102 protein-coding genes (2 of these 102 cut by a window edge) are annotated in these 115,343 nt (G+C 33.7%); 45 read left to right on the top strand and 57 right to left on the bottom strand.

Annotated elements, in window-relative coordinates; genetic code table 11:
* Positions 1-2,789, bottom strand: partial view of a SusC/RagA family TonB-linked outer membrane protein gene (locus ACXHHC_RS09785; protein ID WP_458226190.1) — the 5' portion only. Its footprint begins 118 nt before the window's first position; the window shows 2,789 of its 2,907 coding nt (coding positions 1-2,789); the start codon lies at positions 2,787-2,789; its stop codon lies beyond the left edge, outside the window.
* A gap of 213 nt (positions 2,790-3,002) precedes the next feature.
* On the opposite strand from ACXHHC_RS09785, the gene ACXHHC_RS09790 reads away from it, so the two are divergent.
* The 5 genes from ACXHHC_RS09790 (at position 3,003) to ACXHHC_RS09810 (ending at position 10,677) form a co-directional block, all read left to right on the top strand.
* A complete protein-coding gene (locus tag ACXHHC_RS09790; RefSeq protein WP_458226191.1) occupies positions 3,003-4,046 on the top strand; it encodes a LacI family DNA-binding transcriptional regulator in 1,044 nt (347 codons plus the stop codon).
* 135 nt (positions 4,047-4,181) lie between these two features.
* The gene (locus ACXHHC_RS09795) at positions 4,182-5,516 is read left to right on the top strand and encodes an MFS transporter (RefSeq protein WP_458226192.1); all 1,335 of its coding nucleotides are present in this window, start codon (positions 4,182-4,184) and stop codon (positions 5,514-5,516) included.
* A 76-nt stretch (positions 5,517-5,592) separates the two neighbouring features.
* A complete protein-coding gene (gene pgmB / locus ACXHHC_RS09800) occupies positions 5,593-6,246 on the top strand; it encodes a beta-phosphoglucomutase (protein WP_458226193.1) in 654 nt (217 codons plus the stop codon).
* Between the two features lie 8 nt (positions 6,247-6,254).
* Complete coding sequence (locus ACXHHC_RS09805; RefSeq protein WP_458226194.1) at positions 6,255-8,549, top strand: family 65 glycosyl hydrolase domain-containing protein; 2,295 nt, start codon at positions 6,255-6,257, stop codon at positions 8,547-8,549.
* Positions 8,550-8,562: 13 nt separating this feature from the next.
* Positions 8,563-10,677, top strand: a complete 2,115-nt coding sequence (locus tag ACXHHC_RS09810) for a glycoside hydrolase family 97 protein (RefSeq protein WP_458226195.1) — start codon at positions 8,563-8,565, stop codon at positions 10,675-10,677.
* A gap of 67 nt (positions 10,678-10,744) precedes the next feature.
* Here the strand turns inward: ACXHHC_RS09810 and ACXHHC_RS09815 are convergent, their stop codons facing one another.
* From ACXHHC_RS09815 to trkA, 4 genes are all read right to left on the bottom strand, one after another.
* Positions 10,745-11,458 carry a pirin family protein gene (locus ACXHHC_RS09815; protein ID WP_458226196.1) on the bottom strand — a complete coding sequence of 238 codons (714 nt, stop codon included), beginning with the start codon at positions 11,456-11,458 and terminating at the stop codon, positions 10,745-10,747.
* Between the two features lie 61 nt (positions 11,459-11,519).
* Positions 11,520-11,696 (bottom strand): CPXCG motif-containing cysteine-rich protein, encoded by a 177-nt coding sequence (locus ACXHHC_RS09820; RefSeq protein WP_458226197.1) that lies wholly within the window; start codon positions 11,694-11,696, stop codon positions 11,520-11,522.
* A gap of 75 nt (positions 11,697-11,771) precedes the next feature.
* The gene (locus tag ACXHHC_RS09825; RefSeq protein WP_458226198.1) at positions 11,772-13,271 is read right to left on the bottom strand and encodes a TrkH family potassium uptake protein; all 1,500 of its coding nucleotides are present in this window, start codon (positions 13,269-13,271) and stop codon (positions 11,772-11,774) included.
* 3 nt (positions 13,272-13,274) lie between these two features.
* Positions 13,275-14,624: a Trk system potassium transporter TrkA gene (gene trkA / locus ACXHHC_RS09830; protein WP_458226199.1), complete on the bottom strand. Its 1,350-nt coding sequence runs from the start codon at positions 14,622-14,624 to the stop codon at positions 13,275-13,277.
* 61 nt (positions 14,625-14,685) lie between these two features.
* Between trkA and radC the strand changes: the two genes are divergently transcribed.
* Together radC and ACXHHC_RS09840 are read left to right on the top strand one after the other, a co-directional pair.
* A complete protein-coding gene (radC, locus tag ACXHHC_RS09835; protein WP_458226200.1) occupies positions 14,686-15,384 on the top strand; it encodes a RadC family protein in 699 nt (232 codons plus the stop codon).
* Positions 15,385-15,387: 3 nt separating this feature from the next.
* Positions 15,388-16,704, top strand: coding sequence for a polysaccharide deacetylase family protein (locus ACXHHC_RS09840; RefSeq protein ID WP_458226201.1), 1,317 nt, complete (start codon positions 15,388-15,390; stop codon positions 16,702-16,704).
* Between the two features lie 3 nt (positions 16,705-16,707).
* Here ACXHHC_RS09840 and ACXHHC_RS09845 read toward each other — a convergent pair whose 3' ends face one another.
* The gene (locus tag ACXHHC_RS09845; RefSeq protein WP_458226202.1) at positions 16,708-17,100 is read right to left on the bottom strand and encodes a sugar 3,4-ketoisomerase; all 393 of its coding nucleotides are present in this window, start codon (positions 17,098-17,100) and stop codon (positions 16,708-16,710) included.
* A gap of 111 nt (positions 17,101-17,211) precedes the next feature.
* Between ACXHHC_RS09845 and ACXHHC_RS09850 the strand changes: the two genes are divergently transcribed.
* On the top strand, positions 17,212-18,129 hold the full coding sequence (locus ACXHHC_RS09850) for a glycosyltransferase family 2 protein (protein ID WP_458226203.1): 918 nt from the start codon (positions 17,212-17,214) through the stop codon (positions 18,127-18,129).
* Here ACXHHC_RS09850 and ACXHHC_RS09855 read toward each other — a convergent pair.
* Genes ACXHHC_RS09855 through ACXHHC_RS09875 form a run of 5 tightly spaced genes read right to left on the bottom strand, consistent with a single transcriptional unit; the run spans position 18,089 to position 23,272 of the window.
* Complete coding sequence (locus tag ACXHHC_RS09855; RefSeq protein ID WP_458226204.1) at positions 18,089-19,360, bottom strand: O-antigen translocase; 1,272 nt, start codon at positions 19,358-19,360, stop codon at positions 18,089-18,091. The genes ACXHHC_RS09850 and ACXHHC_RS09855 overlap by 41 nt on opposite strands.
* A complete protein-coding gene (locus ACXHHC_RS09860) occupies positions 19,344-19,925 on the bottom strand; it encodes an acyltransferase (protein WP_458226205.1) in 582 nt (193 codons plus the stop codon). The genes ACXHHC_RS09855 and ACXHHC_RS09860 overlap by 17 nt, the downstream gene beginning before the upstream one ends.
* Entirely contained in the window at positions 19,925-21,025 is a 1,101-nt protein-coding gene (locus tag ACXHHC_RS09865; protein ID WP_458226206.1) for a DegT/DnrJ/EryC1/StrS family aminotransferase, read from the bottom strand. The genes ACXHHC_RS09860 and ACXHHC_RS09865 overlap by 1 nt, the downstream gene beginning before the upstream one ends.
* On the bottom strand, positions 21,022-22,008 hold the full coding sequence (locus ACXHHC_RS09870; protein WP_458226207.1) for a GNAT family N-acetyltransferase: 987 nt from the start codon (positions 22,006-22,008) through the stop codon (positions 21,022-21,024). The genes ACXHHC_RS09865 and ACXHHC_RS09870 overlap by 4 nt, the downstream gene beginning before the upstream one ends.
* Positions 22,001-23,272, bottom strand: coding sequence for a replication-associated recombination protein A (locus ACXHHC_RS09875; protein ID WP_458226208.1), 1,272 nt, complete (start codon positions 23,270-23,272; stop codon positions 22,001-22,003). Before ACXHHC_RS09875 ends, ACXHHC_RS09870 begins: the two co-directional genes overlap by 8 nt.
* Before the next feature lie 169 nt (positions 23,273-23,441).
* Here ACXHHC_RS09875 and ACXHHC_RS09880 point away from each other — a divergent pair, with 169 nt between their 5' ends.
* Positions 23,442-23,864, top strand: coding sequence for an OsmC family protein (locus ACXHHC_RS09880; protein ID WP_458226209.1), 423 nt, complete (start codon positions 23,442-23,444; stop codon positions 23,862-23,864).
* Positions 23,865-23,962: 98 nt separating this feature from the next.
* Here ACXHHC_RS09880 and ACXHHC_RS09885 read toward each other — a convergent pair whose 3' ends face one another.
* The 5 genes from ACXHHC_RS09885 to ACXHHC_RS09905 all read right to left on the bottom strand — a co-directional run bounded on the left by ACXHHC_RS09885 (position 23,963) and on the right by ACXHHC_RS09905 (position 27,059).
* Positions 23,963-24,229, bottom strand: coding sequence for a DUF2492 family protein (locus ACXHHC_RS09885; RefSeq protein ID WP_458226210.1), 267 nt, complete (start codon positions 24,227-24,229; stop codon positions 23,963-23,965).
* Positions 24,230-24,361: 132 nt separating this feature from the next.
* Positions 24,362-24,931, bottom strand: coding sequence for a phosphatase PAP2 family protein (locus ACXHHC_RS09890; protein WP_458226211.1), 570 nt, complete (start codon positions 24,929-24,931; stop codon positions 24,362-24,364).
* The gene (locus ACXHHC_RS09895; protein WP_458226212.1) at positions 24,931-25,203 is read right to left on the bottom strand and encodes a twin-arginine translocase TatA/TatE family subunit; all 273 of its coding nucleotides are present in this window, start codon (positions 25,201-25,203) and stop codon (positions 24,931-24,933) included. Before ACXHHC_RS09895 ends, ACXHHC_RS09890 begins: the two co-directional genes overlap by 1 nt.
* A 26-nt stretch (positions 25,204-25,229) precedes the next feature.
* Positions 25,230-25,811, bottom strand: coding sequence for an O-methyltransferase (locus ACXHHC_RS09900; protein ID WP_458226213.1), 582 nt, complete (start codon positions 25,809-25,811; stop codon positions 25,230-25,232).
* An 84-nt stretch (positions 25,812-25,895) separates the two neighbouring features.
* Positions 25,896-27,059, bottom strand: a complete 1,164-nt coding sequence (locus tag ACXHHC_RS09905) for a 2-isopropylmalate synthase (RefSeq protein WP_458226214.1) — start codon at positions 27,057-27,059, stop codon at positions 25,896-25,898.
* A 214-nt stretch (positions 27,060-27,273) separates the two neighbouring features.
* Between ACXHHC_RS09905 and ACXHHC_RS09910 the strand changes: the two genes are divergently transcribed.
* Together ACXHHC_RS09910 and ACXHHC_RS09915 are read left to right on the top strand one after the other, a co-directional pair.
* Positions 27,274-28,815 (top strand): hypothetical protein, encoded by a 1,542-nt coding sequence (locus tag ACXHHC_RS09910; protein ID WP_458226215.1) that lies wholly within the window; start codon positions 27,274-27,276, stop codon positions 28,813-28,815.
* Positions 28,812-29,600, top strand: coding sequence for a tRNA pseudouridine synthase A (locus ACXHHC_RS09915; protein ID WP_458226216.1), 789 nt, complete (start codon positions 28,812-28,814; stop codon positions 29,598-29,600). The genes ACXHHC_RS09910 and ACXHHC_RS09915 overlap by 4 nt, the downstream gene beginning before the upstream one ends.
* On the opposite strand, the gene ACXHHC_RS09920 is transcribed toward ACXHHC_RS09915, so the two are convergent.
* From ACXHHC_RS09920 to ACXHHC_RS09955, 8 genes are all read right to left on the bottom strand, one after another.
* Positions 29,592-30,011, bottom strand: coding sequence for a hypothetical protein (locus tag ACXHHC_RS09920; RefSeq protein WP_458226217.1), 420 nt, complete (start codon positions 30,009-30,011; stop codon positions 29,592-29,594). The genes ACXHHC_RS09915 and ACXHHC_RS09920 overlap by 9 nt on opposite strands.
* Positions 30,012-30,124: 113 nt before the next feature.
* On the bottom strand, positions 30,125-34,063 hold the full coding sequence (locus ACXHHC_RS09925) for a hypothetical protein (RefSeq protein WP_458226218.1): 3,939 nt from the start codon (positions 34,061-34,063) through the stop codon (positions 30,125-30,127).
* Between the two features lie 6 nt (positions 34,064-34,069).
* Positions 34,070-34,504 (bottom strand): hypothetical protein, encoded by a 435-nt coding sequence (locus ACXHHC_RS09930; protein WP_458226219.1) that lies wholly within the window; start codon positions 34,502-34,504, stop codon positions 34,070-34,072.
* A 169-nt stretch (positions 34,505-34,673) separates the two neighbouring features.
* On the bottom strand, positions 34,674-35,186 hold the full coding sequence (locus ACXHHC_RS09935; protein WP_458226220.1) for a phage holin family protein: 513 nt from the start codon (positions 35,184-35,186) through the stop codon (positions 34,674-34,676).
* Positions 35,187-35,193: 7 nt separating this feature from the next.
* Complete coding sequence (locus ACXHHC_RS09940) at positions 35,194-35,652, bottom strand: hypothetical protein (protein WP_458226221.1); 459 nt, start codon at positions 35,650-35,652, stop codon at positions 35,194-35,196.
* Positions 35,649-36,200: an N-acetylmuramoyl-L-alanine amidase gene (locus ACXHHC_RS09945; protein ID WP_458226222.1), complete on the bottom strand. Its 552-nt coding sequence runs from the start codon at positions 36,198-36,200 to the stop codon at positions 35,649-35,651. Before ACXHHC_RS09945 ends, ACXHHC_RS09940 begins: the two co-directional genes overlap by 4 nt.
* A gap of 225 nt (positions 36,201-36,425) precedes the next feature.
* Positions 36,426-36,617, bottom strand: a complete 192-nt coding sequence (locus ACXHHC_RS09950; protein WP_458226223.1) for a hypothetical protein — start codon at positions 36,615-36,617, stop codon at positions 36,426-36,428.
* Between the two features lie 39 nt (positions 36,618-36,656).
* On the bottom strand, positions 36,657-36,920 hold the full coding sequence (locus ACXHHC_RS09955; RefSeq protein WP_458226224.1) for a hypothetical protein: 264 nt from the start codon (positions 36,918-36,920) through the stop codon (positions 36,657-36,659).
* A 172-nt stretch (positions 36,921-37,092) separates the two neighbouring features.
* On the opposite strand from ACXHHC_RS09955, the gene ACXHHC_RS09960 reads away from it, so the two are divergent.
* The 3 genes from ACXHHC_RS09960 (at position 37,093) to ACXHHC_RS09970 (ending at position 40,566) form a co-directional block, all read left to right on the top strand.
* Complete coding sequence (locus tag ACXHHC_RS09960; RefSeq protein WP_458226225.1) at positions 37,093-37,746, top strand: XRE family transcriptional regulator; 654 nt, start codon at positions 37,093-37,095, stop codon at positions 37,744-37,746.
* Positions 37,747-37,848: 102 nt separating this feature from the next.
* A complete protein-coding gene (gene rpsO, locus ACXHHC_RS09965) occupies positions 37,849-38,118 on the top strand; it encodes a 30S ribosomal protein S15 (protein ID WP_458226226.1) in 270 nt (89 codons plus the stop codon).
* Between the two features lie 210 nt (positions 38,119-38,328).
* Positions 38,329-40,566, top strand: coding sequence for a polyribonucleotide nucleotidyltransferase (locus ACXHHC_RS09970; RefSeq protein WP_458226227.1), 2,238 nt, complete (start codon positions 38,329-38,331; stop codon positions 40,564-40,566).
* A 72-nt stretch (positions 40,567-40,638) separates the two neighbouring features.
* Here the strand turns inward: ACXHHC_RS09970 and ACXHHC_RS09975 are convergent, their stop codons facing one another.
* Positions 40,639-41,466 carry a 3-keto-disaccharide hydrolase gene (locus ACXHHC_RS09975; RefSeq protein WP_458226228.1) on the bottom strand — a complete coding sequence of 276 codons (828 nt, stop codon included), beginning with the start codon at positions 41,464-41,466 and terminating at the stop codon, positions 40,639-40,641.
* 154 nt (positions 41,467-41,620) lie between these two features.
* Between ACXHHC_RS09975 and ACXHHC_RS09980 the strand changes: the two genes are divergently transcribed.
* The gene (locus ACXHHC_RS09980) at positions 41,621-42,130 is read left to right on the top strand and encodes a transposase (RefSeq protein WP_458226229.1); all 510 of its coding nucleotides are present in this window, start codon (positions 41,621-41,623) and stop codon (positions 42,128-42,130) included.
* A 2-nt stretch (positions 42,131-42,132) separates the two neighbouring features.
* The gene (locus tag ACXHHC_RS09985) at positions 42,133-42,963 is read left to right on the top strand and encodes an IS3 family transposase (RefSeq protein WP_458229246.1); all 831 of its coding nucleotides are present in this window, start codon (positions 42,133-42,135) and stop codon (positions 42,961-42,963) included.
* A gap of 76 nt (positions 42,964-43,039) precedes the next feature.
* Here ACXHHC_RS09985 and ACXHHC_RS09990 read toward each other — a convergent pair whose 3' ends face one another.
* Both ACXHHC_RS09990 and ACXHHC_RS09995 read right to left on the bottom strand, forming a co-directional pair.
* Positions 43,040-44,584, bottom strand: coding sequence for a glycine--tRNA ligase (locus ACXHHC_RS09990; RefSeq protein ID WP_458226230.1), 1,545 nt, complete (start codon positions 44,582-44,584; stop codon positions 43,040-43,042).
* A 63-nt stretch (positions 44,585-44,647) separates the two neighbouring features.
* Positions 44,648-45,559: a hypothetical protein gene (locus ACXHHC_RS09995; protein WP_458226231.1), complete on the bottom strand. Its 912-nt coding sequence runs from the start codon at positions 45,557-45,559 to the stop codon at positions 44,648-44,650.
* Between the two features lie 63 nt (positions 45,560-45,622).
* On the opposite strand from ACXHHC_RS09995, the gene ACXHHC_RS10000 reads away from it, so the two are divergent.
* From ACXHHC_RS10000 to ACXHHC_RS10015, 4 genes are all read left to right on the top strand, one after another.
* Positions 45,623-46,309 carry a ComF family protein gene (locus ACXHHC_RS10000; RefSeq protein WP_458226232.1) on the top strand — a complete coding sequence of 229 codons (687 nt, stop codon included), beginning with the start codon at positions 45,623-45,625 and terminating at the stop codon, positions 46,307-46,309.
* A gap of 38 nt (positions 46,310-46,347) precedes the next feature.
* Positions 46,348-47,925, top strand: a complete 1,578-nt coding sequence (locus ACXHHC_RS10005) for an Ig-like domain-containing protein (protein WP_458226233.1) — start codon at positions 46,348-46,350, stop codon at positions 47,923-47,925.
* Positions 47,926-48,078: 153 nt separating this feature from the next.
* Positions 48,079-50,862 (top strand): carboxypeptidase-like regulatory domain-containing protein, encoded by a 2,784-nt coding sequence (locus ACXHHC_RS10010; protein ID WP_458226234.1) that lies wholly within the window; start codon positions 48,079-48,081, stop codon positions 50,860-50,862.
* 4 nt (positions 50,863-50,866) lie between these two features.
* Entirely contained in the window at positions 50,867-55,519 is a 4,653-nt protein-coding gene (locus tag ACXHHC_RS10015; RefSeq protein WP_458226235.1) for a TonB-dependent receptor plug domain-containing protein, read from the top strand.
* A gap of 48 nt (positions 55,520-55,567) precedes the next feature.
* Here ACXHHC_RS10015 and ACXHHC_RS10020 read toward each other — a convergent pair whose 3' ends face one another.
* Positions 55,568-56,032, bottom strand: a complete 465-nt coding sequence (locus ACXHHC_RS10020) for a DinB family protein (RefSeq protein ID WP_458226236.1) — start codon at positions 56,030-56,032, stop codon at positions 55,568-55,570.
* Positions 56,033-56,084: 52 nt separating this feature from the next.
* Here ACXHHC_RS10020 and ACXHHC_RS10025 point away from each other — a divergent pair, with 52 nt between their 5' ends.
* Entirely contained in the window at positions 56,085-56,432 is a 348-nt protein-coding gene (locus tag ACXHHC_RS10025) for an arsenate reductase family protein (RefSeq protein ID WP_458226237.1), read from the top strand.
* A gap of 35 nt (positions 56,433-56,467) precedes the next feature.
* Here the strand turns inward: ACXHHC_RS10025 and ACXHHC_RS10030 are convergent, their stop codons facing one another.
* Together ACXHHC_RS10030 and ACXHHC_RS10035 are read right to left on the bottom strand one after the other, a co-directional pair.
* Positions 56,468-57,070 carry a DUF4254 domain-containing protein gene (locus tag ACXHHC_RS10030; protein WP_458229247.1) on the bottom strand — a complete coding sequence of 201 codons (603 nt, stop codon included), beginning with the start codon at positions 57,068-57,070 and terminating at the stop codon, positions 56,468-56,470.
* A gap of 2 nt (positions 57,071-57,072) precedes the next feature.
* Positions 57,073-57,909, bottom strand: a complete 837-nt coding sequence (locus ACXHHC_RS10035) for a hypothetical protein (protein ID WP_458226238.1) — start codon at positions 57,907-57,909, stop codon at positions 57,073-57,075.
* A gap of 113 nt (positions 57,910-58,022) precedes the next feature.
* Between ACXHHC_RS10035 and ACXHHC_RS10040 the strand changes: the two genes are divergently transcribed.
* Complete coding sequence (locus tag ACXHHC_RS10040; RefSeq protein WP_458226239.1) at positions 58,023-58,616, top strand: thymidine kinase; 594 nt, start codon at positions 58,023-58,025, stop codon at positions 58,614-58,616.
* Entirely contained in the window at positions 58,606-59,709 is a 1,104-nt protein-coding gene (alr, locus tag ACXHHC_RS10045; RefSeq protein WP_458226240.1) for an alanine racemase, read from the top strand. The genes ACXHHC_RS10040 and alr overlap by 11 nt, the downstream gene beginning before the upstream one ends.
* 57 nt (positions 59,710-59,766) lie before the next feature.
* Here the strand turns inward: alr and ACXHHC_RS10050 are convergent, their stop codons facing one another.
* Complete coding sequence (locus ACXHHC_RS10050; RefSeq protein WP_458226241.1) at positions 59,767-60,843, bottom strand: hypothetical protein; 1,077 nt, start codon at positions 60,841-60,843, stop codon at positions 59,767-59,769.
* 152 nt (positions 60,844-60,995) lie between these two features.
* Here ACXHHC_RS10050 and aspS point away from each other — a divergent pair, with 152 nt between their 5' ends.
* The 4 genes from aspS (at position 60,996) to ACXHHC_RS10070 (ending at position 66,032) form a co-directional block, all read left to right on the top strand.
* Entirely contained in the window at positions 60,996-62,753 is a 1,758-nt protein-coding gene (gene aspS, locus ACXHHC_RS10055) for an aspartate--tRNA ligase (protein WP_458226242.1), read from the top strand.
* Positions 62,754-62,809: 56 nt separating this feature from the next.
* Entirely contained in the window at positions 62,810-63,334 is a 525-nt protein-coding gene (locus ACXHHC_RS10060; RefSeq protein ID WP_458226243.1) for a ferritin, read from the top strand.
* Positions 63,335-63,609: 275 nt separating this feature from the next.
* The gene (locus ACXHHC_RS10065) at positions 63,610-65,409 is read left to right on the top strand and encodes a chloride channel protein (RefSeq protein WP_458226244.1); all 1,800 of its coding nucleotides are present in this window, start codon (positions 63,610-63,612) and stop codon (positions 65,407-65,409) included.
* Between the two features lie 74 nt (positions 65,410-65,483).
* The gene (locus tag ACXHHC_RS10070; protein WP_458226245.1) at positions 65,484-66,032 is read left to right on the top strand and encodes a hypothetical protein; all 549 of its coding nucleotides are present in this window, start codon (positions 65,484-65,486) and stop codon (positions 66,030-66,032) included.
* A 161-nt stretch (positions 66,033-66,193) separates the two neighbouring features.
* Here the strand turns inward: ACXHHC_RS10070 and glpQ are convergent, their stop codons facing one another.
* Positions 66,194-67,210 (bottom strand): glycerophosphodiester phosphodiesterase, encoded by a 1,017-nt coding sequence (glpQ, locus tag ACXHHC_RS10075; protein WP_458226246.1) that lies wholly within the window; start codon positions 67,208-67,210, stop codon positions 66,194-66,196.
* A 58-nt stretch (positions 67,211-67,268) separates the two neighbouring features.
* On the opposite strand from glpQ, the gene ACXHHC_RS10080 reads away from it, so the two are divergent.
* Entirely contained in the window at positions 67,269-67,499 is a 231-nt protein-coding gene (locus tag ACXHHC_RS10080; RefSeq protein ID WP_458226247.1) for a hypothetical protein, read from the top strand.
* On the opposite strand, the gene ACXHHC_RS10085 is transcribed toward ACXHHC_RS10080, so the two are convergent.
* Entirely contained in the window at positions 67,496-67,945 is a 450-nt protein-coding gene (locus ACXHHC_RS10085; protein ID WP_458226248.1) for a nucleoside deaminase, read from the bottom strand. The two genes, ACXHHC_RS10080 and ACXHHC_RS10085, sit on opposite strands and share 4 nt — an antisense overlap.
* An 88-nt stretch (positions 67,946-68,033) precedes the next feature.
* On the opposite strand from ACXHHC_RS10085, the gene ACXHHC_RS10090 reads away from it, so the two are divergent.
* Together ACXHHC_RS10090 and ACXHHC_RS10095 are read left to right on the top strand one after the other, a co-directional pair.
* Positions 68,034-69,812, top strand: a complete 1,779-nt coding sequence (locus tag ACXHHC_RS10090; protein WP_458226249.1) for a 1-deoxy-D-xylulose-5-phosphate synthase — start codon at positions 68,034-68,036, stop codon at positions 69,810-69,812.
* Positions 69,813-69,814: 2 nt separating this feature from the next.
* On the top strand, positions 69,815-70,921 hold the full coding sequence (locus ACXHHC_RS10095) for a DUF3078 domain-containing protein (protein WP_458226250.1): 1,107 nt from the start codon (positions 69,815-69,817) through the stop codon (positions 70,919-70,921).
* Here the strand turns inward: ACXHHC_RS10095 and ACXHHC_RS10100 are convergent, their stop codons facing one another.
* Genes ACXHHC_RS10100 through ACXHHC_RS10115 form a run of 4 tightly spaced genes read right to left on the bottom strand, consistent with a single transcriptional unit; the run spans position 70,922 to position 79,773 of the window.
* A complete protein-coding gene (locus ACXHHC_RS10100; RefSeq protein ID WP_458226251.1) occupies positions 70,922-73,684 on the bottom strand; it encodes a T9SS type A sorting domain-containing protein in 2,763 nt (920 codons plus the stop codon).
* Between the two features lie 26 nt (positions 73,685-73,710).
* Positions 73,711-75,051, bottom strand: a complete 1,341-nt coding sequence (dgt, locus tag ACXHHC_RS10105) for a dGTP triphosphohydrolase (RefSeq protein ID WP_458226252.1) — start codon at positions 75,049-75,051, stop codon at positions 73,711-73,713.
* A 2-nt stretch (positions 75,052-75,053) separates the two neighbouring features.
* On the bottom strand, positions 75,054-76,751 hold the full coding sequence (locus tag ACXHHC_RS10110; protein ID WP_458226253.1) for a hypothetical protein: 1,698 nt from the start codon (positions 76,749-76,751) through the stop codon (positions 75,054-75,056).
* Entirely contained in the window at positions 76,741-79,773 is a 3,033-nt protein-coding gene (locus ACXHHC_RS10115) for a tetratricopeptide repeat protein (protein ID WP_458226254.1), read from the bottom strand. Before ACXHHC_RS10115 ends, ACXHHC_RS10110 begins: the two co-directional genes overlap by 11 nt.
* A gap of 157 nt (positions 79,774-79,930) precedes the next feature.
* Between ACXHHC_RS10115 and ACXHHC_RS10120 the strand changes: the two genes are divergently transcribed.
* Positions 79,931-80,611 (top strand): cell division ATP-binding protein FtsE, encoded by a 681-nt coding sequence (locus ACXHHC_RS10120; RefSeq protein WP_458226255.1) that lies wholly within the window; start codon positions 79,931-79,933, stop codon positions 80,609-80,611.
* Position 80,612: 1 nt separating this feature from the next.
* Here ACXHHC_RS10120 and ACXHHC_RS10125 read toward each other — a convergent pair whose 3' ends face one another.
* Positions 80,613-81,752 carry a hypothetical protein gene (locus ACXHHC_RS10125; RefSeq protein WP_458226256.1) on the bottom strand — a complete coding sequence of 380 codons (1,140 nt, stop codon included), beginning with the start codon at positions 81,750-81,752 and terminating at the stop codon, positions 80,613-80,615.
* 120 nt (positions 81,753-81,872) lie between these two features.
* Here ACXHHC_RS10125 and ACXHHC_RS10130 point away from each other — a divergent pair, with 120 nt between their 5' ends.
* Positions 81,873-82,976 (top strand): glycosyltransferase, encoded by a 1,104-nt coding sequence (locus ACXHHC_RS10130; protein WP_458226257.1) that lies wholly within the window; start codon positions 81,873-81,875, stop codon positions 82,974-82,976.
* Here ACXHHC_RS10130 and ACXHHC_RS10135 read toward each other — a convergent pair.
* From ACXHHC_RS10135 to clpP, 5 genes are all read right to left on the bottom strand, one after another.
* The gene (locus ACXHHC_RS10135) at positions 82,960-83,856 is read right to left on the bottom strand and encodes a glycosyltransferase family 2 protein (RefSeq protein WP_458226258.1); all 897 of its coding nucleotides are present in this window, start codon (positions 83,854-83,856) and stop codon (positions 82,960-82,962) included. The two genes, ACXHHC_RS10130 and ACXHHC_RS10135, sit on opposite strands and share 17 nt — an antisense overlap.
* Positions 83,857-83,874: 18 nt before the next feature.
* Positions 83,875-84,396 carry a mechanosensitive ion channel domain-containing protein gene (locus ACXHHC_RS10140; RefSeq protein WP_458226259.1) on the bottom strand — a complete coding sequence of 174 codons (522 nt, stop codon included), beginning with the start codon at positions 84,394-84,396 and terminating at the stop codon, positions 83,875-83,877.
* A 15-nt stretch (positions 84,397-84,411) separates the two neighbouring features.
* A complete protein-coding gene (gene dnaG, locus ACXHHC_RS10145) occupies positions 84,412-86,484 on the bottom strand; it encodes a DNA primase (RefSeq protein ID WP_458226260.1) in 2,073 nt (690 codons plus the stop codon).
* A gap of 89 nt (positions 86,485-86,573) precedes the next feature.
* Entirely contained in the window at positions 86,574-87,815 is a 1,242-nt protein-coding gene (gene clpX, locus ACXHHC_RS10150; RefSeq protein WP_458226261.1) for an ATP-dependent Clp protease ATP-binding subunit ClpX, read from the bottom strand.
* A gap of 39 nt (positions 87,816-87,854) precedes the next feature.
* Positions 87,855-88,514: an ATP-dependent Clp endopeptidase proteolytic subunit ClpP gene (clpP, locus tag ACXHHC_RS10155; protein ID WP_458226262.1), complete on the bottom strand. Its 660-nt coding sequence runs from the start codon at positions 88,512-88,514 to the stop codon at positions 87,855-87,857.
* A 142-nt stretch (positions 88,515-88,656) separates the two neighbouring features.
* Here clpP and ACXHHC_RS10160 point away from each other — a divergent pair, with 142 nt between their 5' ends.
* Together ACXHHC_RS10160 and ACXHHC_RS10165 are read left to right on the top strand one after the other, a co-directional pair.
* Positions 88,657-89,253, top strand: a complete 597-nt coding sequence (locus ACXHHC_RS10160; RefSeq protein ID WP_458226263.1) for a hypothetical protein — start codon at positions 88,657-88,659, stop codon at positions 89,251-89,253.
* Between the two features lie 55 nt (positions 89,254-89,308).
* Positions 89,309-90,646 (top strand): DEAD/DEAH box helicase, encoded by a 1,338-nt coding sequence (locus tag ACXHHC_RS10165; RefSeq protein ID WP_458226264.1) that lies wholly within the window; start codon positions 89,309-89,311, stop codon positions 90,644-90,646.
* 6 nt (positions 90,647-90,652) lie between these two features.
* Here ACXHHC_RS10165 and ACXHHC_RS10170 read toward each other — a convergent pair whose 3' ends face one another.
* From ACXHHC_RS10170 to map, 5 genes are all read right to left on the bottom strand, one after another.
* Entirely contained in the window at positions 90,653-91,096 is a 444-nt protein-coding gene (locus tag ACXHHC_RS10170; protein ID WP_458226265.1) for a GreA/GreB family elongation factor, read from the bottom strand.
* 70 nt (positions 91,097-91,166) lie between these two features.
* Positions 91,167-92,798, bottom strand: coding sequence for a DUF1501 domain-containing protein (locus ACXHHC_RS10175; RefSeq protein ID WP_458226266.1), 1,632 nt, complete (start codon positions 92,796-92,798; stop codon positions 91,167-91,169).
* An 11-nt stretch (positions 92,799-92,809) separates the two neighbouring features.
* Positions 92,810-94,468, bottom strand: a complete 1,659-nt coding sequence (locus ACXHHC_RS10180) for a DUF1800 family protein (RefSeq protein ID WP_458226267.1) — start codon at positions 94,466-94,468, stop codon at positions 92,810-92,812.
* A 109-nt stretch (positions 94,469-94,577) separates the two neighbouring features.
* On the bottom strand, positions 94,578-95,669 hold the full coding sequence (gene dinB, locus ACXHHC_RS10185) for a DNA polymerase IV (RefSeq protein ID WP_458226268.1): 1,092 nt from the start codon (positions 95,667-95,669) through the stop codon (positions 94,578-94,580).
* Positions 95,670-95,681: 12 nt separating this feature from the next.
* Positions 95,682-96,446, bottom strand: coding sequence for a type I methionyl aminopeptidase (gene map / locus ACXHHC_RS10190; protein WP_458226269.1), 765 nt, complete (start codon positions 96,444-96,446; stop codon positions 95,682-95,684).
* Between the two features lie 113 nt (positions 96,447-96,559).
* Between map and ACXHHC_RS10195 the strand changes: the two genes are divergently transcribed.
* Positions 96,560-97,024 carry a hypothetical protein gene (locus ACXHHC_RS10195; RefSeq protein ID WP_458226270.1) on the top strand — a complete coding sequence of 155 codons (465 nt, stop codon included), beginning with the start codon at positions 96,560-96,562 and terminating at the stop codon, positions 97,022-97,024.
* On the opposite strand, the gene ACXHHC_RS10200 is transcribed toward ACXHHC_RS10195, so the two are convergent.
* Positions 97,025-98,890: an ABC-F family ATP-binding cassette domain-containing protein gene (locus ACXHHC_RS10200; protein ID WP_458226271.1), complete on the bottom strand. Its 1,866-nt coding sequence runs from the start codon at positions 98,888-98,890 to the stop codon at positions 97,025-97,027.
* A gap of 129 nt (positions 98,891-99,019) precedes the next feature.
* Here ACXHHC_RS10200 and ACXHHC_RS10205 point away from each other — a divergent pair, with 129 nt between their 5' ends.
* On the top strand, positions 99,020-99,517 hold the full coding sequence (locus tag ACXHHC_RS10205) for a hypothetical protein (protein ID WP_458226272.1): 498 nt from the start codon (positions 99,020-99,022) through the stop codon (positions 99,515-99,517).
* 98 nt (positions 99,518-99,615) lie between these two features.
* Here the strand turns inward: ACXHHC_RS10205 and ACXHHC_RS10210 are convergent, their stop codons facing one another.
* Positions 99,616-100,515 carry a hypothetical protein gene (locus tag ACXHHC_RS10210; protein ID WP_458226273.1) on the bottom strand — a complete coding sequence of 300 codons (900 nt, stop codon included), beginning with the start codon at positions 100,513-100,515 and terminating at the stop codon, positions 99,616-99,618.
* Between the two features lie 88 nt (positions 100,516-100,603).
* On the opposite strand from ACXHHC_RS10210, the gene ACXHHC_RS10215 reads away from it, so the two are divergent.
* From ACXHHC_RS10215 to ACXHHC_RS10230, 4 genes are all read left to right on the top strand, one after another.
* Positions 100,604-102,286 carry an ABC transporter ATP-binding protein gene (locus ACXHHC_RS10215; RefSeq protein WP_458226274.1) on the top strand — a complete coding sequence of 561 codons (1,683 nt, stop codon included), beginning with the start codon at positions 100,604-100,606 and terminating at the stop codon, positions 102,284-102,286.
* 29 nt (positions 102,287-102,315) lie between these two features.
* Entirely contained in the window at positions 102,316-103,113 is a 798-nt protein-coding gene (locus ACXHHC_RS10220) for a DUF4292 domain-containing protein (protein ID WP_458226275.1), read from the top strand.
* A gap of 5 nt (positions 103,114-103,118) precedes the next feature.
* A complete protein-coding gene (locus ACXHHC_RS10225; protein ID WP_458226276.1) occupies positions 103,119-104,354 on the top strand; it encodes a murein hydrolase activator EnvC family protein in 1,236 nt (411 codons plus the stop codon).
* Positions 104,355-104,424: 70 nt separating this feature from the next.
* Positions 104,425-104,751: a cupin gene (locus ACXHHC_RS10230; RefSeq protein ID WP_458226277.1), complete on the top strand. Its 327-nt coding sequence runs from the start codon at positions 104,425-104,427 to the stop codon at positions 104,749-104,751.
* A 10-nt stretch (positions 104,752-104,761) separates the two neighbouring features.
* Here the strand turns inward: ACXHHC_RS10230 and ACXHHC_RS10235 are convergent, their stop codons facing one another.
* A complete protein-coding gene (locus tag ACXHHC_RS10235; protein ID WP_458226278.1) occupies positions 104,762-105,271 on the bottom strand; it encodes an acyl-CoA thioesterase in 510 nt (169 codons plus the stop codon).
* 36 nt (positions 105,272-105,307) lie between these two features.
* Positions 105,308-106,207, bottom strand: coding sequence for an HU domain-containing protein (locus ACXHHC_RS10240; protein ID WP_458226279.1), 900 nt, complete (start codon positions 106,205-106,207; stop codon positions 105,308-105,310).
* A gap of 91 nt (positions 106,208-106,298) precedes the next feature.
* On the opposite strand from ACXHHC_RS10240, the gene dprA reads away from it, so the two are divergent.
* The gene (dprA, locus tag ACXHHC_RS10245; protein ID WP_458226280.1) at positions 106,299-107,402 is read left to right on the top strand and encodes a DNA-processing protein DprA; all 1,104 of its coding nucleotides are present in this window, start codon (positions 106,299-106,301) and stop codon (positions 107,400-107,402) included.
* Here the strand turns inward: dprA and ACXHHC_RS10250 are convergent.
* The 3 genes from ACXHHC_RS10250 to ACXHHC_RS10260 are packed head-to-tail and all read right to left on the bottom strand — an operon-like array spanning position 107,399 to position 110,178.
* On the bottom strand, positions 107,399-108,262 hold the full coding sequence (locus tag ACXHHC_RS10250) for a DMT family transporter (protein ID WP_458226281.1): 864 nt from the start codon (positions 108,260-108,262) through the stop codon (positions 107,399-107,401). The two genes, dprA and ACXHHC_RS10250, sit on opposite strands and share 4 nt — an antisense overlap.
* Before the next feature lie 5 nt (positions 108,263-108,267).
* Complete coding sequence (gene dut / locus ACXHHC_RS10255; RefSeq protein WP_458226282.1) at positions 108,268-108,702, bottom strand: dUTP diphosphatase; 435 nt, start codon at positions 108,700-108,702, stop codon at positions 108,268-108,270.
* 36 nt (positions 108,703-108,738) lie between these two features.
* Positions 108,739-110,178 carry an oligosaccharide flippase family protein gene (locus ACXHHC_RS10260; protein ID WP_458226283.1) on the bottom strand — a complete coding sequence of 480 codons (1,440 nt, stop codon included), beginning with the start codon at positions 110,176-110,178 and terminating at the stop codon, positions 108,739-108,741.
* Between the two features lie 163 nt (positions 110,179-110,341).
* Between ACXHHC_RS10260 and ACXHHC_RS10265 the strand changes: the two genes are divergently transcribed.
* From ACXHHC_RS10265 to ACXHHC_RS10280, 4 genes are all read left to right on the top strand, one after another.
* Positions 110,342-110,947, top strand: a complete 606-nt coding sequence (locus ACXHHC_RS10265) for a DUF6973 domain-containing protein (RefSeq protein ID WP_458226284.1) — start codon at positions 110,342-110,344, stop codon at positions 110,945-110,947.
* A complete protein-coding gene (locus tag ACXHHC_RS10270; RefSeq protein WP_458226285.1) occupies positions 110,944-111,366 on the top strand; it encodes a hypothetical protein in 423 nt (140 codons plus the stop codon). Before ACXHHC_RS10265 ends, ACXHHC_RS10270 begins: the two co-directional genes overlap by 4 nt.
* Before the next feature lie 12 nt (positions 111,367-111,378).
* Positions 111,379-112,137 carry a 1-acyl-sn-glycerol-3-phosphate acyltransferase gene (locus ACXHHC_RS10275; protein WP_458226286.1) on the top strand — a complete coding sequence of 253 codons (759 nt, stop codon included), beginning with the start codon at positions 111,379-111,381 and terminating at the stop codon, positions 112,135-112,137.
* Between the two features lie 152 nt (positions 112,138-112,289).
* A complete protein-coding gene (locus ACXHHC_RS10280; protein WP_458226287.1) occupies positions 112,290-113,483 on the top strand; it encodes an SPFH domain-containing protein in 1,194 nt (397 codons plus the stop codon).
* A 1-nt stretch (position 113,484) separates the two neighbouring features.
* Here the strand turns inward: ACXHHC_RS10280 and ACXHHC_RS10285 are convergent, their stop codons facing one another.
* Entirely contained in the window at positions 113,485-114,255 is a 771-nt protein-coding gene (locus ACXHHC_RS10285; RefSeq protein WP_458226288.1) for an amidohydrolase, read from the bottom strand.
* A protein-coding gene (locus ACXHHC_RS10290; protein WP_458226289.1) for a methionine aminotransferase crosses the window boundary here: on the bottom strand, positions 114,240-115,343 show its 3' portion. It continues 42 nt past the right edge of the window; 1,104 of the gene's 1,146 nt are visible here — the last part of the coding sequence; its start codon lies beyond the right edge, outside the window; it ends in the stop codon at positions 114,240-114,242. Before ACXHHC_RS10290 ends, ACXHHC_RS10285 begins: the two co-directional genes overlap by 16 nt.

Below are 115,343 nucleotides of genomic sequence, written 5' to 3' on the forward strand. Positions count from 1 at the left end.
TGTACAGAACCGTACACTCTTACTTTAGTGTCTTTGTAGAATTTAGGAAGACTATACCCTAATGTAACATTATCTATCTTAAAGAAAGAAGCCTCTTCTACATAGTGATCGCTAAATAAGTTTACTTTTTGGAAACCTGTTTGATTGTAACTTGTATGAATGTTATTTAGAATTTCTAAATCCGTTAACTTATCAGAATAACCTTTGCTTGATGCAACATTGTTATACACATAGTTTCCTATACTAGCTCTTGTTACCATGTTAAAGTCAAAGTCCTTATACTTAACTGTGGTATTGAACCCCATTGTTACATCTGCATATGGATCTTTGTACATGTACATATCCTTATCGTTTAACACTCCGTTTCCGTCTCTATCTACATAAGCTCCTTCAATTGGCTTACCAGCAGTATCATAAATTTGCTCAAATACTAAATAGTTAAATGGTGCATATCCTTGTACATGTGTTTGGATTTTGTTCCCTGTACCTCCAGCAATATCTCCTGTAAATTGTTGATCTGGTAATCTTGTAATCTCATTCTTATTGTAAGAAATGTTGTATCCTAAAGAAACACTTAAATCATCGTTAGAAATTGCTTTCCAGTTTACATTAAATTCAACCCCTTTGTTAACCATGTCTCCTAAGTTAGCAGCAATTCTGTTTCCAAAGTTTGTAAATGGATCTACCACCGTATTTGCAATTACATCTCTCGTTTCTTTTCTATACAAGTTAAAAGAACCTTGAATTCTGTGATCTAAGAAAGCATAGTCAATACCTGCGTTGTAAGTTCTACCTATTTCCCACTTTAAATCTTTGTTTACAGGGTCTGGACGGTATGTTTGGTAATACTGATTTCCAAACTGATAGTTGGCAGCAGAAGTACTTCCTGTGTAACGAGTTAAAAACATATAGTCTTTCAATCCGTTTACATTACCTACTTCTCCGTATCCTAATCTTAATTTTAATTCGTTTACAAAATCAACATCTTCCATAAAGTTTTCCTTATGAATATTCCAAGCTGCCGCAAAAGATGAGAAAATTCCCCAACGATCCTCTGGGCTTAATTTGGAAGAAGCATCTGCTCTTAATGTAGCCGTTAATAAGTACTTCCCATCATAGTTATAGTTTGCTCTACCAAAATAAGACAACAATGTACTTCTGTATTTATCAACAAACTCGAAGCTGTTTCCTTCCTCCTCTGCCTCACTATTGTAATCGTACTTTTCAGTTTCGAACTGTTGGAAAGAATATCCTCCAACAACATTCAACCCATGTTTGTTAAAGTCTTTCTTATAGGTTAAATAGAAATCAAACAATTTGTTTTGCGCATTATTTCTAAAAGAAGTTCTAGACCCGTTAAAAGTCTCATCTGAAGTTGGCATACTCGCAGCCGTTACTTTTCTACCATGTACATTTGTAATATCTACACCTGTATTAACGGTTGCAGTAACTTCTGGCAAGAAATGTAACTTGTAATCAATCTTAGCATTCCCAATAAAGTTTCTAACTTCAGAAGTATCATCTACTAAGTTTAACAAAGCAACAGGGTTTGTTGGCACTAAGTTTAACTGGTAACCATTTATTCCTGTCCAAGCATAATATCCATCAAATATTGAGTTTTCATCGCGTACTGGTTGAGTTGGATCAAAATCGTTTGCAGCTCCAATTGCATCTCTGTTTGCAAATGTGTTTTGTGTAAAACTTCCTCTACCATTTAATTCCACTTTTAAGTGATCGTCTAAGAAAGAAGGCATTACATTTACCGATGCTGTAGTTCTTTTAAAGTTATCTGATTTTAAAACACCATCTTGATCGCTATACCCTAAAGAAACTCTTAATGGTGTATTTAATACACTACCTCTAGCACTAAAGTTATGTTGATGACCTATAGCAGTTTGGTAAATTTCATCTTGCCAATTTGTATTTGCATCTCCTAATTTAGCAATGTCGTCTGCACTACCAATAGTGTTTACCAACTCTCTAAATTCATTTGCTCCATAAACCTCTGAATCTTGTGTTGGTGTGTAGATAGAAGTTGCAGCATTGTAAGAAAACTTAAATCCACCTTTTTTACCTTTTTTAGTTGTAATTAAAATAACCCCATTTGCCCCTCTAGATCCGTAGATAGAAGTTGCCGATGCATCTTTTAACACCACCATACTATCAATATCATCTGGGTTAATGGTATTTAAGATATCTCTTGCTCCTCCTAAAGTTTCATCGCTTAATGGCAATCCATCCAATACAATTAAAGGAGAACTAGACAATACCAAAGAACCTGTACCTCTAATTACAATGTTTTGCTTATCTCCTGGTGCACCACTAGACGAAGTAACGGTTACACCTGCTACCTTACCAGTAATTAACTGTTGTGGAGATTGTTGAGGACCTGGGTTAAAAGATTTAGAAGTAACCAAATCTGCAGAACCTGTTAAATCCTCTTTCTTAGAAAAACCATAACCTACACTTAGTGTTACAACTTCTAGACTAGTAACATCTTCTTCTAATTGTATATCTAATTTTCCATTTTCTGGAATAGCAACTGTTTGTGTTTTGTATCCTATATAAGAAATTACAATTGCCTTTGTATTTCCATCAACCAATTTTAAAGTATAGTTTCCTTCAAAATCTGTAACTGTTCCATTGGCTGTTCCATCAACCACAATTGAAACACCTGCTAAAGGCAAATCCATTGCCTTATCTTTTACTATTCCAGAGACACTTTCTTGTGCCATCATTCCCATCGGAATTAGGATAGTAACAAATAATATAATTAACGTTTTTTTCATACTTTTAAGTGTTAGTTTTTGACTTATTTTTTTACATCTCGACGTAAACCTAGAGAAATTTAAAGGCCATGTCAAACGACGAACACTACTATCACGTTTTCGTGTTGATAAGTTTTACTAGAAATTACGAAAAAGCAGTTTTTTTGCCTAATTTTTAAATAAAAAGTTGCTTTTTTAGCATTATGTTTATTTTTACACCCTTACACTAAAAATATGTCAAAAAGAATCACTCTAAAACAGATCGCAAAAGAGCTAAATTTATCTATTTCTACGGTCTCAAAATCCTTAAGAAATAGCCACGAAATTAGTGAGGAAACTAAGAACCTCGTTCAGGCATTTGCAAAGTTTTATAATTACAAGCCCAACAGCATAGCGTTGAATCTTAGGAACAATAAATCCAAGACCATAGGGATTATCATACCAGAAATTACACATTACTTCTTTTCTAATGTAATTGCAGGAATAGACAGCGAGGCTAATAAAAAGGGATACAGAGTAGTGGTTAGCCTTTCTAACGAAACCTTTGATACAGAAGTAATTAACATGGAAACACTTGCCAATGGTAGTGTAGACGGATTTATTATTTCTGTTGCTAAAGAAACCTTATTAAATAAAGACTTTCATCACTTTAACGAGACCATTAACCAAGGAATGCCTATTGTAATGTTCGATAGAGTTACCAATGAAGTTGGATGCGACAAAGTAATTATTGATGACAAGGCAGGTGCAAAAAAAGCAGTAAATAAACTAGTTAGCACCGGGTGTAAGAAAATTGCCATCGTTACAACCGAAGATTATATAACTGTAGGAAAACTAAGAACCGATGGATATAAAGAAGCATTAGAGGAACATGGAATTCCTTTCGATCCAAACCTAGTAATCCGAATTCAAGACCAAGATGGAGACAAAGACGAAGTGGTAAGATTACTAGAACAAGACATTGTAAAACTACTTTACCAGTACAAAGACATAGATGCATTTTTTGCAGTGAACGAACTTTCTGCTATTACCGTAATGAAAACGGCTATGAATATGGAATATAAAGTTCCAGACGATATTTCTATTATAGCGTTTACAGACGGAGTTTTGTCTAAATACTCAATACCAGCAATGACTACGGTAAGTCAGCATGCTTTTGAAATGGGTGTAGCATCGGCTAAACTACTGATTGACAAGATAGAAGAAAATACCAATTCTGAGTTCTTTGTAACCCAAACGATGGATGCAACTTTGATTGAAAGACAGACAACTAAGTAAACTTTTTTTGAAATATTAAAAAATTATTCTACTTTTGTAGAAATATCGAGACTTATTTTTTTACATCTCTCACTAAATTAATAATAAGTCTTGATGAGTCTTCGCACTTATCAGCAATAAAACAATATTGCGATAATGGAAAAACGCACACTTAGTTTAATTGAAATCTGGAACATGAGTTTTGGATTCTTAGGTATTCAAATGGGTTTTGCTTTGCAGAACGCAAATGCCAGTAGAATTCTACAAACTTTTGGAGCAGACATTCATCAATTATCTTGGTTCTGGATTATAGCTCCACTAATGGGTTTACTAGTACAACCTATTGTAGGACACTATAGCGATAGAACTTGGACTAAGCTGGGCCGCAGAAGACCTTACTTCTTAATTGGTGCATTGTTAGCCTCTATAGGGTTAGTCTTAATGCCACAAGCTAATTTATTTATTACCATTTTACCTCCTTTATGGATAGGTGCTGGAATGCTTATGATAATGGATGCATCGTTTAATGTTGCCATGGAACCATTTAGAGCATTGGTAGGAGATAATTTAGGAGATCATCAAAAAACTTTAGGATTTAGTATTCAAACTGTATTGATAGGATTTGGTGCAGTAATAGGTTCCTGGCTACCTTATGCGTTAGCCAATTGGTTTGGACTTACTGCTGTAACCAGTAGCGGTATTCCCCAAAACCTTATTGCATCTTTTATTATAGGAGCTATTGTTTTAATAGCCTCTGTATTAGTAACTGTATTCACTACTAAGGAGTATACTCCAGAAGAGTTAACCTCTTTTACTAGTGATAATGACGTAGAAGAAAAAACAAACGAAGTTTTTGGACTGCAATCTATTCTTACAGATTTTAAGAACATGCCCAAAACAATGAAACAACTATCTGGAGTTCAGTTTTTTTCATGGTTTGGTCTCTTTGGTATGTGGGTATTTACCACACCTGCCATTGCACAACACATATTTAATATAAACGACACACAATCTACACTATATAACGAAGCTGGAGACTGGGTAGGAATCATCTTTGGTGTTTACAACCTAACTTCTGCTATAATAGCCTTTTTCTTAACCTATATTTCTAAAAAAATTGGTCGTAAAGAAACACACGCTATCTCGTTATTTATAGGTGGATTAGGATTAATTTCTATCTTTTTTGCTACTGATAAGTATTTTTTAATTGGTAGTATGATTGCCGTTGGATTTGCTTGGGCTAGTATTCTAAGCATGCCCTACGCAATGCTTGCTGGGGCTATCAACCCAAAAAAGATGGGAGTATACATGGGAATTTTCAACTTTTTTATTGTAATCCCTCAAATCATCAATGCTATTATTGGTGGTCCTATCGTAAAATACCTCTATGGAAATCAGGCTATTTATGCCTTGGTCACTGCAGGTGTGTCCTTTATTATTGCTGCTGTTTTAGCCTTACGTGTTAAAGACGTTTCGTATACAAAACAGTAAGAACTCCACATACATAATCAACAAAACGCTGAATTAACACAGGAAAACTGTGCTTAATTTTAAAAAAGTAAAGAACATGGTCAAAGGATTTATATTCGATTTGGATGGAGTTATTGTGGACACTGCTAAGTACCATTACTTAGCCTGGAAAGAACTTGCCAACTCTATAGATATCGATTTTACAGAAACTCAAAACGAGCAACTAAAGGGAGTTAGCAGAGCAGAATCACTCCAAAGAATTTTAAATTGGGGAAACGTACAACTATCAGAAACGGAATTTAACCGTATGATGAGTGAAAAAAATAAAGTCTATTTAGATTATATAGAGAGAATGGACGAATCTGATATTTTACCCGATGTACCCAGAGTACTCAACTTTCTTAAGAACCACAAACAAGTAATTGCTTTAGGATCTGCAAGTAAAAACGCAAAGTACATCCTCAAAAAATTAGATCTCTTTGATGAATTCCATGTAATAGTAGATGGTACTTCTGTAACAAATCCAAAACCTGACCCAGAAGTTTTTCTAACGGCTGCAGAAAAGTTACACGTATCACCAACAAACTGTTTTGTATTTGAAGATGCAGAAGCAGGAATAGAAGCAGCAAATGCCGCAAACATGGCTCCTATAGGTATAGGAAAGTCGGACACATTAAAAGAAGCTCCGGAGATTTTTAGTGACTTCACTAAAATTTCCAATGCTTACCTAAAGAGCCTAATCTCTAAATAGTACAAAAAATGAATCAAATAAATCACATAGCAAATGAATGGTCCATTATAGAAAATGGTTTTCATCCAGAAACTCAAGAAGCTTTTGAAAGTATTTGCAGTTTAGGGAATGGAGTCATGGGACAAAGGGCCAATTTCGAAGAAGATTATACCGGACAAACTTTTCAAGGTAGTTATATAGCCGGAGTTTATTACCCAGACAAAACTAGAGTTGGTTGGTGGAAAAATGGTTATCCAGAATATTTTGCCAAAGTATTAAATGCTCCCAACTGGATTGGAATTAGAGTATTTGTTGATGGCTTGGCCTTAGACTTAAACACTTGTAAAGAAATTCTTTCGTTTAGAAGAGAATTGAACATGAAAGAAGGGTGGTTTTCTAGAGAGTTCACCGTAACCCTAGAAAACGATTGTGAAATTCAGGTAGAAACAAAGCGTTTTTTAAGTCTAAGTCACAACGAAGCTGGAGTAATATCGTATACCGTTACTCCATTAAATAAGGACATGACCATTAGCTACGAGCCTTATTTAGATGCAGGAATCACCAATCAAGACACTAATTGGGACGATCAGTTTTGGGGAATAACCAATATTACTCAAGAAGAAGATCAATCTTTTATTACCAGCCATACCTTAAAGACAGAATTCCACGTATGTACATATATGGAGTCTAAATTTTTTGTGGATGAAAAAGAAGTTCAAATAGATGCGGAACACGCAAAAACTACAACCTCAGCATCTTCTTCTTATACACAGACTATAAAAAAAGGTTCTGATTATACCATTCATAAATTTGCTGGGTATACAGTAGACAGGTATCACGATAAAAAAGAGTTGATTTCTGCTGCCAAAAACACCTTAAAAAAAGTAGCATTAATTGGTTTTAATGCTTTGCTAGACATCCAAAAAGAAGCATGGCTAGAAATTTGGAAATCGGCTGACATTACTATTGATGGAGATGTAAAAGCGCAACAAGGAATTCGCTTTAATATTTTCCAACTAAATCAAACCTATTCAGGTGCAGATTCTAAATTAAACATAGGACCTAAAGGATTTACAGGTGAAAAATACGGAGGTAGTACTTACTGGGATACGGAAGCCTACTGTTTGCCATTTTATATGGCTACTAAAAATGAAACAGTCGCAAGAAATTTACTAACTTATAGACACAATCATTTAGAGAAAGCTATAGAAAATGCTACAAAATTAGGATTTTCTAATGGAGCTGCTTTGTACCCTATGGTAACCATGAACGGTGAAGAATGCCACAACGAATGGGAAATTACCTTTGAGGAAATCCATAGAAATGGAGCTATTGCTTTTGCCATTAAAAACTATGTTCGTTACACTGGTGATTACTCTTATGTTCCAGAAAAAGGATTAGAAGTATTAATTGGAATTGCTCGTTACTGGCACCAAAGAGTTAGCTTTTCTAAAGACAAAAACCAATACGTTATGTTAGGGGTAACTGGTCCTAATGAATACGAAAACAACATTAACAACAACTGGTACACAAATTACTTAGCTAAATGGTGTATCAACTATGCGTTGGAAAACATCCAAACCGTAAAAGAACAATACGCAGAAGATTATAGTAGAATTCTAGAGATTACTAAAATCTCGTCAAAAGAACTAAGCGATTGGAAAAAAGTAGCAGACAATATCTATTTTCCTTACAGTGAACAATACGGGGTTTACCTACAACAAGACGGATTCTTAGACAAAGAATTTATCTATGCCGATGATTTAGACCCTGCTATTAGGCCTATCAATCAACACTGGTCTTGGGATAAAATTTTAAGATCTCCGTTTATAAAACAAGCAGATGTATTACAAGGATTTTATGTTTTTGAAGATCAATTCACCCAAGAAGAAATTAAAAAACATTTCGATTTTTACGAACCCTTTACAGTTCACGAAAGCTCGTTATCACCTTGTATCCACAGTATTCTAGCTGCAAAATTGGATCAAATGGAGCAGGCTTACCAATTCTACTTAAGAACCTCTCGTTTGGATTTAGACGATTACAACAAAGAAGTTCACGAAGGACTACACATTACCTCTATGGCAGGAACCTGGATGAGTATTGTAGAAGGTTTTGGAGGTATGAGAATAAAAAACAACATGCTTTCTTTTGAGCCAAGAATTCCAAAAGAATGGGAAGGATATACATTTAAAATAAATTTTAGAAACCAAATAGTACACGTACACATAACTCAAGAAAACAATCATTTTACCGTAGATGGAGATACAGATCTAACCATTCTAGTAAACGGTAAAGAAATCATTGCAAAAGCATCACATTAAAAAACATCACATCATGAAAAAACTCATTTTAATAATTAGCGTTTGGCTTTCTATCACTAGCGTGATACAAGCCCAGAAAATATCTTCTCCCAACGGAGCATTTAACATGAATTTTAGTTTACTATCAGACGGTACACCTACCTACGATTTAAACTACAAAGGGCAAGCAGTTGTAAAGCAAAGTAAACTTGGACTGGAATTAAAGAACGACCAACAATCGTTATTAAACAACTTTAAAGTAACCAACACCTCTACTGCAACTTTTGATGAAAATTGGAAGCCTGTTTGGGGAGAAACTGCAGAAATTAGAAATCATTACAACGAATTAGCAGTTACCTTAACCCAAAATAATTCTAACAGATTAATGGTTATCCGTTTTCGATTATTCGATGATGGTTTAGGATTCCGTTACGAGTTCCCTGAGCAAAAGAACCTAACTTACTTTACGCTTAAAGAAGAAAGAACTGAATTTGCCATGACTGGTGACCACACAGCATTTTGGATTCCTGGAGATTACGACACACAAGAATACGATTATACGACTTCTAAATTATCAGAAATTAGAGGTTTGTTTGACAAAGCTTTTACCGCAAACACATCGCAAACCGCTTTTTCTAAAACAGGTGTACAAACTTCTTTAATGATGAAATCTAATGATGGATTGTACATTAATTTACACGAAGCTGCATTGATTAACTATGCTTGTATGCACTTGAATTTAGATGACAAAAACATGGTTTTTCAATCTTGGTTAACACCTGGTGCAAATGGAGACAAAGGTCACCTACAAGCTCCTTGTAACACTCCATGGAGAACAATTATTGCTAGCGACGATGCAAGAGAGGTATTGGCTTCTAAAATGACATTGAACTTAAACGATCCATGTAAAATTGAAGATACATCATGGATTAAGCCCGTAAAATACATTGGGGTATGGTGGGAAATGATTACAGGAAAAAGCTCTTGGTCTTACACCAACGATGTACCAGCGGTTCAATTAGGAAAAACTGATTTTTCTAAAGTAAAACCTAACGGAACACACGCTGCAAACAATGCACATGTTAAAGAATACATAGATTACGCTGCCAAACATGGTTTTGATGCTGTTTTGGTAGAAGGTTGGAACGAAGGATGGGAAGATTGGTTTGGAAAATCTAAAGATTATGTTTTTGATTTTGTAACTCCTTACCCAGATTTTAACGTACAAGAAATTCATGCATACGCTAAGTCTAAAGGAGTAGAAATGATTATGCACCACGAAACTTCTGGTTCTACTCGTAACTACGAACGTCATATGGACAAAGCATATCAGTTTATGAAAGACAACGGATACAACGCTGTAAAAAGTGGATATGTAGGTAGTATTTTACCAAGAGGAGATTTTCATTACAGTCAGTGGACCATTAACCACTACCAATACGCTTTAGAAAAAGCAGCAGATTACAAAATTATGGTAAACGCTCACGAAGCAGTAAGACCTACAGGAATTTGTAGAACGTATCCAAACTTAATTGGAAACGAATCTGCAAGGGGAACAGAATACCAATCTTTTGGAGGAAACAATGCCAATCACGTTACTATTTTACCATTTACACGTTTAATTGGTGGACCTATGGATTATACTCCAGGAATTCTTGAAACGGATATTTCTAAACTAAACCCTAACAATAACAGCCGAGTTAACGCTACTATTGCCAACCAATTGGCGTTATATGTTACCATGTACAGCCCGTTACAAATGGCAGCAGATTTACCAGAAAACTACGATCGTTTCTTAGATGCTTTTCAGTTTATTAAAGACGTAGCAGTTGACTGGAGTAATAGTAAATATTTAGAAGCAGAACCGGGTAGTTACATTACAGTTGCTCGTAAAGACAAAAGCAACAACAACTGGTTTGTTGGTAATGTAAACGGAATGGAAAAAAGAACCTCTAAAATTAAACTGGATTTTCTAGACAAGGGAAAAAAATATATTGCAACTATTTATGCCGATGGTAAGGATGCACATTACAAAACCAATTCTCAATCTTATAAAATCACGAAAAAAACCGTTACTAGTAAAAGTAGCTTAAAGCTAACTTCTGCTATTGGTGGTGGATATGCTATTAGTATTATTGAGAAGAAGTAATCTTTTATTTATTTTAGTTTAAAAAAGGCTATTCCCGATAAGGAATAGCCTTTTGCTTTATAGTTAGTTATAGTACCATAGGAACCTCCATTAAGAGTACATGAGAACTGGTTTTAAGTTCAAAACTCACCTCATCTACCTCTTCTATTCCCAACCCATCTCTACTAATTAAATCTTGATCGCCGGCTAATAAGTCTCCGTAGAGCACAAAAACATAGAGTCCGTTTTCTTTGTTTTTTAGCTGATACGTTGCCTTGGTATTACCCTCGAATTTCCCCATAGAGAAATACGCATCCTGGTGAATCCAAACACCCTCATCATCTGCATTAGGCGATAAGATTTGGTAAAACTCGTTTTGTTTTTCTAGCTCTTTAATAGACAATTGATCATATCTTGGTGTTACATCTTTTTTATTTGGCAACAACCATATTTGTAAAAACTCAACAGGAATATCTGCGTTCTTATTAAACTCACTATGATATACCCCTGTTCCGGCACTCATTACCTGAATATCTCCTTCTTTGATAATTCCATGAGTTCCCATAGAATCTTTATGCTCTAAATCTCCAGATAATGGAATGGAGATAATCTCCATATTGTCATGTGGATGAGTCCCAAAACCTCTACCTCCTACTACTTTGTCATCGTTTAAAACACGTAATATTCCAAAATTCATTCTATCCATATTACGGTACGTTGCAAAGCTAAACGTATGGTGACTGTCTAGCCAGCCATGGTTTGCATGACCTCTAGAACCTGCTCTGTGCAATGTCTTTTTCATTGGAATTTGTATTTAAATTAATAATAGTACTATAGTCGTATTTTTTAGGATTTCTTGCAATTTACTGCCCTATAGGATTTGCCTCAAAAGAAACCAGAGTATCTTCATCCCACTGTGTCTTTACCTCTATAGGATTGCAACACACCTCGCAGTCTTGAATGTAAGTTTCACTAACAGAAAATTCTAAAAGCATACTAATAGCCTCCCAACAACAAGGACAGGTAAATTCTTGTTCCATAAATCTAAATTTACGAAACTATGCTGACTCTAGAAGAACAACGCTTAAAAGTGTTCTATTGAAATTGGGTATAAATTAATTACTCTTCCAGAAATAAGGACTTAACACAATTAACACCGTAAACAACTCCAAACGACCTAATAACATTAAGAACGAACAGAATAGAGTAGCAGCATCACTTAAATGTGCAAAATTATCTACCGGACTTAAAGAACCCAAAGCAGGACCAATATTCCCCAAACAAGAAGCAGCTGCTCCAAATGCCGATAGGAAGTCTAGACCTAAAAAGGTTAAAATAATTGTACTCAAAATAAAAATCAACATGTAGATAATAAAGAAAGAAAGAATGTTGAAGATAATAACTCTTGAAACCCTACTTCCATTGTATCTAACAGAGATAATTGCTTTTGGATGCAATTGTTGTTTTAATTCTAATAAAGAGTTTTTAATCATTACTACATGACGAACAATTTTAACTCCACCACTGGTAGATCCCGCAGAACCTCCAATAAAAAACAAAGAGAACATTAAAGCGGTTGCTAAATAGTTCCACATGGTAAAATCCGCAGAAACAAAACCTGTGGTGGTAATAACACTCACCACCTGAAAAGCAGCATGCCTAAATGCACTCTCTAAGTCTCCAAAAGGCTTAGGATGATCAATCGTTGTTTGTAAAGACGGATCTTGGAACCAAGTAATCAAAATAGTAATGGTTACAGTTACCAGTGCAATAATGGTAAAATACCATCTAAATTCTTCGTCTTTATAAATCTTAGAAGGTTTCCCTTTTAAAGCAAAGTAACTCAATACAAAGTTTGCCCCTGCAATAAACATAAAACCAATAATAATATATTGAATCAATGGATTTCCGTTCCAATGTGCTAAACTTGCATTTTTAGTAGAAAATCCACCAGTACTCAACGTTGCCATGGCATGATTGATCGCATCAAACCAAGACATTCCAGCTATTTTCAACAATAAAAATTCTGTAAACGTCAATCCAAAATAAATCAACCAAAGGCTTTTAGCTGTTTGCGTAATCCTTGGATGTAATTTATCTGTAGAAGGTCCAGGAGCCTCAGCAACAAATAGCTGCATTCCTCCAATTCCTAAAAGTGGTAAAATGGCAACTGTTAATACAATAATCCCCATACCACCAATCCAGTGCGTGGAACTTCTCCAAAACAATACTCCTTTTGGAACGGCTTCAATATCTGTTAAAATAGAAGCTCCGGTTGTAGAATAGCCAGAAATTGTTTCGAAAATGGCATCTGGAAAAGACGTAATTGTCCCAGTAAACAAATACGGCAAACTCCCTGTTAGCGTAAGCATTAGCCAACCTAAAGTAACAATTAAATACCCATCTCTTTTTTGCAGGTTTTTCTCGGCCTTTCTATTAAAAAACCACAATACAAAACCTACAGAGATTGTTAACAATCCTGCGTAAAATATACCTGAACAAACCTCCTCTGAATAAAACCAAGCAACGGGTTCGGTCAATAACATAAAAAAACCATTCATCATGGAAGTAAGCCCCATGAAACTGGCAATGATTTTAAAATTAATCCCTTTCATTGCTTAGTTATTAAATAGTTTTTCTACTTGTGTAATTGCATCTGGTAAACAGAAAACAATTGCTCTATCACCAGGTTCAATGGTAAAATCACCAAAAGTCATATGCGCAACTCCTTGTCTAACAACTCCACCTAAAACAACACTTTCTGGTAAGTCTAAGTCTTTTATTTTCCCTTCGGTAATCTTAGTATTCCTACGCACAAAGAATTCCAACACCTCAGCTTCTACATTGTGTAAGTTTGCCAATGCCAAAACTCTACCCTTACGAACATGCCTAAAGATGGCACTTGCCGCTAATACTTTTTTATTGATTAAGGTATCTACACCAATACTTTGAGATATGTCCATATAGTTCATATTCTCTACCAAAGCAATCGTCTTTTTAACTCCTCTAGATTTGGCTACCAAACTGGTCATGATATTGGTTTCTGAACTTCCAGATACCGCTACAAAAGCATCCATGGTATCTAAAGACTCCTCCTCTAGTAATTCAATATCTCTACCATCTCCATTAATTACTAAGGTCTTTTTCAATTCATCAGACAAATCAAAACATTTTGCTCTGTCTTCTTCAATCATTTTAACTCTTAGGTTATTGCTACAAAAACGCTTTGCAATTTTCTGACCAATACGACCACCTCCTAGCACCATTACATCTTTAACTCCACCAACAACTTCTGGATCAATTAAAGTGTGAATCTTGTAAAGACTTTCTCTAGGAATAGAAAAATACACCTGATCGTTTGGTTCAAAAATAGTATTCCCTCTAGGAATTACAACTTCGTTAGATTCTTCCCTTTTTATGGCAATTACAATAAAATCAAAAGAATATTTCACTTTAATTTCTTGTACCGTTTTACCTACAATTGGTGAATTATCAGACAACTTAGCCCCTAAAACACTTAGTTCTCCTTTTTCAAATTCAAACTTATCGTTAAAAGCAGTTTCCTTTATTAAGATTTCAATCTCATTTGCAGCCAATTCCTCTGGAGAAATCATGTAATCTATACCTACCTCTGCAAAATTAATTTCTTTGGTTTTTAAATATTCTGTATTGGAAATTCTTGCAATGGTTTTTTTAACCCCCAATGATTTTCCAATAGCAGCAATGGTTAAATTAGTATTCTGAGACTCAGTTACAGCCACTAATAAATCAGCTTCACTAATTCCAACCTCCTTTAAAACCTCTATGGATGCTGCATCACCTTTCTTAGTAAACACATCCAAATGACTGTTTAGGTGATTTAATTTTTGCGATTTTGCATCAATTACAAAGATATCGTGTGCCTCCATAGACAACAGCTTTGCTAAGTGATAACCAATTTCTCCTGCTCCTGCAATGATGATTTTCATGACAAAGTATTTGGTACAAATATATTATATTTAGAAGTACAGTCCTCAAAATAAAAAAGCTATGACAAATGAGACAAAATCGTTAACCATTAAACAATGGAACGAAGAAGACAGGCCTAGAGAAAAATTAACATTAAAAGGAACTCAATCCTTGTCCGATGCTGAATTGGTTGCTATTTTAATTGGTTCTGGTAACAGAAATGAATCTGCGGTAGAACTTTCTAAAAAAATACTAACCCACTTTAGCAACAACTTAAATCAACTCGCAAAAGCTACTTTAAACGATCTACAAAAATTTAATGGAATTGGAGAAGCCAAAGCTATTAGCATTGTAACTGCCTTAGAGTTAGGAAAAAGAAGGCGATTAGAAAAAGCTTTGGAAATTCCTAAAATAGGCTGTAGTAAAGATGCCTACGAAATTTTTCAACCCCTTATTGGTGACTTAGCGCATGAAGAGTTTTGGGTTTTACACCTAAACAATAGCAACAAAGTAATAGAAAAACAATTGATTAGCAAAGGTGGATTAACAGGTACTGTGGTAGATATTAGAATTATTTTAAAAAAAGCGTTGGAATTACTTTCTACTGCAATGATTCTAGGGCACAATCATCCTTCTGGAAAGCTAATAGCTAGCAATGCAGACAAACAAATCACTCAGAAAATTAAAAACGCTTGCCAAACCTTAGATATAAAAGTTTTAGACCACCTAATAATCACTCAAAAATCTTATTTTAGCTTTGCAGACGAAGGAACTTTATAACGAATGTCAGACGAACTATTAATATATACTCCTAAAATTACACCGAGAATAAGCTACATTTTTAAGCATATTTTTGTTCGTATTTTAAACATTCCTATCAAATTTACAGCTACTATAGAAGAGTTTGTAGCTTTTGAAGGTTTAAAAATGAGTTATGCAAAAGCTCCACTAGCCAATGAATATTTTATTCAAAGCCACGGTTTATTAATAGAACAAGGAATTCATAATCCAGACATTGTTATTTCTCAATGGGAAAGCACTCCTTGTTTTTTTAGCACAGGCGTAAAATCTAAAATTCCTTTTGATATTTTTTCTGCAAGCTTTTACCTTTTAAGCAGATACGAAGAATACTTACCTTCTGTTTTAGACGAAAACCATTGTTTTCCTGCAGAGGAAAGTATTGCTTTTAAAAACAACTTTTTAGACAAACCTTTGATTGACATTTGGGCTTATAAAATGTTAAAAAGTTTAAAAGAAATACACCCAGAATACCATCACGAACCTAAAAAATACGAGTTCATATCTACCTTTAGTATCAACCAAACCTATCTGTACAAAGGAAAAGGATTGATTCGTAGTCTGTTTGGAGCCTTTAATGATTTTTTTACCTTACAATTATTTCGTTTTTGGACTCGAATGGCAACCTTGTTAACCATTAAAGAAGACCCATACGATACCTACGACCAGATTATTGCCTACCAGAAGAAATACAATGTAAAAACAATTTTCTTCTTTTTACTTTCTAACTACACCACGTACGACAATAATATATCTTACACCAGACGTAGGTACACCCTATTAATTAAATCCATAGCCGACTATGCTAAAGTAGGATTGCTAAACTCTTACTTTACCATGAACGATGAGGAATTGATGAAAAAGGAATGCAAACGACTGGAAAACGTAATTAATACGCCTGTAAAGTACTCTCGTCAGCACTATGGAAGAAATCAGTTGCCCGACACGTATAATAAATTAGTAGATCTTAACATAGAAGAAGATTACACCATGGGCTACCCAAAACACCTTGGATTTAAAGCCAGCACATGTACACCGTTTTACTTTTACGATTTAAATTTTGAAATTCAAGTACCTTTAAAAGTATTCCCAAATGCTTTTAACGACATTGCTTTGCGTTTTGATTTACAACTAAGCCCCAAACAGGCTTTAATGAGGGTAAACCACCTTGCAAACATGGTAAAACAAGTAAACGGAACTTTAATAGGAGTATTTCACAACGACTCTCTATCGGATTTTGGAGAATGGAAATACTGGGGAGATTTTTACGAAAAGGTATTGCAGTCTGTTAAAGAGAACTAAATCTTAGTTACTTTTTATAAATTCTGAATATTCTCTAATATAATCGCTCTCATCAAAGAGTCCCGAATTTATTACCAAACAAATTGAACCACTTGAAAAATTAGACAACTCTCTCCAAACCATCGATTTTATTAATAAACCTCTGGTTGGTTTGTTCATAAAAACTGTTTGTTTCTCTACACCATTGTCTAGCAAAACATCAAAACTTCCGGCAATAGGAATCAACAATTCATACTGTTGTTTGTGAGCATGACCTCCACGGTACGAATCAGAAGGAACATCAAATAAATAATACACCCTTTTTATCTCTAAAGGAAAAACGCCTCCTTCTATAACCGCTAAATTCCCCCTTGGATCTGATATTTTTGGAATGTCTACAATTTCTATATTCTTCATAATACAAAAGTAAATCAATAATTTTTAGGGCTCCTACAATTATTCACCACAATATAATGACTATTTTTTTTACAAAATGATTTACTTTAGACAATGCAAACTTATTTTAAGATGAATAAAAAACCTTTGGTTACTGTAATCTGTTCTTGCTACAATCACCAAGAGTATGTTTGTCAGACTCTAGACTCTGTTACAAAGCAAACCTATCACAATATAGAACTTATTATTGTAGACGACGGTAGCACAGATGAGTCTGTTAAAACAATAGAAAATTGGTTAAAAAACCAACCAACCAAAATTCAGTTCATAAAAAACCAAAAAAACTTAGGCCTTACCAAGTCTTTTAACAATGCTATAAAATATGCATCGGGTGCCTATTTTATAGACCTAGCAGCAGACGATATTTTAACAACTAACTGCATTGAATATTTAGTAAAACCTTTTCTAGAAAATCCTAGTTTGGCTCTAGTATATAGCAATGCAGAAAACATAAACGAACAAAATAAAATTACGTCCACTTTCTTTAATCATGTTCAAGTTTCAAAAATTAAAAAAGCTACCGAGAATAATTTCTATCTAAAATTACTAACAAAATCTGACGTTATTTGTAGCGTTAGTGCTTTACACAAAAGAAGCGTTTTTAATGACTTAAACGGGTACGATGAGGATCTATATTTTGAAGATCTAGATTACTGGCTAAGAGTTACAAAAAAATACCCTATTGCCTTTTTAGATAAAATTCTAGTACAAAAAAGACATCTTGAAAACTCAATGGGAAATGGTTTTTTTAAGAAAAGTAATCATACTAAAAAACTGCACACCAGCTTTTATATTATTCTAAAAAAAGCTTTTAAAATGAATTCTAGCAAAGCAGAATACAAAGCCCTAATGAACAGAATTTACAAACAAAGTAGATGGGCTATTAAAACGGTGAATGTAAAATACTTCTTACTGTATATCCTTTTGTTCTTAAGAACTTTAACAGCACTTATACTTTCTTTGAAAAAAAGTTTTTCCCATAAAAAATAACCACTAAAAACACCGCTCCTACATAACTTAAAAAATACGACAGAACAACATACTTAACATCTTGATATACTTTTAGAAAATAATAACTTAAAGCAATATAAAGGGCATAAAAAAATAATTCCAAAGCAATATATTTTTTTAAATCTCTATCCGCAATCATTTTATATCCAAAAAAAAGGATGAATATTTTAACATAGTCTCCTAAAAGCTGAAACAAAATCAAATCTGCTACCGGATAAAAGTCCCTGCTTAAAATCAAATCAATTATAAAATACCTTAAACTGTACACCCCTACTATTATCATTAAAAATGATAAACCAAAAAATTTAAGATACCCTTTAAACTCTTTTTGCAAGTCAATATCATTTGTTATACTGGCAATTTTTGGTAGATAATACATTCCAATTGTAGAGGTAATTACAAACATATAATACCCCGACAACCTATTTAAAGTCTCCCAATAACCTACCTCATCTACCCCCAACTCACCTCTAATTAGGTTTCTTATATAGATTGTACTAAAAGGCACTACAATAGCAGATATTAAAGTCATTGCAGAAAAACTTAAGAGCTTTTTTAATATATCGGCTTCTAAAAACCTATACGACAACTTAAAGTTAAATTTCTTAAGAAAGAAAAAAGTAATACCTACCACTAAAGACTCTACAACTGCAAAGGATATTAAAACCCCTTTAAGATGATACCAATACAATAAAGACACAGAGATTACAAAACCAACCAACGTAGCTATAATATTTACGATAATTAATCTTTTAAACGCTCCCAAACCATTAAGAACCGCAAGCAATAAGCTATTTATAGAATAAAATGGAACAAAAATGGCGAGCAAAATAACGACACTTTCAAAAATTTCATTTGAACTTATAATAAAACTACTAATTGTGGTAGAAAACAATATAAGCACTAATGAAATTAAGCCACTAAAAAACAATCTACTAAAAAAAGAAGTAGAAATAATCTTGCTTAATGCTTCTAAATCACCTTTGTTCTTACTAACTAACGAAACAACTCCGCTATCAAAACCTAGAGTAGAAATTGTTTTTGTAGAGGTTGTAAAATTTTTAAAATCTCCTATTAAAGCAAAACCTTCCACACCAATAAACAAAGCCTGTAATTTAACCCAAAAAAACATAGCTCCCATTTTCGCAAAAACAGCTAAGCTATTTAGACCAAACACTTTAAATAGTTTATGATTAAAAACTTTCTTCATCTAGCTTTTTTATCACTTTTGCAGGTACACCAGCCACAATAGAATTCTTAAAAACATCTTTTGTAACAATAGCTCCATTTCCAACAACTGAATTTGCACCTATAGTTACTCCTTTTAAAATAGTTACATTATTACCTATAAATACATTTTCTCCTATAGTAACAGAACCTGTTTTCTGTTTACCACTATTCCTCTCTAACGGATTTAATGCATGAAAATCGGAATCTACTATAGTACAATTACAACCAATTAAAGTATTCTTTTTGATATGAATTGTTTCAAAATCAGCAATGATAGAAGTATTATTATTTATAAAAACCCCCTCTTCTATTACAACTTTTGAGTTGCAATTTCTAGCTTCTATATAAATATAGCTATTGTAATAGAACGGTGATGTCTTAACCCCCAAAGAAACTTTCTCTCCTAGTACTATTTCTCCCTGCCCACTAAATAGACATGGTGAATTTAAAACACCTTTCCCTTTTACCCTCTTATTGGTAGAAAGAAGCTGATACTTTATAATTCTAGGCAACTGAAATAAAACATGTAACAATCTTTCTTTCATTAAAACTGGTTTATAATTTTAATAATCTTAGCTACTTCTTCTGCTGTTAAAACAGGACTTATGGGCAAGCTTAACGCCTGCTGGTGTATTTTTTCGGTAATTGGAAAACATTGCTCGTTCCATTCTATATAAGCCTTTTGTTGATGAATAGGCAAGGGATAGTGAATTAATGTTTCTATGCCATTTTCTTTTAAATAAACCTGCAATGCTTCTCTTGTTTCAGTTAAAATTACAAACACATGAAACACATGGTTTTCAGTAGTATTATAAATAGGCAGCTGTATCTTATCATTCTTAATTTCTGATAGATATCTTTTCGCAATTTGCCTTCTACTCTCATTATCCGCATCTAATTGCTGCAACTTAATACTTAAAACCCCTGCTTGGAATTCGTCCAACCTACTGTTAATACCTTTGTGCGAATTGTAATATTTTTTATTAGACCCATAATTAGCTAAAACACGGATTAAATCTGCTAATTCTTTATTATTAGTAGTCACTGCTCCCGCATCTCCCAAAGCTCCTAAATTCTTACCAGGATAAAAACTAAATGCCGTTGCATTGGATAAGTTACCAGCTTTTAATCCATTGGTGTTTTTAGCTCCATGTGCCTGTGCAGCATCTTCAAAAACCAACAAATTATACTGTGTTGCAACACATTGGATTGCTTCCATATTAGCTAACTGGCCGTACAAATGCACTGCAAAAACAGCTTTGGTCTTAGATGTAATTTTTTCTTCTATTTTAGCTACATTTATATTAAAAGTAGTTAAATCTGGCTCCACCAACACCGGGGTTAAACCCACTTCGCTTATTGCCAAAACAGTAGCTATATATGTATTTGCAGGCACAATTACCTCATCTCCTAAATTGATATTTCCTAATGCTATAGATGCTTTTAAAATTAGTTTAATTGCATCAAAACCATTGGCTACACCTACACAATATTTTGTTCCACAATACGCAGCAAATTCTTTTTCGAATTTAGTAACTTGAGTTCCGTTGACATACCATCCGGAATCTAAAAAGGACTTATAATTCTCTTGAAACTCCTTTTTAAACCGCTGATTTATCTTCTGTAAGTCTAAAAATTTTATCATAGCAGCACCTCGTTTAGCAATTGGTAATTCTTGGTAGCCACACGGTAAAAATCTTGTGTAACCGTTCTGGCTCCAAAACTCTCTTTCCAATATTGCAATCCTGTATTTACTTTTTTTCCTTGTTCTTCGTTACTAATCCCAAAATCGAAATAGTCTTTTTCTTTAAAAATTTCTCTAATGATATAATCATGAAGAAAATCTAAACTCCCCAACTCATTCTTTTCTGTATTTCCAGAAATGTACTGCGAATGTGCCACTCTTTCCATTTCGAAAATAGTCGTTCCCGCTACAATTCTCCCTTCTTTATACACATTAAATTGTCTAATATTTTTTGGAAAAAGACGCTTTAACAACGTAATTTCTTCTAAAGAATGTACAGGCCTAGCTGCGTGTTTTTGCTGTAAATTCGGAATTAAAATTTCGTTCCAAAAAGCATCAAAAGTAGCTTCTTCTCTAACCTCTAATTCGTTTTTAATCCCTCTTTTAACCCCTGCTTTTCTATCTCTAGAAAAAAACAATGCTTTGGCTAATGCTACAACAGACAACCCGTCTCTTCGTATCAAACTAGCCTTACACAAAAACAACAAGTGTAACATTTCATCGCTAGGATATTGTGCGTATATACTAGGTATTTCCTTTAGTTCTACACTTGTAATACCAATATTGTAAAAATGCTTTAACAAAGCTTTAAACACCAACAAACTGGTTTGGTATTTCTCATTTTTATTTAGAATTAAACCTCCATAGGTTAACCCCTGATGAGAATAAACTGTATTCTCTTTTACGTTGGCCGGAAACAAAGAAACCAATTTATCGTTTAAATAAATCAACACAGAAGCATCGGTAAATCGGTCTGAATGGTACTCCATAAAGTCTCTATGAAACAAAAACGTTCCATTTTTAGAAGTCGCTACAAAAGCGTTCCATTCTTCTTTTTTATCCGATGTATACTTTACTACTTGTATGTGCTCCAAACTATTCATACTTGTCTCCCCAACGATCTTTCATTATTCTTCTAAATTCATTTTCTCTTGCATTTACTCCAGGTTTGTAAAAAGAGGTTCCTACCAACTCATCGGGTAAAAACTCCTGATCTACAAAATTCCCCTCATAGGCATGTGCATATTTGTAATCCTTACCATAATCTAAATCTTTCATTAGCTTTGTAGGAGCATTTCTTAAATGCAAAGGAACCGATAAATCTCCCGTTTGCTTTACCATTCGTATTGCTTGATTAATGGCTTCGTAACTGGCATTACTTTTGGCAGAATTTGCCAAATAAATAGCACACTGACTCAATAAAATTCGTGCTTCGGGATAACCAATAGTTGTTACTGCCTGAAAAGTATTGGTAGCCATAATTAAAGCGGTAGGGTTTGCATTCCCAATATCTTCGGATGCAGAAATTAACATCCTACGTGCTATAAATTTCACATCCTCTCCACCCTCTATCATTCTAGCCAACCAATACACCGCTCCATTAGGATCGGAACCACGAATTGATTTTATAAAAGCCGATATAATATCGTAGTGCTGTTCTCCTGTTTTATCGTAACGCACCACGTTTCTTTGGACTTTTTTCAAGACCAAATCATTGGTAATCTCTACACCTTCTTCTTCAGAGTTCACAATCAACTCAAAAACATTTAAGAGTTTTCTAGCATCTCCACTAGAAACTCGCAACAATGCATCTATCTCTTTTAGTTTTACTTTTTTAACCGCAATATCTTCATCCTCTTTCATGGCTCTATGCAGCAAAGCTTCCATATCCGCCTTATCAAAAGGATTTAAAATATACACCTGACATCTAGACAACAAAGCGGGAATTACTTCAAAACTTGGATTTTCTGTGGTAGCACCAATCAACGTAACCCAACCTTTTTCTACCGCACCTAATAAGGAATCTTGTTGCGATTTGCTAAAACGATGAATCTCGTCTATAAACAATATAGGATTCTTTGTGGTAAACAATCCTCCACTTTGCTTGGCTTTGTCTATTACCTCACGCACATCTTTTACTCCAGCATTAATAGCACTTAGGGTAAAAAAAGGTCTTTTGGAAGTCTCTGCAATAATATTTGCCAAAGTTGTTTTTCCAATACCGGGGGGGCCCCATAAAATTAAAGAAGGAATTAATCCTTTTTGAATATGCTGAGTAAGCACACCCGTTTCTCCAACCAAGTGTTGTTGACTGATATAATCTTCTAAAGTTTTGGGACGTATTCGTTCTGCCAAAGGTGGTTTCATACAGTAAAGATACTAATTGATTATTGACTATTTGATATTGTTTATTTTCAAATACGTTGAGTTGTGTAAACACCTAAACCAATAAACGACTCAACAAATAAGCATCCTAAATATGGTTATGAGCTTAAAATCTATTAATTTTGACTTTTCAATTTTGAATATCAAACATATGGCAACTCAAAAAATAAAATTAAACTGGAAAGAGGGTGTGCATTTTGAATCTGAAGGACCAGGTGGAAATGTATTAATTGACGGATCTGAAGAAGTAGGTGGACAGGGAAAAGGGCTACGTCCTAAAGCATTGATGTTGTCTGCTCTAGCAGGTTGTTCTGGTATAGACATTGCTTCTCTATTTAAAAAAATGAGAGTAGCTGTAGATACTTTTAACATTGATGTTGAAGCTGAATTAACAGAAGAGCATCCTAAATTTTACCACAAAGTTTGGGTTACGTTTAATTTTTACGGAACAGATTTAGACAAAAAGAAGATAGAAAAAGCAGTAAACTTATCGGTAGATAAATACTGTGGTGTGATGGAAATGTTTAGACAATTTGCAAAAGTTGAAACTTCTATTCAATACCACGAAAACTAACATCTCGACTGGACTCGATGCCCTTTTTACAGGTATTCGAACTAATTACGACATTTCGGGAGAGAAACCTAAAAAGGAAGCTACTTAGCTTCCTTTTTTTATGCTTGAAACGTTTTATGTCCTTCACAAATTTTCATAGATGGATGTAATGAAACCAACCCCTCATCAGAAAGAACTACTTTATCTCGATACAACAAAAACTCTAAGGCTTGTTCTTTAGGAAAAGGAATTCCAGAACAAGAACTAAACTGAATATCGGTTCCCCATTCGGCCACAAGCCCTGTTACCAACTCGTTTGGAGTCCATATATTGTTATTCTTCTCTATTAAAAAAATCACTTCGTGAATGTGTTTTACATTTGCCATTGCTACAGAATTAAAATTACAACGTAAAAGTAAAATGGTATCTAAGGTTATAAAATGATATATTTCATGTTACAATTATTAAATCATGCATCTCGACTTCGCTTGACAACCAGACTCATAAAATACTTTAACCTAGTCGATAATTGATTTTTTAAAAAGAAGCTTTGCTAATTTCAAATACAAAATGGCTTCAATTACTCCTAGAGTATATCCACAGACAATGTCTACAGGGTAATGTTTTCCCATATAAATTCTACTGTAAGCAAATAATAAAGGATAGATATAGAACACCACTGTCCACTTATATTTTTTACGAAACAGTAAATAGATAAAAGTGGTAGCAAAAGTAGAAGTAGTAGCATGTCCCGAAACAAAGCTAAAACTCTTAGAACACTTTAAAATTCTAATTTGCTCTAACACTCCTTCTTGCCAACACGGCCTTGGTCTAGCAGTGGTATATTTAATTAAGTTCACCAACTGATCTGATAAACCAGCGGTAACACAAATAAAAACAAACAGCAATAACCCTGTTTTCCATTTGTAATTTTTAATTAGCATGACTAACCAAAAAACAAACAAAGGCCACCAGTTTCCGGGCTTAGTAATGGTTAGCCAAAATTTATCGTAAGGTTCGCTACCAAAGTTATTTAAGTAAATTAACAACTGCTGGTCAGCCTCTATAATTGTATCTAAAAAGCTCATTACTTCATTCGTTTGATTGGTCCGGTCATATCATCAATATTGTCCTTAACCTCATCAATCGTTTCTTTAATATCTTTTGTTACATCTAAGTCAACTCCCGCATTACTTGCAGTGTTGGTAATTTCTTTTTTAATATCGTCAGTAGCATTTTTAACCTGAGCCATTCCTTTAGCCAAACCACGAGCTATTTCAGGAATCTTATCTGCTCCAAAAACCATTACTACAATTAGTAGAATGATAATAACCTCAGGACCTCCTATGAATAAATACATGCTTTCCGTTTTTTAACAAAGATAATCTAATATTTCCTAGTTGCAATAATAACTCCACTAGACCAATTCATTTTAGAAATGGTAAAATCCACTCTATTTTCTAGATAATCAATCAGCCTATCTACATTGTCTTCATGACCTTCTGGCCAGTTGGATTGGGGAGTCATATCGTCTATTACATAAAACCCTCCAATCTTCACCATTCTCAAGATTTCATCAATCTCGCTGTATTTCCCTGGCCAAGCATCTGCAAAAACCAAATCGAATTGTTGAGTTCTATTCTCTTGAATCCACACAGAACCATCTGCACAAACAATCTCCACTTGTCTATTAGCTCCAAAAAACTCATTGGCAATGGCTATCAACTTTGGATCGTTATCCACCGTAATTAATTTCGATTCTGTATCCATTCCATCAACCATCCAAGAAAGAGAAAGACCAATCCCCGTACCTAACTCTAAAAAAGTTCCGTTAGACTTAGAAGCAATTAGTGCTTTTAACAACGTTCCTATTAACAAATCTGAAGGCATGGTAAAACCTATCTCCTTACACTTATCTTCTAGTTTTGCATATACAGAGGGGACATCTTTTATTTCTGTATTTTTCATATTTCTGATTTTTACAAATAAAAAACTCGATCAACTTTATTTAAGCTGATCGAGTTTTTAATGATTTTTATATTTAGTAAGCTACTAGCTTAATTTAATATTATTTTGTTCCATTAAAATGTGAATATCTTGATCAACCACTTCTTTCTTAGTATCTGCATAATCTAAGAACTTAGGATATATTGCATCTAACTCTAACTTAGTTAACTCATATCCTACATTTTTTGCTCTGTATGCCAATGCAGCTCTACCACTACGCGCAGTTAATACAATAGCAGACTCTGTAACTCCTACATCAGCAGGATCCATAATTTCGTAAGTCTCTCTGTTCTTAATAACACCATCTTGGTGAATTCCTGATGAGTGTGCAAATGCATTAGATCCAACCACAGCTTTGTTTGCTTGCACAAACATTCCCATGTGTTCTTGTACCATTTGCGAAGTACTGTATAACAACTTTGTATTAATTCCAGTATCCAAATTTAAACCTGGATGCTGTTTCATAATCATTACTACTTCTTCTAAAGAAGTATTCCCAGCTCTTTCCCCAATACCGTTAATAGTACACTCTATTTGACGAGCTCCGTTAATAGCACCTGCAATTGAGTTCGCAGTTGCCAAACCTAAATCGTTATGACAGTGACAAGACAATGTTGCCTTCTCTATTCCTGTAACATTTTCTTTTAAGTATTTAATCTTAGCTCCATACTCTTCTGGCAAACAATACCCCGTAGTATCTGGAATGTTTAATACCGTAGCTCCTGCTTTAATTACAGCCTCACAAACTCTAGCCAAATATTCGTTATCTGTACGACCAGCATCTTCTGCATAAAACTCAACATCTTCTACAAAAGACTTTGCATACTTAACAGCCGCAACAGCTCTTTCTATAATTGCATCTCTGTTAGAGTTAAATTTAAACTGTATGTGTGAGTCTGAAGTACCAATTCCTGTATGAATTCTTGGTCTTTTAGCATGTTTTAATGCTTCGGCAGCAACTTTAATATCGTTTTCTACAGAACGAGTTAAACCACAAACTGTAGCATTCTTTACCAATCTTGCAATCGCGTCTACCGATTTAAAATCTCCCGGGCTTGACACTGGAAAACCAGCTTCAATAACATCTACTCCTAATAAATCCAAACGCTCTGCAATAATTAACTTTTGCTCTGTGTTTAGTTTACATCCTGGAACTTGCTCCCCATCTCTAAGTGTAGTATCAAAAATCTGTACGTGATCCTTAGCCATTTTAGTAGTGTTTTTGCTTAATTGATGAACAAAAATAAAGTGATGATTATATTATCTAAAAGGTCATTAAATACCCTTTCCTTTAGTCAAAAAACCATTTTCTTTTAAAAACCCAATAAACACAAGGGAATACAAGTTTTAAGTTTACGACACCCAACGCAAAAAAACTAAATAATTTTGTATTTTTGATTTGTTTTCCTTCATACAGATACTCATGAGAAAAGAAAAAAAAGACCCTTTATTTTCGCTGATCAAATCGCTTAGCAAATCGGAAAAAAGACAGTTTAAACTCTATGCTGGTAGATTGGGTGGAAATACCGAATCTAACTTTATGTCTTTGTTCGTTTTAATGGACAAAATAAAGGTGTATGATGAAAAAGTAATCCTTGAAAAAACAGGTATTAAAAAACAGCAAATATCTAATACCAAAGCTCATTTATATCGTCAGATATTAATTAGTTTGCGTTTGAGTCCTATTCACCAGAACAGCATTACTCAAATTCGAGAACAAATAGATTTTGCTACCATACTATACACCAAAGGTTTATACAAACAAAGTTTACGTTTGTTAGACAAAACAAAATCGGTGGCTGTTACCAAAGAACAATACAACTTGGCCTACGAAATTATTGAACTAGAAAAGGTAATCGAGTCTCAATACATTACACGTAGTATGAACGACCGTGCAGACACACTTGCTATAGAAGCTAAAAATATCAATCAGAAAAACGTTGTAACCAGTAAACTTTCTAACCTTTCGCTACAGCTATATAGTTGGTTTTTAAAACATGGATATGCCAGAAATGATAACGATACAGATTTAGTAGAAAAATACTACAAAGACCGTATACCCAAATATAACTTTACAGATCTTGGATTTACAGGAAAAATGTATTTGTACCAAGCAAACCTATGGCAAGGATTTATTACCCAAGATTTTTTATCGTGTTATCGAAATTCTCAGAAATTGGTTCAACTGTTTCACGACATGCCCGACATGAAAAAACTACATCCCGTTTTTTACTTAAAGGCAGCCAATTACCTACTAGAATCTCTCTTCTACCTTCAGAGAAATGAAAAGTTCCAGGAAACCTTAGATGATTTAACGAAAGAGATTCGAGAAGAGAAAAAATTCTCTTCGGAGAACACACAAAACTTATGTTTTCTATACCTATATCAGCACAAAATAAACTCCTTTTATTTAACAGGAGAATTCTCTAGAGGAACAGATTTTGTAGAAGAAGTAATAGAAGAACTAGATAAAACAGACAAAAAGATTGATGCCCACCATGTAATGCTTTTTTACTACAAAATTGCTTGTATGTACTTTGGTGCAGGTGATTATGAAAACTGTATTATTTACCTAAATAAAATCATTAAAAACCGTGATTTAAAAATGCGTGAGGATCTACTATGTTACACACGTGTATTAAACTTAGTAGCTCACTACGAATCTGGAGAAGATGAAAACATTGAAGAACTAATTAAGTCTACCTATAAGTTCTTACTAAAGATGAACAACCTATACGAGGTTCAGAAAAAAATGATTAAGTTCTTAAGAAACTTAAGTAATTTATACCCTAACCAATTAAGAAAATCTTTTAAAGAACTATACGAAGAGCTAAAAGTATACGAAGATCATCCTTACGAAAAGCGTTCGTTCTTATACCTAGATATTTTGTCTTGGCTAGAATCTAATATTAAAGGAGTTCCAGTAGAAGAAATTGTAAAACAAAAAATCAACAGACTGAATTGAAATACGAGAACGACTCTTACTACCTAATAAAACTTCAATATTTAGGATTTCGCTTTCATGGTTGGCAAAAACAACCCGATGTAAAAACCATACAAGGAACTTTAGAGCGTACTTTACGCTTTATTTTTCAGCACGAAGACTACAAAACTTTAGCTGCCGGAAGAACAGATGCCATGGTATCTGCCAACGAAGCCTATTGCCATTTAACCACAAAACAATTTTACGAGGTTTACGGGTTATTGAATGATTTGAATAAAAACTTACCTCAAGACATTAGAGTTTTAGAAGTTTTAGAGGTAGATGCTTCTTTTGACATCCTTCAAAAAAACAAACAAAAAGAATATCACTACTTGTTTTCGCACGGAGAAAGAAACCATCCTTTTTGCGCAAGTATGATCACAGGCAAACACCAAACACTAAATATAGCCTTAATGCAAAGGGGAGCAAAATTATTCGAAGGATTTCATAATTTTAAAAGATATACAGTTCGCGCGAATGAAAACACTCAGTTTGAACGTACTGTTTTTACTTCTGAGATTGTCGAAAACACGCTTTATCAAGCGAACTTTTTTCCAAAACAAAGCTTTCTCTACCGTGTAATTGGCCCTGGTTTTATGCGTTATCAAATTAGAATGATGATGGGACAATTGTTTTTATTAGGAGTTGGTGAAATCTCTCTGGAAAGCATTCAAAACTCGCTAACAAACCCAGACAAAACAAAACCACTAACAGAAATTGCTCCTGCTAGTGGCTTGATTTTGCATAAAAGTGAGTTTTCATCTTAATTTATAGAAATACACTAAATTTCCTTTTTTACTCAACAGATACTCACCAACTTTAACTACACCTGCTCTATCTTCTTCTTGTTTTAAAACAGAACTATTGTTACACTCAAAGTTTTGTTCAAAAGGAAGATCGTAAAACTCTAATAGCTTTATATCTTTTAACAACTCCGATTGACTATAAACCAGAACTCCTTCTGATTTATACACATACAATTTATTTATACGTCCCTCCTCTGTATAATCACCTCTAGCTCTAAGAAAATATTTTTTATTACCAAGTTCAAATCTCGACTCATCGGAATAAACATAGCCCTCCTCGACCTCTACACCGACTAATAACTCAGTAACAACTATCTTTTTATCAGTACAACTTACAAACAACAGTAGGATCAGATATCTATAGATTTTCATTAGCGCATCTTTTTGAACTAAAATAAACTTCTTAACCAATTCTATCAAAAAACCACTAACAGAAATTGCCCCTGTTAGTGGTTTTATTTTACATAAAGGTGAGTTTAGTTAAACTACACAGTCCACAACGCACTCATTAAATCATCTACAAGAACTGTATACTCTTGTGTTTCCTCTAAGGTTAATGCATCTCCAATTGTTAATAATGACAAAGTTGTTTTTGTTGGAGGTGAAGAGAATCTACTAATTAAGTACGAATCATACTTAGGAGTAGTAGTCATCCCTCCATTATCTGTTAAATTACCATGTAAAATAGCATCTCCACAACCAACTCCTGTAATATTAGGAGCATCATAACTTATCAACCTAAAACCTCTCACATCTTCCTTATTAACATCTGCATCTGTCCAGATAGAATCCCCTGTCGAAGTATGTCCAAACCTAGTTCTTCCTCCAGCAATAGCCACTGTATATTCTTGAAGAGCACCCATTACAAAAGTACTTGATTCATCTTCTGGTTTATAATAATATGCTCCCAAGTGTATATTATCCAATGCTACAACATCATCAACATCAAATGAAATCCCTAGATAATCTGCCCATCCAGAGTTATTCTGCCAATCTGGGTTTTTTAATCCATTATCTACAATTCTTAAAGGGTAAAATCCATTAGACTCAGAAGCATAAGATGGACCAAAAATGGTATTCAAAATAGTTCCGCTAACCAGATCATAAAACCACACTCCAGATACATTATCATGAATTGTTGTTTCTGGAGCTAAAATTGGCAACACTAACCTTTTTACTTTCGACTTCCATGTTGCTGCATTGAATCCTGATAAGAAATCTTGTATTGCTAACTTTTGATCTAAACTCCAAGTTGTTTTACCATACACATTTAAAACAGCATTTGTTTCTGGAGTAATTGGGTTGTTCTCTACAATTGCATACTCTGGAATATGTAACTCCCTTACTCCTGCTTCTGGATAACTTTCTGCATGATATTCCAATTTAGAATCACTTTCGGCTATATCAAATGGTTCAAACTTAAAGTAGTTAAAGTCAATATGCTCTACATCCCAAGCTGCATTTCTTCCTGCCCAAGAACCAATTCCACTTTCGTACATATTCACTCCATGGTCAGTGTAGAATTCCTCGATTTTAGCAGATTTATAACTTGGGAACCAACCACCAGCTGTATATTTCATTATATTAAAAGGAACAAATGCTTTGTTTGTAGCAACCGTAACTCCATCTATTTTTAATTCAGTTCTATCTGGATACCAAGCAATTCCCCATTTATGGAACTCACCATCTGCATAGTTTTGAGCCAACTGAGTTAGTTTTGCATGGTATTGCTCATAGGCATAACTCTCTTGATCATAAGCCCAACCATTTCCTCCAGAACGTTCTCCTTGCCAATTGTTAAACTTACAGATATCCATAGTTGGCTCTTCTCTTTCCTGAATTTCTACCGAAACTCTTTCCCAAGAAGCTCTTAAATTCGGATTTGCAATATCAATCAACTTAAATGTTCCAACATTGTTAGGATCGTTATCATTTTCTACTGCTGTATGAAACTTATCATCCAAAGCCAAAGGATCAAAATACGCATTTTGTAGCTCATTCCACGTGGCAAAAACTCCCATTGCCAATTGAGATGGTAACTCCATGTCAATTTCATTATTCACTACCAAATATGGATCCCCCCCTGAATATTCAGTTGCTTTTGGATCATGTTCTTTTGTCCAATAATCCCATCTTGGGTCTGAAGGGTATAATTCAATATAATGGAAGAACCATAATGCTGGTGAAACTCCTATTAAATCTTTAGGCACACGCATACCAATGGTAAACTCGCCGTAAGGGAAATATTTTTTAGACAATAAAATAGAACCTGTTCTCTTCGTTTTTACTTGTCCAACTAAAGGATCATTTGTTCCATAGTGATAAGAAGTGGTACCATACCCTTTAAAAGAACTGTCTTTAGGTCCTTTTTGAACTCCTTTAACAGCTCCATCCTGTGGATATTTATCACCATGTTGCTCCATGGTAATACATCTATCGTTGTTATTTACGTAGATCAACTCTCCAGAACAACCACCGTTTTCACCTCCCCATTGCGTATGGTTCGTATCAAAATGTTGAGCAACCTTTGCCAATTCTGCATTAAAGTCTTCTGCATTTTCTAAGTCTATCTCAAAACCGACCTTATCTACATCATCTTCAGCTTCTACCACCTCTATTGGCAAAGCTCCTAGCTCCTCTGCTATTTCTGATTTTATAGTAACCACGTATTTACCACTTGGTATTGTTGGATCAACTACCATGTTAATCCCGTCACCTCTGAGGTATCCTGACCATTTTGGGTGGGTTTTAAATTCATTCAACGTGATATTTCCAGTACTTAAAACAGGTACTTGAATATGATAACCGTTAATTGTTGATAGAGCCAATAACTCGCCATCTACATTGTCTGAAATTTGCGCTACTCCAGCTACCGTAAACAAAGTTGATAAATTGATTTGCCCTCCATCAATATGAACGGTATTTAATTGAAAATCTAAACCATTTTTGGCAGTACCATTTACCAACTCTAAAAATGCATCTAAACGAAAACCAAAAGCATAATCATTTGGAATTACCAATTGTAAATTATTACCTGCACCTACTTGCATAACACCAGAGACTTCTGTTTCACCTGCTTGTTCAGAGGAATCAACGTATTGATATAAGTATGCTTTTAATTTAAATATATATTCACTCACCAAGTCTACAGCATTACCATTTCCTAGAACGTTTAAATCATAATTGATATCAACTGTTATGGGACTTCTATCAGTTGCTCCTCTAAAATCTGTTACATCTTTATCTCCAATTTTAATAGCTGTCTTAGGGAAAAACACGGTATCAGACGGATTATCAGAAGTAGCATTTTTATAAACTAAAACTTGTTCATACTCATAAAATTTAAACAACCTCCTAAGATTCTCAACTTCATCTTTTTGTGCTTGAGTCACAGCACCTGCATCTCCATTGGTATTAGCAGTGTAAATAGCATCATTTAAACTTTCTGTAAAGTAGATTCTGTTGATATTTAAACCTTCTGCTTTTACCAGAGCATCCTTTTCTACTGGCAACCCAAAGAAAACACCATCATAAGAAGTAGAAGTAATAAATGATAAATCCACGTCAGCAGTTAACGAATCCACTAGTTCTCCTTTATCATATACATAAGCTTTTACATCTGTCCCAAAACTTAAACGAAGCGAATACCATTTCTCTTCTTCAAAAGTAGCAGCAAAAGCATATGAATTTACATCATCCGATAGACTAATAATCCCATTTTCATAGCCCACTTTAAAGAACTTCGTAACATCTACTTTTCCTTGTATATACACTACTGCTACATTATCATGATTTGCATCAATATAAAAGTTCACACACAATGTTCCATTTTGACTAGCTACCAAATTATGAGCATAGATTTGTGCTTCCGGATTCTCATGAGACCAATTTAACCCTAAATATTTATCTCCTGAGCATTGAAAACACTTACTCACAATATGATCTTCTAGTAGAGCAGTATTTGCTTTAAAACCCCATAATTTTCCATTTGGAGATTCTAAAGGGCCGAATCCTCCAAAATATTCTGCAAACTTATCGGTTGCTTTATAATAAAAACCAGCTGGTTTAGAAGGCTCACTCCTTTCTGGTAAACCATTAATATACCAGGTAAAATGCTGTCCTTTGTATAATTTCTTTAAATACAATGGACTTTCTCCAACTTGCATATCTGTAGAAGTCACAAATCTATCCACAAGTTCATCTCCTGAGACTGTATTTACTGCTTTAAACTCGTACAAAGTATTTTCTTCTAAACTAGACACCTCTATATCACCTTCTACATTTCCAAATACATCTACAACTGCACCCTCTTTTACAACTACCCACTCTGAATCCGCTTCTTTTTTATAAAAGAAATCAAAAGACGAATAACTAGTAGCATTTTCTACAAAGTCTAACTTTTTAATTTTATATTTAATTTCCATTTTTTCTTATTTAAATGATTGAATTGAAATTTTTGACACAGCAGGTGCTGGCACATCTGCCAATGTTTTGTTTAAATTGTGCTGATAATGGATAGAAACTGCATCATTATCATTTAGTGTTTTTGTGATCTCTATAACGTTCACTCCAGAGAAAGAAAAATCTACACCCTCTGTAAGCTTTACACCATTTACAAATACCATCTTTAGGTAACTTACCTTTTGAGGCAATAGAATCACTTTTGAATCTCCAGACTTCCACTGAATATTCTTCTGATGTTCACGAATACTTGTATCTAAAACACAAGCACCATCAATTTCTTTTATTTGTAAGTTTTCACTTAACAAAACAGAATCAAAACCTGTTTTGTCTGCATTTACCTTTACCAAGTCATTAGGGCTCAGGTTGGAAAAATCGATTTCCGTAACAATTTGATTGCTCATTTTTACTTTTTTTAATTAATTCTCTTTCTTTCAATATCTGGCCAGACATTTATTTTTGTTGATTTTAGACAGTACTCACCTAGGGCTATGAATAGCCTAAACTCAACCTTTGTTTTTAATTCTTTTAAGGGATATTTTTACACAGCAGCTCTCAACTATCAAGTATGATTTAGTTGTTATCTATATCAAACTGTTTGTAAAATCTTTTATTTAATATTCTTAATAGCAATTTTGCCCACTTAAAACCTAAGCTTTCTAAATTCTCTAATAAAGAAACCGTTAACTGCCATATTACTACCAGTAAAACTGTCCAATAGAGCCACAAAAAAGGATCTAACTCGTAACCGTTAACACTTGGAAATTGCGAATGCTTGCTAAAAGTGTTTAAAATTGCAATAGGCACACAGTATACCGCTAATTTTAAAATCATCCTTCCCAACTTCCTACTTTCGTGCTTTTCACCTCTTTTTAAAGAAGCCATTACCCCGGTAAACCACTCAAAAATAATAAGGGCAACATAAGCAAACACAAAGGCATGGTTTACACCAAAAAACGACTTAATTACTGCTACCAGCATAGACAGACTCACTATTTTATGTGACATAAATCCAAATGTGGATAATTTAAAATTTTCTATTCCTGCAAAGCCAAAAGCTTGCACTATAAAATCTAATGTTTTCATAACTTTTTTACTTCATCAATTTTACAACGGTTACCGCTATAACTCCCAAGCCAATCCAAAAGAAAGGCTTTACCCAACTTGGGATTTTAGTTTGCTCAACAACCGTTTTTTCATGTTCTTTTTCATACAATTCTCGGTAGTGATTAATCGTTTCTTTTTGAATTTCAATCACCTCCCTTAATTCATCTGCAATACATTCAATTTTTAATTGCCCATCCACCTTCTGAATTTTTAAAGTCGCATGTTTCGACTTTTTTACAATAGGCTTGCTTGTTACTTTGTGGACGGGCAATTCCACCCTAGTTGTGTCTGAATTTCTTATAACTTTTAAAGTATCTATCACTTTAAAGGTTGAATAAACGGTATCTTTTATTTTAACAACTCTTTCTTGAAAAGGCATTATTTTTAAAGGCTTACATGCTGCTACAATCAATAACAACAAACACCCAATTTGGAATCTTTTCATGAGACTTGTTGACTTAAATGGTAATTGATTAAAATCTCCAAACAAAAAGCATAAGCTCTCTCCTGACCTAAAAACTGTAAAGCTTCTTTATTAGTTCCAAAAAAAGGCTCTAATAAAACCGCTGGAGCTTTTAATTTCTGGAGCAACAAACCTCCGTTTTGATACTTATTCTTTATGGATATCAACGATCTTGCTTTCGTCTCGAACTTTGTTGAAATAAATCCAACATAATCTTCACAGAATTCTTTTGTAAACTCATTCCCTTCACAGTACAAAGCGGTTACCCCATTTGCTTTTGAATCAGAAAATGCATTAAAATGTAAAGACAGCACCAAATCATATTCATGCTTATTCACATCATTCACTAACTCTACAATCCTAGCTCCCTCGGAAACCATATCTGTATTTGGTCGTTCGTATACATCTGCTATATGAGACAAATAAGAAGCTACCGTCTTATTCCAAGTGTACTCGTTTTCTAATAAATAAGGAGAATAAGCTCCTTGAGCTTCACTCCTATGACCAATAATAATTGCTATTTTTTTCATTTTCTTTTTTTTAGATAATCGATGATTACTACTCACATCCGAGTACAAAATTGAGACTAAAAAAGATATTTATAAAACTGATTATCAACCCTTGCAATCTTTCCACCATTCATTGTCAACATCTATACAATACTTGTATTTTCTTTACATCTGCCTCTAATTAAAACCAAAAAAAACACCTCAATTTCTTGAGGTGTTTTTTTTAAGCTCTTACTTTATGATGTATTATGCAGAAACTCTATACATAGATTCTTCATTTACGATTGCCTTTATTGTTCTTGGAGCTAAAAAAAACTCTTCGGATACTGCTTCTAACAATGCATCGTATTTCCATCTGTAATTTTGTCTTTCCAGTTGTGAAAAACGTTTTTTTATTGCCTTGTTTCTTTTCTCTACTAATTCTGATTTTCTTGCCATAATTATTTTATTTTGATGTTATTCTCTTTCATTTTTAACCTACAAAACATATAATTCTACAGGTCTTTGCCATTTGTTTTTTTCTATTATTACATTAATTTCTTTCACTTTTTCTTGAATCTCATCAGAGACAATATAACTAGGTCTCTCCTCTAATTCACTTAAAACACTGTACCAAGCCGCCACTTCTTGATTGCATAGAATCCCTTCTCCAAGACTCATAATACGATGCTCACATCTACTATAGGCTATCGCATCTCTTAACGCTGCAATTCTCTTTCTAATAATTTCATTTCTTTCCATTTAAATAAGGTTTCTTTTATTTGAGATTTCAAATTTAGAACTAAGACATGCACTCTATTTGCATATTTTTTCTATATTTGAACACAAGTTTTTCACCTACATGTAACAAATATACATTTTTAGTGAAAAATATTTCAACTTACAGAATTATTTTTTCAATAAAAAAAAGACTATGCTGAAAATAAAAGAGTTAAGAGAAAGAAAAAACCTTACTCAAAATGAAATATCTGAACAAACGGGTATTAACAAACGTACATTTATTAACTACGAACAAGGAAATACCGATATCCCTTTTAACAAGTTGCAAAAAATTGCAACTGTATTGAAAGTAAATATTCTAGAACTGATTGGTGAAGAAGTGCCAGACACTAACAACAATAAAATTCCCTTTTACGAAAACGTAGAAACCATAGGCGGAACTCAAGAATCTACCTACAACGACCATTCGCAAGCAATTACATCTGCATTAACTGTAGATGCAGGAGATTGGTTTAAAGATGCCACAGCTGCTATACGACACTATGGAGATAGTATGTCTGAATACATTAGTGGATGTGTTTTGGTTATTAAAAAAATCAATAACATTAACGAAATCATTTGGGGACGTAATTATGTAGTGGAAACTAGAGAACGTAGAATTACCAAAAGAGTTGCCGAGTTCGATCCAGAACACATTATTTGCTATAGTACTAACGAAGAACGCTACCCTGACGATAGATTGGTACATCAACCTATTGTAATTAACAAAAAAGACATTATTAGCATACATATTGTTTTAGGATCTGTAAACAAAGAGGAAAGTACCGGGAGAGTAAGCGTACTTTAAATATTTGTTTCAAAACATTTTAGATTCAAATATTTAGCTTATATTTGCCGTCCGATTCTCAAGGTGGGAATCTGCATAATAATCATTTACATAAATATTAGCATGTCAATTACAAAAGAAGAAAAAGCTGCAATTTTCGCTAAGCACGGAAAATCAGCAACAGACACAGGTTCTACAGAAGCTCAAATTGCATTATTCACTAAAAGAATTGCAGACTTAACAGAGCACTTAAAAGAAAACAGAAAAGACTTTAACACACAACGTTCATTAGTAAAATTAGTTGGTAAGCGTAGATCTTTATTAGACTACTTAACTAAAGTAGACATTTTACGTTACCGTGCAATTGTTAAAGAATTAGGATTAAGAAAATAATTCAAAATATTCTATCATAAAGAGAGGCTTAATCGCCTCTTTTTTTTATTTTAGACACTTTGCAAAAAGCTGATTTATAGTTAGCTAAACATAGAAACCAGATTATGTTCTGAGTCCATTGTTAACAAAAGCCCTACAACAACACAACATTTTTGTTAAACAATAACCGTTGGTATTTCTTATTTAGACCAACACAAAAAAAAATTATTTATGATACCTAAGGTATTTAAAGAAGTTATCGAATTAGGAGACGGGAGAACCGTATCTATCGAAACTGGAAAATTAGCAAAACAAGCTCATGGTAGCGTTGTTGTGCAAATGGGAAAAGCTATGTTATTATGTACTGTAGTTTCTAACTACAAACAATCTGACGTAGACTTTTTACCATTAACGGTAGATTACCGTGAAAAATTTGCTGCTGCTGGTAAGTATCCTGGAGGTTTCTTTAAAAGAGAAGCTAGACCAAGTGACGACGAAATTTTAACAATGCGTTTAATTGACCGTGTTTTACGTCCTTTATTCCCTAAAGATTACCACGCAGAAACTCAGGTAATGATTCAATTAATGTCTCATGACCCAGAAGTTATGCCAGATGCATTAGCTGGATTAGGAGCATCTGCTGCTATTCAATTATCTGACATTCCTTTTGAAACTCCAATTTCTGAAGCTCGTGTAGCTAGAATTGATGGAGAATTTGTTATCAACCCTACTAGAGCACAATTGGCTGAATCTGACATCGATATGATGATTGGAGCTTCTGCAGATTCTGTTATGATGGTAGAAGGTGAAATGGATGAAATTTCTGAAGAGGAAATGGCAGATGCAATTAAGTTTGCTCACGAAGCTATTAAAGTACAATGTGCTGCTCAGGTAAAATTAGCAGAAGCATTTGGAAAGAAAGAAACTCGTGAATATGCTGAAGCTGAAGAAAACGAAGAATTAGCTGCTAAAATTCATTCATTAACATACGACAAATGTTACGCTATTGCATCTAAAGGTACTTCTAAAGTAGAAAGAACAGAAGCTTTTGCACAAGTAAAAGAAGAAGTAATTGCTGCTTTTACAGAAGAAGAATTAGAGGAATACGGAGACTTAGTTGGTAAATACTACAACAAAGCTCAAAAAGAAGCGGTTCGTGAATTAACGTTGGCAGAAGGTTTACGTTTAGACGGTCGTAAGACTACAGAAATTAGACCTATCTGGGGAGAAGTAGATTACTTACCATCTACTCATGGATCTTCTATCTTTACTCGTGGTGAAACGCAAGCATTAGCAACAGTAACTTTAGGTACTTCTAGAGATGCTAATATTATTGATTCTCCAACACATGAAGGTGAAGAGCGTTTTTACTTACACTATAACTTCCCTCCATTCTGTACTGGAGAAGCTAGACCTTTAAGAGGTACTTCTCGTAGAGAGGTTGGACACGGAAACTTAGCACAAAGAGCTTTAAAAGGAATGGTTCCTGCGGACTGTCCTTATACTGTACGTGTTGTTTCTGAAGTATTAGAATCTAACGGTTCTTCTTCTATGGCAACTGTTTGTGCAGGTACTATGGCAATGATGGATGCTGGGGTTCAAATTACAAAGCCAGTTTCTGGTATTGCAATGGGATTAATTTCTGATGGTGATCGTTACGCTGTATTGTCTGATATTTTAGGTGATGAAGATCACTTAGGAGATATGGACTTTAAAGTAACTGGTACTGCAGATGGTATTACTGCCTGTCAGATGGATATTAAAGTAAAAGGATTGTCTTACGAGATTTTAGTGAATGCATTAAAACAAGCTCGTGAAGGACGTTTACATATCTTAGGAAAAATTACAGAGGTAATTGAAACTCCTAATGCAGACGTTAAATCTCACTCTCCTAAAATGGTTACTAGAGTTATTCCTAACGACTATATTGGTGCATTAATTGGACCTGGAGGTAAAAACATTCAAGAATTGCAAAAGCAAACAGGATGTACTATTGTTATTAACGAAGACCCTGTTACAGAAGAAGGAATTGTTGAGATCTTAGGTACTGGTTCTGAAGGAATAGAAGCTGTATTAGCAAATATAGACGCTATGTTGTTTAAACCAGAAAAAGGTGAAACATACAAAGTAAAAGTAATTAAGTTGTTAGACTTTGGTGCTGTAGTAGAATACTTAGAAGCTCCAGGAAACGAAGTATTATTACACGTTAGTGAAATAGCTTGGGAACGTACAGAAAATGTTACTGATGTAATTAACATGGGTGATGAATTTGAAGTAAAATACTTTGGTACAGACCCTAAAACTCGTAAAGAGAAAGTTTCTAGAAAAGCTTTATTACCTAAGCCAGAAGGATACAAACCTAGACCACCAAGAGAAAACAACGATCGTGGTGGACGTGATAATAACAGAGGTAGAGACAATCGTAGAAACGATAATAGAAAACCTAGAGAAGAAAAGAAATCTGAATAGTATTTCTTTTACCAAAAAATTAAAGCCGATTAGAAATTCTAATCGGCTTTTTTATGCTGTATTTTTAAAGTTTTAAAACTTCGCTTTCTTTCTAATTTTTTTAGGAAATTTCTTAATTGTTTTGATTTTTACATCTTTTACAAAACACTCAGCTCCTTCTGATTGAATCTGAATTTTACCAGAATCTAAAATTGTACCATCTTTCTTTTTTGCATCCGTTAACGCTAAAACCACTGTACCATTTACTACATGTATAGCTTTATCCCCCAAAACATACAAATCAATTTTATTCCACGCTCCATGTTCCTTTTCCGCATCTATTGATCTTTTAGTGGTACCTACTTTTTCTTTTCCTTCTGGATCCCAATGATTGGTTTCATCATAGCGAACTTTAGCCTTTGCACCTGCTAAAGCATATAAATCTCCCATATCACCTTCTTGTATTTGTAACTCTAAACAACTCATCCACACCTTCCAAAAAGAACCATGATTACCAAAACAATGATACAATAATCCATTATCCCTTTTCTTATCTAATCTAGGTGCCCATTTTTTCTCTCCCCATTTTACCCATAAAGTCAAATGGTAATCTTTATAAGATTTTAAAGTTGTTAATCCTGCATAAATTTCACCTGAAATGTGAATTACCGGATTTCCTTTTTTATCCTTTTCTACTTTATAGATTCCCATCGGATCACCTAAACCTATAGGCTTTCCTTCTTTCATTACATTATTTACTCCTTTAACTCCATCTGGTAAATTTTTTACACTTTTATGAGGAACTCCTGTCCAAACTTCCCATTTACTTAAGTTTTCATCTAATAAATTTTCCCATTTCTGAGCGTTAGCACTCATACTAATTAAGCAGATCAAAAGGATTTTCCCAATAGTAACTTTCATTATCTTCGTTTTTATGACTTACTAAAATTAGGAGTTTCTAATTAATACCTGTTTAATTTTCATCAATGAAAAAAAGAAAACAACCTGGAACAAAAAAAGGGAATGCAAAATTAGAGTGCCCCCAAAATGTTAGACACAATTTGGGGGTATTTTTATGTCTAGAAAAGTAAAGTACACATTTGAATTTAAACGTAAATGTGTTTTGTTGTTTTTTAAAGAACATCAATCGGTTATTAGTATTTGTAAAGAATTAAAGCTTCATCATTCTATTGTTTACCGTTGGTGTCAGCAATATGAGAAAGATGGTCTACAAGGATTATTACCAAAACAAACAAAGCATTACTCTCCATCTTTTAAACTAAATGTATTACAGACTATAGATAGAGACAATCTCTCTATGGCTGAAGCTAGTTTAATTTTTAATATCGGAGGAGATTCTGTAATACATAATTGGAGGGTACGCTATAATTCTTTAGGTTTGGAGGGTCTACAAGATAAGCCTAAAGGTAGACCTATTGGTATGAAGACTAAACATACAAGAAGTAAATCTAAACCATTAACTAAAGAAGAAGAACTTTTAAAAGAGAATCAATCTTTAAAAGCAGAACTTGATTTGCTAAAAAAGTTACATGCCTTAGCTCAAACCAGAGAGAAAAAGCAATAGCCATAGATGGGTTAAGGCATAAACATGATTTATCACTATTGTTAAAGCATGCGAATATGGCTAGAAGTAGCTTTTATTATCATTTGCAAAAAAGTAGAGAGCCTGACAAATATGAACTTATTAAAAAGTTAATTACTAAGATTTATCATCAAAACAAAGGAAGATATGGTTATAGAAGGATCACCTTAGAGTTAAATAATCAAGGAATAATGATCAATCATAAGACAGTATTTAGACTAATGAAATCGATGAAGTTAAAGTCTCTAGTCAGAATAAAAAAATATCGTTCTTATAGAGGGAGTCAGGGAAAAATAGCTCCTAATATTCTCCAACGAAATTTTAAGGCATTAAAACCTAATCAAAAGTGGGCTACAGATATTACAGAATTTAAAGTTCTGGGTGAAAAACTATATTTATCACCAATTATAGACTTATATAACAGAGAAATTATAAGTTATCATATCTCTAGAAGCCCTAACTTCAAACAAATAACAACCATGCTTGACAAAGCTTTTAAAAAGCATAAGCTTAATAAAACCTTACTGCATTCTGACCAAGGGTGGCAATATCAAATGAAGAGATATCAGACTTTATTGAAAAAAAACAATATCATTCAAAGTATGTCTAGAAAAGGAAATTGTTTAGATAATGCTATTATTGAGAACTTCTTTGGAACTTTGAAATCAGAACTATTTTACCTTAAAAAATGGAACTCAATTAATCAACTGGAAAAGGAAATTAAAGAATATATTAGCTATTATAATGAGAAGAGAATCTCATCGATTTTAAATGGAATGAGCCCGATAAAGTATCGAGCTCAATTCTATAAGTAATTTTTAACCGTCCAACTTTTGGGGGCTAGTCCAAAATTGCATTCCCTTTTTTATATTAAAGCCTTTTAATTAAAGACTACTTTGCTTTATTCAACCAAACTCCCATGTTAACTTCTGCATCAATAATAGATTTTAATTCAGAAATCTTTACACGTTTTTGCTCCATGGTATCTCTATGACGAATGGTTACCATATTATCGTCTTTTGTTTCGTAGTCTACAGCAATACAGAAAGGTGTTCCGTTAGCATCCTGACGACGGTAACGTTTACCAATAGCATCTTTCTCATCGTACGCTACATTAAAGTCGAACTTTAAGTTGTCAAAAATCTCTTTTGCAATTTCTGGCAATCCATCTTTTTTAACCAACGGTAATATTGCCGCTTTGTTTGGAGCAACTACTGCCGGTAAACCTAAAACAGTTCTTGTACTTCCATCTTCTAAAGTTTCTTCTTTTAACGAATTAGAGAAAACAGCTAAGAATAACCTATCTAATCCTACAGAAGTTTCCACTACATACGGTGTATAACTTTCGTTAATTTCGTTATCAAAATACTGAATTTTCTTTCCAGAATGTTCTTGATGTGCCTTTAAATCGAAATCTGTACGAGAGTGAATACCTTCTAATTCTTTAAATCCAAAAGGGAATTTAAACTCGATATCTGCTGCTGCATCTGCATAGTGTGCTAATTTATCATGATCGTGAAAACGGTAGTTTTCCATTCCTAATCCTAACGATAAATGCCATTTTAAACGAGACTCTTTCCAAGTGTCATACCACTCTTTCTGAGTACCAGGACGTACAAAGAATTGCATTTCCATTTGTTCAAATTCACGCTGACGGAAAATAAACTGACGAGCAACAATTTCGTTACGGAAAGCTTTACCTGTTTGAGCAATTCCAAAAGGAATTTTCATTCTTCCTGTTTTTTGCACATTTAAGAAATTCACAAAAATACCTTGTGCTGTTTCTGGTCTTAAGTATAAATCTGTAGCATGTTCTGCAGAAGCCCCTAACTTTGTTCCAAACATTAAGTTAAACTGCTTTACATCTGTCCAGTTTTTAGAACCAGACAAAGGACAAGCAATACCCAACTCTTCTATCTGAGCTTTTACATCTACTAAATCTTCTGCCTCTAAAGACTTACCCATTCTTTCTAAAATGGCTTCTTTCTTAGCTCTGTATTCTAAAACTCTTGGGTTGGTGCTTAAAAATTGTTCTTTATCAAAAGAGTCACCAAAACGCTTTGCCGCTTTTTTAACTTCCTTTTCTACTTTATCTTCAAACTTTTCAGCAAAATCTTCAATTAAGACATCGGCTCTATATCTTTTCTTAGAGTCTTTATTATCTATTAAAGGATCGTTAAAAGCATCTACGTGACCAGAAGCTTTCCATGTTGTTGGATGCATAAAAATTGCAGCATCTAAACCAACAATATTATCGTTCATTTGAACCATTGCTTTCCACCAGTACTCACGTAAGTTCTTCTTTAATTCTACTCCGTTTTGTGCATAATCGTAAACTGCACTTAACCCATCATATATCTCACTAGACTGGAATACGTATCCGTACTCTTTAGCGTGAGATAATACCTTTTTAAATTGATCTTCTTGATTTGCCATGCCGCAAAAATATAAAAGCTTTTTCTAATATGTTATGTCTGTAATAAAAACTGTGAAATTAACTTAAAAAACTCCTAAAAAGCTATTTTTTAATTCAAAAGACTGACTTGCTAACAACCCGTCTACGCTGTAAAAATCTATTGTATAACTTCCTTTTTCTAAGGTTAAATTGTCTAATGAGATAATATCTGTAGTAAGCATGGTATTTCCATCCAAAACCAAGCGTGTTCCATCTGTAAACTTCATATTTACCCCATCGCAAACAAAGTCTCCATTTGCTCCTAAAACCAAACCATCAGGATTCTTTAAAACATAAAAAATATCACACTCTACATTTTTTAATGCTTTGTTGTTTAACACGTTGTATTTAACCTGAATTCCGTTTACTTTTTTACGCTTTTTAGTCACCTTAACTTCACCATCTTTCTTTTGTTGTACTGCAAACACCTGTACGTCTGCAATCTGTACTTTGGTCGCTTCAGAAAGTTTAAATTTTAGTTCCTTACTATTTAGTTTTTCTGTATTTAATTCCGATTTGGTTACCGCAATCTCTACCATTAAACTATCGTTTAACATTTTAATAGAATCCAGACTTCTAAACAACATTCTGTTATTAAGCTTTACTTGTAACAAGGTATTCTTAACCTCTTGTAATTCTTTAAAACTATTGGTTTCATTACTTGCAACCTTCTGTTTTAGCACCTCTATTTCATCTTTAGACTTTCTTAGTTTAGAACGAATTTCTAACAAACGATCGTTTGCTTCTATAAAATCTTTGGTAATGGCAATGTTTTGCTCCTGACTTGTATTTAAATCTTGAATTGCAATATCCAGCTCCGTTTGTAAGGTTTGTTTTTCCTTAAGAATATCTTCTTTAAATGCTTTATTCTCATCTCCTATTTTAGTGATGTAAAAAACCATCCCTCCAATAACAAGTAATAAAACTACTATTAATACTATTTTAGTGTTCTTCATATTTTTAAAGTTTAGTAGTATAGATTGCTGTTAAAAATATTGTTTATTTTTAACATAAAAGCTATGAATTATCTTAAAGATTTAAGAGACCTTTTTATGCCCAAAAGATGCCTACATTGTAAGGCTATTATCAACACTCATCAGCAATATTTATGTTTGGATTGCAATCAGGCTCTTGAATATTTTCAGTTTGATAATTTTAAGAACAATGCCATACACAAATTGTTCTGGGGTAGAATTACCATTAAAAGTGCTGCTTTTTTATACTACTACCATAAAGGTTCCCCTATTCAAACCTTACTTAAAGAACTAAAGTACCAAGGAGCTCAACTTTTTGGCCAAGATGCTGCTGTTTTATTTATAGAACAGTTAAAAGACAAAGCCTTTTTTAACTCTATCGACATTATTATACCTGTGCCTCTCCATATTAAAAAAGAACAAAAACGAGGTTACAATCAAATTGAGCTTTTTGGCACAACACTTGCCAACTCTTTTAATGTTCCGTTTGTAAAAGACGGTCTCATAAAAACAAACAACAATAAATCGCAGACCAAACAAAGCAAAGAAGAAAGATATAAAAGTGTTCAACAGTCTTTTAAAGTAAACAGAAAACATAATCTTGAGAATCGCCATATTTTATTGATTGACGATGTGATAACCACAGGAGCAACTTTAACCGCTTGTTGCAAAGCCATTCAAAAAGAATACTCCGTAAACATCTCTATCATTACCATTGCTTGCGTAGCCTGATTATCATAAAAAAACTGTTTCTTTGTAACCCAGTTATGATGAAAAAAATTCTAATAATAAGCCTTAGTATAATAGCCTTAAAACTGGCTAGTTGTGCTAGAATTGGAAGTCCCGATGGAGGACCTAAAGATAGTATTCCTCCTGTAATGGCCTTTGCAGAACCTTTAAACAAGACTACGCTGTTTAACAAAAAGAAAATAACCATTCTTTTTGATGAATACATTCGTTTTGACAATTTAAGTCAGCAATTGATAATTTCTCCTCCTATGGAGAAAAAACCAGAAATTAGACCATTGTCCGATGCTTCTAAAAAAATTACGATTGAATTTTTAGAGGAATTAAAACCAAACACAACCTACACCATTAATTTTGGGAACAGTATTGTAGACAATAACGAAAAAAATGAATTGGGTAGATTCTCGTACGTGTTTAGCACCGGAGAAATGTTAGATTCTTTAAGTGTTAATGGTCATATTTACGATCCATTAGTAGACAAAGATGTAGAAGAAATAAGTGTAATGGGATATAAAAATGCTCACGATACGCTTATAGGAAACTACACTCCAGACTACCTAACAAACACTTTAAAAACGAATTTTTACAGTCTTGAAAATTTATCAGAAGCAACATACAACCTAATTGCTTTAGAAGATTTAAATCATAATTACAAATACGACAAAGGGGTAGAAAGAATTGGTTTCTTAAACGATTCTATCTACTTAAATTCTAAAATAGATTCTATTAATTTTATACTATTTAAAGAAGACAAAGACCCTAAAATTTTTAGACCTAGTCAGGCTATTGGTAATCAAATTCTTTTGGGATATAACGGAGCTAAAACTCCAAAAATAAACTTAGAAGGAATACATGTAGATAGTTTCTTTGTTAGTAAAGAAGCAGAAAAAGACTCTTTATATATTTGGTTTAAAGAAATCCCAAAAGACACTGTTCATCTATATGTTGATTTAGATACGCTAAAAGAACATTTTAAGCTTATTCCTAGAAAATTAAAGAAAGATTCTATTTCTATTTCATCAAACATTAGTGGTTATTTACACCCTAGAGATTCGCTTACATTAACCACCAAGATACCTGTTGATTTTTACAACAAAGACAGTATTTTATTATTAGAAAACGATTCAATTCCAATAGATTTCAACATTCTAAATAAGCCCGAAAGCCATCAGTTAACTATTGACTTTAAGAGAAAACGCAAAACCAGCTATTCCTTAAAACTAAAAGAACAAGCTTTTACAGACTTCTTAGGATTTAATAGCCATCCTAAAAACATTACCTTTTCAATTCAGGATATTGAAGAATATGGAGAAATTATTTTACACATTAAGAATCCAAAAGAAATAAACTTAATCGTTGAACTGCTAAATTCTCAAAAGAATAAAATCACTAAAATGATTCACAGTTCTGGAAAAGTCTCTTTTAGAAATTTAGTTCCAGAAAAATATAAAGTTCGAATTGTTAAAGATGTAAACGACAACAAAGTGTTTGACAACGGTAATTTTGCAGAAAGAATTCAACCAGAAGAAGTATTTAACTTTAAAAAAGAGATTACTCTGAGAGCCAACTCTGAAATTAACGAGAACATTACGGTTGAGTAATAAACATACTTAGTTTTTAGACAAACACTGTCGCTATAAAAAATCCATTGGAATATATTTTCTATTCTAATGGATTTTTTGTTTTTTTAACAAAGATCATCAATATCTATTACGTAAGTAGACAACTCTATTTTACTTTGTTTAAAAACAGCTATGAAAATAAATAACTTGACAAAGACTATAACCTTGGTCTTATTCTTTTTTAGCTCCATAATATTTGCCCAAAAAAGAATATTCTCAGGAGTTTTAAAAGACAAGAATGGTTACCCTCTAATTGGAGCAACTATATCTGTAAAAGGGAAAAATAAACTAACTATTACCGACTTTGATGGTAATTACTCTATAGCATGTGAAGCTGGTGACATTTTAAAGATTGAGTATTTGGGTTACAAAAACAAATCCATTACCGTAACCGAAAAGATGCTAGAAGACAGTAAAGTAAACAGAACAAAACTTAAAAACAAAAAAGAGGAAGTAAAAGCAGGAAATACAAGCACCCAAACGATAACATCCAATGCTTTTTCTGAGATGTTTAACCCTCGAAAAAAAAATATTATTGGTGGTGAAAGCAATGCTACGCATAGCTATAAGAGTTACCCAAACACACATCGTTTAAAAAGGATAGAAATTGACTCTACTGAAATTAACCTGGTCCATTATGATTCTGACATACATTACAGTCTTGAGTACAACCGAACAGCATTTTTCAGATTTGTAACCAAACGAAATTTACCTGAACTTCAAAACACCTACACACAAGGTAGACCTATAGCAGGAACTTTATCCTACCAAGGACCTGATCAAAATGAAATGTTCTCTTTTGGCCCTACACTAGAAAGTCAAAATTTAACCAATCATAGAACTTCTATCTTCCAGAATAGCATAACTGCTGTTAACGATCTTAAGCTTTCTGTTTTCTCAAAAAAACACGATTTAAAAATTGACTATACGCACTTAAAACAACCTTCTATTTTTGAACAGGGAAAAAATATAAAAAACTTAATTAATACCAATTATAGTTACAAGACGGAAAAAAATAAATTCAGCTTTTTATTCTTCTATAAGAATTTGGAAAATACTCAGCCGAATATAAATGGTTTTAATAGTAATGTAATACGAAGTTCCTTTTCTACACCTACGTCGTTTAACAATCAAAAACTTAAAAGAGTAGAAAATAGTTTTAACCCTAATAGCTTTAACAATCCTTTGGGCTTATTGTATGAAAACAACAATTCATTTAAAAGCGATAATATATCATATTCGATAAAAGACGAGCTTTTACTTTTTGATGATGTTTTAAAAATTCGCCCGATTTTAAATTACCAAGAATCTGAAAAAAACCTCTCTTCTTATTTGCCCGTAAACACTGTTGGATTTGAACAAGGTTATACAAGTCACAAAGAGGTTCTCAAAAAAAATCTTTCTCCAGAATTACATATAAGAATAGGTAAAAACCGATATAGAGGTTTTAGCTATCTATTCTCTGGAGGATCTAATATTAGTAAAGCAAACTACAATTTTTTAGAATCTGATAGGATTCTTAACACTACAACATTCAACAATAGTAGAAACCTAGCTATAGAAAGAACAACATCTTGGTTTGCAAATAGAATTGATTATTCATTTGGTGGAGACATTGATGGAATTGTTTCATTGGCTAATCACTCTACTTTTTCATCTAAACAAGGGAATCAACTATTACAACCTACTATAAGAGCTAGAATGAACTTTGAATACCTTTTTAGCGAGTTTCTAGACTGGTTGTACATTGATGATTTTGTAAATCAGCTATCAATAGCAGGTGCATATTCATCTACCGTAGGAGAGGCACCCCTTCTTTACGAAAACACAAGTCATAGTAGTCTTTTATTCAACCCAATTGATAGTTATTCCTACACTGCAAATGACGAATTAGCAATTAATAATGATCTTCGTTTTGAAAAATACGAAAACTATCATTTTACTTTAGAAACTGGACTCTTTAGAAACAGAGTAACCCTAGAGTTAACCAAATCTTTTAAAAATGTAACGGGTAGTATTATTCCTTTCATTACTGATAGTGGATTTAAACTACAAAACATAGCAGACACTCGTACTGAATCATTCGATGCTGAATTGGTTTGGAGAAATATGAGCTACAGTAGAAAATTACGTCATAATTTAAAGCTTAGCTTCTCCAGTTATAAAATTAAAGTTGATAAATTATGGAATAACGAACAGAGCATTCCCATTGCTGGTTTTAAAAACGTATCTAAAAACTTAATAGAAGGTAAACCTGCTGGAGTTATAGTTGGAACGGCATACAAAAGAGATGAAAACAACAATATAATAATTGGTAATGACGGCTTCCCTTTAGTGGACGAGCAACTTAAAGTAATTGGAAACCCCAATCCTGATTTTAACATGAGTATTTCTAACACATTAAAATACAAAGGGTTTGACTTTAAAATTGTTTTGGATATTCAAAAAGGAGGTGATGTTTGGAATGGAACCCAACAAGCTTTAAATTACCTTGGCACTTCACAAGAAACCGCAAACCAGAGAGAACGAACCAACTATGTATTTAACGGAGTAACATCAAGTGGTAGTATTAATACTACTCCAGTAAACTTTGTAGATTTAAATGGAAACATAGAAAACAACCGATGGTCTAGATACGGATACACTGGCATTGACGAAGAAGCTATAGAAGATGGTAGTTATTTGAATTTAAAAACCATTGCTTTAGGATATAAACCAACCGAAAAGTTTATAAAAAAAACAGGCCTTGAATCCATTCATTTGAGTGTTTATGGTAACAACCTTTTAACTTTTACTAAATACAGAGGAGCTTCTCCATATACCAACTTATTTGATGCTGCCAAAGGAAGCGGCTTACAATTTTTCAACACACCTATGATTAGTGAAGTTGGGTGTAGAATTCATTTAAAATTCTAATCTCATGCAACAATTGTCATTCAAAAGAAAATTCTTAATCCTTCTGTTTCTAATTCTATCTTCTCTTAGGATAGCAGCTCAAAAGGCACACATAGAAAAAATATACGCTCACACAGATAGAACATTCTATTTCCCAGGGGAAACTATATGGTTTAAGGGATACATAACCAATCCACAAATTGAGTATTCTGATATAAGCAATGTACTACATGCCCATTTAATATCTCCAAAAGGAGATGTTATAGACGCTAAAAAATTCTCCATTAAGGATGGAGCTGCCTATGGAGATTTTCGTATTTCTGAAAGATGGTCAGGTGGTATGTATAAACTAAAACTCTTTACAAAATGGTCTAAAAACTATGGAGAACAAGCAGCTTATACCAAAGAAATTACCATTCAAAAAATTGTTAAACCCAACCTACTACTCAAATTAGAATTCGAAAAGAAAGCATACGGGGCAAAAGACCTTGTACAAGTAAACTTTAAAGTAGAAAATTTAAAAAATTATCCTTTAAAGCATAAGACAATCAATTACACCATTGCTATAAAAGGAAAAAAGTTTTTTACTAGCTCTTTTAAAACAGATGAGAATGGGAAATGTAAAATTACATTCCAATTACCCGAAACTTTAAACACGCAAGACGTAATCCTAAATGTATTGATTCCCTACAAAGGGACTAGTGAATCTATTTCTAGATCGGTACCAGTAATTTTAAACAATGTAAATCTGCAATTTTTGCCAGAAAGCGGAAATTTATTAGCAAATACAAACAACAAAGTTGCCTTTAAAGCAGTAAATGAACATGGAAAGCCTGCTGATATAAGCGGAGTTATTATCGACTCCAACAACCAAGAAGTTGGTACATTCAAAAGTTTTCATGACGGAATGGGAAGTTTTAGTTTAACACCCAAAACCGGAACAGAATACAAAGCCCTTATCCTAAAACCTTTTGTATCTAATACCCCTATCCACCTACCAATTCCCGAAAAAGAAGGCACAATTTTGTCTCTTATCAATTCTGATGATCAAACAACTACGATCAAAATTACTTCTAACTCAGAAAAAAGCATAGAATTAACAGTTAAAGATGTAGGAAAGATATTACACAAACAAAGTATTACTTTGGACAAAAGCGAAACATTTTTCAGTAAAGAAATCACTATCAACACACATAACTTTCCTCAAGGAATTACCAGTTTTACAATAACAGACTTGGAACAGAATCCGCTTGCGGAACGTCTGATTTATTTAAATCCAAACAAACAATTAAAGGTTAAAATAGACTTGGAAAATGATATTTTCAATATTCGAGAAAAGGTAAAAGTAAACATAAAAACGTTGAACGAAAACAACCAGCCTGTTCCAAGCAACTTATCCATTAGTGTAGCAGACAATCAGCTAATGTCAGTTGCAGACGACAAACAAGACCATATCATCTCTTCTTTATTAGTTTCTTCAGAGTTAAAAGGAAAGATTCACGAGCCTATTTTCTATTTCGACAAGACCAAAAAGAAAGCAACAAAAGCCCTTGACTACTTAATGCTAACACATGGATGGAGAAAATACATAAAACATCCTATTTACCATAAAGACAAAGCCAAACATAAAGCAGAAAATAAATCTATCATTAAAGGAATTGTAGTTAACGAGAAGAATGAACCCATAACCGCTCAGTTAATACTTGAGCTCTCATGGAATAAAGCTATTGTTTTTGATACCGAAGATGATGGAACCTTCCAGTTTGAAGTTCCCAACAACTATAATAGTAGCTATACATTACTAGCCCACAATAAAGATAACCTAAAACTAAAAATCCTCGATAATGTATCTTACATAAAAGATACGTTGGGAATTATTCGTAAAACCCTTATTGATTCTAAAGAAATACCTAGTTTCCAAAGCAAAGTTGTTTCCAATAAAAATGCGGCATTGGAACAAAAAAGAACAAGCAAACAAGAAGTGGAAGAAGAGCTAGATATTTCTGAAGAAACTTTAGCGAAAAAAGGAATTGCCAATGTTGTTAAACTTGATGAAGAATCCAGCAGTCTTGATGAGGTTGTAGTTATAGGCTATGGTACCGTTAAAAAAAGTGAGGTCACTGGTGCGGTTACCACAATTAGAGCCGATCAACTAATGTCTACACCTACAACAGATGTTGCAAGTGCTCTACAAGGTCAAATTGCAGGAGTAAATGTAATTTCATCATCAGGATCTCCTGGAGAAGAAGCAAATATTGTAATTCGTGGATTTAGCTCTTTAATGGATGGTAATAGTAGCCCATTGTTTGTTGTGGATGGAGTTCCTTTCGATTCAGACCCACAATTAAGTATTAACCAAATTGAAACTATAAATGTTTTAAAAGATGCTGCATCTGCTGCTATTTATGGAACAAGAGGAGCGAATGGGGTAATTTTAATAAGTACTAAAAATGGGTATAGACATCATAAAGGCCATACGTTATTTAAGAGAAAACTAAAATTCAACTTTGCAACTAGAAAATATAAAGGCATTCAGAAACATCGTTTTGATTATAGCAGTGTTTTTTATAGACCTATTTATCCAAAAGATTACTCGCCTTTAGAAAGAACAGATTTTAGAAATACTATATATTGGAACCCTATAGTGCAAACTGATGAAAACGGAGAAGCCAATTTAAATTTTTACAACTCCGAAGCCATTACATCTTTTAAAATTACTACAGAAGGAATAAGTGCAACTGGTCTGGTTGGTAGAGACGAAACATTCTATGCAACTAAAAAAATGGTAAATGTAGATTACAAGCTCCCTAATTATCTAAGCGTAGGAGATGAGGTTATTTTACCTGTAACCATTAGTAATGAATCTGACAAGGACATAAAAGGAAGTCTTTCTATTGCACTTCCAAAAGGATTTATTTTTGATGACAATCTTAAAGACTCTATCCTTGTAAAAGCCAATAGTTTTGTATTAAAAAACATAAAACTAAAACCAACACAAAGAATCCATAAGTCTTTTATTCAGGCTAGTTTTAAAACTAAAAAGTATCAAGATCGTAAAAGAAATACTATTGGTATATTGCGCACCTCATTCCCTAAAGAGGCTTCACTTTCTGGATATGAAAACAAAAAATTCAGTTTTAATTTAGAAAATGTGATTCCAGGAACCTTAGATGCCAATGCAAAAGTGAATGTAAATGTGGTATCCGACGTTACTGATGGTATAAAATCTATGATTCGTTACCCTTGGGGCTGCTTTGAACAAGTTTCCTCAGTTACTTACCCCAACATATTGGTTTTAAAATATTTACAAAAAACAAAACAAGCTAAAAAGCGTACCGAAAGAAAAGCTAGAATTTACATTCGAGAAGGCTACTCTAAATTAATGGCCTACAGAATTAAAGATCAAGGTTTTGATTGGTTTGGAAACGTTCCATATGCTAACGAAGGATTAACAGCCTATGGTTTAATGGAGCTAAACGATATGAAAGATGTTTACGACAAGGTAGACACAAGTACATTTAATTCTATCTTAAAGTGGTTACTTTCTAGAAGAGATGGTAAAGGAAACTTCTTACAAAACAAAGGAAAATATGGTTATTCCAGTACTACAAAAGCCACCTCTAATGCATACATTCTATATGCTTTTAGCGAAGTTGACCCTAAAATAAACTTAGTAAAAGAGTATGAACTAGCCTACAAAGAAGCACTTAAAAGTAAAGACACTTATAGAATGGTTTTGCTTGCTTTAGCAGCAGTAAACTATGGTGAAACTATTAAAGCAAATACACTTTACAAAGAAATTAAAACGAATATTAAAAAATTTGGTTTAAACAATTTACCTGCGGAATCAACGATAACTCGTTCTTACAATCGCTCTAAAAATATTGAAACCAATTCACTGATATTATTGTACTTACAAAAAACAAAACATTCGGATTTTGTATTAGAAAAAAGAATTCTTAACCATATTCTTAGCAAAAGATATTATTCTGGTTTTGGGAACACACAAGCCACTTCTTTAGCCCTAAAGGCACTATTAGAATATGCTATAAAGAATCCTAAAAAAGAAGATTTATCCAATGATATTTTTAATCTATCTATTAATGATAGTATTAAGAGTAAAGCATTAAGCAGCAAAACTGGAAGTCGCATCTACTTAGATAGCATCACCAAATACTTTACACATGGAACTCAAAAAATAAAAGCTAATTTTTCTAATCACAACAATCCATTCCCTTATCAAATAAATGTAAGATGGAATACTACAATCCCAGATTCAAGCCCTTCTTGCTTGGTAAATATAAATACTGATATAGACAAAAAACAGGAGTACCATGTAGGAGATAATCTACGAATGAACATTACTGTAAAAAACAAAACAACTAAAGGAGTACCTATGACAACTGCTCTTATTGGAATTCCGTCGGGACTAACTCCTCAACCTTGGCAGTTAAAAGAAATAGTAGAGACAAAAAAAGTAGCTTACTATGAAATCTTTGAAAATTATCTGGTGTTTTATTGGCGAGAAATAGGACCTAAAGAACAAAAAGTTATCAGTCTAGATTTAAAAGCTGATTTCGCTGGGAAATATACTGCTCCCCCAAGCTCTGTTTACTTGTATTACGATAGTGACCACAAAAAATGGATTAAAGGAAATGATGTAGAAATATTAGAATAAACAAAAAAACCGAGCAAATTTGCTCGGTTTTTTTGTTTGTGATTACAATTACACCAACTTTCTTAAGGCTAAAATTACTCCTAAGTGAATTCCCTCGTGGAAGGAATTAAAGTCAATTGCTTTTTCTACTGAGTCTAAGGTTACGTTTACACTGGTAGTATATTCAGTGTACTTTGTAAAGATTCCTTTAGTATAATCTTCTTGTAATTGATCTCCAAAACCAACAAAAATGGCTTTTATTTCCTCCCACTCTTCTTGCGTTACTACTGTATCTTCTGGAGCAGTTCCTTTTCTATATTTGTTTACTACTTCTTCTGAAATAGGCAATTCTAAACCAGACAATTTATAGCATAGTAAGTATGGTGTTACCGCTAAATGCGCAACATTCCAAGCAATGTTATTTTTAAAACCTGCAGGAATTTTATTGATTTGCTCTAATGAATACCCCTCAATTACTTTTAATAGTAAGGCTCTTCCTTTTTTTAATACGTCTATTTGATTTTCAATCCCCATGACTTGTTTTTTTATACTTTTGGAATCGTAAAGATAGAAAGACCCATCACTTATGAAAAAAATATATCACTTAAAAACCTGCGATACTTGCAAACGAATTTTAGGACAAATTAATTTAGAAGGATTTGAACAACAAGAAATAAAAAGCACCCCTGTAACCGAGGAGCAATTGGCAGAAATGTACGCTTTTACAAACTCGTACGAAGCACTGTTTAACAAACGAGCTCGTTTGTACAAAGAAAAAGGACTAAAAGACAAGAACTTAAGCGAAGAAGATTACAAAGGCTATATTCTGTCTGAATATACTTTCTTAAAGAGACCTGTAGCTATTGTAGAAGATGAAATTTTTGTTGGAAATAGCAAAAAGGTAGTGGAAGCCTTGGTTGCTAAAACACTATAAAGAAAAAGGTCTCGAAAATTCGAGACCTTTTTTTATTATTTCTTGTTATACAACATTGGATTTAATTCCTCGTCGTTGTACATTTTCATTTGCTTGTACACTTTCATGTATTTATCTCCATTTTCTATATCTGCAATTAAATCGTCTATAGCAGTAGATAAATCTACACGTTGTTCTAATAGAATGTCTAACTTTTTTTGACAAGCAGCTTTATGACTTTCTGAAGCAGACTCTCTGTTTACCTCCTCTGCCATATGATAAATTTTTAATGCCAAAATAGACAACCTATCTATTGCCCAAGCAGGACTTTCAGAGTTAATTTTTGCACCATCTTTAGGTTGAACATCCGCGTATTTCTGTAAAAAATAACTATCTACATACTCTACCATGTCTGTTCTGTCCTGATTAGAAGCATCAATCCTTCTCTTTAAAGCCAAAGCTTCAATCGGATCAATCTCTGGCAAACGGATAATATCTTCGTAATGCCATTGTACCGTATCAATCCAACATTTTCTATACAGCAAGTACTCTAAAGTACCTGTCTCATAACTATTTTCAAACGGTTGGTCTACATCATCTATTACGTGATATTTTGCAATCACAGCATCAAATATTTTATTAAAATCTTGTGCTTTCATCATTAATTAAATTTTCTTTCTATTAACAAAAGAAGTCTTTCTTCATATACTTCTTTTCCGCTCCAATTATACTCCTTTTTTATCATTTTTAAGAAAGATAAAGCTTCTTTTTCATTTTCCATGGTATTTAACTGAGAAACAACACGGTTAAAGTCCTCCTGACTTCCTTCGAACAAGTGTTTTACAAAAGCAATACGATCATTTAAACCAATCTGTAAACTCTTTTGCTGCATGGCCATATCGTTAATAGACTTTTTAGGAGTAATTCGCTGGGCATTTTCAAATAAATCAGTAGTCATATCTAAAGACACTGTAGTACCTAACTCCTTTTCTAGGGAAGCCTGTAAATTCAATTCCTTATTAGCAACTACATTCTCTTTAACAAGCTCTTTTTCTACAACTAAAGGCTCTGAATCTTCTACAAATTCTTCTGTTTGCTCAATTACTGCTTTGGGCTGCTCCTCTTTTGTAGCTATAGGAGTAAAAGCGTTAGACAACGCTTCTAAATCTTTAGGTGTTTCCTCTATAATTTCTTGCGGAGCCTCCTTTTTAGCTTCTACAAACTCCTCTACCTCATCCTGTTCTGCTACTACATCGGGTTCTTTAGTAATAACATTTTCGACAGGAATATTCGTGTTAAAAGTTTCATCAATCAATTCTTCTACAGACTTGGTGTTCTGTGGAGTTTCTTTTACAAATGTATCTATGTAAGCTAATACAGAAAGTTTTTGATATAAATTCCTGGCTGTATCCGTTAACGCCTGAATATCATCTCCTTTGTCCATTTTTAGAATCTTATGAGCTAAGCTCATTAATTCAGCCTCTAATTTTTTCTGCATAAATAGTTTGATAATTTAGGTAGAGCGTAAGATTTTTATTTGATAAATTTGTGCTACTCTACTCTTTCCATTAAGTCCGGAAACGAGTTAACTAACGTAGATAAAAGTACAAAATGTTTCTTGAAAACAATTTAAATAAAGAACAATTTGGGTGGATTGAAGTAATATGCGGATCCATGTTCTCTGGTAAAACAGAGGAATTAATTAGACGATTAAAACGAGCCCAAATAGCAAAACAACGAATAGAAATTTTTAAACCTACCATTGATACTAGGTACGATGATGATGATGTGGTCTCTCACGACCAAAACAACATTCGTTCTACCCCGGTTCCGGCAGCAGCAAATATTAGACTATTGGCCAACGATGTAGATGTTGTAGGAATTGATGAAGCTCAGTTCTTTGATGATGAAATTGTAAATGTTTGTAACGATTTAGCCAACAAAGGAATTCGTGTAATTGTTGCTGGTTTAGATATGGATTTTAAAGGAAATCCTTTTGGTCCGATGCCACATTTAATGGCAACCGCAGAATATGTAACCAAAGTACACGCAATTTGTACCAAAACAGGGCAACTGGCTCATTATAGTCACAGAAAAACTACAGATGCAAAACAAGTAATGCTTGGAGAAAACGAAGCCTACGAACCTTTAAGTAGGGCTGCTTTTTACAAAGCTACTTTGAAACAAAAAGCAGATGAAAAATAAGCATGTAACACAGTTGGAGATTGACCTAACTGCTTTAAAACAAAATTACCATTACCTAAAAAACAAAACACAACCAGGAACCAAAACCTTGGCTGTGGTAAAAGCTTTTGCTTATGGTTTAGAAGCAGAAACTATTGCTCAAGAACTAGAGAAAGAAGGTATTAATTATTTTGGGGTTGCTTATGCCGATGAAGGTATAAGGCTTAGAGCAACAGGAATTAAAACTCCTATTTTAGTTTTACATGCACAACCCATAAATTACACTACAATTGTTGCGCACAATTTAGAGCCGAACTTGTATTCTTTACACACTCTTAAAACATTCTTAGCTTTTGCTAAAGAGGAAAACTTACAAGCGTATCCAGTTCATTTAAAATTCAACTCAGGGTTAAATCGCCTAGGGATAGATGAAAACGAAGTTGCAAAAGCTATTGAATTATTAAAAGACAATTCTACGGTAAGAGTCACTTCTGTATTTTCTCATATTGCAGCAAGTGAAGATTTGAACGAAAGGGAATTTACGGAGAACCAGATTCACAAATTCAACAGCATTGTTACGCAACTACGCTCAAAACTAAAACACCACTTCGTGGTGCATATGAGTAATACATCAGGGGTGATTAATTATCCAGATGCGCATTTTGACATGGTTCGTTTGGGAATTGGTTTGTACGGGTTTGGAAACGATAAAAAAGAAACCAAACAACTAAAAAACGTAGCGACACTAAAATCGGTTATTTCCCAGATTAGAACTATTCAACCCGGTGAAAGTGTAAGTTACAACCGAGCCTTTATTTCTGAAAAAGAAGAACGCATTGCCATTATCCCTATTGGGCATGCGGATGGTTTTTCTAGACCATTAGGTTGTGGAAGCGGATACGTTACCATTAACGGACAAAAAGCCCCCACTTCTGGAAATGTGTGTATGGATATGATTTTGGTAAACGTAACTAACATTGAATGCCAAGAAGGTGATGAAGTTGTAATCTTTGACAACCAAGAAACGGTAGAGGAATTTGCTACCATATGTAATACCATTTCTTACGAGATATTAACAGCTATTTCTCAGCGAGTGAGGAGGAGTTTTAAGTAAATAAAAAAGCCTCCTCAAATTTTAAGAAGGCTATATCTAAAAAATACAACTACGTTTTTACTTTTTAAAGTGGTAGTACGTTGTTGATTCATCCCAGTCATCATATTCACTAAAAACAAGTTTGCTTCTTGAAACTGATTCAACTTGTAATTCCCCTGCAGAAAGCTCTCCATCTACTTCTTTAAAATCCGTGTATATTGTTTCTTCTCCTTCTCTTGTATCCTCACCGTGTGTGGCAACCAAGACTAAGTTTTTATTAATATCATCATAAGCCCAATTACCTATAGTCTTATATTTTCCATTGCTCTCATACTCTACAACTCCACTTTCGCAATGATTAAAATCTTTATATTTTGATTCACTGTATATCTGATAAGTTCCGTCAGATTTAATTTTAAATTCAAGTTTATAAAACGTACTACAATCTGTATAACAGTCACTATAGGCATCACAATATTCTTTACCAATCACCTGAACATTTCCATCATCATGTAAAAATTTATCCATTTTCCAGTTCCCTACCAAAGAACTATTTCCTCCCCAAGCTTCAACCACCACACATACTGTTTGTGGAGCGGAAATATTTCCTTGATCATCATAAATACAAATATCAAAACAAAAAGTTCCTGGTTCTAAATCATTTGGAAACTCAAATTCTAACTCGGCCTCTTGAACAATTTCAGCACTTGTAGTACTAGTTGTTGGAGTTTTAGAAATTCTAGCTTTTATTTCTTCTCTGTGAAATTTAATATCATTTTTTAAAACCTCAGTAAAGCTACTAGTTCTTGTAGCTCTTGAAGAGGAATATGAATACACATTAACATCATAATACTCATCACTCCCTTGAATTTGGACATAAGCCCCATCAATATCTGTTGGTGACTTCACTTCTAACGAAAAACCTACATTTTGAACTGCAGAAACCTTACTAGGTAAATCTAACATTGAAATTTGCTCATTCGGAACTGGAGGATTTCCCATAACTACTTGAGCTCTATCAATAGAAATCTCTGTAGAAGTAACAATAATTTCTTTGCTTTCCTGAGCGTTGGTACCAATACCATCACCTCCACCACAAGAATTAAACAACGCAATGGTAAAAATTGCGAGAAACACTTTTTTAATATAATTCATAACTTTTTTATAATATCTACAAACATAAGTATTTAGAGATTCCAAATCATAATACTTTAGTACCAAAACTTCAATATCATATAACCAAAATGATTATTGCACATTGCAAAGCGAAAATGTAAATTTGTCCCTTTAAAATTCAATTAATTAAAATGTACAGAAGTCATACTAACGGAGAGTTAAGAATTGAGAATGCAGGTCAAGAGGTAACTTTGGCTGGATGGGTTCAAAAATCAAGAGATAAAGGATTCATGATTTGGGTAGATTTACGCGATCGCTATGGAATTACTCAATTGATTTTTGATGAAGAGAGAACGGAAGCTTCTGTGATTGAAAAAGCGAAAACTTTAGGACGTGAATTTGTAATTCAGGTGAAGGGAACTGTGATTGAGCGTGAAGCAAAAAACAAAAATATTCCTACTGGAGAAATAGAATTACTAGTAAGCGAGCTTGAAATATTAAATGAGGCGAACTTACCACCATTTACTATTGAAGATGAAACAGATGGAGGTGAAGACATCCGTATGAAATACCGTTACTTAGACATTCGTAGAAATCCGGTTAAAAACAACTTGATTTTCCGTCATAAAGTAACACAAGAGGTAAGAAACTACTTGTCTAACCAAGATTTTATAGAGGTAGAAACTCCTTATTTAATTAAATCTACTCCAGAAGGTGCTCGTGACTTTATTGTTCCATCGAGAATGAACCAAGGAGAATTTTACGCTTTACCACAATCGCCACAAACTTTTAAACAGTTGTTAATGGTAGGTGGAATGGATAAATATTTCCAGATTGTAAAGTGTTTCCGTGATGAAGATTTACGTGCAGACCGTCAGCCAGAATTTACGCAGATTGACTGTGAATTGGCATTTATAGAGCAAGAAGATATTTTAGGAATTTTTGAAGGAATGACTCGTCATTTATTAAAGAAAGTAAACAATGTAACCATTGGAGATTTCCCAAGAATGACCTATGAACATGCCATGAAAACCTATGGTAATGATAAACCAGACATTCGTTTTGGAATGGAGTTTGGTGAGTTAAACGCTGTTGCACAACATAAAGAATTCAAGGTATTCAATTCGGCTGAATTGGTAGTTGGAATTGCAGTACCAGGAGGAGCAAGTTATACTCGTAAAGAAATTGATAAGTTAATTGACTGGGTAAAACGTCCACAGGTGGGTGCTTTAGGAATGGTCTATGTTAAGTGTAACGAAGACGGTTCTTATAAATCTTCTGTAGATAAATTCTACGATCCAAAAGATTTAGCTGCATGGGCAGAAGCTACAGGTGCTAAACCAGGAGATTTAATTTGTGTATTATCAGGACCAGCAAACAAAACAAGAGCGCAATTATCTGCCTTACGTATGGAACTAGCAGAGCGTTTGGGGTTAAGAAAAGCAGATGAATTTGCTCCTTTGTGGGTAATTGATTTCCCATTATTAGAGTGGGATGAAGAGACTGAAAGATACCACGCAATGCACCACCCGTTTACAAGTCCAAAACCAGAAGATATGCCTTTACTAGACACAGATCCTGGAAAAGTAAGAGCTAACGCATATGACTTGGTGTTAAACGGAAACGAAATTGGAGGTGGATCTATTAGAATTCACGACAAAGAAGTACAAGCTTTAATGTTTAAGCATTTAGGGTTTAGTGAGGAAGAAGCAAAAGAACAGTTTGGTTTCTTAATGGATGCTTTTGAATACGGAGCACCGCCACATGGAGGATTGGCTTTTGGATTGGATAGATTGGTTTCTATTTTAGGAGGTCAAGAAACAATTCGTGATTTTATTGCCTTCCCTAAAAACAACTCGGGTAGAGATGTTATGATTAATGCACCAGCTGCTGTTGCAGAGGAAGTTTTATCTGAAGTGAATATAAACATTAGCATTCCGCAAGAATAATTTTGAGTTAGTTCTCAAACTTGCTACATTTATACAGTAACCTAAAAAGAAAGATTATGTTATCGGAAACTATAGAGAAAGCATTAAATAATCAGATTAAATTAGAAGCAAATGCTTCTATGAAATATTTAGCAATGGCTGTTTGGGCTGAGGTAATTGGTTACAACGGTGTTGCAGGATTCTTCTATAATCAATCTGAAGAAGAAAGAGTTCATATGCTTAAATTGGTAAAATTTGTGAACGAACGTGGTGGAACAGCAGAAATCCCTAGTTTAGACACTCCAAAAAGTGCTTTTAAAAATTTACACGAGTTGTTTGGAACTTTCTTAGAAAGCGAAGAAAGTGTAACAGAAAGTATCAATCACCTGGTGTTCCAGACTTTAGAGGAAAAAAACTACACCGTACACAACTTCTTACAATGGTATGTTGCAGAACAGGCAGAAGAAGAAGCGTTGGCTAGAACTATCTTAGATAAATTAAAGATTATTGGAGACGATAAGAGTGGTACTTACCTATTCGATAAAGACATCGAAAGTATCGTTGCTCAAACGGAAATCAATGATACTCAAGCACAAGTCTAGTTAATTTAGATTTATTTAAAATAAAAACTTATATTTGCACTGATTCTAAATAGTATATCAGTGCAAATTTTTTATACAAACATTTCTAAGCTAGAAGAAAAAGTACAGAACACCACGCCTTGTGTTTCTTACTCTTGTGGAGGTAAAAAGAAAAAGTGTTGTAAAAAGTATAAAAAGAAAGGAAAAGACCACTGTAAAAAATGCCCAGTTCAGGCATAAGACTTATTGTTTTTCAGCTCGTATGGAGTATCTTAGCAAACTAAAATTTTAGTACCATGCCTCAAAGAAAAAAGAGTTTGTTAAATCAATTTTTGATTTGGAAATACAAACACATTTCTCCAAAAAACTTCTTATACATACTTAGTATAATTGTAGGTTTTTTAGCTGGTATTGGGGCAGTTACTTTAAAAAACTTAACACACTTTATTTTTGAATTTTTAGAAACAGGGTTTATAAAACAATACCATACAGGTTTCTACTTTATCTTTCCAATTTTAGGGCTGTGTTTAACCTTATTGGTCATAAAATTTATCATTCGTAAAAAAATAGGACACGGTATTCCCTCTACACTGTATGCCATCTCTAAAAGAGAAGCTATCATGTACAGATTTCAGATGTGGGCTTCGGTAATTACAGCTCCTTTAACGGTAGGTTTTGGAGGTTCTGTTGGATTGGAAGGACCCACTGTAGCAACAGGTTGTGCCTTAGGATCTAACTTTGCTAGATTATTTCACTTAGATCAGCGATCTAGAACTGTCTTAGTAGGTTGTGCTGCTGCAGGTGCTATGGCATCTATATTTAAAGCACCAATTGCTGCTATTGTATTTGCTGTAGAAATTTTTACGCTAGAACTAACAATGGCTTCTATGATTCCATTGTTATTAGCATCTATTTCTGCCGTAATTACTTCTCACTTTTTCTTAGGAAACGAAGTTTTATTGCACTTTGAAATTCAAGAAAACTTTCACTTAAACGATGTCCCTTTCTACATTGTTTTGGGAGTGGGCTGTTCTTTAATCTCCATTTATTTTACAAGAGTTTATGTATGGACACATGCTTTCTTTAAAAAAATGGAAAGCCCTTGGTTAAAACTACTTTTAGGAGGTACACTAATTGGTATTATTGTATACCTTATTCCACCTTTATTTGGTGAAGGATTCGATACCATAAACGGTGTATTAAGAGGTGATGCTTCTTTTATTTTAGAAAATAATATTTTTCATGCAGATGTAGAAAAAGTATGGATGATTGTTGGTCTTTTAATAGGACTGATTGTCTTTAAAGTAATTGCCATGGCTTTAACATTTGGAGCCGGTGGTGTTGGTGGTGTTTTTGCCCCTACCCTATTTATTGGAAGTATTACAGGGTATTTGGTTTCTGTTATTGTAAACCATCTTAAAATAATTTCGCACACGGTTTCGCAAAGTAATTTTGCCATGGTAGGTATGGCCGGATTAATGGCAGGTGTGCTTCATGCTCCTTTAACAGCTATTTTCTTAATTGCAGAAATTACCGGAGGTTACGAACTATTTATTCCTTTAATGATTGTTTCTTCTATCTCTTTCTTAATTACTAGAAACTTTATACAAAACAGTATCTATACCTATGAACTTGCCGAAAAAGGCCAGTTAATGACTCATGATAAAGACAAAAATGTCTTAATGATGATGGATATTGACAAAGTAGTAGAACAAGATTTTATTGCTACCACTCCTAAAATGACTTTAGGAGAGTTGGTTCAGAAAGCAATTGTTAAATCTAAAAGAAATAACTTTCCAGTAGTAAACGTAGACAATGAATTGGTAGGTGTTTTACATATGGACTCCATACGACCTATTATGTTTAACCGAGAGCTATACGATACTACAGTTGTTTCTGAATTAATGTCTGCTGCTCCTGCGGTTATCTATTACGAGGATGATTCTATGGAAGATGTAATGGAGAAATTTAAGATTACCTCTGCTTGGAACTTACCTATTGTAAAAGAAGGTAAATACCACGGGTTTATCTCAAAATCTAGATTGATGAACGCTTACCGTAGAAAGTTGTTAATGTCTAGTGATTCTTTTTCTTAGGAATAGTTTGTTTTAACTTTTTCCAGTTTTATATCTATCTTTAATGCATGCTATGATAAAAAACAAAGGAAGAGATGGAACAGGTTGTTAAAAACAAATTCACAATTAGTCTAATTGTAGTTTTATTTATTATGAATTATTCTTTTAGTCAAAAGAAAATAATTGTTGAACAAATAGAGAACACATGTGGTACCCACAATGCTACTCATTACTACAGTACAGAAGAGCCAGATGAAAGCGAGTTAAAATTTAGCTTGGACGAATTTGGAATTGATAAAGAAGTTCTAAACTTATACTTTTATTCAGAGTTCAAAGATAGCTTCTCAATATATATAGATAATATTTTGTTTAAAACAGTTTCTATTAATACAGAGTCATACATTAAAGATCATTCAATTGCATTTGATATATTTAGTATTAGCTTAAACTATCCTACGAATAAAGAAAAATTTGAACTTAGGGTAGAATCTAATTTATACGGGTGTTTTAAAACTGAAGTAAGAAAAGAATATCCAATATTATACGTTAAGTTTAGTAATGGGCATTGGTATTTGAGCCATAAAGATATCTACTTAGAACCGTCTATGTATTTCTTATATAACTCTAAAAAACACTTAGAATAAAAACCTAATTACCAATAATTATAAAGTTTAAGTCTCACTAACTAAACTTAAAGCATAAGTTATTATTTCACAAGTTTACTAGCAATACCATATGTGAATTTATTAACTAGCAACCTTTTTTTAGGTTGCTAGTTTTTCTTGTATATATACTATAAATATTCTTAATCCTTTTTTCCCTTAACAAAGTCAACTACTTTGTCTGGATGATCTGTAAAGATTCCGTCCAATTGTAATTCACTTGCTTTTTCTAAAAGAGCTTTAAAAGAAGAAAAATCACCCAAGTCGTCAGCTCTAAAGGTAAAGGCATGTACTTTTAAGTTGTATTGGTGAGCAATGTCCACAATTTTATCAAAATCCTTTAAGTCTACTTTATCCTTACCTGATATGATTTGTTTGTACCAAGGCCCTATTCCGTCTGCATAATAGGAAACCTCTTTTACTATTTCTTCTGTGGATTTTCCTTTAAACGGGGCATCTAAATAACCTATTTCTAACAACTGAACCAAGAACAAGTCAGACTGATATTCTTCTCTTATTTTTTGTAGTTCCACGGCATCAAAACATTGTAATATACAATTGCTGTCTGAAGAATGGTAGCCATACTTAGCCAACTCATCCAATACAATTCTAGAAATATCCTTTCCGTGATTTCTATGAAAATGTGGTTCTTTTATCTCTACATAAATCCCCACATTTCTATTCATGGATTTGTTTAATCCTTGTATCATTTCAATTTCATCTCCTAACCTATGTAGATGGAAAACTGACTTATGTAAAGGAAATCTATTCGGATAGACTGCTTGTTTGGTTTCAGCATCAAATCTTTCGACCACTGCTAGTTTGGCTAATTCTTCCCAAGTAAAATCTATCACATAAAATCGTCCATCTTCTCTATGTCTCTTTGGATATACATCGGCTACATTCGTAGTCGTTTCTAAATGAATATCATGAATTACTACGGGTATGTCGTCTTTGGTTAACACCACGTCTTGTTCCAAATAGTCGGGTTGCATTCCATAAGCCAAGGCTTTGGCTGGCAACGTATGTTCTGGCAAGTAGCCAGATGCTCCTCTATGTGCAATTACAACCATTTCTTTTTTTTCTTTATAAGTACTGCAGGCAATAGCAATACAAGCAATTGCCAAAAAAGCAGTCCAAAATTCAAGTTTTGATTTCATTCTATTAGATTCAATACTCAAAATAAGTACTTTTACGTTTTCTAAACGATTTCTTTTTATGAAGATAGTATTAAAAATTTTAGTATTCTTGGTATTGGTTCTTTGGTCTATTGGCGGTTATTTTTACGCTACCAACAACCCTAGCAGTCCTAAATATATTGGTTTTGGTGTAATTCTACTAGCCTTGGTATTAATGCCTTTGTTTATCTACCACAGTTACAAAGGAAAAGATTTAACCAAATACTCTTTAAAACACAACGATCCCAACGCAAGTAAAATTGAAGACTAGTTGTTATTTCTTTTAGACAAAAAAAAGTCTTTTATAATTTGTGAACATTCCTGTTCTAAGACCCCCAAAACTACTTTTGTTTTTGGGTGAAGTTGGGTGTTTAAGGTTGAATACCCTCGCTGTACATCCGAAGCTCCATATACAATCTTACCCACTTGAGTCCAATAACTAGCCCCAGCACACATTTGGCAAGGCTCTAGGGTTACATACAAAGTACATTCTTGTAAATATTTACCTCCTAAAAAATTAGCGGCAGCGGTAAAAGCTTGCATTTCTGCATGGGCTGTAACATCGTTTAATTGCTCTGTTAAATTATGACCTCTTGCTATAACCTGATCGTTCATTACAATAACCGCTCCTACAGGAACTTCTCCTTTTTCTAGAGCAATGTAAGCTTCATTTAAAGCCTTCTTCATGAAATATTCGTCATCAAAAGGATTTATCATAACTTAAAAAATAGATTTACACCAAACGAAACTACTTTATTAAACCAATAATTGCAAGTACTAGTCTATAAATTGTAATTTTGCATCCGTGATAAAACTACTAAACTCCATAAACTCCCCACAAGATCTAAAACATCTTACGCACGTTGAACTTGAATGTTTGGCGAACGAATTACGTTTGTTTATCATAGATATCGTATCGACCAAAGAAGGTCATTTGGGAGCGAGTTTAGGTGTGGTTGAATTAACCATTGCGCTACACTATGTTTTTAACACCCCAAAAGATAAAATTATTTGGGATGTAGGTCACCAAGCCTATGGACATAAAATTTTAACAGGACGAAGAGATCAATTTCATACCAACAGAAGGCTAAATGGTATAGCGGGCTTTCCTAATATATTCGAAAGCGAGTACGATGCCTTTGGTACAGGTCACTCTTCTACTTCTATTTCTGCGGCCTTGGGAATGGCAATGGCTGCACAAATACTAGGGCACCACCAGCAACAACACATAGCGGTTATTGGAGATGCTTCTATTGCCTCTGGAATGGCTTTTGAAGCATTGAATCATGCAGGAGTAACCAATGCGAACTTATTGGTAATCTTAAACGACAATGCCATTGGTATAGACCCTAGTATAGGTGCTTTAAAAGACTACCTAACCAAAACAAAAAAAGGAGAAGAAAAACATAGAGACAATATTTTTGAAGCTTTAAATTTTGATTATTCGGGTCCTATTGACGGTCATAACCTGCCCAAAATAATTAGTGAATTAGAACGTCTTAAAAATGTTTCTGGCCCTAAGTTTTTGCATATAGTAACTACCAAAGGAAAAGGATTAAAACAGGCAGAAGAAGACCAGGTTACTTACCACGCTCCTGGAAAATTTGATGCACAAACAGGAGATAGAATTACCAAAGAAACTCCTAAAAATACTCCACCAAAATATCAGGATGTTTTTGGTAAAACCATTATAGAATTAGCAAAGCAAAATGAAAAAATAGTAGGTATTACTCCTGCTATGCCTACAGGAAGCTCTCTAAAATATATGATTGAACAAATGCCACAGAGAGCATTTGATGTTGGAATTGCAGAACAACATGCGGTTACCTTAGCAGCTGGAATGGCGAAAGAAGGATTGATTCCTTTTTGTAATATATACTCTACTTTTTTACAAAGGGCTTACGACCAAGTAATTCATGATGTAGCCTTACAAAAACTACCCGTAATTTTCTGTTTGGACAGAGCCGGATTGGTTGGAATGGACGGAGCTACACACCATGGTGTATTTGACATTGCTTATTTACGTTGCATTCCCAACTTAATTATCTATGCTCCTATGAACGAGGAGGATTTAAGGAATATTATGTACACCGCTCAAAAAGGCCTAGAACTACCTATTGCCATCCGTTATCCTAGAGGTACTGGTGTAACCCCAAATTGGCAACAACCCTTTGAGTTGATTACTATTGGAAAAGGAAAAGAAATTAAAAAAGGTTCCTCCGTTGCGGTTTTATCTATAGGAACTATAGGTAACACTGTGAATACTGCAATTGATAAATTAGAAGTAAGCCTACAAGAAAAGGTAGGACATTTCAACCTACAATTCATCAAACCACTTGATACCAATCTCTTAAAAACTATTTTTAAAGAATATAAATATCTAATCACCTACGAAGATGGTGTTAAAAATGGTGGGTTTGGTACGAGTATTGTGGAGTTTGCTATTCAGAACAATTATAAAAACCAAATTATACTAAAAGGGTTAGACGATGTTTTTGTGGAACACGGTAAAACAGATGAGTTACGAACACAAAACGGATTAGACGAAGCCTCTATTCTAAATACCATTTTAGAGATATTATAAAGATGAAGAACAAGATAAACTATATGCTAACAACATTTGTTTTAAAATCTTTTACAAGATTACTATTTTGTTTTATGCTGATGAGTGTATCTAGTTACGCACATCAACATCAACCAGATACGATTCCAACTCCTAAATCTGTATCTAAAATTAAGACCTCTTTAAAGAAACTCTTTACAAAGAAAAAAAGAGATTCCATTCAAAAAACGGGAGTTGCAAAAACGGACTCTATCAAAAAAATATTAGACAAGAGTGCCAAACGTAACTATTGGAAAATTACCAACAAACCCGAAATTATTTTAACACAAACCTCTTTCCTTAACTGGACCAAAGGGGGTAACAATACCATTGCTGGTATTACAGCCTACAGAGGTGATTTTGATTATAAAAAAGGAAATCTTTTTTGGAGAAACGACCTAGTGCTTAGATACGGACTAAGCAAGGAAGAGGGTATAGATCACGCTTTAAAAACAGATGATATTATTGATATAAAATCTAATGTTGGTTATAGAAGTAGCATTGCTTCTAAATGGTATTACTCTGGTGATTTTAGTTTAACCACTCAGTTTGCAAAGGGGTATAAAGGAAAAACCAAAGCAAATCTTATTTCAAACTTCTTTGCACCTGCTAGAATGCGACTGGGGGTCGGGGCTGTGTATACTGATAAAGAAGACAATTTTAAAATACATATTTCTCCATTAACCAATCAGGTTACTTTTGTTTATGACCAAGACCTGGCCGATAACGGAGCATTTGGTGTTACCAAAGCTGTAAAAGATGCCGATGGAAATATTATTAAAAAAGGAGAAAACATCAATTCGGAATTTGGAACACTGCTACGACTGGAATACAAGACTCGTTTAATGAAAAACGTGAATTTTTCCGTTAAAAGTTCGTTCTATTCAGACTACTTAAACAAATTTGGAAATGTAGATAGCGATATAATGCTAAACATAGACATGAAAGTAAACCAATACATTCACTCTAGAATTAGCTCTCACTTACTCTACGATGACGATACTTCGATTGTTGAAAATGATGGAACTCAAACAGGTCCAAAAGTTCAGTTAAAACAAATTTTGGGTGTAGGAGTTACCTATGTATTTTAATTATTTTACAATAAATCTTTTGGTATAACTACTTCCTTGGTGTGCAACAAATAAAAAGTATACTCCTGGCTTATAACCTTCTACTGGTATATATTGCACCCTTCCGTTGTTCGAATTTAAACGTTCTTTTTGAATGGTTTTTCCTTTGGCATTGTAAATGATAAAGCTCGTATCTCCCGAAATATTTTTCAATCCAACTTCCAATCTATCATTATCGATAAAGGTAGAATTCAAACTCACTTTATAAGTCAATGCTTCTTTGTTTTCTATAGGATTATTTGGCAGAAATAAGCTCTCGCTAAAACTCCCTGTAAACAACCCTCTCCCATAGGTAGAAGCCAATACAGTAGTGTCAGCTACTCTCATATCAAACTTAGTAACTTTTACATTAGACATCCCATTCTGTGCATGTTCCCAAGTAGGGGCATCATTCGTAAAATTCTGGGTACTCCAAACCCCTAAATTGGTTCCTATAATTACCTCATTTACATCAAAAGGGTTCATTTGAATTGCTTTTACAGGTATGTCTGGAAAATTACCTTCTTTTTCCTCCCAAGTTTCTCCTCCATCAGATGAGTAGTAAATATTATTTATTCCATAATTATGCATTGTTACTAAAATTTCATCTTCATTTCTCCCAAAATCTATATCAGAAACTGCACCTACATTAATTTCACTGTCTATATCTATATCTGTCCAAACCGGATCTTCCCCGTCTAAGCCTGTTACTTTTATTATCTTTCCAGACACAGTTCCTACAAATACTGTTGATGAATTAATAGTATACGGAGAAACCCTTATCACAGAAGGGCTTTCATCTAATTTAGCACTTGTAAAATTCTTTCTAACTGGGGTTGTTGTTAAGTTTTTAAATCTTGATATTCTAGGAGTACCATCCTCAGTACCATTTGTATACAAAATATCTAAGTTATGGTCTAAATCTGCCGTATTAGAAAAACTTCCCGAATCTTGATCATCTGAAATTTCTATAGACCTACTTTCATTGGTTATGGGTAACAAATAAGCTCCGTATACATTATGAACATAAGAAACCACTAGATATTCATTGTCTTTATCTATAAAGTTCTCTATACCATCACCTCCATAAATATCAAAATAAGAGTTTACACCAGCATCTGCATTTAGAACCAATAATGATCCGTTATCTTGAGTCCCTCCTAGTATCATTTCGTTATTTACATCTTGTCCTATAGCTCCAGAATAAAACTGGGTAATGTTGTAATTTTTATTCCTTGCCACAATTGCAGTTTCGCTTAAAGCTGCATTAGACAAGTTACTAGCATAATAAATACCTCCATCATTTGCAAAAACCCCTTTATTAGAATCATTGGGGTCAAAAATAATTGCATGTTGATCTGCATGTACTTGTGAAACATCTAAGTCTGCCAAACTATTATTATTAGACCACTTAGATATTTGTTTCCAAGATCCCCCTCCATTAGAAGATCTAAATAAATCTATTCCACCTGCATATACTATATCATCATTTTCTGGATCTACTTCAATCGTTAAATTGTAAAACGCCTGATTTCTTGCAAAATCATCAGGTTCTATGTCATCATCTACGTCGTTTGGCTTGGCTATCAATCCAAAATTAGTACCATCTGTAGTCTTAACCAACGATACACCACTAGGTACTTGCGCTAAAGCATATACTTTATTAGGATTTGTTTTTGACACAGACAACTCTACTCTATTACCACTTGTAAAAGAATATTTCTCAGTAAAATTTTCACCATCGGTAGTTCTAAAAATTTTTCCACCCCCTCTACCAAAAAGATTTGTTTTAGTAGCACACCATAAAGAATTGTCAGGAGCTATTTCTACATCGCTAAACACATAAGGTGTTCTATTCTCTTCCTCTGGATCTGGGTCAATATCAGGCGTAAAAAAAGGAATACTCCCAGGTGTTGCTCCGTTAAATTTCCACCAACCAGACAGCGCATAACCTACAGGATCGTAATCAACACCTCCATCTACAGAGAAAAATATTTCTGTAGTACCTGCATTGTTCCAAGCTACTATTTCATTAATGTAGTAAAAACGAAGTATTTCAAAATCGTCTCTTGTGGTATCTCTAAATGTAAATAAATCTTCTACTAAAAACTGTGTCCAAGTATTTCCTCCATTGGTCGTTCTCCAAATACCATTACCCGTTCCGTCATTACCCGTATACGCTTCACCTGTTCCAATATACCAAACATTAGAATCGTTAGGATCAATGGCATAACAAGAAACAGATAAATTCTCGTCTATTCCTACTCTTGTCCAAGATGAATTAGGATTAGAAATATCATTATTCACCCATAACCCTCCAGATACTCCTCCTGCAAAAACTCTTTTACCACTAGCATCGTTTGGATCATAGAAAACAACTCTTGTTCTACCCCCTATATTATCAGGTCCTCTTTCTACCCAAGGATTTGTATTCTCTAATCCTGGCACAACAGCAAATCTTGTTTGCCCTTTGGTTCTTTCTGTTTTTTTAATGTCTTCTAAATGCTCCGGATACGTTTTCCCTGTACTTGGATCCATCTCCAATAAATATTGGTCATCAAAATATCTATTTGGTGGATAGCCTTTCTTCTTACGTTCTTTTTTAGATAATTTTAAACGTTCTTGTATGGGATGATTCGACACCAACTCTCGATAGCGTTCTCTTTCTTTATCTTTAGAGTTAATATATAATACCGTTCCGGTTGCAGCTACTAAAAGTACGCTTAAGAGTATTCTTTTTTTCATTGGATTCAATTCAAGCTCAAGAGATATTAAACAATCACTCCGCTAATTTTTTTATGGGTTAAAATAGCGAAACTATCTGACATACTAGCTACGTAAGTACAAACATTCATAATCCTATCGTACAACACATCAGACTGACTGTTAAACTCTTGTGGCAGCATTAGTATAATCAGTTTGTCGTAATTAGATGCGTTTCCTAAATAAGAATTATTAATTGCATTGATAAAAACATCCAATAAATCTGCAATTACCTTATATCCTGCGACCTCTTTCTCTATAACACTACGGCTATTGTATATCTTGTCAATACTTAATTTAATAATATCATCTATCTGAGCCGTATACTTACATTTATCCAATAACGGCTTATCCAATTCACCGTTTAAAATTGCCGTTTCGTTTTCTATAAAAACTGTAGCTGCTTCTTGTATTAACGTACTTATTGCCAAGGCTCTTAAATAACTTACTCTGTCTTTTTTAAGACTTAAAGAATGGTATTTTTTAATATCAATCTTTCCTTCTACAATACGGATCATATTTTCCAAAGCGAATTCTTCGTCTATCAATCCTAGATTTATTCCATCTTCAAAATCAATAATGGTATAGCAAATATCGTCTGCAGCCTCCACTAAAAAAGCCAAGGGATGCCTGTTATAAGTCACATCCTCCCCAGTTCTAATAGGTTTTAATCCCAAGGTTTCTGCTACATCTATAAATTTTTCTTTTTCCGACTGAAAAAAACCAAATTTCTTATCTACTATATGTTTTGTTGCTTTTTTAGGTAGTGATTCCTTTGGATATTTCATAAAAGCTCCCAAAGTAGCATAAGACAAACGAAGACCGTCTTTTACTCCTCCTCCATCTTGGGTTAAGATTTTAAATCCATTGGCATTCCCCTCAAAATCTATTAAATCTTGCCACTGCTTCTCTGTTAATTCCGATTGATATTTTTTCCCTTTACCAGAATTAAAATACTCTCCTATGGACTTCTCTCCACTATGACCAAATGGAGGATTTCCAATATCGTGAGACAAAGCTGCTGCTGCTACTATGGTTCCAAAATCGTTAAATGTATACCCCAAGTCGTTAAGGTAGCCATGTTTTTCTAACACCTGCTTCCCCACTATTCTACCTAAAGAACGCCCAACTACAGATACCTCCATACTATGCGTTAACCTAGTATGTACAAAATCGGTGTCCGAAAGAGGAATTACCTGTGTTTTATCTTGTAGGCTTCTAAATGCTGATGAGAAAACAATTCTATCAAAATCTACTTCAAAACCAAGCCTTAACTCATCTTGCTCTTTTCTATTTCTTACTGCTCTATCTCCGGCTCTCTTAAGCGATAATAATTGTTCCCAACGCATGTTTAAAATTTATATGATAATCCTCCCAAGGCCTGAATTCCCTGAACTTGATAATTTAAATAAGTTTGATATTGATTGTTTGTTAAATTGTACAGATTTGCATGAACTTGAAATTGATCTGTAATTGCATAATTAAACCTTGCATTTACATCTACAAAACCATCCACAGTAACTATGTTTGCCCTTGCTACATCTTTCCTAGAGTCTATATAATTAACGCCTAACTGGGCATTTAACTTTTTATACGTATAATTTGTATAAGCTTCTAACGTAAAGCTAGGCAAATTATACGCTTCCTCTAACTCATCTGTCTCATAAGAATTAAAGGTAGCTGTAATCCCTCCCGTTAATTTCTCAAAAAAAGAGCTTTCTATATTTCCTTTAAAAGAAACCACAGATACATCATCGTAAATAACTCCAAAACTGTTTCCCATTTGATAGCTCGTTGCTGTAGCCCCTATATTAGCATTGTTCACAAACAAAGCCATATCTTTTACTTGCTGGTAGCTAACTTCTGTATTGTAGGAAAGTGTTTTTGTTAATTTTCCATCCAACCCCACAAAAACGTCTACAGGTTTTGTAGTGGTTTGAATCTGTAGCGTTGGTGAAACCCAAGGATTCTTTTCTGATAAGGTTGCATAAGAATTCTGAATCAACCCACTTCTTATCCCAGTATTCAATGTCATTATATTCTCCAAAAGAGAAAAAGAAGCCAATACATTCGGTAAAAAGACAAAGTTAGACTTAGAGGCTTCTTGATCTAAATTGGCAAACAACCCTAACGATACATCTAACTTAAACACCTCTCCTAAATAAGAATACTTAGGCGTTATACCTACATTGATGAAACTATAATTAATGCTATCGTCTGTTAAATACGTCTGATTAAAACTTCCATTTAAATACTGAAAATCTACTCCTAACGCTATAAAATCTGCAAAAAGGGATGAATCTAAAACAGTACCCGCATCTATTTGCGTTTCAGAACTGTTGTAATTATCTGAAAATACTTTTACCCCTGTTGTTATATGATTTATGTATCCACCCTCAAACGATAACTTCCCAAATACATCAAATTGGTTATAGACTTGTTGAACCTCTAAGTCCTGATAAATAGACTCAGCAATCCCCTCTTCTAGACCATACCAATGAATTTGGTTTCTCTGATACTTTAAATCTACCTTCCAATTAGAGTTTCTGTTGTATTTCGCTAAAAAAGCATCTGCTTCTGCTTTCCACTGGCCGTTGTCTACTCTTTCATCGTCTATGCCTCCTTGTGCGTTGTAACTAGTAATCCCCAACCCATATTGATAACCAGACCTTTTAACAGCTGGTTTTAATTGCAACTCAAACTCTCCGTTACCATACATACCCGCTGCACCGTAAACATAATTAGAATATTGCCTAGGTTTTTCATCTTCTACCTTTACGTAGGTAGCCTTTTTAGCTACTGGAACAAAATCCGAAGGTACTTCCTTAGATGTTATTTTATATTTTATTTCCTCTTTTGGAAAATCTTCGGTTAAAATAGGAGTTGTTTTTAATTTAAACACATCCGAAAGTGTAGGGTTAAAAGAAAATTCAACCACCACATCTTCCTTCTTTATTTTTTGCTCCTCATCCTTATCTTGGGCATAACTTTGAGTAATTCCTATGGCCAAACAGCATAGAAACCACCTTTTAACTAACTTAAAATCCATCTGCTGTATTTGTTAAGGGTTCTTCTTCTTTTTTAGTTTCTTCTTGCTTCTTTACCTTTTTATAACGTACTAATAATTCCTCTGCTTGCTCTATAATTTCTGGAAACTCTGCAGCATTCTTTATTACATTTTTTAAGATAAAATCAGCTTGAAAATCGTCTTTTAAAGCATGGAAATTCTGAGCCATTAATAACAATCCCTTTAACCCCCAATTCTTATATACTTGAAACTTACTCGCCAATAACTGAACCTGCTCATTGGATTTTTTATACTCCTTATCTAAATGCATCCAAAGAGCTTTGTAATAATTAGCCTCTGCCTTTACTTCTCCTTTACCAATGGTTTCTAACTTTTTATAAAACGTTTTGGCCTTATCGTAGTCCTTTAGAACAATAGCACTTCTTGCACCAAATACATAAGCATCTGCAATGGCCTCTTTACTACTTTTCTTATTTGCCAATACCTTATCTGTATAACTTAGCACCAACGTATGATTGTCTTGCTTGTAGTAATATTTCATTAAATTACTTTGTGCATATACTACACTCTGCGCATTGGTTATTTCTTTTTCTATTCTAAGTAACAATTCACTTGCTTTATCCCAATCTTCATTTTCTAAATACACTTGAGACAATCTATTTAAAGCAACCTCTGTGTATTCATTATTGTTTACACTTAAAACTTCTAAATACTCAGGAATCGCATTTTCTTTGGCTCCTATGTTGTAAAAAGACTGAGCTAAATAGAAATGAACCGTTAAAGAATGAATTCCATTAGGAAAATTTAACAAGTACTTTTTACAACTAGAAATAGCACCTCCCAAATCGTTAGAAATGTATTTATTCTCTGCTGCTTCGAACATTGTTTTATCAATATCTGCATCTGTAATATTCACAAACTCTAGCTCTTTAACCCATTCTGCATATACATCTACTTGATCTAATTCTTTGTACACTTGCTCTACGATACCAACTGCTTGTATTGCCTCTGCTGTTCCTGCGTATTCTTGTACCAGCTCTTTTAACACGTTAATAGAAGCTTCGTATTTATTGGTATTGAACAAAACCGTTCCTTTTTTTAACTTGGCCTTAGCAGCTAGTGGACTTTTAGGATATTTAATTATTAAATCGTCGTAAGCGGCAATGGCTAAATTATTTTTATTCTGATTTACATATAAATTCCCCAACTGATAATACGAATTATCTAAATATGCAGATCTTTTAAATGTAGCCTGAAGCAATTTTAACGTCTCTACTTTCTTTTCATTACGCCCTAAAAAACCATAACCTAATGCTTTTTGATACATTGCATAATCTACTTGTTCCTTGTTTTCAGAAATAATTTGATTGTACTTTTCTAAAGCCGGCCAATAATCTTTACTTACATAATGACAATCTGCTATTCTTAAAATTGCGTTTCTTCTTTTAACATCGTTATTGGTTGCTGTTATATAGTCCTGAAAAACTTTAATGGCATTCTCGTATTTTTTTTGTTGATACAACGCGTAAGCCAATCCATAAATACCATCGTTATATTCATCTAAATACTGACTGTCTTCGTCTCTAACAAAAGATTGAAAAGCATAGGCCGCTCCAATAAAGTCGTTCATTTCCGACAGCGTTTCTCCTTCCCAAAACAAGGCTCTATACTTTAAACCATGATCCGCATAAATTCCAGAAGCTTCAGAAAAAAACTGGTTTGCTTCCTTGTATTTTCTTTGATTATATAATTCGAATCCCTTCTCTATAAGAATTGTTTGATACACCGCATCTTTTACCAATCTATGTTGGTTGTAATAATCTATAGCTCCCTGATAATCTTTAAACTGTAAATATGCACTTACAATTAGTTTCTCTATATAAGTTGTCTCAGCACTATTAGGGTATTTATCTACATAAGCTTGCAGCACTTCAGAACTACTCTTGTACGGATTCCCAATATCATAACTTAATTTTGCATAATTCAGAAAAGCATCTTTCTGAATCTCTGCATCAAAATCCATTTCCGATGCATTTTTAAACGCATTTAAAGCCTGTGCTTTTTGCTTCTTTTGCAAATAGCATTCTCCCAAATGATAATGTGCGTTTTGCGAAACCCCTGTTTTCTCGTCGGTAATTTTATTAAAATTCTCTATGGCTTTATTATAGTCTCCCTTTTTATAGTAAGCGTACCCTAAAAAATAATAATCCACTTCTGTTAAACCCTTTCTTTTATTACCACGGTATTGCAACAAATAAGGAATTGCTTTGTCGAATTTTTTTTGATAAAAATAACTCTCCCCAATAATCTTAGCCATTTGTGATTGCTCGGTCCCTCTAGATCTCTTAAAATTCTTTTCACCAAGCGCTATTGCCTTTTCATATTCCTTCTGATGGTATAGGATTACTAAATTCTGGTATCCTATTTCTTTCTTGTATTTCGGTTGCTCTTTAATGAAATTAAAATTCCTTAATGCTTCATTGTAATCTTTACTTTCTAAGGCTATATTTCCAAGATAATAGTAAGCTTCACTTTTATACTGACCTCTTTGAGTCATTGGTATTAGGTACTGCTTGGCTTTAGAAAAACTTTTTCGCTTGTAATGAGCAAATGCTAATTTGTAATTGTAGGCTGTTTCTTGATGGTCTGTTAACATGGTAACATCAATTTTACCAAACCACTTAAGAGCTTTCTCTTCGTAACCTTTGTCAAAATAAAAGTTAGACAGTCCCAACACTAGCGTATTCTTATTTGGAGTAAAAGGATTTGCTTTTAAATACTTCTCCAACTCTTTATCAGCCCCTATCTTACTCAACTCCAAACCTATAAGCAGCTTATACTCATCAACTGTTGCTTTTAAATAATGTTGCACCTCTAATCTTTCAAAGTAATTAGCTGCCAATTGATAATTTTCACTATCAAATGCAAACACGGCTTTGTTGTACCACTTATTGGTTTTGTTTTCTTTATAACTGGTTTGAGCACTTCCAAAATGAATACTCAACAGCAACAAAATCAACAAAGTCAGAAATTGTTTTTTCATAAACATGGTTTATTTTTCGGTAAATAAAAATAAATAATATCCTCCTTAATTAACGAAAATCTCCTTCATTTATTTGAAATACACGAAAACTAGGTTTAAACTTCTATTATTTTAGCATTCCCCTATTTTTAAATATGTTTGTAAAAACTATTTTCCCATGGATCAACCCATTTTATATTTAAAAGAAGCGAATATATTTCAAGAGGATATTTTGATTCTTAAAAATGTTGATTTTGAAATCAACCCAGGGGAATTTTTCTACCTAATTGGGAAAACAGGTAGTGGAAAAAGTAGCTTGTTAAAAATATTGTACGGTGATTTAGCTTTACAATCTGGGATTGGTGAAGTTGTTGGTTTTGACCTACCCTCACTAAAAGAGAAGCAAATTCCTTTTTTAAGGCGTAAAATCGGAATTGTTTTTCAAGATTTTAAGTTGTTAAACGATAGAAATATACACGACAACTTACTCTTTGTTTTAAAAGCAACAGGCTGGAAAGACAAAGAAAAAATGAAAGCTAAAATTAGCGAGGTACTACAAAAGGTTGGTTTAGAAGAAAAAGGATACAAAATGCCTTTTCAAGTATCTGGAGGAGAACAACAAAGAATTGCTATCGCAAGAGCTTTATTAAACGACCCAGAATTAATTATTGCTGACGAACCCACGGGAAATCTAGACCCAAAAACCTCTATGGAGGTAATGTCCTTGTTGAATGAAATTCATGAAAGTGGAAAAACTATTTTAATGGCTACTCACGATTATGCTTTGATTTTAAAATACCCACAACGAACTTTTAAGGTAGAAAATGGAGAAGTCTTTGAAGTTGCTCATCAAACATAAGCTAACACATCAAATCCATAATTTTCTGAGCATTCTTCTGAGTATCAAAAGCTTTGAGAACTTCTTTTCTCCGAACCCTTTCTTGTTCAGGAAAATCAAGAAACATATAAGTATCTAATAGATTTCTAATTTCTATGGTGGTATTACCCTCAACACACAAATCCTCCAAACCAGTTTGTTGGATAATTTTATCATTGGCAATGATATACCTGCTTTTGACCAATGTATTTAACAATTTCAGTTTGATCCCTGTCACTTGAAAGGTAAATAACAAATTGACATTTGCAGAAGCCATCAAGGCTCCCAACTCACACGCTGTATTTAAATCATTAAATATTACATTCTCTAACTCTTGACAAGCTTTAAAAACAGCCTCATCTCTTGTACTGCTTGCAATGATTAATTTATGAGTTGTATTTTCAACAATTTCAATGGCCCATAGTGCAGATTTCACATTGTCACTCACTCGTAAATCTCCATGCCACAAAACAAATTTTTCGACTTCTTTTAAGGGGCTGAATTCCGTATCAGAAAAGACAGGAAGGTAATGACAATTTTCACCAAACAAACTAGAAAAATAATTTTGTTCCAAAGGCGAAATCGTCAAAACACAATCGCATTTATTCAAAACTGTTTGATACTTTTTCAACTTCAGGGCTTCTAAACTAAAAAACACTTTCTTTAAAAAATTCCTTTCACTTCTGGCCAAGCCTTCATAATAATCGTGCTCAATATTGTGCATTCTCACGATGGTTTTCACATCAATTTTAGACTGGTTTTTTAAGTACGAAGCAGAATGCAAACCTTCAAAAAGTATGGGGCAAGATAATTCCTTAAGTCTTTTCTCAAGCAAAACATGCTCTCTAGACTTCACTATATATGGAATTGTAGACAAAAAAGATTTCCAGAAAGACTTTCTTGGATAATAAAAAACTTTTTCACAATACTTTTCTAGCTCTGTTTGCTCTCCCCTACCATACTCAAAAGTGTGTAAATAAATCTGCACCCCTAAAGCACTCAATGCTTTTATTTTGTAGAAAACATCTATCACCCCCCCATAACTAGGAGGATAAGGAACATCAAAAGAAACCAGATGAAGGTTTTTTACTTGATTTGTAGATTTCAATTCCGTTGTATTCAAATACAATTCTTTTAAAAAACTAAGATGGAGGTTTTTTGAAAAGGAAACAAACTTTTTTTAGAAAACCAATCATAGAACACGAGTTTCATTTTTTTCATACTTTTAATCAAAATACACATCATGCCTTTACCCAATAAGAACATTTGTATCATCACCTCATCCTTAGGCCAAGGAGGTGCTGAAAAAGTTGCTGCTTTGCAGTCTCAAATGCTACAAAATTTAGGGCATCGTGTTTTTATAGTTTCTATTTTAAATCACATAGAGTTTGAATACGCTGGCACACTTTTAAACCTAGGAGCTTTAAAAGATACAAACGATAGTTTCTTAGGCAGAATTCATCGTTTTAGGATTTTTAAAAGATTCTTAAAAGAAAACAACATGGATCTACTAATTGATCATCGTTCAAGAAACTCACTACCAAGAGAACTATTTTTAAAACCTATTTTGTATCGAAACACGCCTACGATTTTCATGATACATAGTCACAATCTTTTAAAATCGTTTCCCAAAAACAAAAGAATCGCTCATTATCTGTATGCCAAAAACACAACTCTAGTCACTGTTTCAAAAGGGATTCAACAAAGTATTCAGAAAAAATACGGACTCAACAATGCAACTACCATTTACAATTCGTTTCAACTAAAATCAGAAAGCACATTATTAGAACCTACAAAAGAAGAATACATTCTCTTTTTTGGAAGATTAGACGAAGAAGCTAAAGATTTGGCTTTTCTAATTGAAGCCTACCGCAACTCGATACTGCCTGAAAAAAATATCCAATTGCATCTTTTAGGTGATGGGCCAGATAAGGAAAAACTTATTTCGCTAGTTCAGAAGCTAAACCTGAGCGACAAAATAATGTTTATGCCTGCAACCACCAATCCTTTCCCTAGCGTAAGAAAAGCAAAGTTTACAGTTCTAACAAGTCATTTTGAAGGATTCCCCATGTCCATCGTAGAATCTTTAGCCTGCAACACCCCTGTTGTATCTGTAGATTGTGAATCTGGCCCCAAAGAACTCATCAAACACGAATACAATGGGCTTTTGGTTCCAAAAAAAAGAACCACATATACTGAGGCTTTAAATTCAATGGCCACCGATGTAGAATTGTTAAAACTATGTAGAAGCAACTGTTCTCAAAGCATTCAACACTTGTCCTTTGATAAAATTCAAGATGAATGGAGAGACTTAATTCATTCAATATTCGCTAAAGCACCTCATTGATTTTTTTCAAAAGCTTCAGAACAAAAACAGGAGAACTTAGCACTATTTTTTTCCTAAAAGACAGATGATCTCTATTTATTTTAGAACAAAGAATTTTGAATTTTTCATGATCTCCATATTCTTTGCAAATCAAGGCTAAAGAATACCTATTCAAATCTAAAACTTTATAAAAAGCTTTATTATCCGTCTGTACGGAATCGTACTCTTCAAAAAAACAACAGGTTTTTAAATTGATTCTTTTGCGAGACAAACTATTTTCTGTAATCCTAACAACCCCTGTAGGAATTATAGAAAAAACAACAGAATACTTTAAACCCAAACGGAACCAAAACTCAATGTCTTCATAATTGGTATAGCGCACATCAAAACCACCCATTTGGCGATACAATTCCACATTAATCACCAAAGATGAAGGATTCAAAAGGGATTGCAAAAGCCCCCCTTTAAAATAGTCTACAACCTGTACTTGTTTGGGTAATACATAATACTCACGCTTTCTTAAATTCCCATTTTTATCACACAATGTTGCCGAAGAAAAAACAGCTTCCTCTGGGAATTGAAAAATCATTTTCTGAATTTCTTCTAAATGATTCTCTAACCAAACATCATCTCCATCTAAAAAAGCTATATAAGTACCTTTTGCAAAGGAAGCTCCTGTATTCCTTGCATTAGAAACTCCCTCGTTTGGAATGGTATGAACTCTTATTCTAGAGTCGTTAATTCTGGCTATTTCTAAAAGAGACAAATCTGTAGAACCATCATTTACTATTATAATCTCCAATGGAGACAATCTTTGACGACACACACTCATCAAAGAATCATAAATATATTTTTCTTTGTTGTACACTGTAATTACTACCGAAAAAAGAACCTTATTCATTTCCATCGCCTACAAAAATCAATCTTCTATTTCTTTTTTATACTCCAAAATCTCTATTCCTTTCTGTGCTATTAAGTTATTTGGAAAAGTTAACATCTGACCTTTATCTGTCTTCATAAAAAAATAAAAACTGGTAATGTCTGTTACTTCACCTATCAAATCGGGATCTCCGTCTAAAATTCTTATTCTACTTCCAATTCTTACAGGGTGACTAAAGAATAAAATAGCACTTGCGGTTAAATTGGACAACAAAGACCATTGCGCAAATAATCCAATACCCAAAACAGCCAATGCCGAAGAAATAAAAATAGCCAATCGATCAAAACCAACACCCCAAACTATCGCTAAAACAGAACCAAACAGTAAATACAAAATCATGTAAGAAAGTATAAAAATTACCTTCCTTCTATTTGCATCAATTTCTTTTGCATTGGTAAATTTTCTAACGGCTACTTTAATTACAAATAAGATAATCCACAATAATGCTATAGCCGCAATACTAAGTAGTAGTTCTTTTTTGTACAATTGAATATCTTCCATATGCTAGCTCTTTAATTAAACGACTCTATATAATTTCTCGAATAATAATTTTTTCAACTGTGTGTAATCCATTACATCCTGTAAAGCATCAACTCTTTTTTCTTCTACCGTAACATCAGACATTAACTCTTTAATTTTTAAATCGATTAAAACTCTTCTTAAATTTAAAATTACATCCTGAACTAATTTCTGCAACACATCTGCCTTGCCTGCTACTTCTATATCTTTAGATGCCCAATTACTTAAAATATAACGCTCATCATCCATTAAAATATCTGTTACTTCTCTAGCAATCTCGTGATCTTCATGGCTGGTTAAATGATCTACATTTAACTTTTCTTCTTGATTGATTTGATAGCTAACCTCTTTATATATTTTTTGAAATAATGGGTGAGAAAACTCTATTTCATCGTCTTGTAACTGCAAATACAACTCATTCCCAACAGTGTTATAGTACTCCTCTTTTACCATTACCACCTTTCCACTTTCATCATGCTCCTCTACCCAATCCACAAAACGAACTTCATGATTTCCATAGAGCAACAAAACTTTAATAATCTCGTTTTCATACAACTCCAACTCATTGATATCCTTATTTAATTTAGGGCCTGTTGAAGTCTGTTCTAATCCTCCACCTGCATTTGAAGCTTCTTGAGCTTTCATCATCTCATTAAAAGCTGCATTGTCTGGAATATCTTTGTTAGAAGCCGACACATCCTTATTAGAACTAGCAATGGTCATTCTAGGCCTAGAAGAACTCGCCTTTCTTTCTGCCTCACGGGCATTTTTATCTAGCATCTGAGCCAGTTCGTTAAAAAGAACGGTCTCAGAAATATCCATCATCCTAGCACACTCTTGCATATAAACCTCCTGCTTTATGCTATCTGGAATTTTTGATATACTCTGAACTATGTCACGTATCAATTCTGCTTTTTTAATAGGATCGTTCTGAGCTTCCCCCATTAATAAAGACACCTTAAAACTGATAAAATCTTGCTGTTGTGTTTCTAAATACTCCTTAATTTCATGAGTAGGTCTTTTTTTAGAAAAAGAATCTGGATCTTCTCCATCAGGAAACGTAACAACTTTTACATTCATTCCCTGTTCCAAAATCAAATCAATACCACGAACAGAAGCTCTTAAACCTGCTGCATCTCCATCAAACAAAACTGTCATGTTTGGGGTTAGCCTTTTAATCAAACGAATTTGATCTGGAGTTAAAGCTGTACCAGAGGAAGCTACCACGTTGGTAATTCCTTTTTGATACATAGAAATTACATCGGTATAACCTTCTACCAGGTAACAATTATCTTCTTTAGAAATATCTTTCTTTGCCTGATAAATTCCATACAACACTTTACTCTTATGGTAAATATCACTTTCTGGAGAGTTTAAATATTTAGCCGCTTTTTTATCGTTGGTTAGAATTCGCCCTCCAAAACCAAGCACACGACCACTCATACTATGAATAGGGAACATCACACGACCTTTAAAACGATCAAACTGTTTTCCGTCTTCCTTTACAATGGTTAACCCCGTACTCTCAACATACTTTAAATCAAATCCTTTTTTTAATGCTGCATCTGTAAAAGCAGTCCATTCATCTAAAGAATATCCTAATTTAAAAGTTTCTATAATTTCATCTGTAAACCCTCTCTCTCTAAAATAACTTAACCCAATGGCTTTCCCTTTTTGGGTATTTAGCATGGTAGAATTAAAGTAATCTTGCGCAAATTTAGAAACCAAATACATGCTCTCTCGTTCATCTGCAGCCTCTTTCTGGGCATCAGACTGCTCCGTTTCTTCAATTTCTATCTGGTATTTATCTGCTAAATATCGAATTGCTTCGGGGTAAGAATAATGTTCATGCTCCATTAAAAAAGAAATCGCATTACCCCCTTTACCAGTACTAAAATCCTTCCATATCCCCTTAACAGGAGACACCATAAACGATGGGGTTTTTTCATCCACAAACGGACTTAACCCCTTGTAACTACTCCCTGCCTTCTTTAAAGTTACAAACTCCCCTATCACCTCCTCTACACGAGCAGTTTCAAAAACTCTATCTATGGTTTCTTTGGAAATCATTTATACAATCAACTATTCTGGTTTAAAAAGCCTGAAAAAGAATTCTCTTAATCAGGCTTTTACAAAAAAATATTTTTTAAAAGTCTTTTCTAAGAAGCTGCCTTTAATTGTTTAAGGATTGTCTTATTCAACTTGCTTTCAGCATAATCTTTAGAAACTACAAAAGAACTTTCCTCAACACTTGGTAATTCAAACATAGCATCTGTAAAAATTGCCTCACACAAAGAACGTAAACCTCTAGCTCCTAAATTGTATTCTACTGCTCTTCCTACAATATAATCCAAAGCATCATCTGTAATTTCAAACTCAATTCCATCCATTTGAAATAGCTTTCTATACTGTTTTATTAAAGAGTTCTTAGGCTCCGTTAAAATAGCTCTTAACGCCTTAGCATCTAAAGGATTCATATAGCTCAAGACTGGCAAACGTCCAATAATTTCAGGAATCAACCCAAAATTCTTTAAATCTGTAGGAATTATATATTTCAATAAGTTTTCCTCGTCTATTTTATCTTCGCTTAACGAAGCACCAAAACCAACTGCTTGTCTATTTAAACGCTTGCTTATGTTCTTCTGAATTCCAGCAAAAGCACCCCCTGCAATAAATAAAATGTTCTTAGTATTTACCTCTGTAAATTTCTGATCTGGATGCTTACGACCTCCTTTAGGAGCAACGTTTACAACAGTTCCTTCTAACAACTTTAACAAAGCTTGTTGCACCCCTTCTCCAGAAACATCTCTGGTAATAGAAGGATTGTCTCCCTTACGTGCTATTTTATCTATCTCATCAATAAAAACAATTCCTCTCTCTGCACTTGGCACATCATAATCAGCCGCTTGTAATAATCGACTTAAGATACTCTCTACATCTTCTCCTACATAACCTGCCTGAGTTAATACAGTGGCATCAACAATGGTAAAAGGTACATTTAACATTTTTGCAATGGTCTTTGCAATTAATGTTTTACCAGTTCCTGTATCTCCTACCAGTACCATGTTACTTTTTTCTATTTCCACTTCCTCACTAGAAGTATCTGGCTGATTTAATCTTTTGTAATGATTATAAACAGCAACTGCCATTGTTTTTTTAGTTTGGTCTTGACCAATAATATACTGATCTAAAAACTCTTTTATTTCCTTTGGCTTTTTTACTTCTAATTTACCTCCTTCAGCAAGCTCCTCATCTTCTAAAAAAGTAGTCTCCTCAGTAATAATTCCGTATGCTTGCGATACACAACTATCACAGATATGTGCATCTACCCCAGCAATCAGTAAATTTACTTCCTCTTTCTTACGTCCGCAAAAAGAGCACTCCATTCCATCTTTTGACATATCTCTTATTGTTATTGTTTTAACTCAGTCTTGTTCTATTTACTTTCTAGCTAAAATCTCATCAACCATACCATAAGCCTTTGCTTCTTCAGCTTTCATCCAGTAATCTCTATCAGAATCTTTAGCTACTTTATCAAACGGTTGCCCCGAATGGTTAGAAATAATTGTATACAATTCTTCTTTTAACTTGTTAATTTCTCTAACTGTAATTTCCATATCTGTAGCTTGTCCTTGCGCACCTCCTAATGGTTGGTGAATCATTACTCTTGAATGTGGTAATGCAGAACGTTTTCCAGCAGCACCAGCACACATTAAGACAGCTCCCATACTTGCAGCCATTCCTGTACATATAGTGGCTACATCTGGCTTTATAAATTGCATTGTATCGTAAATTCCTAATCCTGCATAAACTCCTCCACCTGGAGAATTTATATAGATAGAAATATCTTTGTTTGCATCCACAGATTCTAAAAACAATAACTGTGCTTGAATTACATTAGCAACCTGATCGTTAATTCCTGTTCCTAAAAAGATAATTCTATCCATCATTAAACGAGAGAAAACATCCATTTGCGTAATGTTTAACTGACGTTCTTCCATAATATATGGAGTTAATGAACTAATGATATTGTTATAATGAGCACTATTTATACCCTGATCTTTTATCGCGAACTTTTCAAATTCTTTTCCGAAATCCATAAATATTTCCTGATTTAATTAGAACGTAAATATACTAAAGTTAAGCTTAATAAATTCTTAAAAAAGACTTGTTAGAATTGCTTGATTCTTTTTGCTATTTTTGTTAAGACTAGAACTACTAAGCGCATAAAAAACAAACTAAATGAAACCCCTTTTTACTATTTTATTACTTTTTATTGGACAATTTTCTTTTTCTCAAAATACAAACAATTCAGTAGAAAGTAAAACAATTGAAGAACAGTTTCAGGAGATTTATAAAAAGTCTAGCACTTACGAGAATTTTAAAGTTATTAGAATCACAAAATACAACACCCTAAAAACAAACGTATTAGACACTTTAGCATTACAAAAAAGTAGCTTAGCACAAACCAATAGTCTTATTAGCAACCATCAAAAACAAACAAAGGCATTAGAAAAGAAAGCAGCTTCTTTAGAGACTCAGTTAAATAGTGCCGTTAACAACAGAGACAATAGATCTGTTTTTGGAATTCCTGTAAGTAAATCTATTTTTTCTATTATTCTAGTGGTAACACATACCGTTTTAATATTATTAGTTGCATTTTTTGCTTATCAGTATAAAAACAACGCAGTTTCTACTAAAAAAGCTGTTGAGAACCTACAAAGCCTAGAAGAAGAATTTGAACAACACAAAAAATCTTCTTTAAAACGCTATCAGGAACTAAACCGAAAACTACAAGACGAGTTAAATAAACAGTGGAAAAAAGACAATAAAGGCTAATAATAATTCCTTACCTAGCTTTTTACCTATCTTTGCAGCTAGAAATCTAGGAATTATGTCTTTTGAAAATTTAAACCTCAACAACGCTTTACGTAATGCTCTTTCTGATTTAGGTTATATAGAACCTACTAAAATTCAGGAACAAGCCTTTTCTTGTATTATGTCTGGTAGAGATGTAGTGGGGGTTGCGCAAACAGGAACCGGTAAAACCTTTGCATATCTTTTACCAATCCTTAGAATGTTACCTTACTCAGAACAAAGACACCCTAGAGTTTTAATTGTAGTACCAACCAGAGAACTTGTGGTACAAGTTATTGAAGCTTTGGACAAATTAACTCCATACCTAAATATTCGCTATGGAGGAATTTATGGAGGTGCCAACATAAACAAACAAAAAGATATGATCCACAACGGATTAGACATCTTAGTTTCTACTCCAAGACGTGTAATAGATTTAGGGCTATCTGGTGCTTTAAAATTAAAAGCCATTCAAAAACTAGTAATTGATGAGGTGGATGAAATTTTCAACCTTGGTTTTAGATTACAGTTGATAGACATAATAGATTTACTTCCTCAGAAAAAACAAACTATTTTGTTTTCTGCAACCATGACGGATGAAGTCTCTGAATTGATTCAGGAATTCTTTAAGAACCCTATAAATGTAGAATCTGCAGCATCGGGAACTCGTTTGGAAAATATAGAGCAAATGGCCTTTGAAGTTCCAAACTTCTATACCAAAATAAACTTATTAAATTTCTTATTGCAAGAAGACGAAGACATGTCTAGAGTCTTAGTTTTTATAAAACACAAGTACTTAGCAGATTTAGTTTTCAACGAAATTCAGGGAATGGCAGAATACCCAGAAGACACTTTTGCCTTAATCCACTCTAACAAAACACAAAACTACCGTTTACGTTCTGTAGAAAATTTTAAAGATGGTAAACACCGTGTGTTAATTACTACCGATGTACTTTCTAGAGGTATGGACATTCCAAATGTTACGCATGTAATTAACTTTGATTTCCCAAAAGAAGCCGAAGCTTATATGCACAGAATTGGTAGAACAGGTAGAGCAGAACAAGAAGGAGTTGCTTTATCTTTTGTTACCGAAAAAGATACCGAAATTATAGCCGAAATAGAAGGTTTAATGGATTATGAAATTCCAAAATACGGAATGCCAGATGATGTTTATATTGATTCTCGTTTAATTGATGATGAAATAGAACGTGAAGATATTACAGAATACAATAAATTAGGTTCCAAAGAATTTGCTCCAGGACCAGCTTTTCACGAAAAGAAAGAAAAAAACAAAAAAGTGAATTTAGGTGGTAGCTACAGACGAGAAATTGCAAAAAAATACAAAAAACCTCAGCGTAGAAAACCAAAAAAGTAATTAAAATTATAAAATCTCAGAAATTATAATTTTCTTACCATTAAAAACAACCACATCTCCAACCTCCTTGTTTACCAACGCTTGCCCTATTGGAGAATTGGCAGATATCACCATTGCCATTTCTTTGTCTAAAGCCACTCTACCAATACTGGTTGCTAAAAAATAATGCACACCACTTGCAAGAATTAGTGATCCTACAGTAACACTTTTTTTCTTAGAAATGTCTATTTTTTGCAACGCTTGCTTTTGAACCAAAACAGTTTGGTATTGTTGCCCTAATTTTTCCATTTCCAATTGCAGCATTGCTCTACCGGTTTCATGCTTATCGCCTACAGAACTCTTAGACTCCGACAACAAATCCTTTTTATAACCGTCCATTGCAGTCTGAATCTTAGTTAATTTTTCATCAACCAAAGCAACACAGGCTTCTAACAATACCAACTTCTCCATTATTAACTCTTTAGAAATAAAAAAAAATCACCTCGATAGAGATGATTTTTGATTTACTAAGTTATAAAACTTATTGCTTAATTATTTTAGTCGTATGTACTTTTTTACCACCACCATCATATATATTTAAAATATACATCCCTAGCGTTAAGTGACTCACATTGATAGAAAAAGTATTTAACCTAGGATAAAAATCTTGTGGTATTTCTAACACACTACTACCCGCTAAATTGTTTAAAACAACCTTCCCTCTAAATAATGAATTACTAAAGTGTGTAACAGTAATATCTCCGTTGGTAACTGTTGGAAATACTTTTGTTTTCTTATCTGTTTCTTCTTCTATAGGATCTACAGGCTCTTCCTCTTTAGAACCGTTAATTAAATTTAACCTATCTGTCTTGTAATCTTTAAACTCGGTTGTTTCAATCACCTCATCTGTAGCCCCTAAATGTGCACTTAATAGATTGGTAAATACTTCACGATAATCGTATTGCATTTTACCTTCATCGTAATGATCTACAATATTTTTAAGATTTAAATTGGTTCCCGTAATTCCAGCATTTACATTTTTACCAACCACAAACATAGGCCCTAAATTTCCATGATCCGTACCTAAATTTCCATTTTCAGCGGGCTTTCTACCAAACTCTGTAAATGTAGCAGACACCACTTGATCTTCTAAATCCAATGCTTTTAAATCGTCCTGAAAAGCCTTTAAAGCATCACTTACCTCTAACAATAACTCGGCATGCTTACCTTTGTGAGACTCACCATCTAACACCTGGTTACCGTGTGTATCGAATCCGTTTAGGGTTACTAAATATACCTTTGTCTTAGAACCTCCACGAATTAATGTTGCCACTGTCTTTAATTGATCTGCCAAATCATTCCCATCAGGATAATTTACGGTACTCTCTATGTTTCGCTTAGACAAACCTTGATTAAACACATTACTGATTCTTTCTGAATAGGTATTGATTCCTGCTTCTATATTCGCAATATGACTGATGGCTTTACCATAATCTGACGAAGGTATTTCTGGCAAAGGATTTCCCACACTAGAAACCACATTGTAGTACCCAGACACATCTTGACCTGACAAATTAATATCTACCTTATGGTCGTGACTGGATTGAAAACCTAGCGAAGGTTTCTGACTCCCCAACTGTATTCCTAATGGATCCTGAAATTCTGAATAATCATAAGCTCCGTATAAAAATCGAGCCATCCAACCATCGTCTTTTATAGAGTTTTCTGGAGTACCATCTCCCCCTTGAAACATAATTGCTCTGGAGGCAAAATGAGATTTATTCACGTTGGGATACCCCACAGAATGTATAATATTTAATTTCCCTTCTTCGTATAGCGATTTTAGTCCTGTAAGAGACGGGTGTATCAATAACTTTTCTTCATCGGCCAAAGTATTGTCTAAAGCGATGGCTGCATTTGCCCCCGTTTCTTTTAATTTTATTGTAGGCCTCAATCGAGCATAGTCATCTAATTGAGCAACAGGTATTAATGTATTTAAACCATCGTTCCCTCCTTTTAATTGCACCAGTACTAAGGTTTTACCCTCTGTAACAGAACTAGGCAAAGCACTTAGCAAATCTGTTTTAGAAAAAGCACTTACTTTTTGACCATTTAAAAACAAGGTTCCAACAGTACTAAAAGCAGATAATTGTATAAATTTTCTTCTGTCCATAATTCCTTATTTTAATTGGTTTGATATTCTTGAGACCATACTAATGCCTTAAAAAGCACTTGTAAATTACCTTCTACTCCAGAAGTATTTCCTGTAGACTTGTAACTATTCCATGCATTTGTCCATTGGTAGGGTTCAGAACCATCCAATAATATATCATCTACAAAATAGTTTAGTCGTTCTTCACTTATTGATGTTGGAAATAACAATTCCACTAATTCCGAAACTAATTTTACTGGATCTTCTGGTTCATTTATAGTTTCATTTACAAATTTTGCGACCACAAAATCTGCCTTGGTTTTATTTTTATTTAATAACAATGTACCCAATTGATATCTTGGTACAATGGTAGAAGAATTAAACCAAAACTTATCAAATAGCGGAGCTTCGTAAATGGGCGGAAACCCTGCTACCGAAGGTGGTACAAATGGATCCTGACTTGCAAGTTCCAAGAAACCTCCAATCATTTGATACTGATAAAAATTTGTATAATGCCATGCTCCTTGAGTCCTTGGATCTGGAACTGGATAATCAAAAATATTTAAAGTTTGCAATAGCATTTCTAAAGGAGATTTAATCATCCCTCCAATAATCTCATCTCCATGCGTACTATCGTCCTCATCATAAAAATGCTGACTTTTAAGCAACTGAGTAACTACAGGTTCCAACTCATAATCATTAGACCTAAAAGTAGAAGCTAATGGTTCAATAATGTCTCTTTCAACCTCATCTGTAATATTCCCAGACACAAAATACCTATACAACCTTCTTGTAATATACTTTGATGTTGCTTCTTGGTCAAAAATCATATCGAAGAATTCTAACAATTCTTCTTTCATCCTCTGCAACTTCTGATTATATGTTTTTCCTGAAGTATTGTAAGCAGCAACTTCTCTATTTCCAAAACGATGTGAAAATACTTTTTTACCAAAATCATGATCATCTACTTTGGCATAACCTGTTGGTATATCACCCGTATCAATTCCAAAACTAGCACGATCTCTATTATTCCATTTACTTTTCCAACCTGTTAACAACTTTGCTGCCTGCACCACATCTTCTTCTGTATAATTGGTATAATCTCCCATTCCTACACCTTGCCCTTTACCAATGGTAAATAGTTCTAAAACTTCCCTTGCATAATTCTCATTAGGATTCGCTTTAGTATTCTCTTTGTTATCTAAAAAAGTAAGCATTGAAATATTTATGGTGATTTCGAACATAAACGTCTCTATACTTTTAGTCATACAAAAACGTTCTAGCAAACGAAGATAATCCCAATATGCCCCTCTATTTCCATTTACAAAAGTTGCATCCATACAAACATAACTAGCTAGAAAATAGGTCATTTTAGAGTAGACCGAAGAATCCCTTCTAGCTTCATCTAACCACCAACCAGTAGTTCCTTTAGTAAGTTTAAAACCATTAAAATCCTCATCGGCATTTCCCAACACAGGATCGTCCTCAATCCACGGATTCCCAGTATCTGGGTTTAATGGTTGCGATAAATTCTTAATAGTTTTTTGTGTTAGCTGATGTAAAGCCTGAGATACTGTATAGTCGCTAAACTCTTCTATTCTAGCTTTGCTTACTTTAAACGTAGCTCTACTTAAAAGATGTCTTGCTCTTGCTTTACCTAACTTTCCCGACAATGGTTGTATAGAAGCCATTTTATATTATAGTTGTTTCAACAACTAAACTATTGAAAAATTAATAAAAAAAACGTAACTTATTTAACTTTTTAGGAAACAAATGATTCTTTTTCACTTTATTTTATATTTACAGATCTAGCTTTAACTGTATATACTCTTTAATAGATTTAGGCTCTTCGTTATTAAGGTTTGACAAGGAAATACCTAGTAATCTCACTGAATTTTCTATTTTTTGCTGAAACAACAATTCCTTTACAACTTTAAATATTTCATGTTCAGTATTAACGTAGTCTTGTCTAGTTTTACTTCTCGTATTCTGAGTAAAATCGCTGTATTTTATCTTTAATGTAATCGTTCTCCCCTTTACATTATTCTTTAACAACCTACTTTCAATTTCTTTCGATAAGGTTTTTAATTTTTCTAAAATAAAAATCTCCGAAGTAAGATTTTCTAAATAAGTATGTTCGGCTCCAATAGACTTTCTTGTTCTAGAAACTTTAACGGGACTGTTATGTATACCACGTACAATATTATAATAGTGTTGTGCTGAATTTTTAAAATGTTTTTCTAAAAAGGGTAAATCTTTCTGTTTTAAATCAAAGCCTGTAAATATTCCTAATCGATACATCTTTTCTGTAGTCTTCTTACCTACACCATAAAATTTTCTTATGGCCAAGGTTTCTAAAAAAGGGACCACTTCATTTGGAGTAATTGTTTTTTGTCCATTGGGTTTATTTACATCCGATGCTATTTTTGCTACGAACTTATTCGGAGCTATTCCCGCAGAGGCATTCAAACCAGTTCTTCTTTTAATTTCTTCTCGAATTAATCGTGCCATTTTACTGGCTGATGTGTAGCCTTTTTTGTTTTCGGTAACATCTAAGTAAGCCTCATCTAAAGAAAGAGGTTCTACCAAATCTGTGTATTCATAAAAAATTTCTCGCACCATAGCAGAAATCTCTTTGTATCTACCAAAATCCGAACGAGCAAAAATAATCTCTGGACACAATTTCTTAGCAACCGCACTAGACATTGCAGAACGTACACCAAATTTTCGTGCTTCATAACTAGCTGCCGAGATTACTCCTCTCTTAGAACTTCCACCCACAGCAATAGGCTTTCCCCTTAGCTCAGGATTATCCAATTGCGCTACAGATGCAAAAAAAGCATCCATATCTACATGAATAATCTTACGTGCTATGAGTTGATTTTCTTCCAAAACCAATTCCTGTTAATTCCAAACTCCATTTGCTTCTGTTAAAATAACAGGCTCTTTATCTGTAATTAGAATTGTTTGTTCATGCTGTGTTACATGTCCTCCTTTATTACCAACCAATGTCCAACCATCTTCTAATTCACAAGCTATGGTAGATTTAGACGCTATAAAAGTCTCTATAGCAACAGTTGTATTCTTCTTAAACCTTTCTTTATTTGTTTTAACCCTGTAATTTAAAATATCTTCAGGTTCTTCGTGTAAACTTCTTCCAACACCATGACCTGCCAAATTTTTAATGACTTTAAAACCTCTTTTCTTAGCTTCGGTCTCCATAATGTAACCAATGTCCGCAATCCTAACCCCTCCTTTGATACTAAAAACAGCTTTTTGTAAAATTTCTTTGGATGCATTTACCAAAGGGGAATAATTATGGATATCATTTCCTAGAACAAAAGACCCTCCATTGTCCGACCAAAAACCATCCAACTCAGCAGAAACATCAATATTAATTAAATCTCCTTCTTGTAATATTTTTTTAGGAGATGGAACTCCATGTGCTGCCTCTTCATTTACACTAATACACGTATAACCAGGAAAACCATAAGTCTCATAGGGTGCAGACTTTGCACCATAACTATTTAAGATTGCTCCACCAAAGTCGTCTAACTCCTTTGTTGATATTCCGACTTTAGCATATGCTTGCATTTTCTTTAAGGTAATCGCCACAGCCTGACTCACCTTTTTCATTCCAATTAATTCAGACTCTTTAGTTATAGACATAATAGTATTGGTTTTAGGTTACCCAACAAAAATAAAAAATCTACCTCATTGCTAGTAAATTAAAAGCAACCATTGCACATAGATTGCATCTATAAACAAAACAAGTAACTCTCATGAAATCAATAATATCAATTGTTTTAATATCTCTTATTACCTTTTCGTGTGCTCAGAATGACAATAGTCTTGCTATTGAACACAAAGACATTACCGGAACATGGGAATTGTCTAAAGTATTAAATGGTTCTGTTGGAGGAGAATTAGCCCCAGAAAATAATAAAACTCATCGCTATGTTTTTAACAGCAATAAAACCTTTGAACGTGTTGAAGTTAACAACGAACAAGTTGTAAAGTTAACAGGAACATTTACAGTAACAGACCAACACCATCTTTATCAGAATTTAGACTCTAATTATGCAAAATACATAGAACTTACATACACCTCTAACAGCAACTTCTTTAACTGTAACACTGACTATACAAGCAAACAATTACTTATTTTAAATACTAGTAATGAATTGTTAAACACACTGCCTATGGCATGCGATGGAAATGGTTTTAAATACACAAAAAAAGAGTAATTACCCCTCTAACTTCTCGGACAATTCAAACCAACGCATTTCTTTGTATTCTATATCGTCAATAATTTTTTGAAGTTCTAACGATTTTTCCTGAATAGCATCTCCCTCTATTTTTCCTTCGGCAAATTCCGTTTCTATTACTGCTTTTTTACGTTGTAGTTTGGCAATATCACTTTCTAAGTTGATGTATTCTTTGTTTTCAGCATAGCTTAGCTTTACCGGTGTTTTTGGCTTCTCTTTAACAGGTTCTATTTTAGTAGGTACAACCTCTGGAACCACGGTAGTATCTGAGTTTTCGTAAGCTCTAAAATCTGAGTAGTTCCCTGGGAAATTCTCAATCACTCCATTACCTCTAAATACAAACAAAGAATCTACAATTTTATCCATAAAATAACGGTCGTGAGACACCACTACTAAGTTTCCTGGATAATCTAACATAAAAGTTTCCAAAACGTTTAGCGTTACAATATCCAAATCGTTGGTAGGCTCATCTAAAATTAAAAAGTTTGGATTCTGAATTAAAACCGTACATAAATACAAACGTTTACGTTCTCCTCCACTTAATTTTTCAACAAAATCATATTGTTTCTTTTTATCGAACAAAAAGCGTTCTAACAACTGACTTGCCGATATTTTATGTCCTTTGGCCAAAGGAATAAAATCACCAAACTCCTTGATAACCTCTATTACCTTTTGCCCTTCTTTTATTTGTATTCCAGATTGATGGTAATATCCAAACTTAATGGTTTCTCCTACAATTACTTTTCCTGAATCTACAGGGGTATTTCCCGTTAAGACATTTAAGAACGATGATTTTCCAGTTCCATTTTTTCCAATGATTCCAATACGTTCCCCTCGGTTAAAATTGTACTCAAACTGATCTAGCATTACCATATCTTCCCAAGCCTTAGAAACCTTATGGAATTCCACTATTTTGTTCCCCAAACGTTCCATGTTAATTTCTAACTGAACTTTATGCTCTGCTCTTCTAGCTCTTGCTTTTTCTTTAATTACATAAAAATCATCTTGTCTAGATTTAGATTTAGTGGTACGTGCTTTGGGCTGTCTACGCATCCAATCTAATTCTTTTTTAAACAAGTTTTTTGCTTTTGCCTGTACGGTTTGTTCTAAAGCAATACGTTCTTCTTTTTTCTCTAAATAGTATGAGTAGTTTCCTTTGTAACTGTACAATTGTCCATTGTCCATTTCTATAATTTCGTTACATACACGCTCTAAGAAATAACGATCGTGCGTAACCATAAACAAAGTAATTTTCTCTTTGGCAAAAAATGCCTCTAACCACTCAATCATTTCTAAATCTAAATGGTTGGTTGGCTCATCTAAAATCAATACATCTGGTTTGCTAATTAAAACCGTTGCCAATGCCAAACGTTTTCGTTGCCCTCCAGAAAGCCCTTTTACTTTAAGTTCTAAATTGTCTAATTTTAATTTAGATAAAATTTGCTTGTACTGTGTTTCAAAATCCCAAGCATTGTATTGATCCATCATGTCAAAAGCCAACTGATATCGTTCAGCATTCTCCGGATTCAATATAGCCTCTTCGTACTCTCTAACAATTTTTAACACCTTGCTATCCGAAGAAAAGATAACCTCTTCTACGGTTTGGTTTTCATCAAAAGCATCCTCTTGAGAAAGATACGAAACATGTAAATCTTTACGTGTCACTACTTGCCCAGTATCAGGAATATCGTTTCCAGCAATAATCTCTAACAAACGAGTTTTCCCTGTCCCATTTTTAGCTACGAAAGCTATTTTCTGATCTTTATTAATTCCAAAAGATAAATTCTCAAACAACACTCGTTCTCCAAAAGCTTTGGATACATTTTCTATAGATAAGTAATTCACAAAAAATTGATTTTGTACAAAAGTAGGGGTTTATTTAGTATTGAGAACCTAGATATTAGAAATTAGATCTGAGAGTTTTGGAACGGTGTTTGATTTCTAACCTATGTTAACCATTTAAAACCTTACTTTATGATCAAAAAATACTTTATATACACCTTTGCATTATTGGCTTTTGTTTTATCTAGCTGTGTACAAGAAGAGTTTACAGACGATATTTCTCTCTACAAAGACTATTTTATAGAAGTAGTAGCTTTAACAGATCCGTTAAGTCATGGAGAAAGTGCTAGTTATCATGTTACTTATTTAGAAACCGACAACGTGGGATATTTAAGAGAAACGCAAACCAATCGTTTTACAGCCGATGTGCAGGAAGAGCCAGTAACATTTAACGACAAAATAAAAAGTTTTGATCTACCCGCATACTCTATAACCAACATTAAACCTATTAAGGCTTATGGAGAAGTGGGGGTTGTTTTAAGACCTAGAAGAAATATTATTGGCTTTAATGTAATTATCTCTGATATTGACCAATTTGCTAGCGAAGTGGTATATGTGGAAATAGACAATTTAGCCAGTGAAACCACTTTTATTTACGATTTTAATACAGATACTTTTGTGGTAAATTAAGATTCCTATTTAATTTAGATTTGGAGGTAACAAATTGTTACCTCCAAATACTAGTAAACTTTTATTTTACAGTAAAATATTAAGATAAATTTCAATACTTACCAAACTGCTTCAAACGTCTTTTTATCCAAATACAACTCTTTACACAGGTCATTTACTCCAACGTTCCTATAGATACTCATCACCTTTTTAGGCCAAGTGGGTCTAAAATTATAGGAATGGGGTCTACCTCCAATAGTAAACAAAAAGTTCTTGTTCAATTCATCCGTAAACAGTACCTCTATACCTTTTTCTTCTATTGCTTTATCCAGTAAAATACGGGCTTCTCTGTAAGCCTTAATACTACTGTTCTTAGAGATAAATCGTTTTACAAAATCTCTTACATTTTTAAGATTTGCTTTGGTTAATTCCTTAGGATGAAATAAAAAATAATCTAAATTTTCTTTGGTTCCGGCAATACTATCTGGCCTGTAATCTTTCTTTAAAGAAGGAGGTCTATCTTCCCAAATAATATTTTCTTTGGGAGTGTTTGCTAGCACTCTGCTATCTAAAATAGTTTTCCCAGAAATAATATCCTTGGGCATGGTTAAGGCAGGCAATTCAAAATCTTTAGAAGTAGCATTTAAACTTAAAAAATTCCCTGTGATATTTCCTATATACCCTTTACCCCATCCAGACTCTAAAGAAAGTATACTTAACACAGCTGCGGGTGGTACTTTGTGTTGCATACACAAATCTGTAACAGGTTTTGCCAAGCGTTTGTAAAAACGAGTTACATGCGAGTACTTTCTATATTTAAACTTACTACTGTTTTTTACAGGTTTTAAAGCTATAGGCTTAGGCACTACTTTAGGAGTAGGAGTATCCTTTTCTACTGTTTTTTTGATCGCTGCTAATTCAATTGTCTTTATTTCCTTATGAGTCGTTATATTTAACGAAAACAAGTAAACCAAACTAAAAACCAGGAGAATAAAAAAGTATTTTGCTTTTTTGTACATAAACAAATTATAGGGAGTATTTCAAATATATAGAAAATAAAATAGGAAGCTATGCTGTTGTACTAACTTTGCTTACTTTTATAGTTATATGAAGCCTATTATCTCCGTTAAAGACCTACAGATTTCTTTTCAAAATCAGCATACTACCAACCAAGTAGTATCCGCTATTAATTTTGATGTTTTTCCAAATCAGATTGTAGGAATTGTAGGAGAATCTGGAAGTGGAAAATCGGTTACTTCTATGGCTTTAATGGGCTTGCTTCCAGAAAAAATTAGCACCATTACAGGGACTATTCTTTACAACGATACCAACCTAAACAAACTAGATACTAAATCTCTTAGAAAAATAGTAGGGAAAGAAATCAGCATGATTTTTCAGGAACCGATGACCTCTTTAAATCCAAGTTTAACTTGTGGGGATCAGGTAGCTGAGGTATTAGAACTGCATACTAATTTATCAAAGAAAGAAATTAAAGCAGAAGTTTTATCGCTTTTTAAAAAGGTAAAGTTACCTAGGGCAGCAAAAATGATGCAGCAATACCCACACGAATTGTCTGGCGGACAAAAACAACGTGTAATGATAGCCATGGCCATTGCTTGTAAGCCCAAACTGTTAATTGCTGATGAGCCTACTACTGCCTTAGACGTTTCTGTACAAAATGAAATTGTTTTGTTACTAAAAGAATTGCAGCAAGAAACGAAAATGTCTGTCATTTTCATTACCCATGATTTGGCTTTGATTGCAGAAATTGCAGACCATGTAATTGTAATGCAAAAGGGGGAAATTATAGAGCAAGGTGCTACCAAAGATTTGTTCTTGGCACCCAAAGAAACCTATACCAAAGCCTTGTTAAATGCAAAACCTAAGTTGCATGTTCGCTTAAAAGAACTGCCATCTGTAGCCAGTTATTTAGAAGATGATTTTACAGAAATTGTTTTTACAGATGAGGAACGTAAAGACTTTCATGAACAGCTATACAGTAAAACTCCCCTTTTAGAAGTAAAGAACCTAAAAACCTATTACACTTCTAAAAACAATTGGTTTACAAAACCATCTGTAGTAAAAGGGGTAGACGATGTTTCTTTTAATGTATATGAGGGAGAAACCATTGGTTTGGTGGGAGAATCTGGTAGTGGAAAATCTACCATTGGACGTACCATTTTAGGATTAGAACAAGCTACTGCAGGAGAAATTTGGTACAATGGAGTAAACCTACTAAGTCTTAACACTAAAGAACGAAAAAAATACCGACGAGAAATTCAGCTGATCTTTCAAGATCCCTACTCTTCTTTAAACCCAACCCTAAAAGTAGGAACTGCTATTCTAGAACCTATGGAAAAACATGGTATTTTGGGTTCTAAACAAGATCGCAAGGAATACATTTATCAACTGTTAGAAAAAGTAGGGCTACAAAAAGAACACTATAACCGTTATCCTCACGAGTTTTCTGGAGGACAAAGACAGCGTATAGGTATAGCACGCGCATTAGCCTTACAACCAAAATTAATTATTTGCGACGAGTCTGTTTCTGCATTAGACGTATCGGTACAAGCACAAGTTTTAAACCTATTAAACAGCCTAAAAAAAGAGTTTAACTTTACCTATATCTTCATCTCTCACGACTTATCCGTAGTAAAGTTTATGTCCGATCAGTTGATTGTTTTAAACCAAGGTAAAATTGCTGAGATTGGAGATGCAGATAACATCTACAATCAGCCTAAAACCACTTACACCAAAGCATTGATAGAAGCCATTCCTAAAGGGATTTAAAATTGTATATTGCAGCAAAAAACAAACACATGCAATTTAGGTTGTTAGCCACTATTGGCTTGCTATTTTTCATCGTTTCTTGTGGGTCTAATAAAAAGACAAATGCAGTTGCTGAGGTATCTAAAATCAGTAAGTCTTCACTCTATAAAAAGCACGAAAAACAGTCTTTTCAAAATTCAGATATTCAAACTCTTAGAATAGATGCCAAACTAGCTTACAAGGCAAAAAAATCTTCTCAGAAAGTAGGATTAAAGATGCGTATTGCCAAGGGAGAAAAAATTTGGATGAGTGGTGATTTCTTAGGAATATCTGTGGCCAAAGTACTGATAAAAAAAGACAGTGTTTTTTACTATAACAAGTTCGACAAAACTTACTTTAAAGGTTCTTTTGATTTTATAAAACAAATTGTAGGTGCAGATGTAAATTTTGAAACACTAGAACGTTTGTTATTGGGTGATTTAATTATCTACAATAAAAAGTTTAAATACTACGATTTAGAAATTATAGAAAATGCATATTTCTTAACAGATTCAAAAGACAGTAAGTATACTAAAAAGGCTAGTATATATCCGTTGATTTTTAAAACCAAATATCAAAGTATAGAAAGCAATTTAACACAAAGCATATTCGAGGCTTTTTATAAAAATCACCAAGAAATAGATAATTTCTTATTTCCTAAAAAAGTTGAATTTAGAGGCAATAATAGTGGTAACACTTCAGTTATCTCTATGGATTATCAAAAGATATATGTAAACCCTAAGTTAGGTTTTCCTTTTAAGATTCCTAGTAGTTGTAATAAAGAAATTAAACTAAAACCTAAAAGCTAGTTTCTATGTATAAAAAGCTGTTCTTTTTTACATTCCTTTTCTTCTCTTGCTTTTTTGTGTCTACCGCACAAACCAGCAAGCAAAAAGCATTGGAGAAAAAACGTGAAAAACTACAGGAAGAAATTGCTAGGGTAAATAAATTATTATTCAACACTCAGAAACAAAGCAAAGACTTATTAAGTGATTTGGATGACATCAGTAAAAAAATTGAAGTTCGTCAAAACTTAATAAAAACCATAGAAGAAGAAATCTCCTTTTTACAAAAGGAAGTTTCTGTAAAACAAAAAGAACTAAAAAAATTAAACGACGAGTTAACAGCTTTAAAAGAAGATTATGCTGCTATGATTTTAAAATCGTACCAAAGCAAATCGGAACAAAGCAAGTTGATGTTTTTACTATCATCCGAAGATTTTTTTCAGGCATACAAACGTTACCGTTATATGCAACAATATGCCGAGTACAGAAAAAAACAAGGAGACTCTATTGTTGTAAAAGCTGACAAAGTAAAAGAGTTAAAACGTAAGTTAGAGTCTCAAAAAAGAAACAAAGAAGCTTTGGCCTCTAAAAACAAATTAGAAGCGAGTAAAATTCAGGCAGAAAAAGAAGACCAGCAACAATTAATTGGTAAAATTAAAACCAAAGAGCGTAGCTATATTAAAGACATTAAACGCAAGCAAAAGGAAGAACAAGCCATTCAAAAAGAAATTGAAAAGGTGATTCGTGAAGCCATTGCAGCCTCTAATAGAAAAGCGAAGAAAACTTCTTCTACCAAAAAAAATGTGAATGTAAAATCGAAAGGTTTTGCCTTAACTCCAGAAGGAAAAGCCCTTGCTTCTCGATTTGAACAGAACCGAGGAAAATTGCCTTGGCCTGTTACTGAAGGAATTGTAACTAGGCACTACGGTGTTAGACCTCACCCAACTCTAAGAGGAATTAAGCTAGACAGTAAAGGAATACACATTACCACAAAAAAAGGAGCTATTGCACGTGCTGTTTTTAAAGGAAAAGTATTGGCCATTCAATCTGTAAGTGGGAGAAATGCCGTTTATGTGCAGCATGGTAATTATATTTCTTTATATAACAACTTAGACAAAGTGTATGTAAGCAAAGGACAGTCAATTGTTCTAAAGCAATCTTTAGGGACTGTTTTTACGGATAAAGTAACCGGAAAAACAATCCTTAAATTCCAAATTTGGAAAGATTCTCAAAAACAAAATCCAAAATACTGGCTAAGTAAATAAATTGAATGACATAAATCATTTGGCAAATTGATTTGAATTTTTAATTTTAAGGAAACTTAAAACACAAAATATGACAATTGCTTCTTTATTAAATGATTTAGATTACGACAATAACATTTCTGTACTACTAGAAACAGAAACTTCTCAAGAATTAAGAGTGGTTTTAAAAGAAGGACATGTTATTAGCGAGCACCAAGCTCCATACCCAATTGTTCTAGGTCTTTTTAAAGGTGAAATTGAATTTGGTTTTAACGATGAAAGTCATGCTTTAAAAGAAGGAGATATTATTTCTATTGATGGAAATGTTCCTTTTGACTTACAAGCTAAAAAGGATAGTATTGTTCGCTTATCTCTTTCCAAACAAGATACAATTGAAAGAATTGAGGATTTGATATAACCTATCAACACTACTCAAACAACTCCCTAAGTTCGGTAGCATCTTGGGGTTTCATTTTTCCAGCAACCACTAAACTTAATTGCCTACGTCTTAAAGCATTTTTGTATCGCTGTTTTTCTAAGTCTGTTTCTGGAATAATTTCAGGAATGCGTTGCGGTTTTCCGTTTTCATCTACGGCAACAAAGGTGTAAATGGCCTCATTTACTTGGGTTCTTTCACCAGAATAACGATCTTCTAAGTACACATCTGCAATTACTTCCATAGAAGAGGTAAAAGCTCTGGTAACTTTGGCTTCAATCGTCATCATACTCCCTAAGGGAATTACCTGATTGAAAGTAACATTATTAACAGCAACGGTAACGCAAATTTGGTGTGAATGCCTCTGCGCAGCTATGCACCCTATTCTATCTACACGAGCCAATAACTCTCCACCAAACAATCCGTTTAAAGCATTGGTATCGCTAGGTAGAACAACGTCTGTAGTAATTGCTAAGGAATTAGAAGAAGGTTTCGCTTTCATAAGTAATCAATTTATAACTCTAAGATAAGCTATAAATTATTCATTCACTAACAACCAAGCGTACTTGTTATCTTCTTTTTTAACTTTATTTAAAGCATTAATTGCTTGTCTTCTGCTGGCATAAGATTCGTAAACAACTTGAGTTAACCCCCATTTGTTCACCCCAATAATTCTGGCATTAAAACCTTTTCGTTTTAATAAAGCAACCTTTTTATCGGCATTTGCAGCTTCTTTATAAGCACCAGCAACTACATGATACTTCTTTACCACTTCTAAACTTTCAACATTTTCCTTTTCTACGGTTAACGTAACACTTGGTAAAGGTTTTAAAATATTAAAAGATGCTTGCTGAATTTGAGTATTGATAGTTTCTTGTGCTGCTAACTCTTGTTCTGTTTGTACACGACTTACATAAGTACTACCTCCTATAAACAACCCTAAAGCAACAGCAGCTACAGCCACATATTTGCGATAAGATTTAGAAGATTCTATTACTACTTCTTCAACTGGAGTTACATTTTGTCTTAATACATAGTTTGCATCAACATCACTTAAACCAAAAGAACTGGTTAAATAATTAATCTTAGCAATCGGTTCAAAAACCAATTGATCTTCTTCTAAAGTAAACTGACCTATATTTTGTAACAACAATGGTGCTTTTTGTATGTCGTTTTGCCAAGCAAGCACTTCTTGCGCAATTATTTTAGTCGCTTCATCAAAAGAAATTTGTAACGAAGTCGCTATATGGTTCGTTAACAAACCATCGTTTTGTTGCAAGTTTACATTGAATGAAACATGTTTTGTGGGCGGTGTAAATTGATGATTTTCAGTATTCAATTCACTTGACACTGTATTACTCACAAACCCTCCAAAACCTGGTACCATTACACAATCGTACCTATATAATAATTCACTAATGTATTTTGATAACTGCATAAAACAAAGCTAACAAAAAAATAATCACGAAACAATCTACAAGCAGCAATAGCTAGTGAACATTTTTTGTATCTTGATAAAAAAAATTGATATGAATTTAACGGAGCTTCAATATGCTTTGGCACTACAAGATGCCAAGGGAATTGGGTTTGTTAATGCCCAAAAGTTAATTAAATCCTACGGAAATGCCACTCAATTGTTTGATAATCATCAGCAAGAGAAATACCTGCCTGAAATTGGTCCAGAAAAATCTAAAAAATTATTTAACAAAGAAGCTCTTTTAAAAGCCGAAAAAGAAATTGAAAAAGCGGTGTCTAAGCACCTTAATTTCCTCTATTTTTTAGATAAAAATTATCCAAAAAATTTAATAAACTGCCCCGATGCTCCTTTACTTCTATATCAGGATGGAAATTCTAAACTAAATAATCAGCAAAGGATTATTAGCATAGTAGGTACAAGAAACATTACCAATTACGGTAGAAATTTTTGCGAAGAATTAATGGAATCTCTTAAACCTTACAATCCGCTTATTGTTAGTGGTTATGCTTTTGGAGTAGATATATGTGCACATACCGAAGCCCTAAAGAACGACCTTTCTACATTGGGAGTTTTAGCACATGGCTACGGTACATTATACCCTAAAGAGCACAAAAAATATTACGGAAAGGTTAGAGAAAGTGGTGGTTTTTTAAGTGAATTTCCTTTTGATGAACCTCCCTACAGAGAAAATTTTCTAAAAAGAAATAGAATCGTCGCAGGTATTAGTCAGGCTACTATCATAATTGAATCTGCAGCCAAAGGCGGATCCTTAGTAACCGCAGACATTGCTAATTCTTACAACAGAGATGTATTTGCAGTACCTGGAAAAACTACCGATGTGTATAGTAGAGGTTGCAACAACTTAATTAAACATCATAAAGCAGCCATGATTACTTCTGGAGAAGATTTAATAGAACAATTAGGCTGGGTAAAAAAACAAGGAAAGATAAAAACAATACAACCGCAATTGTTTGTAGACTTACACGGAGAGGAAAAACAACTTTTTGACCTCTTGGAACTCAACTCTATACACATGGATGAATTGGCTAGAAATAGCGGCATCCCTATCTACAAAGTGTCTAACTTAATTTTTCAACTCGAAATGAAAGGATTGATACAAGTGTTGCCAGGTAAATTGATTAAAAGAGCTGGCTAGGCTTTTTTACTAATAAATGTTTCTAAAATAACCGCTGATAAAATTATAGTCCCTCCTATTGCAGTAGAAATGGTTGGTATTTCTCCTAAAAATATAAAAGCCAAAATTACTACATACAAAGGCTGAATACAACTTAGTAAAGAAGCGGTTGTTGCAGAAAAATATTTAAATGTTTTTACGTACAATGTATGCCCTACAGCTGTAGAAATCATTCCTAAAAACACAAGTTCTGAGATTTGGCTTTGGTATTGAACCCATGTAAAATCAATAAAAAATAAAACTGGAATCATCAATAGAGAAATCCATCCTGTTTGATGAAACATGAGCATACTAGCATCGTAAGTAGCTACGTGTTTTTTCATTAAAATGTTCCTAGTTGCAAAAAACACAGACGAAGAAACTCCAAAAATAATCCCTAAGGTAGTTTGGTTCCCAAAGTTAAATTCAGGTGTTAAAATATAGAGCCCCAAAAGAACCAACAATCCTAATAAAATGTGTTTTGGATTGAACTTGGTTTTTAAAAGAACAGGCTCTAATAAAGTAGTAACAATAGGAAAGGTAAATAATGAAATTACCCCCAAACCTGCTCCTGCCATTTGCAAAGCATAGAAATAAGTAATCCAATGTACTCCTTGTAGAACGGCACAAAACACAAAAGAAGTGGTATCTTTTTTATAATCGTATTTAAGCGAAATCCCTTTGATTTTACAGTAAATGGTAATCGCTATTACTCCAAAGAAACAACGAGACCATATGCTAATTTCTGGCGGTAAAGAAATGTAGTTTCCCAATACCGCAGAAGTAGCAATAATTAGCAATGCTAAATTGAGCTCTAGAATATTTTTTAAGCCTTGATTCATGCTATTTATTTAGTTCCGGTGCTTCCAAAACCACCTGCACCACGTTCTGTAGTATCTAATTCTGCAACCTCAACCCATTCTGCTTGTTCGTGTTTTGCAATTACCAATTGGGCAATTCTTTCACCATCTGTAACTTCAAAAACTTCATTGGAAAGATTGACTAAAATTACACCTATCTCTCCACGGTAATCTGCATCTACTGTTCCGGGAGAATTTAAAACCGTAATTCCTTTTTTGGCAGCCAAACCACTTCTTGGTCTTACTTGTGCTTCATACCCCTGAGGCAAGGCAATAAACAATCCCGTTTTTACAATGGCTCTCTCTAAAGGTTTTAAAAAAATACTTTCGGAAATATTAGCTTTTAAATCTAAACCTGCTGCTCCTAACGTTTCGTACTGGGGCAATGCATGTTTTGATTGATTGATGATTTGAACTTTCATACACGAAATTAGTTTGGTACAAAAGTAAATTGTTCTTTAGCGTTTTAAGAATTTTTGATGAATAAATTTTCTTTCGCTTATATAGATAACTACTCCCATTAAGATAAGTATTCCCGTATTTAAAACCACATTGCCCCTAAAGCCATAAAAAGAAACTAACGAAAGCATTGTTGTTAAGGATAGTAAGCCTATTATTTTAGAAACTTCGTATGGAGTTTTATAATATTTCTGACCAAATACATAAGACACAAGCATCATTAAAAAGTAAACTGCAAACGTTACCCAAGCTGCCCCCATAAAGCCTATCATCGGAACAAAAACCAACAAACCAACAACGGTTAACAACCCTCCCATTACAGAAAAGTACATGGCAAATTTGGTCTGCCCCGTATTCTTATACCATATGGATAAGTTGTTATAAATCCCTAAAAACAAATTTGCTAATAAAATAACTGGAACAATTCCTAAAGTTTCAAAATAAGCTTCTTTTTTAAGAAGTATTCCTGCAAACAAATCGATATAAGCCACTATAAACAATACAATAAACGCTCCTAAAACACTAAACCATTTTAAGATTAACGCATAGGTAACTTTTGCATTCTCTTGCTTGGATATGTTAAAAAAGAAAGGCTCTGCCCCCAATTTAAATGCAGTTATAAACAAAGACATAAAAACACCTAGTTTATAAGTTCCTGCATAAGCACCCGCAATACTTTCGTTTAGAATATTTGGTAAGATTAACTTATCTAAACTCTCGTTGGTTATATATGCCAAACCAGCTATTAAAATTGGCCAACTATAACGCAACATGTTTTTAAAGAGCGATACATCTAAACGCAACTTAAAGTTTCTAAATAACGGTAAGACAAATAAAAAGGTAACTCCTGACCCAATCAAATTGGCTAAGAAGATATAACCAACCAAAGATTTTGTAGGAAACCAATGCTGAATGCTAATATTTCTTAACGGTAAATACCACAGAAAAGCAATATTCAGAACCGCGTAAATACTAATGTTTACAATTCTGTACATCGCATAATTTATGGCCTTATTATTCACTCTTAAATAAGCAAAAGGAATTACGGTAAGCGTATCGAATAGTAAAATTCCTACTAGGGTTTTAAAATGCAATGTTTCTTGAAAACCTAAATAATTAGCTATAAAATCTGAAAAGAGAAACAGTGGGGTTAGTAATGCAAAGGTAACTATGGTCACTGCCGAGAAGGAAGTACTCAATACATTTTTTTTATTTTCCTCCGTATTGAAAAATCGAAAGAAAGTAGTTTCCATTCCAAATGTCAACAACACATTAAAATAAGCTGCCCAAACAAAAAACTCAGAACTCACATTAAATTCTTCCGTATTTGGAAGTGTATCGGTATGAAAGGCTACTAAAAAAACATTGATAGCTTTTGGCAAAACTGCTGCAATACCATAAACTAAAGTGCGTTTTAAAAAAGAGTTAATTGTACTCAAAACATTAAATTTAGTGCTAATATATTTTAATTTTGCCTAATAAAATCCCTCAAAAGTGTTTTTGAAAAATAAAAAATGGTTTCTCTTTGGCATTGTCCCCTTGGTTGCAATTTTATTTATTACAACCTCTTTCTCTCAGTCGCCAAAGAAAGCTTTTAAAACGTTGAGCAAACAAGAAAAAACGTGGGTTTATTTTCATCCGTTTAAGGCAAAAAGGGCATATAAAATTTCTAAAAAAGTAGAACGAACTACAGATTCTATTACCAAAACAAAGAGATTGGGTACTAAAAGAATTGTAGGTAACAGAATTGATGCATTTAAACACACCCTTTGGATGTGGGCTCTGGCAGACGAAATAGGCTGTAACGCTGCTGCCAGTTTAGGAAGAGCACACGAAAAAGGCAATTACAGCATGTACAAAGAACATCAATTAGAAGACGGTGCATTGCCCGACAAAGCGAGTTCTGACATGGATACTTTTAACAATAACATTGGCATTCAACTTTACAAAGAATACAAAAAAAAGAAACCCTCCTACAACGAAAAAATTAAGCGGGTTATTCTAGAGGTTAAAAAAGGAACCACCAAAATGCTTCATCAAAATAAAAAAGGAGAATTTTTAGATAAAAACGGAAATATTATTCCTCTAAAAGATTTTGTAGGGAAATGGGAAAATAGAAGGTGTCTAATTAGCACTCAAATTAACAACAGAATAGGAAACAACCAGCTGAATTCCTTACATTTGCTACAACAAAACAATCAACAATGAAAACAGTACATTCAATTTTAGCGGCTGCAGTATTAATTGCCTTAGGTATGGCAATTTTTAATGCTATTCAAAGTGCCAAAAGAGAAGAAAAATTTAAAGCTGGAGACCGTAAAATTGGTTTAATCGCTTTAATCTTAACGCATGTTCAATTTTTAGTAGGTTTGGTAACTTACTACATTTCTCCATGGTACGAAAGTTTAAAAAATGTAGGTATGGGAGCAGCAATGAAAGATGCTGAACTAAGATTGATGAGTGTAGAACACCCTTTTACTATGATTATTGCAATTGCTTTGATTACAGTAGGTTGGTCTCGTCACAAAAAATTAACTGAAGATAAAGCCAAATTTAAATCATTTGCTATTTTCTATGGTATTGGATTATTATTAATTTTGGCTAGAATTCCTTGGTCACATTGGTAATAAAAAATACATATGTCAAAAAATAAAAAAATGCCAATAAGCAAAAGCTTATTGGCATATCCTTTATCTGTTCTTTTCTACATTGTCTACGGACTTTTACTGCTTATTTTTCATCCTTTACAATGGCTTTCTTTAAAAATAGGAGGTTATAAGGCTCACAAAAAAGTAGTAGATCTTTTAAACGCTTCTTTAGTATCTTCACTACGAATTTTAGGAACAAAAGTACAATTCATCAACAACCATACTTTTAACCCTAAGGAACCGCATATCATTGTATCCAATCACCAAAGCTCGCACGAGATTCCACCATTAGGATGGTTTTTTAGAGACTTACACCCAAAATTTGTGGCTAAAAAAGAATTGGGTAAAGGAATTCCTAGTGTTTCTTTTAATTTAAAACATGGTGGTTCTGCATTAATCGATAGAAAAGATGCTAGACAGGCATTGTCTACCATAGGTTTCTTTGCTAAATACATAGAAGAAAATAAACGTGCTGGAGTTATTTTTCCAGAAGGAACAAGAAGTAGAAACGGGCAACCCAAACGTTTTTCTGAAAACGGCTTAAAGATTCTAACTAAATTTTCTCGTTCCTCTGTAATTATTCCTGTTACTATTAACAACTCGTGGAAATTATGGGAATATGGTCAATTCCCTATGAATATTGGTGTTACTATGACTATTGAAACCCACGAACCTATTCGTGTTTCTGAAAAACCTTTTGACGAACTTTTTAAAGAAGTTGAGGAAAAGGTAAAAAGTAAGATTGTATAGAATATTAAAATATAACTTATTAAAAATAAAGGCTTCTTTAAAAAGGAGCCTTTATTTTTTTGCATAAATACTACGTCTAAACACAGGGTGTAAAATTTACCCAAATTACACTTCCTTACTATATTTATCCTACTAAATAATTAAATACAAACATGATTCAAACCATTTTTTCAAAAATTAATTTTAAGATTATTATACCTCTTTTAGTTGTAGGTTTTTTAGTCGTAATCTTTAATCCTTTTAGTGTTAACGATGCTGGACAAAGACAAGTAATTCAAACCTTAGGGGGAGATTTACAGGTCCGTTTTGACCCTGGTCTATACTTTAGCGGATTTGGTTCTAAGGTAACCACCTATCCAAACAACGTAACCATACAGGCTAGTACCAAACAAAAAGCTTCACCAGATGCAGATTACCATGTAGCACCTTACCAAGGAACTTTCTCCGAGGGAGATAATGCTTTAATGTCTCATACTGTAAAATGGGATTTACCAAACACTGTTGATTTAATGTTGGCTTTGCATAAAACCTATACCAACATTAACAACTTAATGACAACTACATTGTTAACCTATCAAAATCAAACAGCTTCGTACAGTGCACAACGCATGAGTTCTGAGGCTCACTATTCTGGAGGTAAATCTCAACTGAACGCTTATTTTCAGGACCAGTTAAGAAACGGACAGGTCTTATTAATTACCGAAACTAAAACAAGAAAATTAGAAGACGGTAGTACCAAAGCTTACATAGATGTAAGAGAAAAATTAAATACCGATGGTAGTATTAAAAGAACCGTATCTGACATTCAGAAATATGGTATTGTTGCCTCTGTAGCTACTATAGATGAGGTTACTTACGACGACCGAATTTATGAAAAATTAAAAGCTAAAATTGATGCCGCTTCTGACGAAGCTACAGCAAAACAGCAATTAATTACAGCTCAACAAGAAGCTTTAACAGAAAAAGCAAAAGGTGAAAAGTTAATAGCGACAACCAAAGCAAGAGAAGAAGCATCGGAATTACAAGCGGTAATACAGGCACGTAAAGCAAAATTAGTAGCACAAGAAAACCTGGAAGCTGCAAGATTAAATGCTGCTGCAGATTTGGTTAAAAAAGAAGCAGAAGCAAAAGGAGATAAACTAAAAGTTGCTGCAGGTTTAACACCTAAAGAAAAAGCAGAATTCGAAATGCAAACAAGAATTGGGGTTGCTAGGGAATTGGCAAAAGTAGCCGTACCTCAAATTGTAGTAGGTGGTAACTCTGGCAATGGTGGTTCTAGTCCAATAGATGCCATTGGAATTAAAATGTTAATGGATATTTCTAAAGATTTAAATAAAAAGAAATAAACTATAAGATGTTAAATTTATCTTGATCTTCTAAAAATTTAAACTGGTTACGAGCCTCTACCAAAGGGGCTCTTTTTAGTTCTACCTGCTGCATTATAGGCGTGTCTTTACACGCTACAACCAAACTTCCTAACGGGCCTATAACCTGAGAATCTCCTTGGTATCGTAATTGATTACCATCTATACCAATACGGTTTACTGCCACCACATAGCTCATATTTTCTATAGCTCTTGCCGTTAATAAACTATTCCAAGCAAAAGCTCTTTTAGCAGGCCAATTGGCTACATACAATGCAATATCGTAATCTTCTACATTTCTAGACCATACTGGAAATCGTAAATCGTAACAAACAAAAGGTTTTATTTTAAATCCTTTATAATCTATTATCACACTTTCTTTCCCTGGAGCAAATACCTCATCCTCTCCTCCATAACCAAACAAGTGTTTTTTATCGTAATAATTAACAACACCCTCTGGGCTTACAAACACAAAACGATTGTAATACTTACGATTGTCTTCTATACACAAAGATCCGCAAAGCATACAATCTAACTTTTTTGCCATTGTTAACAACCAAGCAATTGTTTCACCTTCCATTGTTTCGGCAACCTCATTTGGACTCATACTAAACCCAGTATTAAACATTTCTGGCAATACAATTAAATCGGTTTTTAGGTTTTTTAACTGATTTTCCAAAAAAGCGGTATTTGCTTTTGCATCCATCCAATGGATATCGTACTGAACTAAAGTTATATTTATTGAATCTTGCATAATATTTCAGCAGCTTTAATTAGTGTTTCATCCGTCTTGGCAAAACAAAAACGAAGTACCTTTTCGTCCAACCCATCTACATTAAAAACAGAAACAGGAATGGATGCTATTTTGTATTCCTTTACCAATCTCTCCGCAAAATCTACATCGTTTTCATCTGTAATAGCATCGTATTTTAACAATTGAAAATACGTTCCTTTAGATGGAACAAAATTAAACTTAGATGCCTGTATTCCATCCAGAAACAAATCTCTCTTAGCTTGATAGAAATCGTTTAAATAATTATAGTTTGCCTCATCTTGCATAAAAGTAGCAAATGCCTTTTGATATGGTGTGTTGATGCTATACACATTGCACTCATGAACTTTGGCAAACTCTTTCATTAAATGTTTTGGTGCAGCACAATACCCCATTTTCCACCCTGTGTTATGAAAGGTTTTACCAAACGAAGCTAGCACAAAACTGTGATTCTTTAAAATTGGATATTTACACAAACTTTCGTGCACTGCTCCATCAAATACCATATGCTCGTATACCTCATCGCTTAAAATGGTAATATTGGTTTCCTTTACAATATCTTGTAATGCTTTTAAATCTTCAATATCAAAAAGAGTTCCGGTTGGGTTTAACGGTGTATTAAAAATAATCATCTTGGTTTTAGCCGTTATCTTACTTTCCACCTCGTTCCAATCGACTTTGTAATTGGGATAATGCAATTGTATAAAAACGGGGACTCCACCATTAAAACGCACTACTGGTTCGTAGGTATCAAAAGCAGGTTTAAAAATAAGCACTTCATCACCTGGATGCACCATAGCACTTACCGCATTAAAGATTCCTTCGGTTGCTCCGGCAGTTACATTTATTTCTGTTTCTGGATTGTAATCTACCCCGTAGGTTTTCCTAATTTTTAAAGCTATTTGCTTCCTCAACTCCAAATCGCCCATAGGATGTGCATATTGATTATGCCCCTCTTGCATGGCTTTAAAAACCAATTCTTGTAATTTGGCAGAGGTTTTAAAATTTGGGAAACCCTGAGAAAGATTAATTGCCTCATTTTGAATTGCCAATCCCGTCATTTTTGCAAA

The organism is Wenyingzhuangia sp. IMCC45574 (genome assembly GCF_054182685.1).

Excerpts from the sequence above, each read along its gene's own strand:
- ACXHHC_RS09795 (WP_458226192.1), top strand. The coding sequence starts at position 4,182 with ATGGAAAAACGCACACTTAGTTTAATTGAAATCTGGAACATGAGTTTT.
- ACXHHC_RS10195 (WP_458226270.1), top strand. The coding sequence starts at position 96,560 with ATGAAATCAATAATATCAATTGTTTTAATATCTCTTATTACCTTTTCG.
- ACXHHC_RS10135 (WP_458226258.1), bottom strand. The coding sequence starts at position 83,856 with ATGAATAAGGTTCTTTTTTCGGTAGTAATTACAGTGTACAACAAAGAA.
- ACXHHC_RS09865 (WP_458226206.1), bottom strand. The coding sequence starts at position 21,025 with ATGATAAAATTTTTAGACTTACAGAAGATAAATCAGCGGTTTAAAAAG.
- ACXHHC_RS09910 (WP_458226215.1), top strand. The coding sequence starts at position 27,274 with ATGAGAAAAGAAAAAAAAGACCCTTTATTTTCGCTGATCAAATCGCTT.
- ACXHHC_RS10035 (WP_458226238.1), bottom strand. The coding sequence starts at position 57,909 with ATGCAGAAAAAATTAGAGGCTGAATTAATGAGCTTAGCTCATAAGATT.
- ACXHHC_RS10170 (WP_458226265.1), bottom strand. The coding sequence starts at position 91,096 with ATGGAGAAGTTGGTATTGTTAGAAGCCTGTGTTGCTTTGGTTGATGAA.
- ACXHHC_RS10110 (WP_458226253.1), bottom strand. The coding sequence starts at position 76,751 with ATGGATTTTAAGTTAGTTAAAAGGTGGTTTCTATGCTGTTTGGCCATA.
- ACXHHC_RS10165 (WP_458226264.1), top strand. The coding sequence starts at position 89,309 with ATGTCTTTTGAAAATTTAAACCTCAACAACGCTTTACGTAATGCTCTT.
- ACXHHC_RS10220 (WP_458226275.1), top strand. The coding sequence starts at position 102,316 with ATGCAATTTAGGTTGTTAGCCACTATTGGCTTGCTATTTTTCATCGTT.
- ACXHHC_RS09870 (WP_458226207.1), bottom strand. The coding sequence starts at position 22,008 with ATGAATAGTTTGGAGCACATACAAGTAGTAAAGTATACATCGGATAAA.
- ACXHHC_RS09815 (WP_458226196.1), bottom strand. The coding sequence starts at position 11,458 with ATGAAAAAGACATTGCACAGAGCAGGTTCTAGAGGTCATGCAAACCAT.
- ACXHHC_RS10130 (WP_458226257.1), top strand. The coding sequence starts at position 81,873 with ATGCCTTTACCCAATAAGAACATTTGTATCATCACCTCATCCTTAGGC.
- ACXHHC_RS10270 (WP_458226285.1), top strand. The coding sequence starts at position 110,944 with ATGAAAACAGTACATTCAATTTTAGCGGCTGCAGTATTAATTGCCTTA.
- ACXHHC_RS09840 (WP_458226201.1), top strand. The coding sequence starts at position 15,388 with ATGTCAGACGAACTATTAATATATACTCCTAAAATTACACCGAGAATA.
- ACXHHC_RS10215 (WP_458226274.1), top strand. The coding sequence starts at position 100,604 with ATGAAGCCTATTATCTCCGTTAAAGACCTACAGATTTCTTTTCAAAAT.
- ACXHHC_RS10285 (WP_458226288.1), bottom strand. The coding sequence starts at position 114,255 with ATGCAAGATTCAATAAATATAACTTTAGTTCAGTACGATATCCATTGG.
- ACXHHC_RS10005 (WP_458226233.1), top strand. The coding sequence starts at position 46,348 with ATGAAAAAAATTCTAATAATAAGCCTTAGTATAATAGCCTTAAAACTG.
- ACXHHC_RS10040 (WP_458226239.1), top strand. The coding sequence starts at position 58,023 with ATGTTTCTTGAAAACAATTTAAATAAAGAACAATTTGGGTGGATTGAA.
- ACXHHC_RS09955 (WP_458226224.1), bottom strand. The coding sequence starts at position 36,920 with ATGGAAAGAAATGAAATTATTAGAAAGAGAATTGCAGCGTTAAGAGAT.
- ACXHHC_RS09935 (WP_458226220.1), bottom strand. The coding sequence starts at position 35,186 with ATGAAAACATTAGATTTTATAGTGCAAGCTTTTGGCTTTGCAGGAATA.
- ACXHHC_RS09805 (WP_458226194.1), top strand. The coding sequence starts at position 6,255 with ATGAATCAAATAAATCACATAGCAAATGAATGGTCCATTATAGAAAAT.
- ACXHHC_RS09885 (WP_458226210.1), bottom strand. The coding sequence starts at position 24,229 with ATGGCAAATGTAAAACACATTCACGAAGTGATTTTTTTAATAGAGAAG.
- ACXHHC_RS10100 (WP_458226251.1), bottom strand. The coding sequence starts at position 73,684 with ATGAAAAAAAGAATACTCTTAAGCGTACTTTTAGTAGCTGCAACCGGA.
- ACXHHC_RS10205 (WP_458226272.1), top strand. The coding sequence starts at position 99,020 with ATGATCAAAAAATACTTTATATACACCTTTGCATTATTGGCTTTTGTT.
- ACXHHC_RS10070 (WP_458226245.1), top strand. The coding sequence starts at position 65,484 with ATGGAACAGGTTGTTAAAAACAAATTCACAATTAGTCTAATTGTAGTT.
- ACXHHC_RS10025 (WP_458226237.1), top strand. The coding sequence starts at position 56,085 with ATGAAAAAAATATATCACTTAAAAACCTGCGATACTTGCAAACGAATT.
- ACXHHC_RS10175 (WP_458226266.1), bottom strand. The coding sequence starts at position 92,798 with ATGGACAGAAGAAAATTTATACAATTATCTGCTTTTAGTACTGTTGGA.
- ACXHHC_RS09970 (WP_458226227.1), top strand. The coding sequence starts at position 38,329 with ATGATACCTAAGGTATTTAAAGAAGTTATCGAATTAGGAGACGGGAGA.
- ACXHHC_RS09895 (WP_458226212.1), bottom strand. The coding sequence starts at position 25,203 with ATGTATTTATTCATAGGAGGTCCTGAGGTTATTATCATTCTACTAATT.
- ACXHHC_RS09975 (WP_458226228.1), bottom strand. The coding sequence starts at position 41,466 with ATGAAAGTTACTATTGGGAAAATCCTTTTGATCTGCTTAATTAGTATG.
- ACXHHC_RS10080 (WP_458226247.1), top strand. The coding sequence starts at position 67,269 with ATGAAGATAGTATTAAAAATTTTAGTATTCTTGGTATTGGTTCTTTGG.
- trkA (WP_458226199.1), bottom strand. The coding sequence starts at position 14,624 with ATGAAAATCATCATTGCAGGAGCAGGAGAAATTGGTTATCACTTAGCA.
- ACXHHC_RS10030 (WP_458229247.1), bottom strand. The coding sequence starts at position 57,070 with ATGAAAGCACAAGATTTTAATAAAATATTTGATGCTGTGATTGCAAAA.
- ACXHHC_RS09860 (WP_458226205.1), bottom strand. The coding sequence starts at position 19,925 with ATGAAAGAAAGATTGTTACATGTTTTATTTCAGTTGCCTAGAATTATA.
- dnaG (WP_458226260.1), bottom strand. The coding sequence starts at position 86,484 with ATGATTTCCAAAGAAACCATAGATAGAGTTTTTGAAACTGCTCGTGTA.
- pgmB (WP_458226193.1), top strand. The coding sequence starts at position 5,593 with ATGGTCAAAGGATTTATATTCGATTTGGATGGAGTTATTGTGGACACT.
- ACXHHC_RS09990 (WP_458226230.1), bottom strand. The coding sequence starts at position 44,584 with ATGGCAAATCAAGAAGATCAATTTAAAAAGGTATTATCTCACGCTAAA.
- ACXHHC_RS10060 (WP_458226243.1), top strand. The coding sequence starts at position 62,810 with ATGTTATCGGAAACTATAGAGAAAGCATTAAATAATCAGATTAAATTA.
- glpQ (WP_458226246.1), bottom strand. The coding sequence starts at position 67,210 with ATGAAATCAAAACTTGAATTTTGGACTGCTTTTTTGGCAATTGCTTGT.
- ACXHHC_RS09845 (WP_458226202.1), bottom strand. The coding sequence starts at position 17,100 with ATGAAGAATATAGAAATTGTAGACATTCCAAAAATATCAGATCCAAGG.
- ACXHHC_RS09940 (WP_458226221.1), bottom strand. The coding sequence starts at position 35,652 with ATGAAAAGATTCCAAATTGGGTGTTTGTTGTTATTGATTGTAGCAGCA.
- ACXHHC_RS09880 (WP_458226209.1), top strand. The coding sequence starts at position 23,442 with ATGGCAACTCAAAAAATAAAATTAAACTGGAAAGAGGGTGTGCATTTT.
- ACXHHC_RS10140 (WP_458226259.1), bottom strand. The coding sequence starts at position 84,396 with ATGGAAGATATTCAATTGTACAAAAAAGAACTACTACTTAGTATTGCG.
- aspS (WP_458226242.1), top strand. The coding sequence starts at position 60,996 with ATGTACAGAAGTCATACTAACGGAGAGTTAAGAATTGAGAATGCAGGT.
- ACXHHC_RS09930 (WP_458226219.1), bottom strand. The coding sequence starts at position 34,504 with ATGAGCAATCAAATTGTTACGGAAATCGATTTTTCCAACCTGAGCCCT.
- ACXHHC_RS10160 (WP_458226263.1), top strand. The coding sequence starts at position 88,657 with ATGAAACCCCTTTTTACTATTTTATTACTTTTTATTGGACAATTTTCT.
- ACXHHC_RS09945 (WP_458226222.1), bottom strand. The coding sequence starts at position 36,200 with ATGAAAAAAATAGCAATTATTATTGGTCATAGGAGTGAAGCTCAAGGA.
- ACXHHC_RS10065 (WP_458226244.1), top strand. The coding sequence starts at position 63,610 with ATGCCTCAAAGAAAAAAGAGTTTGTTAAATCAATTTTTGATTTGGAAA.
- ACXHHC_RS10120 (WP_458226255.1), top strand. The coding sequence starts at position 79,931 with ATGGATCAACCCATTTTATATTTAAAAGAAGCGAATATATTTCAAGAG.
- ACXHHC_RS10225 (WP_458226276.1), top strand. The coding sequence starts at position 103,119 with ATGTATAAAAAGCTGTTCTTTTTTACATTCCTTTTCTTCTCTTGCTTT.
- ACXHHC_RS10210 (WP_458226273.1), bottom strand. The coding sequence starts at position 100,515 with ATGTACAAAAAAGCAAAATACTTTTTTATTCTCCTGGTTTTTAGTTTG.
- ACXHHC_RS10280 (WP_458226287.1), top strand. The coding sequence starts at position 112,290 with ATGATTCAAACCATTTTTTCAAAAATTAATTTTAAGATTATTATACCT.
- ACXHHC_RS10275 (WP_458226286.1), top strand. The coding sequence starts at position 111,379 with ATGTCAAAAAATAAAAAAATGCCAATAAGCAAAAGCTTATTGGCATAT.
- ACXHHC_RS09900 (WP_458226213.1), bottom strand. The coding sequence starts at position 25,811 with ATGAAAAATACAGAAATAAAAGATGTCCCCTCTGTATATGCAAAACTA.
- ACXHHC_RS10250 (WP_458226281.1), bottom strand. The coding sequence starts at position 108,262 with ATGAATCAAGGCTTAAAAAATATTCTAGAGCTCAATTTAGCATTGCTA.
- ACXHHC_RS09905 (WP_458226214.1), bottom strand. The coding sequence starts at position 27,059 with ATGGCTAAGGATCACGTACAGATTTTTGATACTACACTTAGAGATGGG.
- dprA (WP_458226280.1), top strand. The coding sequence starts at position 106,299 with ATGAATTTAACGGAGCTTCAATATGCTTTGGCACTACAAGATGCCAAG.
- ACXHHC_RS09950 (WP_458226223.1), bottom strand. The coding sequence starts at position 36,617 with ATGGCAAGAAAATCAGAATTAGTAGAGAAAAGAAACAAGGCAATAAAA.
- ACXHHC_RS10085 (WP_458226248.1), bottom strand. The coding sequence starts at position 67,945 with ATGATAAATCCTTTTGATGACGAATATTTCATGAAGAAGGCTTTAAAT.
- ACXHHC_RS10020 (WP_458226236.1), bottom strand. The coding sequence starts at position 56,032 with ATGGGGATTGAAAATCAAATAGACGTATTAAAAAAAGGAAGAGCCTTA.
- alr (WP_458226240.1), top strand. The coding sequence starts at position 58,606 with ATGAAAAATAAGCATGTAACACAGTTGGAGATTGACCTAACTGCTTTA.
- ACXHHC_RS09810 (WP_458226195.1), top strand. The coding sequence starts at position 8,563 with ATGAAAAAACTCATTTTAATAATTAGCGTTTGGCTTTCTATCACTAGC.
- ACXHHC_RS10010 (WP_458226234.1), top strand. The coding sequence starts at position 48,079 with ATGAAAATAAATAACTTGACAAAGACTATAACCTTGGTCTTATTCTTT.
- ACXHHC_RS10015 (WP_458226235.1), top strand. The coding sequence starts at position 50,867 with ATGCAACAATTGTCATTCAAAAGAAAATTCTTAATCCTTCTGTTTCTA.
- ACXHHC_RS10230 (WP_458226277.1), top strand. The coding sequence starts at position 104,425 with ATGACAATTGCTTCTTTATTAAATGATTTAGATTACGACAATAACATT.
- ACXHHC_RS10050 (WP_458226241.1), bottom strand. The coding sequence starts at position 60,843 with ATGAATTATATTAAAAAAGTGTTTCTCGCAATTTTTACCATTGCGTTG.
- dut (WP_458226282.1), bottom strand. The coding sequence starts at position 108,702 with ATGAAAGTTCAAATCATCAATCAATCAAAACATGCATTGCCCCAGTAC.
- ACXHHC_RS09960 (WP_458226225.1), top strand. The coding sequence starts at position 37,093 with ATGCTGAAAATAAAAGAGTTAAGAGAAAGAAAAAACCTTACTCAAAAT.
- ACXHHC_RS09850 (WP_458226203.1), top strand. The coding sequence starts at position 17,212 with ATGAATAAAAAACCTTTGGTTACTGTAATCTGTTCTTGCTACAATCAC.
- ACXHHC_RS09825 (WP_458226198.1), bottom strand. The coding sequence starts at position 13,271 with ATGAAAGGGATTAATTTTAAAATCATTGCCAGTTTCATGGGGCTTACT.
- clpX (WP_458226261.1), bottom strand. The coding sequence starts at position 87,815 with ATGTCAAAAGATGGAATGGAGTGCTCTTTTTGCGGACGTAAGAAAGAG.
- ACXHHC_RS09995 (WP_458226231.1), bottom strand. The coding sequence starts at position 45,559 with ATGAAGAACACTAAAATAGTATTAATAGTAGTTTTATTACTTGTTATT.
- ACXHHC_RS10180 (WP_458226267.1), bottom strand. The coding sequence starts at position 94,468 with ATGGCTTCTATACAACCATTGTCGGGAAAGTTAGGTAAAGCAAGAGCA.
- rpsO (WP_458226226.1), top strand. The coding sequence starts at position 37,849 with ATGTCAATTACAAAAGAAGAAAAAGCTGCAATTTTCGCTAAGCACGGA.
- ACXHHC_RS09855 (WP_458226204.1), bottom strand. The coding sequence starts at position 19,360 with ATGAAGAAAGTTTTTAATCATAAACTATTTAAAGTGTTTGGTCTAAAT.
- ACXHHC_RS09920 (WP_458226217.1), bottom strand. The coding sequence starts at position 30,011 with ATGAAAATCTATAGATATCTGATCCTACTGTTGTTTGTAAGTTGTACT.
- ACXHHC_RS10115 (WP_458226254.1), bottom strand. The coding sequence starts at position 79,773 with ATGAAAAAACAATTTCTGACTTTGTTGATTTTGTTGCTGTTGAGTATT.
- map (WP_458226269.1), bottom strand. The coding sequence starts at position 96,446 with ATGTCTATAACTAAAGAGTCTGAATTAATTGGAATGAAAAAGGTGAGT.
- ACXHHC_RS09820 (WP_458226197.1), bottom strand. The coding sequence starts at position 11,696 with ATGGAACAAGAATTTACCTGTCCTTGTTGTTGGGAGGCTATTAGTATG.
- radC (WP_458226200.1), top strand. The coding sequence starts at position 14,686 with ATGACAAATGAGACAAAATCGTTAACCATTAAACAATGGAACGAAGAA.
- ACXHHC_RS09790 (WP_458226191.1), top strand. The coding sequence starts at position 3,003 with ATGTCAAAAAGAATCACTCTAAAACAGATCGCAAAAGAGCTAAATTTA.
- ACXHHC_RS09925 (WP_458226218.1), bottom strand. The coding sequence starts at position 34,063 with ATGGAAATTAAATATAAAATTAAAAAGTTAGACTTTGTAGAAAATGCT.
- ACXHHC_RS10240 (WP_458226279.1), bottom strand. The coding sequence starts at position 106,207 with ATGCAGTTATCAAAATACATTAGTGAATTATTATATAGGTACGATTGT.
- dgt (WP_458226252.1), bottom strand. The coding sequence starts at position 75,051 with ATGCGTTGGGAACAATTATTATCGCTTAAGAGAGCCGGAGATAGAGCA.
- ACXHHC_RS09875 (WP_458226208.1), bottom strand. The coding sequence starts at position 23,272 with ATGAAACCACCTTTGGCAGAACGAATACGTCCCAAAACTTTAGAAGAT.
- clpP (WP_458226262.1), bottom strand. The coding sequence starts at position 88,514 with ATGGATTTCGGAAAAGAATTTGAAAAGTTCGCGATAAAAGATCAGGGT.
- ACXHHC_RS09980 (WP_458226229.1), top strand. The coding sequence starts at position 41,621 with ATGTCTAGAAAAGTAAAGTACACATTTGAATTTAAACGTAAATGTGTT.
- ACXHHC_RS10000 (WP_458226232.1), top strand. The coding sequence starts at position 45,623 with ATGAATTATCTTAAAGATTTAAGAGACCTTTTTATGCCCAAAAGATGC.
- ACXHHC_RS10235 (WP_458226278.1), bottom strand. The coding sequence starts at position 105,271 with ATGAAAGCGAAACCTTCTTCTAATTCCTTAGCAATTACTACAGACGTT.
- ACXHHC_RS09890 (WP_458226211.1), bottom strand. The coding sequence starts at position 24,931 with ATGAGCTTTTTAGATACAATTATAGAGGCTGACCAGCAGTTGTTAATT.
- ACXHHC_RS10095 (WP_458226250.1), top strand. The coding sequence starts at position 69,815 with ATGAAGAACAAGATAAACTATATGCTAACAACATTTGTTTTAAAATCT.